Genomic DNA, 113590 nt, shown 5'->3' on the forward strand with positions numbered 1-113590 from the left:
CGAAGAAGGCGCCGCTGTTCGGCCGGTACGTCACATGGGGATCGCTGCCCTGCGCCTACTGGCCGGTCAAGGGGAAGACCCCGGTCCGGACCGACGCCCCCGGCGCCGCCCCCATCATGGTCGTCGGCACCGAGCGCGACCCGGCCACGCCGTACGAATGGGCGAAGGCCCTGGCCGACGAGCTCTCCTCGGGCGTGCTGGTCGGCTTCGACGGCGACGGGCACACCGCCTACCTGACCGGCTCGTCCTGCGTCGACCGCCTGGTGGACGACTACCTGATCGACCTGAAGGTCCCCCGGGACGGGACCCGCTGCCCGAAGATCGGCTGAGCAGGACGGCGGCCGGCCCGAACGAGGGGGAACGGCCGGCCTGAGGCACAGGAGCGGTCGGCCTGAGCACGGAGGCGGCCGGCCGGGCGGGGAGACGGCCGACCGGATACGGGGAGCCGGATGACGGGGGGCGGGTACGGGTGCCGGATGCGGGGGCGGATGCGGGGCCGCTCGGGGGAGCGAACGGTCCCGGAAGCCTGTAGACTGCCATAGGCCGTGTGCACCACACGGCATGCCGCCTTAGCTCAGTCGGCCAGAGCACTTCACTCGTAATGAAGGGGTCTCGGGTTCGAATCCCGAAGGCGGCTCTGCAGGTCAAAGGCCCTCCCGGATCATCCGGGAGGGCCTTTTGCATGCCGTACAGCGGAGAAATACAGCAACGGGTTCGTATGACCGAGGGTTGCGGAACTTCGGCGGGCCCTGTTCAGTTGGCCGAGGTGAGTTCTGCCTGCCCTTCGTCTTCAAGAGGTCCCATGGCTGAGCTGGCCGAGGCCGAACACCTGCCGTCTGCTGTGAAGAACGCCCAGTTCGTCATGATGATTCAAGGTGCGTGGGGACTTGTAGGTGGGGTGCTGCTGCTCTTCGTCCTGTTGACCGCCTCAGACGGTGTCAGGCCGGCTGAGGCGGCTGCGTTCTGCTTCACCATCGGGATCGCAGTGCTGATCGGCTGGCTGGCGCAAAAGCGGTTCTCTCGGAGGAGACGAGTTTGGGCCGTTGCGATTCTGCTTGAGGGCGTCATGCTCCTAGGCGGCATTGCGGCGGTCATCTTCGAATCCGAACTCGGCATTGACGCGCCGATCATCCTTGGCCTGATCATGCCGGTTATTGTGCTCTTCCTGCTGTTGCTTCCCTCTGTGAGGGCCTGGTTCAACGTCGAAGGACTTCCTGGCTGATCCAGAAATGCCCTATTGCGAGGGGCATATTGAGGAAACGTCAGCCGTCGGGGTTCTCGCTGAGCCGGCCGAGTGCCTTGCGGGTCTCTGAGAAAGGGACCTGGGTGTAAGTGTTCATAGTCATCGAGATCTGCGAGTGCCGGAGGATGCGACACTGACCGGCGCCTTGCCGCGTGGGACGAGACCCGCGCCGGCCTGGAGGCCGGCGCAGACGCGGGGGCCCTTTCGCCTCCGCCGTCGGCTTCACGATCGGCGGCGCCGAAGGTTGGTCCTCTTAGGTCGGCTACGTGGGCGGACTCGCCTTCGCCGGCATGGGCCTCTCGCTCGCCTTCTGCACCCGCTCCTACCGGCGCCGTACCCGCCCCCGGCCGTCCTCGCGCACTCCTGAGCATCTTCACTCCGTCTGTCCACAGAGGGAGCAAGGCTGGTGGAGCGCCGAATCGGCCTTCAGGTGTCCTTCCTAGAGGGACACTCCTCCAGGTCTGGAAGGCAAGGTAGGCGCCGAGCGCGGCGATCACGGCATCCTGGTGTTCGGTGCCGTCACCGTGGCCATCGCGTACGCCGGGCGAGCAGGGCCAGCAGGGTGATCATGACGAGTCCGAGGGCGGCCAGCGACACGCGGTCGGTGGTGTTCTCGCCGTTGGCGATCACTCCGAACGCGGTGTGCGCCACGAGCGCCCCGCCGGCCAGTGCCAGGCTGTGCCGGTCGTGCCACCCGCCGTGCGCCGTCCACCGGCGCACCAGCACCCCCGCCGCCATCGCCAGGAGTGCCGCCGCCACCATCGGGACCACCGCCCAGCCGCCCTGGGTGAAGGCCGGGTGCCGGGCGCCGCCGAAGGGGAACAGCAGCGCGAGATATCCGAACGCCGCCACCCCGGCCAGGCACGCGATGACCGGCGGTGCGGGAACCGTCCGGAGTGTGGCGGCCGGTGGCGTGGGAGCCGTCCGGGGCGCGGTGGCCGGCAGGCCCTGCGGCGTGGGAGCCGTCCGGGGGGCGGCGGTCGGCGGGTCCGGTGGCGTGGAAGCTGTCCGGAACGCGGTGGCCGGCGGGCTCGACGACCGGGGGGTGAACCGCAGCGCGAGTACCGCGAGCGCCGCGATCACCAGCACGAATGCCGCCAGTGCCGTCGGCGGAGCCTGGTAGCCGGGGTCGATGAAGGCCGTCGTCCACCGCAGCAGCAGGGCGCCCAGCACGAACACCACCCCCGCCACGACCAGCCCGGTCCGCCCCAGGTAGGGCCGATGGCGAAGATCAGGGAAGAGGAGATCCACCAGCAGGATCGGCAGCGCCACGCTGAAGACCGCGTGGTAGGGGATGTTCAGTTCGGTGTAGGCGCTGTTGAGGCCGAGGATCCGGGGCGCCCAGTCGGCCACGCCGTAGATGGTCGGGCTGGTGAGCGCCTGCAGCGCCAGCCCTTCCTCCACGATCCCGTACGCCGCCCCGAGCAGCAGGACGGCGGGCCAGCCCCGGCCGGTACGGCGTACCAGTTCGCGGATCAGTACGGTGCCGGCGCCGTAGATCGGCACCCACAGCAGGAGCAGCCACGCCTGGCGGAGGGGCGGGTTGCCGAGCGTGAGCTCGGCGACGACCGGGGTGAGCCCGGCCAGCAGGAGCGCGGCCCACCGGCCGCGTGCTCGTGAGGTGACCATGCGCCCACGGTCTCCCGCGGCGGGTGCGGCGCGCTGCTGCCGCCGGACCGGTCCGTGGCCTCTTCGGTCGCTTCCCAGCGGTGACTTTGGTTGCCATGGCGGGGGCGGCGACGGCGACCTTGGTTGCTTACCAGGCGGAAGACCGGCGGATACGCTCTGCGGTTGTGTTCGCAGCACAGGGCCGGGACGGGGGCCGCCGCGACGACGGGTCCCGGAGACACGGAGAAGCCGCAGACGGTGGGGGCCCGGGACAGGACCGCGCAACCGCAGGTGACGACGATCCGGGACAGGAGCGCGTGACCGCAGCCGACGACGGCCCGGGACGGGACCGCGGAGCCGCGAGCGGCGGCGAGGCCGGGAGCGGCCGGAGCCCGGGGGCGGGCGGATGGCCGGGTCCGGGATGGTCGCGGCGTGACCGGGTGGTCGGGACCGGCGGCGTCGTGCTCGCCGTGGCCGGAGCCGTCGCGGTGGTCTGGGGGGATCTGGCCCCGGGGGCGCCCGGCTGGTACCTGTGGACCGACGTGGCAGGCGGGATCCTGGCGTGCGCGGGGATATGGCTGTGCCGCCGGTGGCCGGTGGCCGCCCCGCTGGCCGTCATCGCGCTGTCCGTCCCGGCCGCGGCCGCGTCGGTGGCCGCGGGGATCGCCACGCTCTTCGCGGCGCTGTACCGGCGACCGCCCGCGGCCGTCGCGGTGGGGATGACGTGGGTGGTGGCGACGCTGGTCAGGTTCGCCTGGCGGCCGCCCGGGCTGGCGCCGTACCCGGTGTGGGCGCTGGTCGGCGTGCTGTTCGGCGGGGCGATCACCGGCTGGGGCATCGTGGCCAGGACCCGGCGGGAGCTGCTGGCGTCACTGGCGGAACGGGCCCGTCGCGCCGAGGCCGATCAGCGGCTGCGCGCGGAGGAGGCCCGCCGCGCCGAACGCCTCGGCATCGCCCGCGAGATGCACGACGTGCTCGCCCACCGGCTGTCGTTGCTGGCGGTGCACGCCGGGGCGCTGGAGTTCAACGCCGGCGCCAGGCCGGACGAGGTCGCGGATGCGGCCGGGGTGATCCGGACCAGCGCTCACCAGGCACTGCAGGAGCTGCGCGCGGTCATCTCCGTGCTGCGCGAGAGCCCGTCGGCCGAGCTTCCGCTGACCGGGCTCGCGCCGTTGGTGGAGGAGTCGCGGCGGGCCGGGATGCGCATCGAGCTACGCGAGCACGACGTACGCTTCGCCGACCTGCCGGAGACGACCCGGCGCACCGCGTACCGCGTCGTGCAGGAGGGGCTGACCAACGCGCGCAAGCACGCGCCCGGCCGGCCTGTCACCGTCGTGGTCTCCGGGGCGGCCGGCGACGAGCTGACGGTCGAGGTGCGCAACCCGCCTCCCGCCGGGCGGGAGGCGGAGGGGCTGGCCATGACCGGGGCCGGAGCCGGGCTGGCCGGGCTGGAGGAACGGGTCTCGCTGGCGGGCGGGCGCCTGGAGCGGGAACACACCGACGGCGGAGGGTTCCGGCTGGCGGCGCGGTTACCATGGCCACGTGAGCGGCCCCATGAGTGAGCCGGCGAGCGGGCCCGCGGGTCCGTCCGCGAGCGGGTCTGCGAGTGCGTCCGCGGGTGAAGTGGCAAATGCGTCCCTCGGTGGGCCCGGGAGCGCGTCCGCGGGTGAGGTCGCGGGTGCGTCCCCCGGCGGGCCCGGGAGCGCGTCCGCCGCGATCCGGGTGCTCATCGTCGACGACGACGCGCTGGTCCGCGCCGGGTTGACGCTGATGCTCAGGGGTGCGCCCTCCCTCCAGGTGGTGGGCGCGGTGGCCGACGGCGCGCAGGTCCAGGCCGCGGTCGAAGAGCACTCCCCCGACGTGGTGCTGATGGACATCCGGATGGCCGGCGTCGACGGCATCGACGCGACCCGCAGGCTGCGCGCCCGTCAGGACGCGCCGGAGGTCATCATCCTGACCACGTTCGACGCCGACGAGCACGTCTTCCGGGCGCTGCGCGCGGGAGCCGGCGGGTTCCTGCTTAAGGACACGCCGCCCGAGGGGATCGTCGAGGCGATCCGGCGCGTCGCCGCCGGCGAGCCCAGCCTGTCGCCGAGCGTCACCCGACGGCTGATCGCCCATCTGATGCCCGAGGAGGACGACCGGCGGCGGGCCGACGCCCGGCGGGTGCTGTCGGCGCTCAGCGACCGCGAGCGGGAGGTGGCGCTCGCGGTCGGGCAGGGAAAGACCAACGCGGTCATCGCCGGTGAGCTGCACATGAGCGTGGGGACGGTCAAGGGCTACATCTCCCGCATCCTCACCAAGTCGGGCCTGGACAACCGCGTCCAGCTGGCCCTGGTCGTCCACGACGCCTCATAGGGCAGCCGCCCGCCATGTCTTCGTCGGCGTTCGCCGGCCCCTCTGCCGGCGGCCTTATCCGGCGAACTCCGGGCGGGCGATCACGACATACCTCTCGTCGTCGATCGGCTTGCCCCACAGCGCCGGATCGGTGAGCTGCTCGACGTGGACGATGCGGGCCCGCTGCTCCAGCGTCTCGATCAGCCGCGCGGCGGGGACGCCGCCGAGCCAGGGCAGCGGCGGGGAGTCGGGCACGTAGGGGTCGTCGCCGCCCGAGGCGTTCCAGCGGCCCTCCACGAGGATGAGTCGCCCCCCGGGGCTGAGCAGGCCGAGCCAGCGGTCGAGGGCCTCCCGCGGGTCGGGAAGCGTCCAGACGAGGTGCCGGACGAGGATCACGTCGAAGGTGTCGTAGGCGGCGACGGGCGGATTGCCCGCGTCGCCGACCATGAAGGGCACGTCGAAGCCCGCCGCGGACAGCTTGCGCCCGGCCTGCTCGATCATCCGGGGCGACAGGTCGACCCCGGTGGGACGGTGCCCGAGCTCGGCGAGCAGCAGGGTCAGCGAACCGGTGCCGCAGCCCAGATCCAGGACATCGGCGGGGTCACCGGGAAGCCATTCGACGAGTCGTCGCGTCCACGCGGCACGCACCTGCCGATCCCGGAGGCCGTGGTCGGCTTCGTCGTCGAAGGCGTCCGCCACGGTGTCCCAGAAGGCGGCGATGGGTGCGAGGTCTGACGTCGGCATGGGGAGACCCTCGCAGGCGTCACCGACAAAAACGGGAGTCCCGGCCGGGCGGGCGGCCGGGGTTCCGGCGATGGAAGCGGGCCGGCATCCGGACCGCGCGAGCGGAGCGCCGGCACGGTGCTCCACGATCCGGGGCGCCTGATCGCAGTAGGTATACACCGTTAACCCTCTGATGTACGTTGCATACATAGGCGTCGCGGAATCGGAAGGCGTGCCGGGCTGGGCGCGATCGTCTTCAGGGACCTGTGCGAACGGGACGGACGGAGGATTCTCAGTGGCCTCAGTGTTCAGGAAGACCCTGGTCATCGCGCTGGTGCTGGTGGTGGGAGCGGTCGCGTTCGGCGCCTGGTTCGGCAGCGAAGCCAGCGTGAAGGTCGTTCGCTACGGCGAGAGCAACACCAACGTACTCGCCGTGGGGGATAGAACGGTCACACTGACCGAAACGCACGAGACGATCAAACCCGGCACCTATTGGCTGGAGTGGACGGGCGCGTACACCATGCTGGGCGGCATCGTGACGCGGTCGCCGGGAAAGGTCACGCGTCAGGTGCTGCGCGGGCCCATGCCTTCTCAGGGGACACCGGGACGCTTCGGCAATGTCCCACCGGGCGATCCCGAAGTGGCCTGGGGCATCGACTTCTCCGAGATCACGATTCCGACCGAGCTGGGACCCGCCCCCGCCTGGTATGCACCCGGCAGAGGCACCACGTGGTTCGTGGCCGTGCACGGGCAGAACGGGCGGCGCAAGGCCGAACTCAAGGTCCTTCCCGTGGTGCACGACCTCGGACTGCCCTTCTTGGACATCAGTTACCGCAACGATGAAGGCGCGCCGGGTTCCCCCGACGGGCTGATCCATCTGGGCGATTCGGAGTGGCGTGATCTGGAGGCCGCACTGCGCGGGGCGCGGCGGCTGGGGGCCGAGCGGTTCGTGCTGTACGGAACGTCGATGGGCGGTCAGATCATCGGGCAGTTTCTGGCCAGATCCGAACTGGCCGGTCTGGTCAACAAGGTGATCATGGACGCGCCGATGATCGACGTACGGATGACGGCCGAGCAGGGCGCGCGGAACTACCATCTGCCCGCGTTCGTCGCCTCGCTGTCGAACCAGGTCGTCCGGTGGAGGACCGGTGTGGAGGTGGACCGGCTCAGCCTCATCCGCCACCCGCCGAAGGTCAGGCCACCGCTGCTGTTGATCCACACCACTCCGGACACCGAACATCCGATCGAGGAGGCCCGCGACCTGGTGGCCACGGGCCGGCGACTGGGCTGGGACATCACCTTCGAAGAATTCGCACAGGGCGAGCACACCGAGGCGTGGAACGTCGACCGGACCCGCTACGACCGCGCGGTACGCGCCCACCTGACGGCGGACCGGCCCGGCAACGGATGAACGGTCCGGTGCCGACCGAAGGCGATCAGCACCGTCTGGGCGGCAGCGGCTGCCTGCCCTCCGGCCCGGTGACCCCCCGGGCCCGGCACTAGGACCGCGCGCGTTCGTGGTCGGTGAGGACCTCGCCGATCGTGTGCCGGGCGAGTGCCGCGAACGCCGGGTTCGTGTCCCGGTAGTACGGCAGCGCGATGAGCGCGATGGACAGGGCCCGGCCGCGGCCTCGCGCCCAGGCCGCGTCGTCGACGTCGAGGGCCGTACGGAAGGTGTCGCGCGCGTCGGCCGGAAGCAGGTTCCACGCGACGATCAGATCGCAGGCCGGGTCGCCCACGCCCGCCGTGGCGAAGTCGATGACGGCGCTGAGCCGGTCCTCGACGACCAGGAGGTTCCCCGGCAGCAGGTCGGCGTGGACCCAGACGGGTGGACCGCCCCACTCCGGGGCCTCCAGCGCGGCCTCCCACGCCGCGGTCGCCGCCCGGGTGTCGATGATCCCGTCCAGTTCCCCGATCGCCGCGCGTGTCGGCCGGTCCAGCAGCGCCAGGGGCCCGCCGCGGTAGGCGGGCGGCCCGTCCGGCAGGTCCATCCGGCGGAACGCGACGACGAACTCCGCCAGGTCCCGCGCCAGCGGGTGCGGATCCGTCAGGCGGCCGGCGGACGGGTTCTCGCCGTCGAGCCACCGGTAGACGGACCAGGGCAGCGGGAAGAACTCGGTGGGCTCACCCCTGCCGAGCGGCACCGGGACGTCCACGGGGAGGAGCGGGGCGAACCGCGGCAGCCACCGCAGATCCTTCTCGACCTGGGCACCGGACCCCGGCCTGCGGGGCAGCCGTACGGCCATGCCGTCCCCGAGCCGGTAGACGGCGTTGTCGGTGCCGGAGGAGGCGAACGGCTCGACGGGGAGGTCCGCCCACTCGGGGAACTGCGCGGCGAGCAGACGGCGTATCAGGGGGACGTCGTGGTCCGGCTCGTCCGCGTGCAACTTGGCGGCGTGCACGGGTACCTCCCTCGCCTGGAAACACATCGCGGAAACGGCTGGCCAGTATTCACCTCGGTCACCCGTTCCGCCATGGGATTTCCGGCCGTCCGCGAGGGCCCGCCGCCTCGGAGGCGGCCGGAGGCCGCCGGGTCTGGTCCCCCGCCTCACCGTGGCGTTTCCCGGCCGTCCGCGAGGGCCCGCCGCCTCGGGGGTGGTCGGACGTCACCGGGCCTGGCCCACCCGCTCCGCCAGGAAGTCCTCCCAGGTGCGGCGGCCGACGGCCCGGTCGGGGGCGAGGTTGACGCCCTCCCGGTAGGCGGCCGCGGCCTTGCCGGGGGTCCTGACCTGCATGATCAGCCGGTGCTTGCCGGTGGCCCGCAGGTAGTCGCGGGCCAGTTCGGCCATGCCGTACACGCGCGGGCCGGCGATGTCGGGCACGAGGCCGGCCGGCTCGCCCAGTGCCAGCTCCACCAGCCGGTCCGCCACCTCGCCCGCGTCGACCGGCTGGAACCGGGCGCCGGCCCATAGCGGCATCACCGGCAGCTTGGCCATCTGCCCCAGCGTCGTCAGGATCCAGTCGTGGAACTGGGTGGCGCGCAGGGTGGTCCACGGCACGCCGGACCCGGCCACGACGCGCTCGGCCTCCCGCTTGGCGGCGAAGTAGCCGAACATGGCGCGGTCGACGCCGCTGACGACCGGGACCCGGTCGGCGCCGACGACCGAGATGTACACGAGGTGCGCGGCGCCGGCCCCGGCCGCCGCCCGAGCCAGGTTCCGGGCCTTGACCTCGTCACCCTTGGCGCTCCCGGCGCAGTGCACGATGGTCTCGACCCCCTTCGCCGCCGCGTCGAGTCCCTCGCCGGTGCTCACGTCGCCGGTCACGTACTCGACGCCGTCCGCGGGCTCGTGGTCGCGGCGGCTCAGTACCCGCACGTCGCGGCCGGCGTTCCGCAGGAGCGGTACGACGAGGCGTCCCAGCGTGCCGGTGCCGCCGGTGACCAGGATGGGTGACGTCATGATCTCTCCACGTTCGTCCGGTCCGGGAGGTGATCTCCCGATCGTTTCGACCCGTTTTCGGGGGTCTACTGTTGTGACACGCCGCGAGGAAGGAATGTGACACGGTGGACGAGCGCAGCCTGCTGGCCGAGCGTTTCGAGGAGCATCGGGCCAGGTTGCGGGGGGTGGCCTACCGGATGCTCGGTTCGGTGAGCGAGGCCGACGACGCGGTCCAGGAGGCGTGGCTGCGCCTCGACCGCGACGGCGCCGACGGCGTGGAGAACCTCGGCGGGTGGCTGACCACGGTGGTGGCGCGGGTGTGCCTGAACGTGCTGCGCTCGCGCGAGCAGCGGCGCGAGGACCCCTTCGAGGCGTACATGCCCGACCCGGTCGTCAGCCCGGAGTCCGGGACCGACCCCGAGCGCGAGGCGGTGCTGACCGACTCGGTCGGGCTGGCGCTGCTGGTGGTGCTTGAAACGCTGTCACCGGCCGAGCGGCTCGCGTTCGTGCTGCACGACATGTTCGCCGTACCGTTCGAGGAGATCGCCCCGGTGATCGAGCGGTCCCCGGCCGCGGCGCGGCAGCTCGCGAGCCGGGCGCGCCGCCGGGTGCGCGGGCAGGCCCCGGTGCCCGACCCCGACCTCGCCCGGCAGCGCGGCGTGGTCGACGCGTTCTTCGCCGCCGCCCGCGACGGCGACTTCGACGCGCTCGTCGCCGTGCTGGACCCGGAGGTCGTGCTGCGGTCCGACGGCGGTACGGCGCGCGCTCGCCACACCGTCACGTTCCGCGGCGCGCGGACCGTGGCCGGGCAGGCGGTCACCTTCGGACGGTTCTCCCCGTTCGTACGGCCCGCGCTGGTCAACGGGGCCGCCGGGGTGGTCGTCGCCGCGAACGGGCGGCCGCTGTCCGTCATGGCGTTCACCGTCACCGGCGGGCGGATCGCCGCCATCGACGTGCTGTCCGACCCCGACCGCCTGAACCGGCTCGACCTGCCGCTCCTCGGCGGCTGAACAGCACGGGCCGTCAGGGTCTGCGGGCGATGAGGACGTCGGTGACGTCCTCCTCCTCCCAGTCCGCCCCGCCCGGGTTCGCCGCGGCCAGCGCCTCGCGCAGTGCCCCGGTGAACGCGGGCAGCCGGTCGCCGAGGCGCGCGGGCGAGGAGTAGGAGAACGACAGCTGCAGGCCCACGATGTCCTCGGCGGAGCGGCGGACCACGCGGGTGAAGCACCGGGACTCCATCCGGCGGAACGGCGACTCGCGCAGCACGTCGTCGTGGTGCCGCCCGGTCTGTTCGTAGGACTCGCTGTTCGCCCGCCACTCCAACCCGAAGTCCCGCCGTACGGCCTGCGCCACCGGCTCCCAGGAGGGCTCCTCCGGGTCGTGGACGGGACCGACGAGGACGACCGCGCCGTGTGCGGGCAGCAGCCGGTCGAGGTCGTCGAGCACCCGCTCGCGGTCCATCCAGTGGAAGGAGCGGCCCATGACGACGTGGTCGATCCGGCCGAGCGGCAGCTCGCCGAGCATCGAGGAGTCGCCTCGCACCCAGCGGATCCCGGGGACGCCGTGCCGGGCGCCCTCGGTGAGCATCTCCTCACTGGGATCGACGGCCACCACCTCACCGGCCCTGGCCGCGAGGGGGATGGCCAGGGTGCCGGGCCCGCAGCCCAGGTCCAGCACCCGCGACGCGGCGTCGAGGGCCAGCTCGTCGGCGATGTGCTCGACGACCTCTGGCCCGTAGTCCGTGCGGTGACGCGCGTAGTAGGCGGCGGCACCGGCGAACAGCTCAGCCCGGGAGATCATGTCTTCAGGGTAGATGTGCGGGCCGTGCGGGTTGATTGCCGATTGCCGTATCAGCCGGGGAAGCGATGGCGAGGGCTGGTAAAGGCATGGCCAAGCGGTTCGTGTCGCGGTGCCGGATGTGGATGATCGCCTGTGTCCTGGCAGGAGTGTCGATCACACTCTCCTGGAGGCCGGAGATGAAGAAAACACTCCCCGTCGGCGTGCTCGCGCTCGGGCTGCTCGCGGCCGGCTGCGGCGCGGGCGAGGCGGGGGCGACCGGGCCGGTCGCCGCGGACCAGGTCAAGGCGTCACCCACCTACGGCGGGCCGTCCGTCTCGCCGACCACCCGGTCCCGGGTCGGGCTGGGCGAGACGAGGCTCGGGAAGGTGCTGACGGGTGCCGGGGGCCGCACCCTGTACCTGTTCGAGAAGGACCGGAGGGGCGGGTCCAGGTGCTATGACGACTGTGCCAAGGTGTGGCCGCCGTACCTCACCGGGGACCGGCCGCGGGCCGGGAGCGGCGTCAGGGCGTCGCTGCTCGGCACCGTCCGGCGGACGGGCGGCACGAGGCAGGTGACCTACGGGGGCCATCCGCTCTACTACTACGTCAGGGACCATCGGCCCGGTGACGTCACCGGTCACGATGTGGAGAGCTTCGGCGAGGAATGGTACGCCGTCGGCGTGAACGGCAGGAAGGCGGAGGACTGAGGGCGGTCCGGGGCCCCTGACCGCCCGCGGGCTCAGGCGGTCCAGTCGGGGCGGCGGCCGAGATAACGCAGCAGGGCGGCGGCGTCGTCGTCATCGTCCCGTGCCTCCAGCGCAGGCGCGTACGCCCCGAAGGCGCGGAGCGGCTCGACGATCCGCTGGGCGACGTCCGTCAGCTCGCGGGCCAGCTCCGGGGTGAGGGGGGAGGGCCGGCCGGTGGCGACGGCGATGTCCCAGGCGTGCACCGCGGCGTCGAGGGCGCAGGCGCCGACGCCGAGCCGGGCGGGCAGCTTGTTGGGCGGAACGGGGACCGAGACCTCCTGCTCGTCCTCGCCGACCGTCGCCCAGGCGTCGGCGGAGGCCCGCATCGCCTCCTCGGCCACCGTCTCGGGGGAGGCGGCGAGCCTGCCGGAGGGCGCGAACGGGTTCTCGGCCGGGCCGGGCCCTCCGGTGATGAACGAGGCGAAGCCGATCTGGTCGCCCGCGGCGTGCTGGAGCACCTGGGTGACGTTCCACTCCGCGCACGGGGTGGGCCGGTCCCAGTCTCCGGCGGCGACCCCGCGAACGGCGTCGCGCAGTGCCCGGTGGGCCTCGGCCAGTACGGTCCACATGGTCGCGTTCTCGTTCATCTCGTTTCCCCGCTTCTCGGATCCGGCCGGATCAGCGCCGCCTCTCCGGCGCGATCCGTCATGTCGATCATATCAGAACGGAATGCTCCATTCCGCAAATCGGCCGTTCGGATCCGAGCGCCGGAGCTCACCCCGCGGGGACGGCGAGCGTCTCCCACGTCCCGGGCCCCGCCGTGCAGGGGCCGCCGTCGTGCACCTGGAACAGGCCCGCGGCCGGTTCCACCAGCACCGTGGCGAGGGTCGCCCACCGGGTGCCGAGCCGTCCACCGGCCGGGGCGTGGCAGCAGACCTCGGCCCCGTCACCGGGATGGGCGGTGAGCAGGGCGGCGAGGTCGTCGGAGCCGCCGATCCCGCCGCGCCCGCGGACCCGCTCGCCCAGCACGCGCAGCCGGTCGTAGGTCTCCGGCTCCAGCCGTCCGCGGTGCTCCCCGGTGGCCAGCGCCGGATCCTGGAAGTGGTTGGTGCGGACCAGCCAGCCCTCGGCGTCCGGGTGCACCACCGCGGCGCCCGCCGGGCTGACCTCGACCGATGCGGCCCGGTCGGCGGTCACGACCGTCATCACGGTGGAGGCGGAGACCGGGGCGCCGGTGATGACGGCGACCGCCTCGTCGAACGACGTCGCGGAGCCGAGCGCCCTGCGGGCGACGAGGTGGACGGGCACGCCGCCCGCGCCGTCGCCGGCGTGGCCGAGGATGTTGAACAGCACGCCCACCCCGGCCTCGTTGAGCCCGATCTTCCCCAGGATGCCGTACTCGGTGATGCCGGTGAACGCCAGCGAGCCGCCGTCCGCCGGGTCGCCCGCCGCGCCGCGGACCGACTGCGGGTGCCAGCCGTCGGCCAGTTCCTCGTGCCAGTCCCAGCTCTGACCGCCCACGGTACGGCCGGCCGCGCCGTTCCCCGAGCCGCTGGCCGTACCGTCTCCGGAACCGCCCGCCGTACGGTCTCCGGCGGAGGTTCCGGAGCGGGGGGTCCCCACGTGGACCAGCGTGGAGCACTCGCCCGCGCGGGGCGCGGCGGCCTCCGACAGGATCTCGGTCCGGGCGTTGAGCGCGGCGACGACCCACAGCGGCACGTCCGCGCCCTCGGCCACGCCCTCCATCTCCTCGGCGAGGTCCGGCGCCCACGCACGGGTGGCCGCGACGCTCGCCAGCGCGAGCGCGGGGACGTCGAGCGGCCTGCCCCCGGCCGCGGCGGTCGCGTCGAAGAGCTCGGCGTACGTCCGCCAGGTCCGGGCGATCTCGGCGGCGGCCCGGAGGCCCCGCTCCCGGCCGCGGGCGCGGGGGCGGGTCTCCTCCAGCAGCAGGTGCGCGCGGCGGTTCACGCCTCCACCTCCGCGGCGTCGCGGCCGATGGCGCGGACCGGCCGCCATCCCGGCCGGGGCGCGCTGTCACGCAGCAGCCTGGTGTAGGGGTGCCGCGGGTCGTCCAGCACCTGGGCCGTGCTCCCGCGTTCCACGATGCGGCCCTGTCGCATGACGACGACCTCCTCGCTCACCTGCCGTACGACGGACAGGTCATGGGTGATGAACAGATAGGTGAGCCGGCGGTCCCGCCGGATCTCCGACAGCAGGTTCAGGACCTGGGCCTGCACCGAAACATCGAGCGCGGCCACGGCCTCGTCGAGCACGAGGACACGGGGTTCGGCGGCCAGCGCCCGCGCGATCGCCACCCGCTGCCGCTGGCCGCCGCTCAGCTCGCCGGGCAGGGAGCGGGCGTGCGCGGGGCGCAGGCCGACCTGTTCCAGCAGCTCCTCGACGCGGCGGCGCGCGTCGGCGCCGGTGACCCGGTGGTGGGCCGCCAGCACCTCCGCGATCGCCGATCCGGCGGTGCGGCGGCGGTTCAGCGACCCGTTGGGGTCCTGGAACACCATCTGGATGTCCCGGGCGCGGGCCCGCCGCTCCGCCCGGCGCGGCCGCCGGGCCACCGGCCGTCCGGCGAGGACGACCTCCCCGGCGTCCGCGGCCTCCAGCCCGACGAGGATCCGGGCCAGGGTCGACTTGCCCGATCCCGACTCGCCGACCACGGCCAGGCAGCTTCCGTCGGCCACGGTGAGGCTGACGTCGTCGAGGGCGTCGACCGTGCGGCGCCCCGAGCCCCGGCCGGTGACGAACCGCTTGCGCAACCCGCTGATCGCGATGACGTCCCCTTCAGAACCGCCCGCACCGCCCGGACCGTTCGCGCCGGAGCCCCCGGAGCCCCCGGAGCCCCCGGAGCCCCCGGGACCGCCCGTACCGGACGTACGGCGGGAGCCGCCGCCCGCGCGGCCGATGACGCCGCCGTCCGTGTCCTTCACGTCGTTCTTCACGTCGTCGTTCACGCCGTCGCCTCCGTCCCCGTCGCGTGGGCCAGCTCGCCGGCCAGTTCCTCCTCGCGCGCGCACCGTACGGCGCGGTCGCCGTCCCGGACGAGCGGGATCTCGCCGTCGGTGCACCCGGGTTCCGACCACGGGCAGCGGCCGGCGAACGCGCAGCCCCCGCCGACCTCGTAGGCGGCGACCGGCCGCCCCGGGATGACGGGGAGCACCGGGGTCCGCGCGGTGAGGCTGGGCCGGGAGTCCAGCAGCAGGCGCGTGTACGGGTGCCGCGGCGCCGCGTGGAGCCGTTCCGGGGTCGAGATCTCGACGATCTCCCCGGCGTACATCACGGCGATCCGGTCGCACACCGCCGAGGCCAGCTCCAGGTCGTGGGTGACGAAGATCATCGACATGCCGCGTTCACGCCGCTGCTCGTCGAGGATCGCCATGACCTCCGACTGCGTGGTCACGTCGAGCGCCGTCGTCGGCTCGTCGGCGAGCAGCAGCCGCGGCGAGCCCGCCACGGCGGCGGCGATGACGACCCGCTGGAGCATGCCGCCGGACAGCTGGTGGGGGTAGGAGTTCATGCAGCGGTCCACGTCGGCGATCCCCACCTGCGCGAGCAGGTCGCGGGCCCGGCGGGTGGCCGTCCGCTCGTCGTCCCCGCGCGCGTCGCACAGCCCCTCGACGAGGAACCGCGAGACGCGCAGCAGCGGGTTCAGCGCGGCCCGAGGGTCCTGGCTGATCATCGCCAGGGACTCGGCGCGGACCCGGCGCAGCTCCGCCGTGCCGAGGCCGCGCACGTCACGGCCGTCCAGCAGCACCCGGCCGGTGACGTGGGCGCCGCGCGGCTCGGTGCGCAGCACGGTCCGCAGCGTCATCGACTTGCCCGAGCCGGACTCGCCGACCAGGCCGAGCGCCTCGCCGGGCGCCACCGACAGGGAGACGCCGCGCAGCAGCGTCCGGTCCCCGGAGGGGTGCGGTACGGCGAGACGGATGTCGTCGAGTTCGAGAACGCTCATGCCCTGCCTCCCGCGGCGCGGCCGCCGAGCCGTTCGCCGATGACACTGAACGCGGCCACCGCGACGACGATGCACGTGCCCGCGAGCAGGCTCTGCTGCGGGTACCCCTGCAGCAGGGAGTCCTGCCCCTGGGAGACCATCAGTCCCCAGTCGGCGGTCGGCGCCTGGACGCCGAGGCCGAGGAACGACAGCGCGGCCAGGTCGATCATCGCGTAGCCGAAGTTGATGGCGGCGCCGGTCAGGATCTGCGGCGCGATGTTGGGCAGCAGGTGCCGCCCGCTCACCGTGACCCCGGACAGGCCCTGCAGCTCGGCCGCCTGGACGTAGGGGAGCCGCCGTTCCCGCAGCGCGACGCTGCGCAGCACGCGGGCGGTGTAGGGCACGTACGCCATGGCGAGCGCGACCGTGGCCTGCGCCATGCCGGTCCCGAACACCGCGACGACGATGATCGCCAGCAGCAGGTTCGGGAAGGCGAACAGCAGGTCCAGCACCCGGCCGACGAAGGCGTCGACGCGCCCGCCGAACCAGGTGGCGACGAGCGCCAGCAGGGTGCCGCCGACCCCGGCGATCACCACGACCGCGGCGGCGCCGAGCAGGCTGGTCCGCGCGCCGTACAGCAGCCGGGACAGCAGGTCGCGGCCCGACTGGTCGGTGCCGAGCAGGTGCTCGGGGCCGGGCGGGAGGTAGCGCTGGACGATGCTGCCGATGTCCGGGTCGTACGGCGCGAGCACCGGCGCGAGCAGCGCGGCCAGCACGAGCAGCGCGGCGACCGCGACCGCGGTGACGCCGAGCGGGCCCAGCCGCCCGGACAGGCCGCCGCCGGGCCGCCGCCGTCCGGCGGGGCCGCCGGACCGCCGGGCGGCCGGGGCGGAGACTGCGGTTTTCACGCGCTCTCACCTCCGAGCTGGACGCGCGGGTCGATCACCGCGTAGAGGACGTCGATCACGAGGTTGACCACGCCGAACACCGCGACCAGGACGAGTGCGACGGCCTGGACGACGGCGAAGTCCTTCTGCTGCACGGCGTTGATGAGCAGCGCGCCGACGCCGTCGAGGGTGAAGGCGTGCTCGACGACCGTCGCGCCCGCGACGAGCGCGGCGATGTTCACCCCGACGATCGTCGTCACCGGCAGCATGGCGTTGCGGACGATGTGCCGGCGGGCCACCGTACGCCACGGGACGCCGCGGGCCAGCGCGACGGAGACGTGCTCGGTGTCGCGCTCCTCCACCACGGCGGTGCGGGTGATCCTGGCGACCACCGCCGCCGCGGGCAGCGCGAGCGCCACCGCGGGCAGCGTCAGGTGCAGTATCCGGTCGGAGAAGCCGGAACCGGCCCCGAAGACCGGGAACCAGCCCAGCGTCACGGAGAAGACGCTCATCAGCAGCAGCGCCGCGAAGAAGGTGGGGATCGCGAAGCCCACGCTGGAGCCCAGCAGCACGGCCGTGTCGAGGAGGCCGCCGCGCAGTCCGGCCACCACCCCGGCCACGACGCCGAACACCACGATCAGCAGGGCGGCGTAGGCCGTGAGCCAGGCGGTCGTGGGGATGCGCGAGGCCAGCAGCGAGGCGACGTCCTGGCGGGTGGTGAGGGACTCGCCGAGGTTGCCGGTGAGCACGCCGGTCAGCCAGTGCCAGTACCGCAGCAGGAAGGGGTCGTCCAGGCCGTACTGGGCGCGGATCGAGGCGAGGACCTCGGGGCTGACCGTCCGGCCCTGGACGAGGAAGCTCTCGGGGGTGCCGGGCGCGAGGTACATCGCCCCGTAGATGACGAAACTGGAGAACAGGAGGGTGACGGCCAGCGCACCGAGCCGCCGGATCACGAAGCGTTGCACGAGGACTCCGTTACGGGGACCCGGGGCGCGTCGCCGCGCCCCGGGCCGGTCGTGGTCAGGCCGCCCCCAGGCTCGCCGCCCAGGGGTAGTAGAGGTAGACGAACGAGGCCGGGACCCCGGTCACCCGCTTGTTGAGGAACAGCTGGACGGCCGGGGCCGCGATCGGGATCCAGGGCGTCTGCTCCATGACCTTCGCCTGGATCTCCGCCGTGATCTTGGCGCGCTCGGCGTCGTCGGCGGTGGCCGCGGCCTTCCCGATGAGGTCCTGAACCTGCGGGTCCTCGTAGCCGTTGAAGTTCTGCGAACCGCCCTTGGCCGCGATCGTGCGCAGGAAGGCGAGCGGGTCGGGGATGTCCATGTAGTTCGTCGTCATGAACCCGTCGTATCCGGCGCGCGCCTTGGCGTCGGAGAAGAAGGCGCCGTACTGCGCGCTCGGCACGCCCTTGGGCTGGATGGTGAGGCCGAGCTCACGGCCGGCGTTGGCCACCTCCGACAGGATGTCGGCGTAGAACTGGCGCTCGCTGGGGTAGGCGATGACGATCGGCGCGCCGCCGGTCTTGCCCGCGACGAGCTTCTTCGCCTCCTCGATGTTCTTCTTGGTGTCCGGCAGGGCGTCGTAGGCGGGGCCGAACACCTCGTCGCCGTAGGACCAGCCGCCGCGCGGCACCAGCGAACGCGACGCCTGGGCGGTCCCGGCGAACACGGTCTGGGCGATCGCCTCGCGGTCGGTGGCCATGGCCAGCGCGCGCCGTACCGCCGGGTCGCCGAGGAGGCCGTTGCCGGTGCTGATGACGGCGACCATCTGCAGCGACTTGCCGAGGTACAGCTTGCCGTTCTGCGACGCCGACAGCCGGTCCAGCGCGCCGACGGGCACGTCGTAGGACCCGTCGATGGCGCCGGTGTCGAGCGCGCTCGCGATCGCGCCCGGGTCGACGATGAACTGCAGGTCGAGCTGCTTGGTCTTGGCCTTGCGGGCCGCGTCCCAGTAGGCGTCGTTGCGGTCCAGCGTGATCTTGGAGCCCTTCTGCCAGGAGGCGACCTTGAAGGGGCCGGTGCACATGACCGACCCCTCGGGCGTGCCGTACTTGGCGCCGGCCTTCTCCCGCTGGGCCTTCTCCACGACCACGCCGACGGGCGTGACCATGTAGGAGTTGAGCGTGGCGTCGGGCTGCTTCAGCCGGATCGTGACCTCGTGGTCACCGGTCTTCTCGATCGAGTCGATGTTGCCGGTGATCTGGTCGGACGCCCAGTAGCTGCCCTCGTCGGGGTCGAGGTGGCGGCGGAGGCTGAACACCACGTCGTCGGCGGTCATCGGCTCGCCGTCCCAGAAGGTCACGCCCTCGCGCAGGGTGTAGACCCAGGTCTTCGGGTCGGGGTTGGCGACCTTCTCGGCGAGGTTGGGCTTCACCGAGTAGTCGGGGTCGAGCCGCATCAGACCCTCGCAGAGGTTGGCCACGACCGTGTTCTCGGGGTAGTTGAACGCCTTGATCGGGTCGAGCGACGCGGGCTCGCCGAACGGCAGGTTCCACGTGGCCTTGTCCAGCTCGCCCTTCGCCGCGGGGGTGGTGACGAGCAGGTCGCCGGTCTGCCGCGCGGCCGCCGGGCCGGCGGGGGCGGCCGGGCCGCCGGCCGTCCCGCCGCCGCACGCGGACAGGCCCAGGCCGAGCGTGACGGCGAGGGCCGCCGTCGCACGTATACGCATCCTCAGTCCTCCGAACACTTCAAAGGGGGTCGGCCCCGAAGCGGGGCGGTGGGTGACCGCTCGTCGCGGGGCAGTGAGTGGCCCCTGCGACGCGATCGGCGGCGGTACCACGCACAAAACGTTTTGGAAAATGGACGGTACCGGAGAAAAACCCCTAGTAAAAGGTTTTGTGTCCTACTCTTTACCTATGTCGAAGGAGGCGCCGCCCCCCGCCGCGCGCGCGACGATCAGAGACGTCGCCCGCGAAGCCGGAGTCTCGGTCACCACGGTCTCCCACGCGCTGAACGGCAAGGGCACGGCTTCGGAGGAGACCCGCCGTAAGGTGCTCGCCGTCGCCGAGCGGCTGGCCTACCGCGCCCACCCCATGGCGCGGGGCCTGCGCCGCGGGCGCACCGGTGTGCTCGGCCTCGACATGCGCCCCCTCGACGCCATCGGCTCCTACATCCCCGAGGGCGTCGACTACTTCGTACGGTTCGCCGGCGCGGCGGCGGTCACCGCGCTCGACCACGGCCTCGGGCTCATGCTGGTGCCCGACCTGACGCGCTCGGACGTCTCCCGGGCCGCCCTGGGCGTGGACGGCTACGTCATCGGCGACCCGATGCGCGACGACCCGGTCCTCACCCGGCTCCTCGACGCGTCCGTGCCGGTCGTCACGGTGGGCCGCGACCCCGGGCGGCCGGACTTCACCGACTGGGTCGGCACCGACGATGCCCGGGAGACCGAGCGCATGCTCGACCTGCTGCGCTCGCGCGGTGCCCGGCGCGTCGCCTTCCTGGCCGGTACGGACGACAACGCCTGGAACGTCGACGCCGAGCTGGCCTACCGGGAGTGGACCGCGCGCCACGCCATGCCGGCACGGCTGCTGCGCGTCCCCGAGGCGGCCGGCGAGGACGGCGGACGCGACGCCGCCCGGCGGCTGCTCACCGGCGCGGGGGAGCGGCCCGACGCCGTCCACTGCCAGACGGGCCGCCACGCGTCGGGCGTGCTGGCCGAGGCGCTGCGGCTCGGCGTGGCCGTGCCGGACGACCTGCTCGTGACGGCCGGGTCGGACGCGCAGCAGACCCGCATCGCCTCTCCCGCGATCACCGCGCTCGACCTCGCGCCGGAGGAGTCGGGCCGGGCGGCCGTCGAGCTGCTCATCGCCCGCCTGTCCGGCGAGCCGGCCACCGGGCCGGTGGTCGTCCCCGCCCAGCTCCACGTCCGCGCCTCGACCGGCCCCGCCTGACCGCCGGTCACGCCGTGAGCCGGGGTCAGCTGTAGTGGCGGGCCTGCGGCCACAGCCGGTCCCACGGGGCCACCGGGTCGCGGCAGACGAGGATCGGCAGGTGCTGCTCCTCGTTGGACAGGCCGACACCGTTGTCGATCCGGCCGCGCCGCTCGCACGAGGCGAACGACCGCGCGTAACCGGCCGGGTTGTCGGTCACGACCACCGCGACCCGCGCCGAGGCGGGCGGCGGGCCGTACCGGTAGAGCTCGTTGTGGCCGCTGTAGACGGCGGGCAGCCCGTATCGCCGGGCGTAGCGGGTCAGCGCGCCGGCCTCGCCGTAGTTCTGGGTGAGGAGCACGGCCCGCGCCCGGTCCGCGGGCGGCAGGTCCCGGACCACGGCGGCGACCCGCGCGGCGAACTCCGGCCAGCCGACCGACTCGCGCGCCACCTCGTTCAGTGCGGCGACCGGGGTCCCCTCCAGTGACGCGGGCGGGACGACCGGCAGCGCGACGACGGCCGACACGAGCGCGCCGGCGGCCAGGAACCCGCCGAGCAGCGCGCGCCGTCCCGTCCGCCCCGCCGGCCGCTCCGCCGACCGTTCCGCGCCCTGCTCCGCCGTCTCTTCCGCCGGCCGTCTCACCGCCCGCTCCGCCGTACGCCCCGCGCCGGACATCCACCGCTCGGCGGGGCCGCAGCCCGCCGCGAAGAGCAGCACGAGCAGGCCCGCGACGTAGTCGGCACGCCCTCCCGAGTACAGCACCAGCGCGCAGGCCACCGGGTAGGCCAGAGCGAGGCACCGCAGGCGCGGCTCCCGCCACAGCCGCACGAGACCGGCCACCTGGAGGACCGCCTGGGCCGGCCCGAGCAGCAGGATCTGCAGCGGCACGAACATGACCCGGTTCTCCGCGCCGTCGTCCGCCTCCAGCGCCGCGGCCATCTGCAGCTGCGGCCAGCCGTGCGTCGCCTGGTAGACCAGGTTGGGCGCGGCGAGCACCAGGGCCAGCAGCGCGCCGAGCCAGAGCCGGCGGTCCCGCAGTACGTCGCGCGGCCCGGCGGCCAGCACACCCACGCCCACGGCGGCCAGGAGCAGCACGACGAGCTGCCGGTTGTAGGTCGCGACGCCCGCGATGGCGCCCACCGCGAGCCACCAGCGGCCGTCGCCCCGCAGCGCCCGGACGCAGAACAGGATCGCCGCGACCCACAGCGGCAGGTCGGCGCTCAGGGTGAGCAGGGTGTGCCCGGCGACCAGGACCAGGGTCGTGGTGGCGACGCCCGCCGCGGCGACGATCTGGGCGGTCCGTCCGCCGCCCAGTTCCCGGGCCAGCAGGGCCGTCAGGACCACCACGAGGGCCGCGGACAGGGCGGGGAGGACGCGCAGCGCGGTCACACCGTCCCCGAAAAGCCCGATCGAGACGCGGGCGATCATCGGGGTCAGCGGTGGGGTGTCGAAGTATCCGAGCGCCGGGTGCTCACCCAGCAGGCGGAAGTACAGCTCGTCACGGTGGTATCCGTAGCGGGGGCTCACGGCCAGCAGCACGGCGAGGGTGGCCAGGGCGGTCGCGGCGACGGGCACGCGAGCGGAACGGGGGGTTTCCGGCACCCCGCCATCATCTTCCTCCCGCGCCGTCATGACCATGGGGTACGGCCGGCCCGGCGGAGGCGCCGGGGAACCACTCGGGTGACCGGGTCGTCTCCGGCCATGCCGCCCGTTCCCCGGGGCCTCCGCCGCGGTCATCCCACGATGAGACCCCGCTCCACGATGAAGCCTCACCCCATCGTGAAGCCGATCACCCGTCCGGCCAGCACGACCAGCCACCGGCCGCATCCGCACCGCGCGTAGCCCACCGTCCCCTCCGCGCTGCCGTGGGTGGAGGCCGTGACGCCCGCCCGCCCGCACGCCGGGCAGCCGGGACCCGTTTCCGCCGCGATCTCGTCGATCATGCCACCAGCGTGGTGTCATTGTTCAATGCATTTCAACCCTTACGGCGGCGCCGCCGCCCAGCTCGCCGCCGCGCTGGTGAACCTGGAGCCCGGCACCTCGCCCGAGACGATCACCGAGGTGCTGCGGGAGCACGACTACCGTCCCTTCCGGCAGGTGAGTCCCGCCGAGGCGGCGGAGCTGCTGCGCTGGGCCGGCCGGCTGCGCCCGGTCTTCGCCGACGCCGACCTCGACCGCCGGGTGGGGGCGGTCAACGCCCTGCTGGCCGTCACCGTCAGCCGGCCGTACATCTCCCGGCACGACGGCCGCGCGCCGCACCTGCACTTCGCCCACGAGCGGGGGCCCATCGTCGACCGGCTGCGGGCCTACACCGCCTCCGGCCTGGCCCACGCGATCTGCGAGGACCACACCCGGCTGGGCGTGTGCGACCGCCCCGGCTGCGACGTGGCCTACGTGGACACCTCCCGCAACGGCCGGCGCCGCTTCTGCGGCGTCCGCTGCGCCAACCGGGTCTACGTCGCCGGCCACCGGAGCCGTACGGCCGCGGAAGGCCCGAGCCGGCTGTGACCCGCCCTCCCCTCTGCCCCTCTGCCGCTCTGCCGCACACCGGGCACGACGGCGCGGACAGGGCCGTGGCACCGGCCGGACCATGGACCGGGGGCGGATCGCGGCCGACGGCGCCGGAGTGCCAGGAAATCCGGATGCCCGTCACCGAAACCGGCATGTACTCTTCCCGGGAGCTTGAGAGAGGGAAAACGCCGTGGGACACGTCGAGGTCGGGCATCTGACGTATGTGCTGCCGGACGGGCGGCCGTTGCTGAACGACGTGTCGTTCCGGATCGGCGACGGTGTCAAGGCCGCGCTCGTCGGCCCCAACGGCGCCGGCAAGACCACGCTCATGCGGCTCATCGCGGGCGACCTCCAGCCGGTCGACGGGAGCGTGGCGAGCTCCGGCGGGCTCGGGATCATGCGGCAGTTCATCGGCGGCATCCGCGACGGGCGGACCGTCCACGACCTCCTCCTCAGTGTCGCCCCCGAACGCGTACGGCAGGCCGCCGAGCGTCTGGAGGCCGCCGAGCTCGTGATGATGGAGCGCGAGGACGAGAAGGCCCAGATGCGCTACGCGCAGGCCATCACCGACTACACCGACGCGGGCGGCTACGACATCGAGGTGCTCTGGGACACCTGCACGATGGCCGCGCTCGGCGTGCCGTACGACCGGTGCAAGTACCGCGAGGTCAACACGCTGTCGGGCGGCGAGCAGAAGCGGCTGGTGCTGGAGGCGCTGCTGCGCGGGCCCGACCAGACGCTGCTGCTGGACGAGCCGGACAACTACCTCGACGTGCCGGGGAAGCTCTGGCTGGAGCGGGCGCTGCGCGAGACGCCCAAGACCGTGGTGCTGGTCAGCCACGACCGGGAACTGCTGGCCAACGCCGCCGACCGGATCATCACCGTCGAGTCGGGCAACATCTGGGTGCACGGCGGGGGCTTCCGCACCTACGCCCAGGCGCGCCGGGAGCGCAACGAGCGCCTCGACGAGCTGAAGAGGCGCTGGGACGAGGAGCACGCCAAGCTGAAGCAGCTGGTCAACACGCTGAAGAACAAGGCGAAGTACATGGACACCATGGCCGCCGCCTACCACTCCGCGCAGACCCGGCTGCGGAGGTTCGAGGAGGCCGGCCCGCCCGAGGCCGCGCCCAAGGAGCAGTTCATCAGCATGCGCCTCAAGGGCGGCCGGACCGCCAAGCGGGCGGTGATCTGCGAGGGCCTGGAGCTCACCGGCCTGATGAAGCCGTTCGACCTGGAGATCTGGTACGGCGAGCGGGTCGCCGTCCTCGGCTCCAACGGCTCCGGCAAGTCGCACTTCCTGCGCCTGCTGGCCGGTGAGGACGTCCGGCACGCCGGTGTGGCCAGGCTCGGGGCCCGGGTCGTGCCCGGCCACTTCGCCCAGACCCACGCCCGCCCGGAGCTGACCGGCCGGACGCCGTGCGAGATCGTCATGACCGAGCACGCCCGGCTGAAGAACGAGGCGATGAAGGCGCTGGCCCGCTACGAGCTGGCCGGGGACGTCGCCGAGCAGCGGTTCGAGACGCTGTCGGGCGGGCAGCAGGCACGGCTGCAGATCCTGCTGCTGGAGCTGTCGGGCACGACGCTGCTGCTGCTCGACGAGCCGACCGACAACCTCGACCTCGCCAGCGCCGAGGCGCTGCAGGAGGGGCTCGACGCCTTCGACGGCACCGTGGTCGCGGTCACCCACGACCGCTGGTTCGCCGACGACTTCGACCGCTACCTGGTGTTCGGCTCCGACGGCAAGGTCTACGAGACCCCCGAGCCGGTCTGGGACGAGAGCCGGGTGGTCCGCGCGAGGTAGGGCGTGGACGCGTTCGACCTGCGCACCCCGGAGAGCATCGGGTGGTCCGTGCGAGGTGGGGCCGTAGGGCCGCCCGGACCGGCGGCCCGCCCGCCGACGCCGGGACGTGGGCCCGGGACCCGCCCCTGATCACCGATCAGGAACGGTAAAGAATGCCGTCGTTCCCCGTGTGTCCCCTGGGGGACGTCCCGAATACGGGTTATCACCATGGGGTGACGCACAGCACCCGAATCGTCGGCGTTATCGCCCTGCTGCTCCTGGCCGGATGCTCCTCCGGCACGGAGAAGCGGCAGGCGGCCCCGCTCCGGCCGCTCACGGTCAGGGAGCAGGTCTCCTCCGTCGTCAAGGGCGACGACGGCTACGTCGTGAACTGGGCCGGGGTGCTCTCCAACGCCAACCCCTGGCACTTCGGGGAGCACGTGGTGGCCACGGTGGTCGCCAAGGACGCCCTGGGCCGGGAGATCGTGCGGACCGAGCAGCAGCTGGACGCGGTGCCGCCGGGCGGGACGCTCCCCTTCAGCGGCCAGACGACCGCCGCGCGCAAGCCCTCACAGGTCAGCGTCACCTACGGCTCCGCCCAGTGGCACCCGGCCGCCCGGATCGTCTCGGCCTTCGAGAGCTTTCCCGTCACCGGCGTCCTGACGGCCCGGCAGGACCACGGCTATCTCGTCACCGGGTACGTCGGCTCGCCGTACAGCCTGCCGGCCGGGAACCTGGTGGTCACCGCGCTCCTGCGGGACCGGAACGGCAGGCTGCTCGGCGGGGGCAGCACGTTCGTGGACGACGTCCGGGCGAACGCCAAGCGCAGGTTCATCCTGAACATCCAGAGCGTCCAGGACACCGGGAAGATCGACCGGGCCGAGGTGCACGCCGGCACCTGGGGGTCGACCAGCCGTCCGTACGAGGCGCTGGCCCTCGGCGGCATCGTCCCGGTCAACACGGCCAAGCCGACCACGGCGCCCTTCGCCAAGGACCGGGGCAGGCCCGCCACGCTCACCGCCGACGCCCGCCCCTGACGGCCCGGCCGCGTCACGGATCCGGCGGATCACCCTGAATCCCCGCATACCAAAGGGGCCCGTACCCGAGTTCGAAGGGGGCCGGTTGCCTGCTTCGCCGACGGAACGCTGACAACGGCCGTCAACGCGAAAGAACCGGTAGAACTTTCAGTTACCAATCATTTACCGTCTGTCACATGGACAACGGTGTTCTGGTCGAAGCCCTCCGCAGGGGCGAGCCCGGCGCTCTCGCCGCGCTGTACGACGTCCACGCCCCGGGCCTTTACCAATATTGCTGGTTCATGCTGGGCGGCCCCGACGGGGCTCAGGTGGCGCTCCGCGACACCATGATCATCGCGGAGGCCCGCGTCCACGAGCTCGCCGACCCCGGCCTGCTCCGGGCGTGGCTGTACGCACTCGCTCGGGGGGAGTGCGTACGGCGACGCCCCACGGCCGGCCCGGAGCCGGGGATGCCGGGCCCGGCGGCCGCGGACCTCGCAGCCCCCGGCCCGGCGGTCGCGGACCTCGCGGCCCCCGGCCCGGAGGCCCCGGCTCCGGAGGCCGCGCGGCCCGGCTCCCCGCGATCCGGAGCCGCCGCTCCGGCGTCCCCGGGAGACGGTGTCGCTTCGGCCTTCCCGGGGGACGGCGTCACCGGCCTGGCCGCGTCGGCGTGGCACGCCGTCCGCAGCCTGTCCCCGCAGGACCAGGAGGTCCTCGAACTCCTTCACCGGCACGGGTTGTCCGTCGCCGACCTGGCAAGGGTGCTGGGGGTGCCGGTCAGGCGGGCCGGCACGATGGACGACGCGGCACGGGAGCGGCTCCGCGACGCGATCACCGTGGAGGTCCTCGCCCACCGGAGCCACCACGAGTGCGCGGACCTGGCGCGGTCACTGGACGGACCACCCGGCCGCCTCACCCCGCAGGCCCGGCGGCGGGCCGCCCGCCACGTGAGCGGCTGCGACGCCTGCGCCCCGCACCGGGCCCGGCAGGTCTCCGCGAGCAAGGTCCTCGCGGTCCTGCCGCCGGTCGTGCCGCCCGGGACGCTGCGCGTGCGGGTGATGAGCTGCTTCACCGACCCCGACCTCGTCCCCTACCGCCGCTACGTCGCCCGGAGGGCCGGCCTGCTCGACGCCGCCGGATTTCCCGGCCGCCCGGATCGCCGGAAAGGCCGCGGGGCTCGCGCTGTGGCCGGCGCGGTGGCTGCGCTCGCGGCGACGGCCGGCGTGGCGGTGATGTCCGTCCAGCTCATCGGTGAGTTCGGCGAGGACGCCGCCGGCGCGCCGGAGACGCGGCCGGTGACCGGGAAGCCGCCCGGCCTCCTCCTGCCGCGGACCCCCGGCCCGGCCGGTCCCCCGGCGGTCCTGGGATCCCTGGCCGGGCGGGAGACCGCGCGTCCGGCCGGGTCCGGGCCACCCCGGCCGATCGTGCCGATCGCCTTCACCGGGCTCGGGGGAGCGGATGGCCGGCACGTGGGGGGTCCCGTTCCGGAGCCCCCGCCACCACCGGTCCCCACTCCGGCTCCCACCCCGGGCAGCGAGCCCGCCCCCGCGCCGACGACCGGGCCCACCGCGGGGTCCACCGCGGGACCCACCGCGGCGCCCTCCGCGCGGCCCACCCGGATCGGGGCCACCGGCGGAGGTCCGACCGGCGGCCCGATCGCCGGGCCCGGTGGCGCTGACGGCCATGGCGGGCATGGAGGCACTGACGGCTCCGGCGGACGACCCGGCGGTTCCGGTGACCCCGGCGGGCGGCCCGGCTCCCACCAGCCCGGCCCGCCCGCGTCCGAGGGGCGTCCTCCGCGGCACGACGGGCCGCGGGAGCATCACTCGCGAGGGCGTCACCGCGCGGACCGGCCCGACCGGCCCTGTCCGCCCGGCTCCCGGCCCACCCCGGCCACGCCGACCCCGCCCGGGGCGGGCCCCGGTCCTCGGGAGACCCCGCCGCCGGCCCCGGCGCCGGAGCCGCCACGGCGAAGGGACCCCCAGTCCGCTTCACGACCTTCACCCACCGCCCCCGGCGGCCGTTCCCCCGCCCCGGATCCGTACGGGCCCCGGTCATCGGCTCAGACGAACCGGCCCGCCGCGCCTCCCGCTCCGAATCAGCCTGCCGTGTCATCAGGGCCGGACCGACCGGTCGCGCCTCCCACTCCGAGCCGGCCCGTCGCACCCTCGGGGCCGGATCGGCCCGCCGCGGCTTCGGAGCGGCAGCGTCCCTAGGTCTCGCCGCGCGCCGCTGAACGGCCCGGCGGTTCCGGTGATCCCGACGGTGGCTGTCCGGCGGATCGCTCACGGTGTGTGAGTTGCATGTGTGCACAGAGTGACCAGCGGGAATCCTGAGGCAATCAGTGATCACGCTGTGACGTGCATCGGCACAGTGCCACACAGTGATTCGGAGATTGGACGCATGCGTTCCGCGGGGAAGAGACGACGGCACTGCCACGCCGTGGCAGCGGCGGGCCTGGCCTGCTGCCTGATCACGGGCGCGGGGTTGCCCGTCCACGCGCGGCAGGGCAGGCCGGGCCCGTCCGCCGACGAGGTGGCGGAGGCCCGGTCCAGAGCCGTCGAGCGAAGTAAACAGGCGCGCGCGGCCGCCGACCGGCTCGCGAGCGCCCGGAAGAGGTCGGCCGAGCTGGCCGCCAGAGTGAGGAGACTGACCGAGATCCATGACGGCGAGCTGGCCGAGGCGGCCCGAGCACGGATGCTGGCCGAACAGGCGGATGAGCGGGCCCGCGAGGCCGGGGCCGAACTGGAACGGGCCGGGTTCCCCGACCGGTACGGAGCCCTCGCCTCAGCGGTCCTCCCATCCCGGCCCCCCTTTCCGGTCCTCTCCCCGGCGAACCCCCCTCCACCCCCGGCGGGCTTCCTGCGGTACCTTCCCCTTTCCGCCGGCGTAGGTCTTCCGGCGCCGCCCGCCACTCCCTTCACGGACGATTTCCCGGCCGGTTTCACCGTTCCCCTTCTCCAGGAGGTTCTCCTCTCCGGAGCGGGTGACGCGCCGTCGCCGGCCGAGAGGCTCGACGGGCTGCGGCGGGCCCGGGACTTCTTCCTCGCGCTCGGCGCCCGCGCCGAGGAGGTCCGTGTACGGCATCAGGCGGCGGCGAGCCGGGCCGCCGCCGAACGGGCGGCGGCCGAGGCGCAAGCGGCCGCCCGGCTGGCCGAGGTGCGGCGGATCACGGCCGAGCGGAGCCGTCTGCGGGACAGGGCTTCCGCGGCCAGGAGCGCCGCGGCCCGCCTCACCGGGCAGCGACGCGCCGCGCGGGGCCGTACCGGGGGCGTGGGGCCGGTGGGCCCCCTGGGGTTCGTCCGGGGCGGGTTCGCAGGCCCGTGGGCGTACGGCGGGATCAGGCTCGTGCGGCGCGCGGTGCTGGGCCGTACCGGAGGTCCGACCGGATGGGCCGGGGCGGCCCGGTGGACCCGGCGGCCGGCGGGGGCGCTCAGGACGGGACGCCCGGCCGGAGCCCGTGTCGGCGGGAGCCGTCTCGCCGGAGGCCGCGTGATCGGGGTCCACACCGCCGGGAGCCGTCTCGCCGGAGGCCGGATGATCGGAGGCCGCGTGATCGGAAGCCGCCTCGCCGGAGGCCGCGTGGCCGGGGAACGTGTCGCCGGGGCCCGCGTGATCGGAGGCCGTACCCTGCGGGGACGCGCCGGGGGCGACCGCTGGGGGCGGGGCGCGGGCGGCGGGTGGCCGGAGCCGGACTGGTGGCTCGACCCCGCTCCGTGGCAGATGCCCGGCGACGTCGTCGCCGACTGGGCGCTCACGCAGCTCGACAAGCCGTACGTCTGGGCGGCCAGTGGACCCCGCGGCTACGACTGCTCGGGGCTGGCCATGCGGGCGTGGGAGCGGGCCGGGATCAGGCTGGACCACTGGACGGGCTCCCAGTGGACGTCGGGACGGCACGTACGGCTCGATCGGCTCCACCGGGGCGACCTGCTGTTCTTCGGGCGGCTCACCGGAAACCCCGCGGACGTGCGGCACGTGGGGATCTACATCGGCGGAGGGCTGATGGTGCACGCCCCGCAGACCGGGGACGTCGTGCGGATCGCGCCGATGTGGCGCGGTGACCTCGTCGGCGCGACCCGCCCGGCGTGACACCCGGTGACCGTCCGCTCGGCGGCCACCCGCGTCGTGACCGCCGGCTCGGCGATCGCCCGTCTGGCGACCGCCGAGCCGGTGACCGTCCGCTCAGTGCTCGCCGGCGGTCTCCGCCCGCTTGATCGAGCGCGCGATCTCCTCCTCGGCCTCGACCCGGCCGACCCAGTTGGCGCCCTCGACGGACTTGCCGGGCTCCAGGTCCTTGTAGACCTCGAAGAAGTGCTGGATCTCCAGCCGGTCGAACTCCGCCACGTGGTGGATGTCGCGGATGTGCTCCATCCGGGGGTCGGTGGCCGGGACGCACAGGACCTTGTCGTCGCCGCCCTTCTCGTCGGTCATGCGGAACATGCCGACCGCGCGGCACTTGATCAGGCAGCCGGGGAAGGTCGGCTCCTGGAGCAGCACCAGCGCGTCGAGGGGGTCGCCGTCCTCACCGAGGGTGTTCTCGATGAAGCCGTAGTCTGCGGGGTACTGCGTGGAGGTGAAGAGCAGCCGGTCGAGCCTGATCCGTCCGGTCTCGTGGTCCACCTCGTACTTGTTCCGCTGTCCCTTGGGAATCTCAACGAGAACGTCGAACTCCACCGCTGTTCCTCCGCTCAAGCCCCCGGGTACACCCGGATGGGCATTAGTGTCTCGTAGGCGTTGAACCTGTTGGGTACCGTTTGGCGAAAGGTCGGCGACGTGATGCGGCGCGAGCGGTTGGTGGCCTTGGTCACTCTCGTCTTGCTGCAGCTTTTCGTCGTCGCGGCCGGTGCCCACCTGCTCACCAGCGACCTGCTGACCAAGAAGGCGCCCGAATCGACCGCTTCGGCCGAGCCGCCTCCCGTCCCGGTCGTCACCGCGGGTCCGGTGCTGGTCTCGGGGGGGAACGGACCTCTCCCTGCCAAGGGTACTTTGACCGCGGCTCTCACCAAGGCGCTGGGGGACCCCGCACTGGGCAAGAGGGTCGGCGGAGCGGTCCTCGATGTCCAGACCGGTGGCGTGATCTTCGCCGGTGACGCCGAGACGGGCATCACCCCGGCCTCCACCACCAAGGTCGCCACCTCGGTCGCCGCGCTGGCCTCCCTGGGGCCGGACACCAGGCTGAGCACGCGCGTGGTGCGGGGGACGACCGCGAACTCGATCGTCCTGGTCGGCGGGGGCGACCCCACGCTCGCCGGTCCCAAGCCGCTCGCCGGTCCGGTCTACCCCGTTCAGGCGTCCCTGCCGGTCCTCGCCCGGCGGACGGCCAAGGCCCTGAAGGCTGCCGGGATCACCAAGGTGTCCGTGACCTACGACGACAGCCTCTACACCGGCCCGCGCGTCCCCCCGTCCTGGAAGCCCAACTACATCCCCGACGGCGAGGCCGCCCCGGTCACGGCCCTCATGGTCGACGAGGGCAGGGTCACGCCGGGCGTCCGCCAGCGGGTCGCCGACCCCTCCCGGACGGCGTACCGGGTGTTCACCGCCCTGCTGCCCAAGTACGGCGTCGCGGTCTCCGGCGGCGGCGCCACACGGGCCAGGGCCCAGGCCGGCGCCCAGGAGATCGCCAGGGTCGACTCCGCGCCCGTCTACGCCCTGGTCGAGCGGGCACTGACGCTCAGCGACAACGACCTGGCCGAGGCGCTGGCCCGGCAGGTCGCCCTCAAGGAGGGCCTGCCGGTCTCCTTCGACGGCGGGGCGGCGGCCGTGCGGAAGGTGCTGGCCAGGCTGGGCGTGACCCAGGGCGTGCGGGTCTTCGACGGCAGCGGGCTGTCCCCCGACAACCGCATCGCCCCGGCGAGCCTGGCCCGGCTGGTCGCGCTGGCGGCCTCCCCGGCCAACCCCCACCTGCGTTCGGCGATCAGCGGCATGCCCATCGCCGGGTTCACCGGCACCCTCGGCCACCGCTTCACCAAGAACCACTCCGTCTACGGCCTGGTCCGCGCCAAGACCGGCACGCTCAACGGCGTCAACACGCTGACCGGCGTGACGACCACGCGGGAGGGCCGGCTGGTGGCGTTCGCCTTCATGGCGGACGACGTCCCGCCCGGGTGGGGCAAGGCGGAGGCGGCCCTCGACAGGCTCGCCGCGACGGTCGCCGCGAGCTGACGCCCGCCGCGGGCCGGTGCCCACCGTGCGTGCCGCCGGTCGTCGTGCTCCCGCGGCCGGGACGGCTCCGGCGCCCGGCGCGGGACCGCTCAGGGATGCCCGGCGCGGGACCGTTCAGGGATGGCCGCGCCGTCGCCGGCGGCCGATTCCCACGGCTTCCCGCGACGTGGACGACGCGGATGGCGCGATCAGGACGCTCACCACGTACGGTGGACGGTATGCAGGTGATCGACTGGGATCTTGCCGTAGCGACCGGAACGCGCCTGGTGCGCCCCGGGCCGCAAGTGAGCCGAGAGGAGGCCCGCCAGGCCGTCGCGCAACTGCGGCGGCTGTCCCGTGAGGCCGAGGGGCACGTCCGCGAGTTCACCCGAATCGACACCGAGACCGCGCCACAGCCCGCGACGATCGTCGACCGTCCCGGCTGGATCAAGGCCAACGTCGACGGTTTCCGGGTGGTGCTGGAGCCGCTGACCGACCGGCTGGCCGCCCGCGGGGCCCAGACCCCGGCGATCGTGACCTCGATGGGCGCGCGCGTCACCGGCGTCGAGGTCGGCGCGGTGCTGGCCTTCCTGGCGTCCCGCGTCCTCGGCCAGTACGAGCTGTTCCTGCCGCCGGATCCCAGGGGTGAGGCGCCCACCGGCCGCCTGACCCTGGTCGCCCCCAACATCGTGCACACCGAGCAGGAGCTCGACGTCAACCCGGACGACTTCCGCCTCTGGGTCTGCCTGCACGAGGAGACCCACCGGGTGCAGTTCACCGGTGTCCCGTGGCTGCGCGAATACGTCCGCTCCCAGACCACGCAGTTCCTGCTCGCCTCGGACATCGACCTGAGCACGCTCCTGGAGCGGTTCCGCTCGGCCGCCGACGCGGTGGCCGACGCCGTCCGGGGCGGCGAGGGCAACCTGATCGACGCGATCCAGACGCCCGAGCAGCGGGCGATCCTCGACCGGCTCACCGCGGTGATGACTCTGGTCGAGGGGCACGGCGACTACGTCATGGACGCCGTCGGGCCGTCCGTGGTCCCCTCGGTCGCCGAGATCCGCGGCAAGTTCCACCACCGCCGCGAGGGCGGCTCGCGGTTCGACCGCACGATCCGCAGGCTGCTCGGGATCGACCTCAAGATGAAGCAGTACGCCCAGGGCTCCGCCTTCGTCCGCGCGGTCGTCGACCGTGTGGGCATGGACGGTTTCAACAAGGTCTGGGCGTCTCCCGAGACCCTCCCCACCACGGACGAGATCGCCCACCCCGAGCGGTGGGTCGCCAGGGTGGCCGAGGCGAGGACCGTTCCCGGGGCCGGCGGCGGCACGCCCCTTCCGGCGGGTGGCGACGGCGCCGCCCCGAAGGCGGGCGCCGCCGGAGACGGCACCCCCGACACCGGAGACGGCACCCCGGACACCGGGGACACCTCGAAGCCCGGCGGCGCCGAGGGCTGACGACGGGCTTCGGCGAGGCCGGTGGCGCCGCCGGTCGCCCTGAGGCCGGACAATGACGGGCATGGGTCCGCCTCCGGCCGTCGCCGACGTCCGCCGTGCCGTACGGCACGCGCTGGGTGATCTCGCGCCCGGCTCTCTCGTGCTCGTCGCGTGCAGCGGCGGCGCCGACTCCCTGGCGCTGGCCGCCGCCACGGGTTTCGCCGCGCCCCGCGCGGGCCTGCGCGCCGGCCTGGTGACCGTCGACCACGGCCTGCAGGAGGGCTCCGCCGCCCGGGCCGCCGACGTCGTACGGCTGGCGCACGCCCTCGGGCTCGACCCCGCCGAGGCGGCGGCCGTCCACGTCGGCACCGCCGGGGGACCGGAGGCCGCGGCCAGGGAGGCCCGGTACGGCGCGCTGGCGGAGGCGGCGGGGCGGCTGGGCGCCGCGGCCGTGCTCCTCGGGCACACCAGGGACGACCAGGCCGAGACCGTGCTGCTCCGCCTGGCCAGAGGCAGCGGCACCCGGTCGCTGGCGGGCATGCCGGCCCGTGCCGGGCTGTACCGGCGGCCGTTCCTGGAGCTGGGCAGGCGGACGACCGCGGCGGCCTGCGCCGCGCTGGGCCTCGCCCCCTGGGAGGATCCGCACAACCTCGACGACCGCTACGCCCGCGTCCGGGTCCGGCGGCGGCTGCTGCCCGCCCTGGAGGAGGAGCTCGGCCCCGGGGTGACCGAGGCGCTGGCCCGGACCGCGTCCCTGTGCCGGGACGACGCCGACGCCCTCGACGGCTGGGCGGACGAGGTCTACGCCCGCGCCGCCGCCGGTTGCGCTCTTAGCGATATCGGCGGGGTCGCGCTGGCCGTACCGGAGCTGGAGAAGGCGCCCGCGGCGGTCCGCCGGCGGGTGCTGCGGCGGGCCGCGGTCGAGGCGGGCTCGCCTCCGGGCACGCTGGCGGCCGGGCACGTCCTGCGGATCGACAGCCTGGTCACCGGCTGGCGGGGGCAGCGGCGCGTGGAGGTCCCCGGGGGGATTGGGGTGGTCCGCCGGTATGGCACCCTGGTGTTCGCCAGACAGCCAGCCAGTCCCGCTTCGTAAGGAAATCCCAGGTGGACGCAGCCGACATGGACAAGGACCTCGCGCGGGTCCTCATCTCCGAGGACGAGCTCCAGGCCAAGATCAAGGAGTTGGCGGCCCGGATCGACGAGGACTACGCGGGCCAGGACCTGCTGATCGTGGGCGTGCTCAAGGGGGCGGTCATGGTCATGGCCGACCTGGCCAGGGCGCTGCACCTGCCGGTGCAGATGGACTGGATGGCCGTGTCGTCCTACGGCGCCGGTACCAAGTCCTCGGGTGTCGTGCGGGTGCTGAAGGACCTCGACACCGACATCGCGGGCCGTCACGTGCTGGTCGTCGAGGACATCATCGATTCCGGCCTGACCCTTTCGTGGCTGGTCCACAACCTGAAGTCGCGCAACCCGGCCTCCGTGGAGATCTGCGCCGCGCTGCGCAAGCCGGACGCGGTCAAGGTTCCGATCGATGTGAAATACATCGGATTCGACATCCCCAACGAGTTCGTGATCGGGTACGGCCTGGACTACTCCGAGCGCTACCGGAACCTCCCTTTCATCGGGACTCTCGCGCCGCACGTGTACGGAGAGGCCTGAAAAGTACGCCCTGCGCGAAGCGGGCCGTCCGAAAAGGCGACATCGCCCGCTGCGGCAGGGAACACACACCCACCTGACGTACGTTGGTAGGGCAAAGCCGGTGCTGCCTGAGCGGTTACCCTGCGCGGCACGCCGGTGTACCTTCGGACTTCTAAGAGAAGGCCTACAGCGCCGTCTCTGGGTAGTCAGTTGGAAGCGGTTAGGGATGCCGCAACCCCGGGCTCGCCCGGGGTCTCCAGGCCATGGTCAGGAAGGGACGGGCCCGCCGGGGTTCCGCATCGGATGGATCTCAAGCGATTTACACGTGGGCCACTGCTGTGGATCCTGGGCATCGTCGTCTTGCTCTTGCTCGTAAGCACCATGTGGGGTGGTGACGGCAGCTTCGAGAAGAGGGACACGTCCCAGATCGTCAGCTGGATCAACGAGGGCAAGGTCTCCAACGCCAAGATCATCGACAAGGATCAGCGCATCGAGGTCACACTGGCCGACGGCAAGCGCTACTACTCCTCGTGGGTGACCGGCCAGGGGGTCCAGCTCGCCGACCAGCTCCAGACAGCGCAGAATGCCGGAAAGCTTTCCAAGGGCTACACCGTCGACGTGCCGAAGGAGAACATCCTCGTCGGCCTCGTGGTGAGCTTCCTGCCGATCATCCTCATCGTGCTGATCTTCCTGTTCGTCATGAACCAGATGCAGGGTGGCGGCTCGCGGGTGATGAACTTCGGCAAGTCGAAGGCCAAGCTCATCACCAAGGACACTCCCAAGACCACCTTCGCCGACGTCGCCGGCGCGGACGAGGCCATCGAGGAGCTGCAGGAGATCAAGGAGTTCCTGCAGGCCCCGGCCAAGTTCCAGGCGATCGGCGCCAAGATCCCCAAGGGCGTCCTGCTGTACGGCCCGCCCGGAACCGGCAAGACCCTGCTCGCCAGGGCGGTCGCCGGTGAGGCCGGGGTGCCGTTCTACTCGATCTCCGGTTCCGACTTCGTCGAGATGTTCGTCGGCGTCGGCGCCTCCCGGGTGCGCGACCTGTTCGAGCAGGCCAAGGCGAACGCCCCGGCGATCATCTTCATCGACGAGATCGACGCGGTGGGCCGTCACCGCGGCGCCGGTCTCGGCGGCGGTCACGACGAGCGCGAGCAGACGCTGAACCAGCTCCTCGTCGAGATGGACGGCTTCGACGTCAAGGGCGGCGTGATCCTCATCGCCGCGACCAACCGGCCCGACATCCTCGACCCGGCGCTGCTGCGTCCCGGCCGGTTCGACCGCCAGGTCACCGTCGACCGCCCGGACCTGGAGGGCCGCAAGGGCATCCTCAAGGTCCACGGCCGCGGCAAGCCGTTCGCCGAGGGCGTCGACCTCGACGTCATCGCCCGCCGTACCCCCGGCTTCACCGGTGCCGACCTGGCCAACGTCATCAACGAGGCCGCGCTGCTCACCGCCCGCGCCGACCAGAAGCTGATCACGATGGAGACCCTTGAGGAGTCCATCGACCGCGTCATGGCCGGCCCCGAGCGCAAGTCCCGGGTCATGTCGGACCAGGAGAAGAAGATCATCGCGTACCACGAGGGCGGTCACGCCCTGGTCGCGCACGCGCTGCCCAACTCCGACCCGGTCCACAAGATCACGATCCTGTCCCGCGGCCGCGCCCTCGGTTACACGATGACGCTGCCCATGGAGGACAAGTTCCTCGCGACCCGCTCGGAGATGATGGACCAGCTCGCGATGCTGCTGGGCGGCCGCACGGCGGAGGAGCTCGTGTTCCACGAGCCCACCACCGGCGCCTCCAACGACATCGAGAAGGCCACCTCCATCGCCCGGCGCATGGTCACCGAGTACGGCATGAGCGAGCAGCTCGGCGCCCGCAAGTTCGGCACCGGCCAGGCCGAGGTCTTCCTGGGCCGCGAGATGGGCCACGAGCGCGACTACTCCGAGAAGATCGCCTCGGCGATCGACGAGGAGGTCCGCCGCCTCATCGAGTCCGCGCACGACCAGGCGTGGGAGATCCTCGTCGAGTACCGCGACGTGCTCGACAACCTGGTGCTGGAGCTGATGGAGAAGGAGACCCTCTCCCGCGAGCAGGTCCTCCAGATCTTCGCTCCGGTGGTCGTCAAGGAGAAGCGGCCCTCCTACTCCGGTTACGGCAAGCGGCTGCCGTCCAACCGCCCGCCGATCCTCACCCCCAAGGAGCAGTCCGGCAACGGCGCGCTCCCGGCGGGTACGTCGGGCGTCTACCCGGACGCCGCCCCGAGGGACGGTAGCTGAGCGTGGACGTCGAACAGCCGGCGAGCGTCGACTCGGCCCGGATCGAGAAGGCCGTCCGCGAGATCCTCATCGCGATCGGTGAGGATCCCGACCGGGACGGCCTCCAGGAGACCCCGGCCCGGGTCGCCCGCGCCTACGCCGAGCAGTTCGCCGGACTGCGGCAGACCCCGGAAGACGTGCTGACCACGGTCTTCGACGTCGACCACGACGAGATGGTGCTCGTCAGGGACATCGAGGTGTACTCCACCTGCGAGCACCATCTGGTGCCGTTCCACGGCGTCGCCCACGTCGGCTACATCCCCAACCAGAAGGGGCAGGTCACCGGCCTGTCCAAGCTGGCCAGGCTGGTCGACGTGTACGCCCGCCGCCCGCAGGTGCAGGAGCGGATGACCTCCCAGATCGCCGACGCGCTCATGCGGGTGCTGGAGCCCCGGGGGGTCATCGTCGTGATCGAGTGCGAGCACCTGTGCATGACCATGCGCGGTGTCCGCAAGCCCGGCGCGAAGACGATCACCTCGGCGGTGCGCGGCGACTTCCGCAACAGCGAGAAGACCCGCGCCGAGGCGATGTCGCTGATCATCCACTGATTCCACCGAGCCCATCGGGCCCGCAGGACCCACCGGGTCCACCGGGTCCACCGGATCCACAAGGCCGCCCGTCCACCGGGTCCGGGCCTCGAAGCCCCGCCGGAGCCGCCCTCGCGGTTCCGGCGGGGCTTCGCCGTACGGTAGGGGCGGAAACGCTGTCGGGCCTCCCCGGATCGGGTTAGTATCGCCACACTTGCCGACCGTCCGGCATGCTCCGATTCCTGTTTCGAGCGCTTCCTCGATCGGCTGGCCGGGAAAGGCGACCCACGCGGGAGATGATCGCGAGAAGTGCCGTCCACCGCCCTCCGCGCCGTCCCGGCGCCTCCCGGCCCCCCGACCGGCCGGAACGGACCCGTCGTCTCGCAAGCCGGACCCACGATATGGGCGAAGCATGGGGAACGCCTAGGCTTGTCGGCATGACTACGTGGAAGGTGCCGGGGGTGCCCGGTCGCGGCCGGTGCCTGGTGATGGGCGTGGTCAACGTGACCCCCGACTCGTTCTCCGACGGCGGCCGCTGGTTCGACCCGAAGGCGGCCGTGCGGCACGGTCTGGAACTGGTCGAGCAGGGCGCCGACATCGTCGACGTGGGAGGGGAGTCCACCAGGCCCGGCGCGGCGCGCGTGCCGCTCGACGAGGAGCTGGCCCGGGTCGAGCCGGTCATCCGGGAGCTCAGCCGCGAGGGCGTCGCGGTCAGCGTCGACACCATGCGGGCCGAGGTCGCCCGGGCCGCCGTGGACGCCGGGGCCGTGCTGGTCAACGACGTCAGCGGCGGGCTGGCCGACCCGGAGATGCCGAGGGTCGTCGCCGCGACCGGCGTGGCGTACGTGGTCATGCACTGGCGCGGCCACAGCCACGCGATGGAACGCCGCGCGGTCTACGACGACGTCGTGACCGAGGTGCGCGAGGAACTGGCCAAGCGGGTGGCCTCGGTGCTGGCCGAGGGCGTCGCCGAGGAGCAGATCGTGCTCGACCCTGGACTGGGCTTCTCAAAGAACGCCGAGCACAACTGGGCCGTGCTCGCCGGGCTCGACCGGCTCGCCGAACTCGGCCACCCCCTGCTCATCGGGGCGTCCCGGAAGCGTTTCCTGGGGCGGCTGCTCGCCGATCCGGACGGTACGCCACGGCCCTTCGACCGCAGCGACGACGCCACGCTCGCCGTGACGGCCATCGTCGCCCGGGAGGGGGCGTGGTGTGTGCGGGTGCACAACGTACGCCCGAACGCGGACGCCGTCCGCGTCGCCGCCGCCGTCCAGGGAGCGAGATCATGAGCGTCGACACCACCGCCGTCGAGACGGTCAACCAGGCGTTCTACACCGCGATCGAGAACGCCGACCTCGACCGGATGACCGAGATCTGGGCCGACGACATGGACGGCCGGCAGGTGAGCTGCGTGCATCCCGGGTGGCCGATCGTGTCGGGCCGCCCGGAGGTGCTGCGCTCCTGGGCGCTGCTCATGGCGAACACCCCCTACATCCAGTTCGTGCTGACCGACGTCCGGGTGATGGTGATGGGCGACGTCGCCATCCTCACCTGCGAGGAGAACATCCTCACCGCGGGCGACGAGGGTGATTCCAGCTTCGCCGCGGGCAAGGTGGTGGCGAGCAACACCTTCGTCAGGACGGCGGAGGGCTGGCGGCTCTGGCTGCACCACGGTTCGCCCGTGCTGCAGAGTGATGACGACGAGGAGGAGGACGAGGCGGCGTGACGGACCCGACCGGCACCGACCGGATCAGCGTGCGGGGGTTGCGGGCGAGAGGGCGGCACGGTGTGCTCGCGGCCGAGCGGGAGCTGGGCCAGGAGTTCGTGGTGGACGTCACGCTCTTCCTCGACACCGCCCCCGCGGCGGCCACCGACGACCTGACGAAGACCGTGCACTACGGCGAGCTCGCCCAGGAACTGGTGAAGGTCGTGGAGGGCGAGCCGGTCGACCTGATCGAGACGCTCGCCCAGCGCCTGGCCGACGTCTGCCTGGCGTACGAGCCGGTGGGGTCGGCCGAGGTGAGCGTGCACAAGCCGGCCGCGCCGATCCCGCTGCCGTTCGACGACGTGGTCGTGACGATCAGGAGAAGCCGGGAGGGCCGCGGATGAAGGTCGTGCTGGCGCTCGGCAGCAACCTGGGCGACCGCTTCGACACCCTGCAGGGCGCGCTGGACGCGCTCTTCGACGCGCCGGGGTTCGGCTTCGTCGCGGTGTCGCCGGTCTACGAGACCGACCCGGTCGGCGGCCCCGAGCAGGGCCATTATCTCAACGCGGTGGTGATCGCCGAGAGCTCCCTGGACCCCCGGGCGATCCTCGAACGCGCCCAGAGCGTGGAGAACGCCTTCGGCCGGATCCGGATGGAACGCTGGGGGGCGCGCACCCTCGACGTCGACCTCATCATGGTGGGGGATGCCGTCTCCGATGACCCCGAGCTGACGCTGCCGCATCCCCGGGCGCACGAGCGGGCGTTCGTGCTGGTGCCGTGGTCGCGGGTCGATCCTGAGGCGACGCTGGCCGGGCGGCGGGTCACCGACCTGCTGGCCGGGCTGGACCAGGAAGGTGTACGGCTGCGCGCCGATCTGACGCTGCAGAGGCCCGAGTGAAGCCCAGCCGCCCCGACGTGATCGTCGGGCTCATCGTCGTGTTCGGCGTCCTCACCTGGATCGCGCTGAAGCCGTTCTACTCGTCCCTGCCGACCGTGCCGTGGACGGCGATCCCGACGGTCTTCCTGCTGGCGATCGGCGAGGCGTACACCGGGTGGATGACCAGGGCCCGGATCAGGCGCAGGCCGGGCACCAAACCCGTCGAGCCGATGGCGGTGGCCCGCCTGGCGGCCCTGGCCCAGGCGTCGGCGTACGGCGGAGCCGTCTTCGCGGGCGTCTTCGCCGGGTTCGCCTTCTACACCGCCGACCTGCTGGAACAGGGTGTGCCGCGCCGCGACTTCCTCATCGCCGGCGGCTCGTTCGTCGGGTGCGTGGCGCTGATCTGCGCGGCGCTGTACCTGGAGCACTGCTGCCGGGTGCCCAAGGACCCCACCGAGAAGGGCCGGGAAGCCGGGCGCTGAGGTCCGCGTCCCGGCGGCCGGCCGGGTCCGGCGTCGTGATCCGCCGGTTCGCCGGGGATCCCGGAGACGCCGGTTCGCCGGGGCGCCGTTCACCGGAGACCCCGGAGACGCCGGTTCGCCGGGGCGCCGTTCACCGGAGACCCCGGAGACGCCGGGTCCGGCGCCGGCGGCGTCACTTGTCGATGTCGCCGACCACGAAGAACATCGAGCCGAGGATGGCCACCATGTCGGAGACCAGGTGGCCGGGGAGCGTCTCGCGCAGCACCTGGACGTTGTTGTAGGAGGCCGAGCGGAGCTTCAGCCGCCACGGGGTCTTCTCGCCGCGTGAGACGAGGTAGTAGCCGTTGAGGCCGAGCGGGTTCTCCGTCCAGGCGTAGGTGTGGCCCTCGGGGACCTTGAGCACCTTGGGCAGGCGCTGGTTGATCGGTCCCGGCGGCAGCTCGCGCAGCCGCTCCAGGCAGGCGTCGGCCAGGTCGAGGGACACCTTCACCTGCTCCAGCAGCACCTCGAACCGGGCGTGGCAGTCACCGGCCTCCCGGGTGACGACCCGCACCGGCAGCTCGCCGTAGGCGAGGTAGGGCTCGTCCCGGCGCAGGTCCATGTCCACCCCGGAGGCGCGGGCGATCGGGCCGCTCACGCCGTACTGCATGATCGTTTCGCGGTCCAGGACGCCCACTCCGCGGGTGCGGGCCAGGAAGATCTCGTTGTCCACGATCAGGTTCTCGATGTCGGGCAGCCGCCGCCGCACGTCGGCGACGGCCCGTGCGGCGCGGTCCGACCAGCCCTCGGGCAGCTCCTCCTTCAGGCCGCCGACCCGGTTGAACATGTAGTGCATCCGCCCGCCGGAGACCTCCTCCATCACGGCCTGGAGGGTCTCGCGCTCGCGGAACGCGTAGAAGACGGGGGTGATCGCGCCGAGTTCCAGCGGGTAGGAGCCGAGGAACATCAGGTGGTTGAGCACCCGGTTCAGCTCGGCCAGCAGTGTGCGGGTCCAGACGGCCCGGGGCGGCGTCTCCATGCCGAGCATCCGCTCCACCGCGAGAACCACGCCCAGCTCGTTGGCGAACGCCGACAGCCAGTCGTGCCGGTTGGCCAGCACGATGATCTGCCGGTAGTCGCGCACCTCGAACAGCTTCTCCGCGCCGCGGTGCATGTAGCCCACGATCGGCTCGGCCGAGCTGATCAGCTCTCCGTCCAGGGTGAGCCGCAGCCGCAGCACCCCGTGGGTGGAGGGGTGCTGCGGTCCGATGTTGAGGACCATGTCCTCGGTGGCGAGCTCCTTGCCCTGCGCGCCGGGAGCCGCCGGCCCGTCACCCGGGGCCGGCCGTACGGCCTCGGCCCCGGCCCCGATGCCCACGTGCAGCTCCCGGGACGTCCCCTCGGCGTGACGCTCACTCATAGGGCCATGCTCCCACGTCAGCGCCGCGCGGCAATCTCCCGCAAAGCGGACACCAGCCGGTCCACGTGCTCGTCGGTGGTGCCGATGCCGATCGACGCGCGGACGGCCGAGGCGGTCCCGTCGTCGCAGCCGCCGTCCGCGGTGTCCGGGCGGTGAGTGTCCTGGACATGGGTGTTCTGGAGGTGGGTGTCCGGGCGGTGGGCGTTCTGGAGGTGGGTGTCCGGGCGGTGGGCGTTCTGGGGGTGGGCTTCCGGGCGGTGGGCGTCCAGGAGGTGGCGGACGAAGGGGTGGGCGCAGAACTTGCCGTCCCGGACGCCGATGCCGTACTCGGCGGACAGGATCTCGGCGACCTCGCGGGCGGTACGGCCGGCCACGGTGAAGGAGACGATGCCGACGCGGGGGTGGGCGGGGTCCCACAGGGACAGCTCGCGCACGCCCTCGATCCCGGCGAGCCCGGCGCGCAGCCGGGCGAGGAGGCGCTCCTCCTCGTGGATCAGCGCGGTCCAGCCGGTGGCGGTCAGCGCGTCGCAGGCGGCGGCGAGGGCGACGGCGCCGAGGACGTTCGGGGTGCCGGCCTCGTGGCGGGCCTCGGGGTCGTCGTGCCAGTCGACCTCCCAGCCATCCGTCCCACCCGTCTGGGGGGCGTTCACCGCCCGCACCGCGCCCCCGCCGCGCAGGTACGGCTCGGCGCCGGACAGCCAGTCCGGGCGGCCGATCAACGCGCCCGTGCCGAACGGGGCGTAGAGCTTGTGACCGGAGAAGACCACGTAGTCCAGGTCGAGCGCGGTCAGGTTGATCGGACGGTGCGGGACGAGCTGGGCGGCGTCCACCAGGACGCGGGCGCCGTGCCGGTGGGCGATGTGCGCCAGCGCGGCGATCGGCCACAGCTCCCCGGTGACGTTGGAGGCGGCGGTCACGACCAGCAGCTTGGGGCCCTCGATCTCGGCGAGTGCCCGGTCCGCGGCGCGGACCGCCTCACCCGGGAACGCGGGCGGTGCCAGCCGTACGGCGTGCCGCCAGGGCAGCAGCGAGGCGTGGTGCTCGGTGTCGAAGACCACGACCGTGGTCCCCTCGGGCAGGCAGCGGGCCAGCAGGTTGGTGGCGTCGGTGGTGTTGCGGGTGAAGACCACCGCGTCGTCCGGGCGGGCCTTGGCGAAGGCGCGGACCGTGTGCCGGGCCCGCTCGTAACGGGCGGTGGTGAGCTGGGAGGCGTAACCCGCGCCGCGGTGGACGCTGGAGTAGGCCGGGAGCGCGGCGGCGACGGCGGCGCTCACCGGCTCCAGACAGGGCGCGCTGGCGGCGTAGTCGAGGTTGGCGTATGGGGCCAGCCGGCCGCCGCGGACCGGCACCTCAAGGTCCGCGCCGAGCACCGCGGGGATCCGCCGGCCCTCGGGCGCGCGGGTCGCGGGGACGGCGGCGGCCGGGGACGGGGCGGCCGGGGGCGCGGCGATTCCGGCGGTGGGGACGGCGGTCCGCGTGGTGCGGACGGCATCGGCGGCGACGTCGCCGGAGGCGGGGGCGGTGTCGGCGGGGACGGTGGAGGCGAAGATCGTCAGAGTGGACACGCCGGCTCTCCTTCGAGGTCATCGGACCCCAAGCCACGGCGTTGATGCGTGGAGCCCGCGCTTGCCCGGCGCACCTCGCGCCGGACCAGGTCCTCACCCGGGGCACCCCGCCGCGGACGCGAGGGTTGCCGGCCAGCTAGCCGGGGCTTGTCGCTGGCACTCATGACCTACCGGGGACTATAACCGACCACCGCGGCCCCGCCGCAAGCTCCGTGTCTCGGAATGCGGACATGTGTCCCCCGGATCTCGGGGGTCTTGGGGCCCGGCTACCTGGGACATTACGATGCCTACGTGCACTTTGATCCTTGGAATCCGGAATTCGTCGCCCACCCCTACGACGTCTACGACGAACTGCGGCGTGAGCGGCCGGTCAGCTTCTTCGAGCCGACCGGCCAGTGGCTGGTCGCCCGGCACGCCGACGTCAACGCGCTGCTGCGCGACCGCCGGCTGGGCCGGTCCTACCTGCACGTGGCCACCCACGCCGAGTTCGGCAGGCCGGACGACCCGGAGTTCCAGGACCCGTTCTGGCGGGTGATCAGGGCCGGGATGCTCGACGTCGAGCCGCCGGTGCACACCCGGCTGCGGCGGCTGGTCTCCAAGGCGTTCACCCCGCGCATGGTCGAGGCGCTGCGCCCCAAGGTCGCCCGGATCGCCGGCGAGCTGGTCGAGGCGTTCGCCGAGCGCGGCGGCGGCGACCTGATCTCCGAGGTGGCCGAGCCGCTCCCGGTGACCGTGATCGCCGAGATGCTCGGCGTGCCCGAGGCCGACCGGCACCTGCTGCGACCCTGGTCGGCCGACATCTGCGGGATGTACGAGCTCAACCCCTCGATCGAGGCCCAGCACACCGCCGTGCGCGCCGCCGAGGAGTTCTCCGCCTACCTCGTCGAGCTGGCGCGTGCCCGCCGTACCGACCCCGGTGACGACCTGATCAGCGCGCTGGCCCAGGTGGTCGACGAGGGGGACCGGCTCACCGAGGAGGAGTTGGTCGGCACCTGCGTGCTGCTGCTCAACGCCGGGCACGAGGCCACGGTCAACGTCACCGGCAACGGCTGGTGGTCGCTGTTCCGCAACCCGGCCGAGCTGGAACGGCTGCGCGCCGACCACGGCCTGCTGCCCACCGCGATCGAGGAGCTGATGCGCTGGGACACCCCGCTGCAGATGTTCGAGCGCTGGGTGCTGGAGGACATCACCGTGGGCGGGATGGACATCCCGCGCGGCTCGGAGGTGGCGCTGCTGTTCGGCTCGGCCAACCGCGATCCCGAGGTCTTCGCCGACCCGGCGCGCCTCGACGTGGGACGGGTGGACAACCCGCACATCTCCTTCGGCGCGGGCATCCACTTCTGCCTCGGCGCCCCACTCGCCCGGATCGAGCTGATCGAGTCGTTCGGCGCGCTGCTGCGCCGGGCCCCGAAGATGGAGCTCACCGCCGAGCCGTCCTGGGGTCCCGGCTACATCATCCGCGGCCTCACCGCCCTCAACGTGACGATCTGACCCCGCCCGTGCGTCCCGCGGAGGTCGAGGGGTTTCCCGCGCGGAAAACCCCTCGCGGTGGTTTCGATCGATCTCCTACAGTGCGCTCCATGACCAACCCTCCCCCGCTGAGAGCGGGCACCCGGCTGGATTTCAACGGGCCGCTGTCCGCCGAACGAGCAGGCAGGCTGACGACCGTCCTCGCCGCCGCCGAGCCGTCGACCGTGCTCGATCTGGGCTGCGGATGGGGTCGTCTGCTGCTGAGCGTGCTGGAGGCCGTACCGGAGGCGCGCGGGGTGGGCGTCGACGTTCGCGAACTCGATCTGGAGCGCGGGCGGGCCGACGCCGCCGCTCGCGGTCTGTCCGACCGTGTCACCTTCGTCGAGGGCCCGGCCGAGGAACACCTCGGCAGCGCCGACCTGGTGCTGAACGTCGGCGCCTACCATGCTCTCGGCGACGTCTCGAAAGCGCTGCATACGTTGCGCCCCCTGGTCAACCCGGGCGGCCGCCTGCTGTTCGGCGCCGAGTTCTGGGAGCGCGTCCCCACGGAGGGTGAACTGGCCGGGATGTGGCCGGGAACCTCCGTGGACGACTGCACCGACCTGGCCGGCCTCGTGGACCGGGTCACGGCCGCCGGATTCCGGCCGCTGCGCATCGAGACCGTCACCGGCGACGAGTGGGCGGAGTTCGAGTCAGGCTTCACCGCCGAGGTGGAGGAGTGGCTCGTGGCCAACCCCGACCATCCCGAGGCCGAGGCCACCCGCGCCAAGGTGGACCAGCATCGCTCCTACTGGCTGCGGGGCTACCGCAACGTGATGGGTTTCGCCCTCCTCATCCTGGGCTGACCCACGGCACGGTCCGGCGCCGCCGTTCCCCGGTTTCACGGCCGGGCGCCGGCCCTGCCGGCGGTCGTCCGACGCCCTCCGTACGGGCGCCGGGCTAGCCGAAGAGTTCGTCGATGGTGTCGACCGTGCCGGCGCGGCGTCCCCACTCTTCGATCCGCTCCAGGTCGGTGCACTCCAGGATGCGGGCGCGGGCGTCGTCGGGCACGTCGATGCCCCGCCCGGTCAGGACGAGCAGCAGCATCTTGGCCTCGCCCTTGGCTTCGCCCTTGGCTTCGCCTTCGGCGATGCCCTGGGCCTTGCCCTGTCCGAAGTAGTGGCGGGCGTATTCGCTCTTGTACTCGCGGGTGCCGGTGCGCATCATCGCCTCCAGGATCTGGCGGGCCGCTACAGGGAGCATGGCCAGCACTTCGTCAATATAACCTTGGGCCCGGTCGATTCCGAGATGGTCCAGGCCGTGGAGCATCGCGGCGAGGATCTTCTCGCCGTTCTCGCCGTCGCCGTGGACGAGGGCCGACAGGACGGCCAGTTCGGGGTTGTCCTGGGCCTGGGCGGAGTCGGCGACGGCGGGGATCTGGTCGGGTCCCAGGACCAGGGGGGTGAGGGTCAGGCCGGGGTGGCCGAGAGCGATGGGGCGGGCGCACCAGGTGGCGGTGTCGCGGCAGGGGCTGATGACCAGCAGCAGGACCGGGCAGTACAGGCGGGCGCGCAGGGTGGCCAGGTAGGCGGGCCAGCTCCAGCGTTTGCGGAGGTCTTTGCGGCGTTGGACCTCGACGATGACGGCGGCGACGATGTCGGTGTGCTCGTCGCGGAGGCTGACGACGGTGTCGGCGCGGTATTCGGTGGGTTTGTACTCGTTGAGGTCGGCGGATTCCACGCGGGCGTGGGTGTGGGCGGGGACGGTGTCGGGGCGGACGCAGCCGAGGAGGTCGGCGGCGAGGGTGGGGCGTTCCTGGATGAGTTCGAGCCAGATCTCGTGTTCACGGGTGGGCACGACGTGAACACTATAAGTGTTCACATGGCTACGCTTTGAATTCGCGATGGTCTTTACTTGACCCGCATCGGTGATCGCTCCGACCGCGGACATCTGACCGTAGAGGTCCAAAAAGACCGGTCTCGGGGTTTGTCCGTGGAGGCATGGCGGTGCGGGACGGGGGCGCTCCGCACCGCCATGCCGGTTCAGGGGGCGGTCACGCCATCCTGAAACAGGTGCGGCGTGCCGCTGTGCTGATCCCCGTGCCTACGCGATGGGGCGCCGGTTCGCGGTCCGGATGATCGGGCCGCCTCTCCCGTGGCGTCTTGCGGGCCGGGTCCCCGTGCCGCCTCCTCCTGCCGGATGACCTCGGCACGGAGCTCCTCGAAGGTGTCGGCGTCCACGGTCCGGTACGGCGGGCCGTCCCACCGTGACCCCTCGGCGAAGGGGCGCTCCCGGCTGGCCCGGAACCGTCCGGCGTCGCTGCGGATGATCCGCCACCCGGGGATCACCGGTCGGGGTCGTGCGGCCTCGGGCTGATCCACAGGTCAAACCTCCGTCGTCGTGTCCAGGTCCTGCCCGCACGTCGGTGACGTCGGACGGGTCGGTTCCGGGGGACGTGCGGATCTCTCCGCTCGTTTCGGCGGTGGTGCGGGTTTCACCGTTCGTGTCGGTGATCGCGCTGTTTTCATTGCTCGCGCCGATGCCGGGAGGAACGGGGGCTGCCACGCCCTGGGGGCCCTGCGGGGCGAGGTCCTGAGGGGCGAACCGCGCGTCCAGAGGGTGCCGGGCCGTGGGCTCCTGCCGTACAGGGGCCGGAGTCTGCCGGACGGCCAGGGCGGTTGGTTCCGGGTGGCGCTGGGCGGGGACCAGGGGGATCATCTCGGCCGGAGCCACCGCGGCGGGCGGCGCGAAACGCGGCACGTGCCTTGGCTCCAGCCGGTGACGCGCCTCCATCCGCTCGGTCATCAGCTCGCCGGACGGCTGCGCGTAGTCGTGGTCGGCGATCCGGCCGGGACAGCCGTGTTCGTACGGCGGGTGTCCGCATCGGGCGCACCCCATCGGCATCGGCGGCTCGTCTGCGAAACAACCACATCCACCGGCCGCGGCCCGGTCGAGCACCGGAGCACTAATGTTCGTCATGGGTCAGGAGTCACTTCCTGATCAAGGGCCCGTCAGGCGTTGCGAGCGTCCTGACGGGTCTGTAAAAGTGTCATAGGACACCTAAAGTTAAGGCTGGTCAGGCTTGTCGTCAAGGAAATGGCCTACGACACTTCGGTAAGGTGCTCATATGCACCCAGATCCTCAGTCACCCGCGCAGCGCATCGTGGCCGATCTGCGCGACGACATCGCGGCCGGTCGTCTGCCCGCCGGAGCGAAGCTGCCCTCCGTCCGGGATCTCGCCGAGCGCTACGACGTGTCCCGCAGTACGGCGAGTAAGGCACTGATCCTGCTCAGGAACGAAGGGTTGGTGGTCACCCGGCACGGTTCGGGCGCCTACGTGCGCGAGGCGTATCCGATCCGCCGATTGGGACCGGATCGCTATGCGCGGCACCGCTGGGAGCAGACCAGCGTCGAGGCGTTCACCACCGGTGTCCCGGGCAGTGACTCCACTCGGCAGCAGGGGCACCAGACGCAGGACGTGTCCCTGGTCGCGGCCGACGAACCGGTCTCCGCCGCGCTCGGTGTCGAGGTGGGTTCCTCGGTGTACGAGAGGGCACGTGTCATGACCCGTGACGGCATCCCCACCCACACGATGACCTCGTACTACCTCCCCGCCCATGTCGAGGGCACGCCTCTGGTCGATTCCTCACCGGGGATCGCCGGGCCGGGCGGCGGATTCCGCGTGCTGGCCGACCGGGGTCTTCCTCCGCATGAGATCACCGAGGACATCCAGGCGCGCATGCCCACCGCCGAGGAGGCGCTCCTCCTCGACCTTCCGTCAGGGGAACCGGTCGTGGAGGTACGCCGTGTCACCCGTACGGCCGACGGGCAGGTGGTCGAGTACGCGTGTGGTGTGCATGCGGCGAGCCGGTTCGTGTGGTCGTACACCTACGCCATCCCCGACTGAATCTCCCGGAAGGCGCCGGAACGGCGTCCCGGGCCGGACTCCGGGTGGCGACGGCGTGCCGCTATGTTCTCCCGGGGTGGCGTGGGCGCGTTCCGGGACTCAGAGCCGGTACGGCCCGGCGCCGCGGAACCGACGATCGGAAGGGGCGGGCAGTGACCACGGAGCGGATCGGGCCGCCGTTGACCGCGGGGGAGCGCGAGACGCTGCGCGCCTTCCTCGACTACCACCGCGCGACGCTGGCCATGAAGTGCGAGGGCCTGTCCGACGAGGAACTGCGGCGGCGGTCGATGCCGCCCTCGACGCTCTCGCTGCTCGGCCTGGTGCGCCACATGGCCGAGGTGGAACGCACGTGGTTCCGCAAGGTCATCAACGGCGAGGACATCCCGCTCGTCTGGTCGGACGAGGGCGACTACCAGGTGGCCTACGACGCGAGCACGGCCACCCGTGCCGAGGCGTTCGACGCCTGGCGGGCGGAGGTCGAGCACTCCCGCCGGATCGAGCGGGAGGCCGAGTCGCTCGACGTGACGGCGTACAACCCCAGGTGGGATGAGAACGTCTCGCTGCGGCTGGTGATGCTGCACCTGATCCACGAGTACGCCCGCCACAACGGGCACGCCGACTTCCTCCGGGAGGGCATCGACGGGACCGTCGGCGCCTGAGGGACCACCGCACCCGCCCGCACCCGCCACATCTGTCGCACCCGCCGTACGGGACGGACGCGCCGCACGGGACGGACATGACCGTACGGGACGGACGCGCCCCCGCCGTCCGACGCCGCCCCCGCGACCGTCGCGCCCGGCCGGGGCGCCCTTCACCGGTGTTCGTCGTGTCCGATCAGGGGGTCTGCCCGGGTTCGTCGACGACGCCGGAGCCCAGCACCGACATGGCGGCGGTGTCGTCGCCGGTCACGACCTTCGTGCCGAGGTAGCGGTAGTCCCGGGCGTCGAGGATGTAGTACCCCTTGCCCGCCGGTCCGAGGTCGAGCACGACGCCGATCCCCGGGCGGCCGTCCCCGTCCGTGGCGTTCTCCTCGATCCTGACGTTCGGGATCTTCGCCAGGGCCCGGTACATCGCCGCGGTCTTCTCCGGAGGGATCATGGGACCGAACTTGAGGTACCACCCGATCGTCCCGAACGCCTTGACGTCCGTCTCGGTTCCGGCGGGGCAGTTGGGCTGGCAGATCGACAGCGGGGTCATGTCCCGATCCATGCCGCGGAAGTGGGCGAGCAGCGCGTCCGGATCGGTCGGCAGGGCGTCCACGTCGCGCTGGGTCGTGGCGGGGTTCATCGGTCCTTTCTCCCCCTTTCCGATCTTGAGCTCCCCGCCCTCCTCCCGGACGGCCGTTCTCTGCCCGTCCATCCGGGCCCACATCTCGAACGTCGGCAGGTCACCGTGCGGGAAGTGCTGCGACTCCTTGCGGTAGACCCACTGGTCCGGGCGGATGTCGGCGGCTTCGGCACGGGCGGCGACGAGCGCGGCGTTCTCAAGGACGACGGCCGCGCTGGGCGGCCGGTCGGCCGACGGCCCGGCGACGGCCGGCCGGTCCCGCGGTTCCTCGATCCCGCCGGCCTGGACCGCGACCACGGCGCCGGCCGCGAGGCCCACCCCGGCCAGGGCGAGACCCCAGCGCGGGCGGAACGCCGGGCGCGCGGGCCGCCGGCCGGGGGACGGGGAGCCGCCGCGGATCTCGGCGAGCAGGCGGCGCTCCTCCGCGTGCACGTCGGGCCGGTGCGGAACCTCGTCCCGCAGGTTCCTGACGATGTCGATCTCGTTCATCCGATCTTCCCTTCGCTCTCGATGGCCGGGTCCATGCCGCCGAGCGCCCGGCGCAGCCTCTCCCGGGCCCGGCTGATCCGCGAGCGCACCGTTCCCACCGGGACGCCGAGCGCCAGTGCGGCCTGCTCGTAGTTGAGGTCGCCCCAGGTCACCAGCAGCAGCGCGTCCCGGTACGGCCGGGAGAGACCCGCCAGGGCGGCGGCGAGCCGGCGTCGCTGCCCGTCCGCGGTGACCCTCCGGTCGACCTCGTCGGTGAACGGCTCGACCACCGGGTCCGTCCCTGTCCGGCTCAGCGCCCGGTACATGCTGACCTCCTGGCGGCGGTGGCGCCTCATGAGATTGGTGGCGATGCCGTACAGCCACGGCCGTGCGTCGCCGTAGGCCGGGTCGTACGACTCCCGGCGCTGGAAGGCCAGCGTGAAGGTCTCGGCGACGATGTCCTCGGCCGGGTCCTGGCCCAGCCGCCTGATCACGTAGCGCTTGAGCGTCGGCGCGTGGCGGGCGAACAGCACGGCGAACCGTTCGGGTTCGTATCGGGATCGTGCGATCACCGCGGCGTCGTCGATCTCCTCCGGGTCCGGGGGCCGAGGTGGTGTCGCCGTTCGGCTCTCCTGTCGCATCTGGTGCCTCTCGCTGTCTGTCATGACACCGGTGATTGCCACGGGCCCGATCCCCGGTTCCCGGAAAAACCGAGATTCCTGGAAAAACCGAGATTCCTGGGAGATCGAGGTTCCTGGAAAACCGGTCAGACGGGACCGGAAGGACCGGGTGACCCGGTCGGCACCGGAGGGGACGGACGGCTCAGCCGACGCGACAGGATCGGCAGGACCCGCTCGGGGACGAGCCGGAGCCGGCCGGTCCTCTCGGGGACGAGCCAGGTCTGACCGTCCCGTTCAGGAGGACTGTCCCGTTCGGGAGTGAGCCCGGGCCGGCTGGCCCGTTCAGAGGCGCGACTGGACCAGCCAGCCGAAGTCGCCCAGGCCGCCCGTGGCGATCAGCTCCGCCTCCTGGGACGCCCTGGTGAGGGCCTGGAGATAGCCGCGCGGGTCGGTGCGGGCGAGCTCGACGGGCGGGCGGGTTCCGGTCACACCGAGATCGAGGAGGGCCCGACGCTGGGTGGTCAACGTCGTGACGACGCCCCCGGCACCCCCGACGCCCCCGGCACCCCCGACGCCCCCGGCACCCCCGGCACCCCCGATGACCTCGGCACCTTCGGTGGCCTCGGCGTCGGCGTCCCGTGCCCCGGTGACCCCGGCGCGTTCCCCGGCCGCCGCGCAGGCGTCCAGGGCCACGTGGGCGGTGATGTCGCACGACCCGTCCGGCACCGGCGGGACCAGGGACCCGTCGCGGTAACCGGTCAGCGTGCCGTACGGCGGGCGCCCGGCCAGGAAGTGCGCGTAGTCGATCGCGACGGCCTCCCCGGCGGCCAGCCGTACGATCGCCGAGGCCCACGCCTCGTCGCGCGGCCTGCCGATCTCGGCCCGCTCACCGGGCGAGCGCATCGGCCACCAGCGGGCCAGCCAGGCGAGGTCGGCGTCGCAGGGGGCGTCCCCGAGGCGTTCCGCGCCGTTCGCCGGGTCCACCAGGACCAGCCGGGGACCGTCCGCCGTCTGCTCGGCGACGTCCAGGGGCACGTTGTCCAGCCACTCGTTGGCGATCACCAGGCCGCGGACGCCGCCGGGTACGGCGTGCGCCCACCGGATCTCCGCCGGGAGCGAGAGCGGCCGGGACGCGAGGTCCACCCCGGTCACCCGCAGCCGCTCGCGGAGGCCGGGCGGCGCGGCGGCGAGCACCCCGGCGGCCAGCGCACCCTCTCCGGCGCCGACGTCCACCAGGTCGACCGCCGGCGGGTTGCCGAGCGCGTCGTCCACGGCCACCAGCCGGCGCAGCACCGCCTCGGCGAAGACGGGAGAGGCGCCGACCGAGGTCCGGAAGTGCCCGGAGGGGCGCTCCCGCAGGTAGAAGCCGTTCTCGCCGTAGAGCGCTTGCTCCATCGCGACGCGCCAGGTGAGCCACACGCCCACGACGCTACAGGTCCGGCGTGCTCCACGGGCCGATGATCCACTGAGCGTGCGGCCGTACGGCGCGGGCGTGCGGGCACGTGCCGGTGCGTGGGCGGGAAAGCCGCGCCCGTTACTCTGGTCAACTGGACACGGAGCCCCCGATGCGGTCAAGGACGGGACAACATGGACGCAGGTGATCATCCGGCGCGCCTGGCCGTCGGGGTGGTCGGGGCGGGCCGGGTCGGCTCGGCGCTCGGCGCGGCCCTGGCGCGGGCGGGCCACCGGATCGTCGCGGCGAGCGGCGTCTCCGACTCCTCCAGGGAACGGGCGGCCGAGCGGCTCGGCGTCGCCCCGTCCCGCCCCGAGGAGGTGGTGGCGCGGTCCGACCTCGTCCTGCTGACGGTCCCCGACGACGTCCTGCCGGGCCTGGTCTCCGGTCTCGCCGGCACCGGCGCCGACCTGCGCGGCAAGATGGTGGCCCACACCAGCGGCGCGTACGGCCTGGCCGTACTGGACCCGGCCGCCGAGGCGGGCGCGCTGCCGCTGGCGCTCCACCCGGTGATGACCTTCACCGGCAGGGACGACGACCTGCGCCGCCTCGTCGGCATCTCCTACGGGGTCACCGCGCCCGGCCCGCTCCGCCCGGTAGCCGAGGCGCTGGTCATCGAGATGGAGGGCGAGCCGGTCTGGATCGAGGACTCCGACCGGCCGCTCTACCACGCCGCCCTCGCCGGCGCCGCCAACCACATGGTCACGCTCATCGCCGAGTCCGCCGACCTCCTGGGGCGGATCGGCGTGGAGCAGCCGGGCAGGATGCTCGGCCCGCTGCTGGGCGCCGCCCTGGACAACGTGCTGCGGCTCGGCCTCGCGGGGCTGACCGGGCCGGTGGTGCGCGGGGACGCCGGGACGGTGCGCAAGCACATCGACGCCCTCATCCTGGCCGCCCCCGAGGCGGCGGACGCCTACGTGGCGCTCGCTAGGCTCACGGCGGACCGGGCGCTGGCGGCCGGGCTGCTCAAGCCCGAGGCCGCCGAGCGCCTCCTGGACGCGCTGGGAGGCAACATATGGACGTGATCGTGGCGCGCAACCGCGCCGAGCTGGCCGAGGCGCGCCGGGCGCTCGGGGCGCACGGCGGGATCTCCCGGGGTACGGCCGAGCTGGCGCTGGTACCGACGATGGGCGCGCTGCACGAGGGGCACCGCTCGCTCATGCGGCTGGCCCGGGAGCAGGCGGACCACGTGGCCGTGAGCGTCTTCGTGAACCCCCTGCAGTTCGGCCCGAACGAGGACTTCTCCCGGTACCCCCGGACGTTCGACGCGGACCTGGAGGTGTGCGCCGCCGAGGGGGTGAGCCTGGTGTTCGCCCCCTCCGCCGACGACATGTACCTGCCGGACCGGCAGGTCGGCGTGTCGGCGGGGCGGATGGGCGCGGTCGCCGAGGGCGCCTTCCGGCCGGGCCACCTCGACGGCGTGCTGACCGTGGTGCTCAAGCTGTTCAACCTGGTACGGCCGGACGTGGCGGTGTTCGGCCAGAAGGACGCCCAGCAGCTCGCGATGATCCGCCGGATGGTCGCCGACCTCGATGTGCCGGTCGCGGTCGTCGGCGGTCCCACGGTCCGCGAGGCCGACGGCCTGGCGCTGTCCAGCCGCAACCGCTACCTGTCCGGCGACGACCGGCGGGCCGCGCTGAGCCTGTCCCGGGCGTTGTTCGCGGGGGCGGAGCGGCGGACGCCCGCGGAGATCCGCCGGGCCGCGCGGGAGGTGCTGGACGGCGAGCCCGCGGTGTCCCTCGACTACCTCATCCTGGTCGACCCGGCCACCTTCGAGGAGGTCGGCGACGACCACGTGGGGGAGGCGATCCTGGCCGTGGCGGCGAAGGTGGGCTCCACCCGGCTGATCGACAACGTGACCGTCGCGCTCTGACCTCCGTACGCGCCTTCGGGGCACGCGGGTCCCGGTGACGGCCCGCGGCCCCGTCCCGTGGCGGGGCCGGACGTCCGGCGGGAATCCGGTGAAACGGAGCACACGGCGAACAGGGCCCGGGGCGGGCTCGGATATATTCCGCATCAGGCGTGCACGCCACGGGGCGGCGCGACCGTACGGAAGGGCTTTCGAGGCATGCTCCGGACCATGCTCACCTCCAAGATCCACCGGGCCACCGTCACCCAGGCCGACCTGCACTACGTGGGATCGGTGACCATCGACGAGGACCTGCTGGACGCCGCGGGACTGCTCCCCGGTGAGCAGGTGCACATCGTCGACATCGACAACGGCGCCCGGCTGGTGACCTACACGATCCCTGGCCCCCGCGGCTCGGGGATCATCGGCATCAACGGCGCCGCCGCCCGGCTCGTCCACGTGGGCGACCTGGTGATCATCATCGGGTACGGCCAGATGGAGGACGCCGAGGCGCGGAACTTCCGGCCCCGGATCGTCCACGTCGACCGCGGCAACCGGGTCACCGGTCTCGGTCACGACCCCGCCGAGGCGCCGGACCCGGCCATCCCGGGGGCCGAGGGCCTCCTGCGCGGCGACGAGCGGCACGTTCCGGCCTAGGCGCTTCGGCCGGTCTCGGGACTCCGATCACCGCGGATTCCGGGACCGGCCGTGGTCCGGTCCTTCCACGCGGTGACGAGCCGCGCCTCCCGGCGCGGGCGTTCCGTCCGGCCTCGGGGTCCCGGTCTCCGTACGGGACGTTCCGAGGTCAGGGCCGCGGCGCGTGCAGGCCGGCGGTGATCATACGGGTGAGCAGCTCGTAGGTGTCGTCGAGTGACTCGGGCAGGCCGAACGCGCCCGCGGCCTCCAGCAGGACGAAGCCGTGTACGGCCGAGCGCAGGCAGCGGACCGCGTGGACCGACTCGGAGTCGGTCAGCCCGTAGGAGCGCAGGGCCGCGAACATGACGTCCAACAGGCGTTCTCCCGCCTCCGCCAAGCCCGGCTGCGGGCTCTGGATCATGGCCGCGTAGCGGCCGGGGTGGGTCCGGACGTATGAGCGCCAGGCGGTCATCAGGGCGTGCAGGGCCTCGTCGCCCGAGCGGCCGAGTACGGCGTCGCCGATGCGGGCCGAGATCTCGCCCATCACGTGTGCGGAGAGGAGCTCGCGCAGCTCGGCCAGGTTCCGCACGTGCTTGTACAGGGACGGCGTGGCCACCCCGGCCCGGGCGGCCACCGCCGACAGGGTGAGGGCGGCGGGGCCCTCCTCGTCCACGACGCGCAGCGCGAGGCCGACGACGGTCTCTCGGGACAGGGAGGCCCTAGGCACGGGTGTGCTCCTTCAGGAAAGGCAGCATCGCGGCGGCGACCTCCTCGGGGAACTGGGTGTGCGGGTAGTGCCCGGCGCCTTCGATCATCACGTACGACCCCTGCCCCTCCGGCAGGGTGTCGACGATGGCGCGGGCCTCGGCCTCGGGGTCGGCCCAGTCGGGGTCGAGGTCGCCCATCATGACAAGGGCGGGACACCGGAGTTCCGACAGGGCCTCGCCGGCGTCGTCCGGGGCGGCGAAGCCCATCGACGAGACCACGGCCATCCGGCCCGGCCTGCGCAGGTCGGCCTCCAGGGAGGCGAGGTAGTCCGTCCAGTCGGCGGGCTTGACCCCGGGGACGGCCACATCGAGGTAGCTCTTCCACAGGCCGGGGCTTTTGAACATGGCCGCGCCCAGGAGCCGCAGCATGCCCGCGCGGTGGCGGCGGACGCGCAGGAGGCCGCCGAGGTCGAACTGCTGCGGGCGGGTGAACGGACCGATCTCGACGACGGCGCTGACCAGGTCGGGTCGTCGCACGGCGGCGATGGTGGCCGCGCCGCCGGAGAACGAGTGGCCGACGATCACGGCGGGGCCGCCCAGGTGCTCGATCAGCGCGATCAGGTCGCCGGCGGTGTCGGTACGGGTGTAGGAGGGCCAGCCGAGCGTGGACTCGCCGTGTCCGCGCAGGTCGGCGGCCGCGACCCGGTATCCGGCGGCGGTGAGCCGGGGGATGAGGAATCGATACGCCTCTTTGCTGTTGCCCATGCCGGGTGACAGGACGACCAGCGGGCCCTCCCCGGCCACCCGGTACGCGATCTCGCCACCGTCGACCTTCAGCGTCTCGACCATCGTCCGCTCCTCTCGGCTAATCTTCATAGCCTGAAAGCTAATGTCATTAGCTCAAAGAGTCAAGCGTCGACTTTCCCCGAAAAATCCACCTATGTCGGCGACGGCGGTGAGCGGATCCCGCCAGGCGGAACCGCCGGCGCGGCCCTGCTCGGCGCACCGGCGGCCGGCCTGTCAGCGGTACTCGTCGAAGCCCGGGGTGGGGGAGTCGACGAGGACGCACGGCGCCACGGTCCCGTTCGTGATCCGCGCCAGGGACGCCATGACGACGCCGCTGGGGTTGCCCCGCATCTCGGCGAACTGCAGCATCGCGGTCTGGCCCGGCTTGAGGACCGCCGGATCGAGCCGCAGGGTGATCTCGTCGAGGCGCTTGGCGATCCCGGTCTTCTCCCGGTCCACGGTCAGGAGGTCCCCGGCCTCGCTTTCCGGCAGGAAGTCGCCGCGCGTCCCCTCGCACCGCTTGCCCGGCGGCACGTAGTCCACGACCACGTTGAGACCGAGGTCCTTCAGATCGGCCTCCAGCTTCTTCGGGTCCTTGAACTCCTTGATCTGCACCTCGATCGAGCCGTCCGGGTTCTCGGCCACCGCGTAGGCCGGGGTCCCGCCGGTCACCATCGGCACGGTGACCGCCGCCGCGGCGGCCACGGCCGCGGCGGCGAGGAGGAGGACCGGACGGCGGAACGGGAGACGGCGGGCCGGGGCGGGCCGCGGGTCCTGCTGGATCTCCTGCATCAGGAACTCCTTGATCACTTGATGGCGGTCCGCCGGAAGCGCGCGTTCGGCGTTCGCCCAGGGGTCGGGGTCGACGTTCAACGGACTCTCCTCGGAAGGGTGGAGACCCCCGCCTTCGGGCGTGGGAAGGGCGTGGGAAGGGCGTGGGGAGTGGTCATGCGGTGGTCTCCCGAACGGACCGGACCGCGGTTCCGCGGTCACCATCTGTCTGTCCGCGGCCGGTGTGCGGTTCCGGGGGCTTCGCCGTACCGGTGAGGGTGGCGAGCTTCCTGCGGGCCCGGAACAGCCGGGAGCGCACGGTGCCCACCGGCAGGCCGAGCGCCCGCGCGGCCTCGGTGTAGCCCAGGCCGGCCCCCACGCACAGGGCGAGGACCTCCCGCTCGGAGCGGCGCAGCCCGGCCAGGGCCGCCCGTACCTCGTCCAGGGACCGCCGGTCGTCCAGGCGGCCCGCGACCTCGTCGGCGATGTCCGGCTCCGCCGTACCCGGGGGGAGCCTGGCGAGGGCGGCCCGGTACCGGCGGGCGGCGCGGGTGGTGTTGCGCGCGACGTTCGTGGCGATGCCCAGCAGCCAGGGACGCAGTGAGCCGCCGACGGCGTCGACCCTGGCCCGCAGCCGCCACGCCTCCAGGAAGGTCAGCGAGACGATGTCCTCGGCGACCGACCAGTCCCCGGTCAGGCGGAAGGCGTGGTTGTACACCGATCCGGCGCACTGGTCGAAGAGCTGCCCGAACGCGTCGGCGTCGCCGGCGCGTACCCGGGCATGCATATCTGTTTCCACGCCTATGTACTGTCCGGCGGAAACGTCAGGGTTCGGGCATCCGGGGGTTTTCGTATCCCCGGCGGAGCCTTTCCGTATTCCGAGTTCCCGGCCCTGTCCTCCCCCCGTGTCCTCGCCCGGCGTCCCCGCCCCCCGTCATCCCGGCCCGGAGATCTCGGAGCCCCGGCCCCCGGAAACCGACGTCCCGGGAGCCCGGCGAAAGTCCTACATGCCTCCCGCCACCCGCAGGATCGCCCCCGTCGTGTAGGAGGCGTCGGCCGAGAGCAGCCAGGAGACGGCTCCGGTGATCTCCTCCGGCTGCCCGGCGCGGCCCATGGGGATGGTGCCGGCGAGCTTCGCCGGGCGCTCCGGGTCGGCGTGGAACTCCGTCCAGATGATGCCGGGGGCCACGCAGTTGACCCGGATGCCGTCGGCGGCGACCTCCTTGGCCAGGCCGACGGTCATGGTGTCCACGGCGGCCTTGGTGGCGGCGTAGTGGACGTACTGTCCGGGGCTGCCGAGGGTGGCCGCGGCCGAGGAGATGTTCACGATCGCTCCGCCGCCGGTCCGCGACATGTCCCGTACGGCGCGGCGGGCGCACAGCAGGTAGCCGAGCACGTTGACCTCCAGCGCGCGGCGCATGCCGTCGGCGTCGGCGTCGGCGAGGCGGCCGTTGCCGCCGCTGATCCCGGCGTTGTTGACCAGCCCGGTGACCGGGCCGAGCTCGGCGGCGGCGTCGAAGAGGCGGTCCACGGAGGTCTCGTCGGCGGTGTCGGACGGGACGGTGAGGCAGCGGCGGCCGGCCGCGCGGACGGTCTCGGCGACGGCCTCGGCCGCGGTCGCGTCGGAGCGGTAGCCCACGACGACGTCGTGGCCGTCGGCGGCGAGGCGGGCGCAGATCGCGGCGCCGATGCCGCGGCTGCCTCCGGTCACGACGGTGACGGGCTGGTGCATGACGGGCCTCCAGGGACGACGGGCCTCGCCTGGACCTTCCGGGGCGGCGGCCTCGATGAGAAAAGATCATCTGATCATCCCATGAAAGGCCCTCTGTGGACCAGACGCGAAGGCGTTCCGGGGGCTCCCGGCCGGGGTCGAAGGCGTCCCGGGGAGTGCGCGGGCCAGGTGTGGAGAGGTCCCGGGGGTCCGCGGGCCGGTGTTGGGGGCACCCCGGGGAAGAAGCATCGTCCGGCACCCGTTATCGTCACATTGACGAAATCAGGTGCCTCTACCCATCCCACAAGGAGGCGGCAATGACGATCCCGGCCATCCCCCAGAGGCTGACCGCGCCCTCCCCGGGCTGGACGGTCGAGGCCGACGTGGTCGTGGTGGGCTCCGGTGTCGCGGGCCTCACCCTGGCCCTGCGGTACGCGGCCCTCGACCCCGCCGCCAGGGTCCTGGTCGTCACCAAGGACGTGCTGTCGTCGGGGTCCACCCGCTGGGCGCAGGGCGGGATCGCCGCCGTGCTCGACCCCGGGGACACCCCCGAGGAGCACCTGTCCGACACCCTCCTCGCCGGCGTCGGCCTCTGCGACACCGAGGCGGTGCGGACCATGGTGACCGAGGGCCCGGACGCCCTGCGCCGGCTGATCGCCACCGGGGCGCGGTTCGACACCGACGCCGCAGGCGGGCTCCAGCTCACCCGCGAGGGCGGCCACCGGCGTGACCGCATCGTCCACGCGGGCGGCGACGCCACCGGCGCCGAGGTGCAGCGGGCCCTGGTGCAGGCGATCCGGGAGTCGGCGATCGAGGTCATCGAGCACGCCCTCGTGCTCGACCTTCTCAAGGACGCCGAGGGCCGGGCGGCCGGGGTGACCCTCCACGTCATGGGCGAGGGCGAGCGCGACGGTGTGGGCGCGGTCCGGGCCCGCGCCGTGGTTCTGGCCACCGGCGGCATGGGCCAGGTGTACGCCGCGACCACCAACCCCGTCGTCTCCACCGGCGACGGCGTGGCCCTCGCGCTGCGGGCCGGAGCCGTCGTACGCGACCTGGAGTTCGTCCAGTTCCACCCGACCGTGCTCTGGCTGGGCGAGGAGGCCACCGGCCAGCAGCCGCTGATCTCCGAGGCGGTCCGCGGCGAGGGCGCGGTGCTCGTCGACGCCGACGGCACCCGCTTCATGCAGGGCGTCCACGAGCTGGCCGACCTCGCCCCCCGCGACGTCGTGGCCAAGGCGATCATGCGGCGGATGCGCGAGACCGGCGCCGCCCACATGTACCTCGACGCCCGCCACTTCGGCGAGCACAAGTGGCGCACTCGCTTCCCGACGATCCACGCGGTCTGCCTGGAGCACGGCATCGACCCGGTGACCCAGCCCATCCCGGTCGCGCCCGCCGCCCACTACGCCAGCGGCGGCGTCCGCGTCGACCTGCGCGGCCGTACCGACGTGCCCGGCCTGTACGCCTGCGGCGAGGTGGCCTGCACCGGCGTGCACGGCGCCAACCGGCTGGCCTCCAACTCGCTCCTCGAAGGGCTGGTCTTCGCCGAGCGGATCGCCGCCGACATCCACGCCGTACGGCCCGCGCCCGGCGACCCCGTCCCCGACGAGCGGCCGTCCGGCCTCGCCGACCCCCGGACCCGCACCCGGATCCAGGCGCACATGAGCCGGGGCGCGGGCGTGCTGCGCGGCGAGGAGTCGCTGACCGAGGTCGCCAAAGCCCTGCTGGGCGCGCGGTGGACCCCGGTGGCGGTCGAGCCGTGCACCGAGTCGTGGGAGGCCACGAACCTGCTGACCGTCGCGTCGGCGCTGGTCGCGGCGGCCCGCAACCGGGAGGAGACCCGCGGCTCGCACTGGCGCGAGGACTTCCCCGACCGGAATGATGCCTGGTGGCTGGGCCACCTGGACCTGACCCTGACATCGGAGGGAATGACGATGACGTACGTGCCCCACGAGCGGCGCGCGACCGGGCTGCCGCCGCGGGTGGCGGCCGACCTGGCCGAGGCGGGCCTCGACCCGGCCGAGGCGGAGGCGGTCGTCACGGCCGCGCTGCGGGAGGACCTCCAGGAGGCCGGCGACGTCACCAGCGCCGCCACCATCCCCGCCGGCCGTACCGACACCGCCGACGTGGTGGCCCGCGCGGACGGGGTGGTCTGCGGGCTGGCCCTCGCCGAGGCCGTCTTCTTCCGCGTCGGCGGGGACGGCGTCGTCGTCGAGCGCCGCGTCAAGGACGGCGAGCGGGTCTCCCGCGGCGACGTGCTGATGACCGTCACCGGCCCCACCCGCGACCTGCTGACCGCCGAGCGGACCGCCCTCAACCTGCTCACCCACCTGTCCGGCATCGCGACCTTCACCGGCCGCTGGGTCGAGGCCGTGGCGGGCACCGGCGCGCGGATCAGGGACAGCCGCAAGACCCTGCCCGGCCTGCGGGCGCTCGCGAAGTACGCCGTCCGCTGCGGCGGCGGGGTCAACCACCGCATGTCGCTTTCGGACGCCGCCCTGATCAAGGACAATCACGTCGTGGCCGCCGGCGGGGTGGCCGAGGCGTTCCGGGCAGTCCGCGACGCGTACCCCGGGCTGCCGATCGAGGTCGAGGTCGACCGGATCGACCAGATCGAGCCGGTGCTCGCGGAAGGAGCCGAGGAGATCCTGTTGGACAATTTCAGCGTGGAAGACCTGGCGCGGGCCGTACGACTGGTGGGCGGCAGGGCACGACTGGAGTCCAGCGGGGGCCTGACCCTGGAATCGGCGCGCGAGGTGGCCGCGACCGGCGTCGACTACCTCGCCGTGGGCGCGCTCACCCACTCGGCGCCCGCGCTGGACATCGCCATGGACCTTCGAGGGAACTGATACTGATGCTGCTCGCCATCGACGTCGGCAACACCCACACCGTCCTCGGCCTCTTCGAGGGCGAGGAGGTCATCGAGCACTGGCGCATCGCCACCGACGCCCGGCGCACGGCCGACGAGATAGCCGTGGTGCTGCAGGGCCTGCTCGGCCAGTCGCCGCTGCTCAAGGGCACCGACGTCGACGGCATCGTCATCTGCTCCACGGTGCCGTCGGTGCTCAACGAGATGCGGGAGATGTGCCGCCGCTACTACGGCGACGTCAACGCCGTGATCGTCGAGCCCGGCGTCCGCACCGGCGTGCCCGTCAGGATGGACAACCCCAAGGAGGTCGGCAGCGACCGCATCGTCAACGCGCTCGCCGCCATCAACCTGTACGGCGGGCCCTGCGTGATCGTCGACTTCGGCACCGCGACCTCCTTCGACGCCGTCTCCGCCAAGGGCGAGTACGTCGGCGCGGTCACCGCGCCCGGCATCGAGATCTCAGTGGACGCCCTGGCGGCGGCCGGCGCGCAGCTGCACAAGGTGGAGCTGGTCCGGCCGCGCTCGGTGATCGCCAAGAACACCGTCGAGGCGCTCCAGGCCGGCATCATCTACGGCTTCGCCGGGCAGGTGGACGGGATCGTCGAGCGGATGGCGGCCGAGCTGGCCGACGACCCCGACGACGTCACGGTCGTCGCCACCGGCAGCGCGGCGCAGCTCGTGGTGGGGGAGGCCCGCTCGATCGACGTCCACGAGCCGTGGCTCACTTTGATCGGGCTCAGGCTGATCTATAACAGAAACGTTTCCTAGCCGGACATCGGTACCCTTGGCTGTGTGACCGCTGACCTGACGAACCCAGCCGACGATCTGCCCGAGCAGATGCGCGTGCGCCGGGAGAAGCTCGACCGCCTCCGCGCCGAGGGTGTCGACCCCTACCCGGTGACCTTCCCACGCACCGCGACCAACGGCGAGATCCGCGAAAAATACGCCGATCTCGCCGCTGACACCGCGACCGGCGACAAAGTGGGCGTCACCGGCCGCGTCATGCTGGCCCGGACGGGCGGCAAGCTCTGCTTCGCCACCATCCGCGACGGCTCCGCCGACCTCCAGGTCATGATCTCCCTGGACAAGGTCGGGGAGGAGTCCCTGGCCGCGTGGAAGCGCGACGTCGACCTCGGCGACCACGTCGGCATCGAGGGCGAGGTCATCACCTCCCGCCGGGGTGAGCTGTCCATCCTCGCCGACCGCTGGGCGATCACGTCCAAGTGCCTGCGCCCGCTGCCGGAGAAGCATGTCGGCCTGACCGACCCGGAGGCCCGGGTCCGCCAGCGCTACCTCGACCTCGTCGTCAACGACGAGGCGCGGAGGATGGCCTACGTCCGCAGCGCCGTCGTGCGGGCCATGCGCGACTTCTGGCACGGCGAGGGCTACCTCGAGGTCGAGACGCCGATGCTCCAGCGCATCCACGGCGGCGCGACGGCCCGTCCGTTCAAGACCCACATCAACGCCTACAGCATGGAGCTCTACCTCCGCATCGCGATCGAGCTCTACCTCAAGCGGCTCGTGGTGGGCGGCATCGAGAAGGTCTTCGAGATCAACCGCAACTTCCGCAACGAGGGCGCGGACGCCACCCACAACCCCGAGTTCACGATGCTCGAGGCCTACGGCACCTATCTCGACTACAACGACATGGCCGACCTGACCCAGCGGATGATCCAGAACGCGGTCGTGGCCGCGCTCGGCCACTCCGTGGTGGTCCACGAAGGCCAGGAGGTCGACCTGGGTCTGCCCGAGTGGCCGCGGATCACCGTCTACGGGTCGGTCTCCGAGGCGCTGGGCGAGGAGATCACGACCGAGACGCCGCTGGAGCACGTCCGCAAGCTCGCCGACGCCCGTGACATCCGCTGGGATCCGAAGTGGGGTCAGGGCAAGCTCGTCCAGGAGCTCTTCGAGGAGCTGGTCGAGCACACCCTCATCCAGCCCACGTTCGTCATGGACTACCCGCTGGAGACCTCCCCGCTGGCCCGCCTGCACCGGGACAACCCGCTGCTCACCGAGAAGTGGGACCTCATCGGGTTCGGCACCGAGCTGGGCACCGCCTTCTCGGAGCTGGCCGACCCGGTCGAGCAGCGCCGCCGCCTCACCGAGCAGTCGCTGCTCGCCGCGGGCGGCGACCCCGAGGCCATGCAGCTCGACGAGGACTTCCTCACCGCCCTGGAGTACGGCATGCCGCCCACCGGCGGCGTGGGGGTCGGCGTGGACCGCCTCGTCATGGCCTTCACCGGCAAGAACATCCGCGACACCATCCTGTTCCCGCTGGTCAAGCCCACCGGCTGAGCGTCGCCGGCCCGGTTGGGCCGGCCGGTCCCGCCGGACGAGCCCGCGGTCCCCATGGACCGCGGGCTCGTTCCGTTGCCCGGAAGCCCCGGTCGCCCGGTGGTTTCCGGCGCGCCTTCCCGCGCCTTCCCGCGCCTTCCCGCGCCTTCCTGTGCCTCTTGTGCCTCTTGTGTCTCCTGTGCTTCCTGTGGCTTCCCGTGGCTTCCGCGGCGCGGAGACGTCATTTCGCCGATGATCCGGGTGACGCGCTGTCCGCCCCCCCGGGAATGCCGGAAAGCGGGTTTCATCCGACATCCATTGCCCGGTGATTTTCTCGACGCCGTCAGGGGGGACACGGCCGGGGCTGCGGTCAACGGGGATGCGGTCAACGGGGATGCGCGACGCATGCCGAGCAGGTCGTTTTCCCGGGGAAATGCGGTGTGCGCCGGCCGTACGGCTCGTCCCGGCGGCGGCCCCGCGGCGTGACCCGCGGCACTGTTCCGCGAGGTGGATCGCGGCGATGACCTCGGACGCGACGGCGGTCCGGCGGCACGGCTTCCGGGTCGGCCGCCTCTTAATCACAATGGGCCCGACATATCATGAGTACTTCATGTAACGCCCACTCTGTCAATAGTGCGCATCACCTCTATGAAGAGCAGAGCTTGACGACCTTTGAACGGGGCGTTTACCGTTCCTGACGGGCGACCTCGATTCCAGCGTGCTCACGCCTTAGTCCCGTTGCGGGGGGAGTGGCTAGATGGCATATCCGGAAGTGGATTCCCGCCGCGGCGAAAGCCTTCCGGGTACGGAGGATATCGATCTCAGCGAGGAGGACCTCGTGCTCCTCGCCGAGCTGGCCAAGGGCGTCACCGTCGACAGGGTGGGCCGCCGCCTCGACATCAGCGGCCGGACGGTCCGGCGCAGGCTGCGCGGGATCTGTGACCGCATCGGCGTGGCCACCGCGATCGAGGCCGTGGCCTGGGCCGCCCGCCGTCGCCTGATCTGACGCCGTACGCCCGGCCGGTTCAGCCTGGGCCCGGCCGGGTTCGGTCGTACGTCCGGCCAGGCTCAGCCGTACCTCCCGGCCGGGTTCAGTCGGCGACGCGCACGCCCCCGGCGAAGGGCCGGTTGCCCATGGGCGCGATGCGGACCACGTCGCCGGTCTGCGGGGCGTGGATCATCAGGCCGGCGCCGACGTAGATCCCGACGTGGTGCAGGTCGCTGTAGAAGAAGACCAGGTCGCCGGGGCGCAGGTCGTCCCGGGAGACATGGGTGCCGGCGGTCCACTGGTCACCGGTGTAGTGGGGCAGGCTGATGCCGACCTTCTGGTAGGCCCACATGACCAGGCCCGAGCAGTCGAAGGAGTTGGGCCCCTCGGCGCCCCAGACGTACGGCTTGAGCTGCTGGGTGAGCGCCCAGCGCACCGCCTCGGCCGCCTTGCCCTGGCCCACGATCGGGACGCTGAGCCTGGTGGCCCGGCCGCGCATGTTCTCGGCGCGGTCGCGGACCTCCCGGTAGAGGCTGCCCTCCAGCTTGCCGACCAGACGCTCGATCTTGGAGCGCTTGTCGCCGAGCTCCGCCAGGAGCTTCTTGACCTCGGCGGACCGGGCGGCGGCGCCGGCCCGGGCCTGTTCGGCGACCTTGAGCGCCCGGGCGACCTGGGCGACCTCCTCGCTCTGCCGCTGCTGGAGGGCGTAGCTGGTGGTGGCCTGGTCGAGGAAGGAGTCGGGGTCGTTCGACTGGGTGAAGGCGAGCGTGGATCCCAGGCCCCCCGACATGTAGGCGCTCTGCGCGAGGAGGGTGGCCTTGGCGCGCCGGGACTCCAGCTCCGTCTCGCTGGCGGACAGGTTCTTCTTGGCCACCTCGGCGGCGCGCTGCGCCTGCTTGAGCTTCACCCGCGCGCCGTTGTACTGCTCGCTGAGCGTCTCGACCTCGACGTGGAGCTTCTCGACCTGCTTGGCGAGCTGCTGGAGGTCGGGCTTGGGGTCCGCGCCGGCGGACGTCAGGGGGGCGCCGACGGCGAGGAGGGTGAGCGCCAACCCGATGAACGCCGCCCGGCCGGGAAGGCGGTGGGAGACGCGCTCCCGCATCGGGACGTGTCCGGCCGAACGCCTACTGCCACGGCTCGGCGTGCGCTTCACCAACAGGCTCCTCTCTTGGCCGCCTACCGGGTTAGCTGACGGGTTCGGGCCGGAGGCAGCCCTACCGAGCGCGCCGGTGGCGGCTCGGATTCACCCCTGGGGACACGCGGAGGGTGGGTCCCCGGCTCCCCGGGTCCGGGGATTCGGCGGGTCAGCATTTCGGGGGACGCTGACATCGAGCACGGACATTAGTGCAATTGGAGGTTCATGCTCAACCAGAACCACAAACTCGGTAGAGCTTTCACAACCGGAAAGTCACGGGCAGATCACATACTTTCATGATCCACGCACCTGTCAACCTGGACCTATGCCGTTCCGAGTGGCATACCGCCTATGTCATCGCAGATCCCGGTCCATGCCGAGGGCGAATGGCCGCCGTCACCGGCGTTTCCGGCCGGGTGAGACGGCGGTGACGCCGTGCACCGGACGGTGCCGTTGTGACCGAAGTTACGGCCGGACCGTAATGGGGGCGCGACGAGGACGTACGCTGATCGGTCATGGAGCAGGTTGCGGGACACTCCCCGGCGCCGGGGTCCCGGGAGGGCGAAACCGGGACGACGGCCGGGTCTGCCGGGTTCGCCGGGTTCGCCGGGTTCGCCGGGATCACAGTCCGCCGCGCCCGTACGCCGGACGTGCGGGCGATCCGGCGGCTGGTCGACACCTACGGCGGCGCCGGGCCGCGGCTGCTGGAGAAGGCCACCGTCACCCTGTACGAGGACGTCCAGGAGTTCTGGGTGGCCGAGCGGGACGGGGCCGTCGTGGGCTGCGGGGCGCTGCACGTCCTGTGGGAGGACCTCGCCGAGATCCGCACCGTCGCCGTCGATCCGGAGTGCCGGGGCCGGGGCATCGGCCACCTGATCGTCTCGGCGCTGATCCGGACGGCCGGCGAACTCGGCCTGCGGAGGGTCTTCTGCCTCACCTTCGAGGTCGACTTCTTCACCCGCCACGGCTTCCGGCGGATCCAGGGCACGCCCGTCTCGCCCGAGGTCTACGCCGAGTTGCTCGCCTCCTACGACGAGGGCGTCGCCGAGTTCCTCGACCTGGAGCACGTCAAGCCGAACACCTTGGGAAACACGCGGATGCTGCTCCATCTGCCGCCCGAGCTCCGGCACGGCGACCCAGGTTACGACTGTGACAAAAGGTGACTCTCGGACGCCTATCTCGATACCTTGTGCTGCAACGTGCATGTGAGTCTCGAACGCGCCACATGCGTAGTCGAAGTGAGGTGACGCGGTGACCACCGGACAGCCGCCGTATCCGCAGGATGATCCCGACCGCGACCGCACACCGTCGGGACACTCCGGATACGGCTCGCACGACATGGGCAGAGGCCCCGACGAACTCGATCCCGACGCGACAATCGTGGGATATCGGACAGACAACACCGGTCCGGGGCAGGGCCAGCCCGGCTACGGTCAGCCCGGCGCCTACGGCCAGGGCGGGCAGCCCGGGTACGGCCAGCAGCCGTCGTACGACCAGCAGCAGGCGTACGGTCAGCAGGGCGCCCAGCCGGGGTACGGCCAGCAGCAGGCGTACGGTCAGCAGGGCGCCCAGCCGGGGTACGGCCAGCAGCAGGCGTACGGTCAGCAGGGCGCCCAGCCCGGCTACGGCCAGCAGCCGTCCTACGGTCAGCAGAGCCCCCAGCCGGGGTACGGCCAGGGCGGGCAGCCCGGCTACGGTCAGCAGCCGTCCTACGACCAGCAGCAGCCGTACGGTCAGCAGGGCGCCCAGCCGGGCGCGTACGGCCAGCAGAGCTCCCAGCCGGGGTACGGCCAGCAGCCGTCGTACGACCAGCAGCAGGCGTACGGTCAGCAGGGCGCCCAGCCCGGCTACGGCCAGCAGCCGTCCTACGACCAGCAGCAGCCGTACGGTCAGCAGGGCGCCCAGCCGGGCGCGTACGGCCAGCAGCCGTCCTACGACCAGGGCGCCTACGGCCAGCAGAACTCCCAGCCCGGCGGCTACGGTCAGCAGCCGTCGTACGACCAGGGCGCGTACGGCCAGGGCGCCCAGCCGGGCTACGGCCAGCAGCCCTCCTACGACCAGCAGCAGGCGTACGGCCAGCAGGGCTACGGCGCGCAGTACGGCCAGCAGCCCGGCTACGCGGCCCAGCAGCAGGCCTACGGCCAGCAGGGCTACACCCCGCAGTGGGACGGCGGCCACGCCCCGGGCGTGTCGGCCCCGCTCGCCGAGTGGTGGCAGCGCCTGGTCGCCCGCCTCATCGACGGTCTGATCCTGGCGATCCCCACGTTCGTCATCACCCTCGTGCTGACCGGGCTCCTGGTCACCGCGCCGTCCTTCAACATGGAGACCGGCGAGTACAGCGTCGGGAGCGGGGTGCTGCTCGCCGGCATCCTCACCGGCGTCATCGGCGGGCTGATCTACTTCGTCTACGAGCTCCTGATGCTGAAGGCGAAGGGGCAGACCGTCGGCAAGATGGCCATGGGCATCAAGGTCGTGCCGGTCGGCGGGGCGCCCCAGGCCGAGGGGCTCCCCTCGAACAAGGCCATGAGCCGGGCGGGCGTCCTGTGGGGCCCGTCCATCCTGCGCGGCCTTCCCATCGTGGGCTTCATCATCGGGATCTTCTCCCTGGTGAACGTGCTCTGGCAGCTGTGGGACAAGCCGCTGCACCAGTGCCTGCACGACAAGGCCGCCGGCACGACGGTCGTGAAGACCAGGTAGTTCCGGTAGTTCCCGAAAAACGGGGCCGGCGGGTTGAACCGCCGGCCCCGTTTTTTCGTGTGTGGAGGGAAACGAGCGGGGTAACGGAACTCCGGAAGGGACGGTAACGGCGTCCGGAGACGGCTGTGGCGGGGCGTGAACCCGGGTGCGTCCGCGCGGGGCGTTATGGGCCTTCTTCCGGGCTTCCCCGGGGAGGGCGTTATGGAGCCTTCCAAGTGCGCTTCCGGTCACGACAAACCCCGTGGATCGGCCGTGCCGTCACGCCGGGTGCCTATCGGACGTCAATGGGGTGACAGTTACCGGGGGAACTTCCGTGACGTCCGGCGAATGGCGGGTGACGGGCGGGCCGTGCCGCGGCCGCCCGCGACTTCCCGCGCCTTCTCCCGGCCCGGCGGGGAATGCCGGTGCGCCTTCCCGCCGTGCCCGGGAAGGCGTTCTCGCGGATCCGGCCCCGGTTAGCGGGACGTCACCGGCCCGGCGGTTTGGTGGTTATAAGGGCTACGACTATGTTCCTTGCGCCCGGGGGCCGTAGGCTTGGGAAGAAAGCGATGAAGATCCGTCTTGTTCCGTGGGGCGAAGGCGTACCGCGGAACCGGCCGCGCACCGAAGAGGGCGAGGCCCGGCGGGGCCCACCCGGGTGTTCCCGTCCTCTTGACATTACCGCCGTCGACCCGGCGATGATGATCCGGAGCTTCGGCAAGATCTTTTCTGTTGCGGCCGAAAAGCCCTTGTGAGCAGGGGGTTTTCGGGATCGCCGGGAGGGAGTCGCTGTCAAGTGGCCGTAGTTGACATTGGTTTTTCGGCGGAGTGATCATCAGATGATCGTCCTGTCGGTTTTTTCCCTCCGGCTTTACGGACGGCAACCGGTAAGACGGCTGGAGAGAAGCATTAAGGTGGAGATGGGCGGTCCCGGGGGCCCGTGCCGCCCCCCGGTGACGCTAAGGTCGTCTCTGGGTGGGCGTCCACCGGTCCCAGCGGCTTCCCGTCCGCGGGCGGGCCACGCCGCCCCAGGAATTCCACGGTCCCCAGAAAGTCACCCACGGTGCGGAGCGAGGACGAATGAACGACGTATTGTCCGCGTTGATACCCCCGGTGGTCGTCGGCGGGGCCTTCATCTACGGAGTGGTCAAGCTTCTTCGCAGTGAAGCCGCCGGCCGGCGTCCGGCAAAACGGGAGGACGTCCCCGGGCCCCAGGACGGATGATCGCGGCCGTCCGGTTCCGGTCGGGTTCCCGGGAGAATCGCCGGGGTCCCGGAATTGCCGCCCCCCGATGGCGGGTATATGTTTGGCTAGCGAATGAAACAATACTCCGCGAAAGGATTGCGTAGATGGCCAAGCAGATCCAGGAGATTCTCATCGACGACCTCGATGGGGGCGAGGCCAATGAGACGGTCGCCTTCGCGATTGACGGCACGAGCTACGAGATTGATCTCAGTGAAGTAAACGCGAAGAAGCTCCGCGACTCCCTGTCGCCTTTCGTGCAGAGCGCCCGCCGTTCCGGCGCGGCTCCGCGTCGCCGTCGCGCCGGCGGCAGCAGGGCTCTCACGCGGGAGAAGAGCGCCGACATCCGGGCTTGGGCGAAGTCGCACGGCCTTAATGTCAGCGAGCGCGGCCGTATCGCCTCCAAGATCGTCGAGCAGTACGAAGCGGCTCACTAGCGAGTGACGCGCGACTGCTCGCGGGATCGTTGAATCATGCGGTTATGGCGGCCACGGTGGGGTCCGGTGGCGGCCATGACCGCATGACGCGTTTGATCGTCTATAAACGTCGTTCGCTTGCGGCGTAGCGGGAACATCTCACCCCCGGTAAGTAGTTGGATGGAGGGTGAACGCCCTGCTCCCGGGGAACGTCTCGTTCATAGAGCGGTCGTCTGGGCGGGGCTACCATGCGGGATGACAGGGCCCGGATATCCCGGACCTGCCTGACCGCTCTGTGAGGAGCGACGAGATGTTCGAGAGGTTCACCGACCGCGCACGGCGGGTTGTCGTCCTGGCCCAGGAAGAGGCCCGGATGCTCAACCACAACTACATCGGTACGGAGCACATTCTTCTTGGCTTGATCCATGAAGGTGAAGGCGTTGCCGCCAAGGCTCTGGAGAGCCTCGGCATCAGCCTCGAAGGTGTGCGTCAGCAGGTCGAGGAGATCATCGGCCAGGGACAGTCCGCGCCTTCGGGGCACATTCCCTTCACCCCGCGCGCCAAGAAGGTCCTTGAGCTGTCGCTCCGTGAGGCCTTGCAGCTGGGTCACAACTACATCGGCACCGAGCACATCCTGCTCGGCCTCATCCGTGAGGGCGAGGGCGTGGCCGCCCAGGTGCTGGTGAAGCTGGGGGCGGACCTCAACCGCGTCCGGCAGCAGGTGATCCAGTTGCTCCACGGTTACCAGGGCAAGGAGCCGGCCGCCGCGGGCGGCCCGCAGGAGTCGGCGCCGTCGACCTCCCTTGTGCTGGACCAGTTCGGCCGCAACCTGACACAGGCCGCCCGTGAGGGCAAGCTCGACCCGGTCATCGGCCGCGACAAGGAGATCGAGCGGGTCATGCAGGTCCTCTCCCGGAGGACCAAGAACAACCCGGTCCTGGTGGGTGAGCCCGGCGTCGGCAAGACCGCCGTCGTCGAGGGCCTGTCCCAGAAGATCGTCAAGGGCGAGGTTCCCGAGACGCTCAAGGACAAGCAGCTCTACACCCTGGACCTCGGCGCGCTGGTGGCGGGCTCCCGCTACCGCGGTGACTTCGAGGAGCGCCTCAAGAAGGTGCTCAAGGAGATCCGCACCCGCGGCGACATCATCCTGTTCATCGACGAGCTGCACACGCTCGTGGGCGCGGGCGCCGCAGAGGGCGCGATCGACGCCGCCAGCATCCTCAAGCCGATGCTGGCCCGCGGCGAGCTGCAGACCATCGGCGCCACCACCCTCGACGAGTACCGCAAGCACCTGGAGAAGGACGCCGCGCTGGAGCGCCGCTTCCAGCCGATCCAGGTGGCCGAGCCCAGCCTCAGCCACACGATCGAGATCCTCAAGGGCCTGCGCGACCGTTACGAGGCCCACCACCGGGTCTCGATCACCGACGGCGCCCTCGTGGCCGCCGCGCAGCTCGCCGACCGCTACATCAGCGACCGGTTCCTGCCCGACAAGGCGATCGACCTGATCGACGAGGCCGGCTCGCGCATGCGCATCCGCCGCATGACCGCGCCGCCGGACCTGCGCGAGTACGACGAGAAGATCGCCAACGTGCGGCGCGACAAGGAGTCCGCGATCGACGCGCAGGACTTCGAGAAGGCCGCCGCGCTGCGCGACCAGGAGAAGCAGCTCCAGCTCAAGCGCGAGCGCCGGGAGAAGGAGTGGAAGGCCGGCGACATGGACGTCGTCGCCGAGGTCACCGAGGAGCTCATCGCCGAGGTCCTGGCGACCGCCACCGGCATCCCGGTCTTCAAGCTCACCGAGGAGGAGTCCCAGCGGCTGCTCCGCATGGAGGACGAGCTGCACAAGCGGATCATCGGCCAGGACGACGCCATCAAGGGCCTGTCCCGCTCGATCCGCCGCACCCGCGCCGGTCTGAAGGACCCGCGCCGCCCGGGTGGCTCGTTCATCTTCGCCGGCCCGTCCGGCGTCGGTAAGACCGAGCTGTCCAAGACGCTGGCCGAGTTCCTGTTCGGGGACGAGGACGCGTTGATCATGCTGGACATGTCCGAGTTCATGGAGAAGCACACCGTCTCCCGGCTGTTCGGCTCGCCCCCCGGCTACGTCGGATACGAGGAGGGCGGCCAGCTCACCGAGAAGGTGCGGCGCAAGCCGTTCTCCGTGGTCCTCTTCGACGAGATCGAGAAGGCCCACCCGGACATCTTCAACTCGCTGCTGCAGATCCTGGAGGACGGTCGTCTGACCGACGCCCAGGGCCGCGTGGTGGACTTCAAGAACACCGTCATCATCATGACGACCAACCTCGGCACCCGGGACATCTCCAAGGGCATCGGGGTGGGCTTCGCGAAGTCCAACGACACCGAGTCGAACTACGACCGGATGAAGGCCAAGGTGCAGGAGGAGCTCAAGCAGCACTTCCGGCCCGAGTTCCTCAACCGCGTCGACGACATCGTGGTCTTCCACCAGCTCACGCCGAAGGAGATCATCAGCATCGTGGACCTGATGCTGGCGCAGGTCGCCGAGCGTCTGAAGGACCGCGACATGGGCCTGGAGGTCTCGCAGGAGGCCAAGCAGCTGCTGGCCGACCGCGGTTACGACCCGGTGATGGGCGCCCGGCCGCTGCGCCGGACGATCCAGCGCGAGCTGGAGGACACGCTGTCGGAGAAGATCCTGTACGGCGAGCTCCGTCCCGGCCAGATCGTCAAGGTCTCGATCGAGGGCGAGGGCGACGCCGCCAAGTTCGTCTTCGTCGGCGAGGCTGCGCCGACCGACCGGGTCCCCGACTCGGCGGCCGCGATCGCGGAGCCGATCCAGCACTGACCCGGTCCGGATCGGCGCCGGCCCGGCGTCGATCCGGCGGTGGCACAACTCGATGGCACAACTCTGAGCGGACCCCCCGTGAGCAGTCTCACGGCGGGGTCCGCTCATTTGTTACGGAAGAAGGTATACCGCCACCGTAGGTAGTACTACACTCTGTAGAGTGATTCGGCCGGCTCGTCGGCGTGACCTGGTTCGGCGGTCACGCCGTGACCGGTCCCGACGTCAGCCCGCCGACGTACCGACGTATCGGCTCCGGGGATGACGCGGGGACCGGTGCCCAAGCGGGAAGCTCGGCGGATCCGGTCGAACCCTCGGCGGCAAAGGACCCGCCGGCCCGCGGCTCGGGTTTCCGCGCGGGCGTCCGGGATCGCCGTACAGAGCACTCCTTGGAGGCATCGGATGCGTTTGCGGCACGAGGACGGGACGCTCGTTCACCTGTCCTACAACGCGGGCGTGCATCCCGCTGAAGACCTGGAGAACCTCATCGCCCACCTGACCCGGTACGCGGTCCCGGTGCGCAAGCGCCTGGGCGTCGACCGGATGGGCGTCGGCCTCTGGCTGTCTCCGGGGGTGGCCGACCACCTCATCGCCGACCGGATCGAGCTGGTACGGCTGCGCCGCTCCCTGGAGGAGCGCGGCCTGGAGGTCGTCAGCCTCAACGGCACCGGCGGGCGCAACCAGGACGCCCCCGGCCCCGACTGGGCCAAGCCCGAGCGCTACCGCTACACGATGGCGCTGGCCAAGATCCTGGCCTTCCTGCTGCCGGAGGACGTCCGCTTCGGCAGCATCTCCACCATCCCCATCGGCTGGCGCCGCGACTGGCCGTCCGACCTGCACGCGATCGCCACCCGCCGCCTGGAGCGCCTCTCGCGTGAGCTGCGCGGCCTGTACAGCGTCACCGGCAAGACCATCAGGGTCGGCTTCGAGCCGTGGCCCGGCTGCGTGCTGGAGACCACCAAGCAGGCCCTCGACCGGGTCTGCGACATCGACTCCGAGCACCTCGGCGTCTGCCTGGACGCCTGCCACCTCGCCGGCGGCGCGGAGGAGCCGGGCACGGCGCTGCGCGGCCTGGCCGACGCAGGCGCCCCGGTGGTGAAGCTCGGTCACGTCCACAACCACGTGAGCGACGCCTGCCGGGAGCTCCCGAGCACCCGCCCGATCCTGGAGGACACCCTCACCGCGATGCTCTCCGGCGCGGTGAACGGCACCGCCCACATCGAGGTCGAGACCCACGACCTGGCCGTGCCGGTGCGGACCAAGGGCCCCGGCGCGCTGGTCACCGCGATCGCCGACGAGCTCGACTGGGCCCGCACCAACCTCACCGCGCTCGGCCTGCGCCTGGCCGCCTGAGCGCCGGCCGGCGGTTCAGCCGGGCAGGCGGTAGGTGCCGTCGTCCAGCACCTCGGCCAGCCCGTCGGCGACGAGGCCGTCCAGGGCGCGCTCCCGCTGCGTGTCGCTCTCCCAGACAGCGTCCAGGGCGGCCTTGGGAACCGGACCGTGGGCCTGGCGCAGGACCGCCAGCAGACGTCCCCGGCACTGGCGGTCGGTGCCCGCGTAGGACTGCCCCCGGCGGGCGGGCCCGTCGTAGGGCGGTTTGCCGGCCAGGCGCCAGGCGCACAGCGCGCTGACCGGGCAGTCGGCGCAGCGCGGGGCCCGGGCCGTGCAGACCAGCGCGCCCAGCTCCATGACGGCGACCGCCCAGACGGGCGCCTCGTCCGGGCCGGGCAGCAGCGACTCGGCGAGCCTGCGCTCGGGCGGCGTGGTCGCCTTCGGCGGATACTCCTCGCCCCGCACGGCCCGCGCCAGGACCCGCCTGACGTTGGTGTCCAGGACCGCGTGGCGGCCCCCGAAGGCGAAGCTGGCCACCGCGGCCGCGGTGTACTCGCCGACGCCCGGCAGCGCCAGCAGGGTGGCGTGGTCGGACGGCACCTCCCCGTCGTGCCGCTCGGTGATCGCCCGCGCGCAGGCGTGCAGGTTGAGCGCGCGGCGCGGGTATCCGAGGCGTCCCCAGTGGCGTACGGCCTCGCCGGGAGGCTCCTTGGCGAGGGCGGCGGGCGTGGGCCAGCGCTCCATCCACTCGGTCCAGACGGGCAGCACCCGGACCACGGGCGTCTGCTGCAGCATGATCTCGCTGACCAGGATCGACCAGGGGGAGGCCCCGGGGGCCCGCCAGGGGAGGTCGCGGGCGTGCTCGGCGTACCAGCCGAGCACGGGGTCCAGGAGAGGGTTCGACTCGGGCACGCTTCGACGATAGTGCGGGGCGGCGACCGCCTGCCCCCTTCCCGCCGACGCGGAACACGTGACAGCGGCGGGTCTCCCCTGTCGCTCCACCCACGGTCCCCATACTGTACGCATGGACCCGGACACTTTCCGTAGCGGAATAGGGGCGGACGTCTACTGGCGGCGCCGGGTGGTCGCACTCATCGGCGTGCTCGTGGTGGTCGCCGTCGTGGCCTGGGCCTGCTCGTCGAGCAAGCCGGAGCGTCCGCGGAAGGAGGGCTCGGCCGACCGGCCGGCCGGTCCGGACGCGGTGTCGGCCGCCCTGCCGACCGTGACGGTCACCACCTCCCCCGGGACGCCGTCCCCGCCGTCACCGTCCCCGTCCGCGTCGCCGTCGTCCTCGGCCGCGGCGGACGGGCGGCCCGGCGGCCCCTGCTCCCCGGCCGACCTCGTGCTGAGCGTGCGCGGGACGGGGGAGATCTACGGGCCGGGCGTCCAGCCGAAGTTCCTGCTCACCCTCGTCAACACCGGCGAGACGCCGTGCCGGGCCGACGTCGGGCCGCAGGCCATGGAGGTGCGGATCACCTCCGGCGCCGACCGGGTGTGGTCCTCCGCCGACTGCGTCAGCGGCGGGGCCGACGACTTCCACCGGCTGGAGCGGGGCGTGCCGTACGTCCGGGAGGTCGTCTGGGACCGCCGGCGGTCGGGCGCCGACTGCGCGATCGAGGGCGCGGCGGCCCGGCCGGGCACGTACGTCGCCGCGGTCGGCACCCCGGGCCTCAAAGGCGACAGGGCTGTCTTCCACCTGAGGTGACGGAAAATCCCGGCGAAGTGCGGTCCGTACGGTTCCGCGGCGGGGTCCGTCCGGCACGACCCCGCGGCGGGGTTCCGGGGCTCGGAGCGCGGCTCGAACAGGTGAAGGGCGGACCCGCCAGACGCGGCATTCCGCGATGGAAGGGACATCCGGGGCGGCCACGACGGCGTCAGACGTAGCGCTCCAGGATGCGTCAGACGTAGCGCTCCAGGATGCGTCAGACGTAGCGCTCCAGGATGGAGGACTCGGCGAGACGGGAGAGGCCCTCGCGGATGTGGCGGGCCCGGGTCTCGCCGACGCCGCCCACCTCCTGGAGGTCGCCGATGCTGGCGGCCAGGAGCTTCTGCAGGCTGCCGAACTGGTCGACCAGGCGGTCGACGACCGTGCCCGGCAGACGGGGGACCTTGGCCAGCAGGCGGTAGCCCCGGGGGCTCACCGAGGTGTCCAGGGCGTCGCTGCCCGGATGGCCGAGGACCCGCGCGACGACGGACAGGTCGAGCAGGTCGCTGGAGGAGAGCTCGTCGAGGTGGTGCAGGGCCTCGGCGAACCCGCGCCGGCGGCCCTCCGTGGGGAGGTAGTCACGCACGATCAGCTCGCGGTCGGTCTCGGTGCCGGCCACCAGCTCGTCGAACTGCAGGGAGAGCAGGCGGCCGTCGGTGCCGAGTTCGACGACGTATCCGGCGATCTCCTCGGAGATGCGCCGGACCATCTCCAGGCGCTGGGCGACCACCGCGACGTCGCGGACCGTCACCAGGTCCTCGATCTCCAGCGCCGAGAGCGTGCCGGACACCTCGTCCAGGCGGTGCTTGTAGCGCTCCAGCGTGGCCAGGGCCTGGTTGGCCCGGGAGAGGATCGCCGCGGACTCCTCCAGCACGTAGCGGACGCCGTCGAGGTAGAGGGCGATGATCCGCATGGACTTGCTGAGGGTGATCACCGGAAGGGACGTCTGCACGGCCACCCGCTGGGCGGTGCGGTGCCGGGTGCCGGACTCGTCGGTCGGGAGGGACGGGTCGGGCATCAGGTGCACGGCCGCGCGGACGATCCGCAGATCGCCGGAGTTGAGCACGATGGCGCCGTCCATCTTGGCCAGCTCGCGCAGCCGCGTCGCGGAGAACTCGACGTCGAGCTCGAAGCCGCCACTGCAGATCTCCTCGACCGTGCGGTCGTAACCCAGCACGATCAGGCCGCCCGTCTGACCGCGCAGAATGCGCTCCAGGCCGTCGCGGAGGGCGGTGCCCGGTGCGACGGCGGCCAGGACGGCTCTGCGGCGCTCGTCCAGTCCTTTGTACGTCGTTGCCACTTGACCCCCGTGGTCTGCGCGTCAGGCCCAGCTTACCCACGAAGCCTCATCGGAACCCGGAGAGCGGGTCCTCACCGGGAGCCTCAGGTGACGTGGGTGAGCGCGTCCCAGACGTTCTCCGCCTCGATGACGTCGAAGCCGGGTGCGAAACCCGCGGCCCGGCCGCCGACCGGGACCAGGGAGCGGTCCGCGCCCTTGCGGCGCCCGCTGTCCAGGGAACCGGCCGGGACGAGGGCGCGGGTGAAGCCCAGCCGGGCGGCCTCCGACAGGCGGCGCCGTACGTCGCGCACCGGGCGCAGCTCACCGGCCAGGCCCACCTCGCCCATCACGACCAGCCCGGACGGCAGCGCCTTGTCCCCGGCCGCGCTCGCCACCGCGAGCATCACCGACAGGTCGATCGCCGGGTCGTTGAGCTTGATGCCGCCCACGGTGGCGGTGAAGACGTCGCAGCCGCCCAGCTTGGCGTTGAGCCGCCGCTCCAGCACGGCCAGCACCATCGTGACGCGGTAGGCGTCGAGCCCGGAGGTGGAGCGGCGCGGCTGCTGGGCCTCGGTCCGGGCGACGAGGGCCTGGACCTCGGCGGGCAGCGGCCGGGTGCCCTCCAGAGTGACGGTGACGCACGTGCCGGGCACGGGGTCGGTGCGGTGGGAGACGAACAGGCCGCTGGCGTCGGCGATCCCCTCGATGCCGTCCTCGTGCAGGTCGAAGCAGCCGACCTCGTCGACGGGACCGTAGCGGTTCTTGATCGCGCGGACCATGCGGAGCCGGGAGTGGCGGTCGCCCTCGAAATGGAGCACCACGTCGACCAGGTGCTCCAGAGTGCGGGGGCCGGCGATCGAGCCCTCCTTGGTGACGTGGCCGACCAGGACCGTGGACATGCCGCGCTCCTTGGCCAGCCGGACCAGGTTGCCCGCGACCTCCCTGACCTGGGTGACGCCGCCGGGCACGCCGGTCGCCTGGGCAGAGCCGATGGTCTGCACCGAGTCGACGACGAGCAGGTCGGGCCGGACCTTCTCGACGTGCGTGACCAGGGCGCCCAGGTCGGTCTCGGCCGCGAGGTAGAGGTGCTCCTGGATCGCGCCGATCCGGTCGGCCCGGACCCGGACCTGGGCGGCCGACTCCTCGCCCGTGACGTACAGCACGGTCTGCTGCCGGGCCATCTTCGCCGCGGCGTCGAGCAGGAGCGTGGACTTGCCGATGCCGGGCTCCCCGGCCAGCAGGATCACCGCGCCGGGCACCACGCCGCCCCCGAGCACCCGGTCGAGCTCGGGCACGCCGGTGCCGCGGGCGTGCGCCACCTCGGCCTTGACCTGCCCGATCGGGACCGCCGGGGCCGACACCGCCCCGGCGGAGGCGACATGCACGCCGGCGCGCGCGGTCTCCTCCTCGACGGTGCCCCAGGCCTGGCACTCACCGCAGCGACCCACCCACTTGGCGGTCTGCCAACCGCACTCACCACAGCGATAGCCGACCTTCTTAGCCATGGCCGCACGCTACCGGCACCGACCGACAACTTTCACCCGTCCGCGGCGCGCGCCGGGCGGGAGGGACCACCGCGGGCCGGGAGCGGGTGGGCCCGGAGGCCGGGGAGGTCCGAGGTGGACGGGGAGGGACGGACCCTGAAGCGGGAGGGCGCACGAGGCGGGCGGGAGGGACTGCCGCGGCCGGGCGGCGGCGCGTACGATCTGGCCATGTCCGGACGGTTGGTGACGATCGTGATGCTGGTCGCGCTGCTGACGGCGTGCGGTACGGCCGGCCGGTCGCCCTCGGCCGGGGGGACGCCCGGAACGGCCGGTCCGGGCCGGGGATCGCCCGGCACGACGGCGGCCCCGCGCGCCCCGGTCGTGTCGCCGTCGCCCGACCCGTCCGCGCCCCCGTGGGCCCAGACCGAGGTGAGCGAGTGGGGCGGGTCGATGACGAGCGCGGTGGCGTTCGCCGCCGACGACGCCTGGGCGGCCGGCACGGTGGACGAGGGCGAAACCCTGATCACCCACTGGGACGGCCGCGCCTGGCGCGAGGTGGCCCCGCCCGTCCGGAGACGGGAGGAGGTCTCCTTCCGGCTGCTGGCGGCGTCGTCCCGCGACGACCTGTGGGTGTTCGCCGACGACGGGCGCGCCTGGCGCTGGACGGGCACCGGGTGGGCCGCCCGGGGCGGCCTGGGCGGCACGACGGGCACGAACGGCACGGCGGGCACGGCGGGGCCGGACCGTACGAACGGCACGGACGGCACGGCCGGTACAGGCGGTGCCGCGGGCAGCAGCGGCACGGGCACGAGCGGCACGGCCGGGTCCGGCGGGCTCTGGCTGCGCGCGGCGGCCGTCGCGGGGCCGCGCGACGTGTGGACGGCGGGCACGACCCGGGGCGACCCCGCGCGCCCGTTCCTCGTCCGGTGGGACGGCTCGGGCTGGTCGGATCTGCCGCTGCCGCCCGGTGCGGAGGTGAACGATCTCGGCGCGCTGTCGCCCCGCGACGTGTGGGCGGTGGGCCGGTCGGGAGACCAGGCCATGATCATGCACTGGACGGGGGAGCGGTGGGACCCCGTACCGGTGCCGCCCGTGCCGGGCGCGCGGGGCGCGGTCCTGGACCGCGTGCTCGCGGTGTCACCGGACGAGGCGTGGGCGCTGGGCACGGCCGAGGTGTCCGACCAGGAGAGGCGCCAGTTCCTGCTGCGCTGGGACGGGAGCCGGTGGAGCGAGGCCGGACCTCTCCCGGAGGACACGCGCCTCACCGCCGTGGAGTCCGACGGGCACGGCGGGATCTGGGCCGGCGGCGAGAGCCGGGGCGCCGGGGACGGGGACGGGGACGGGGACGGGGAGAGGACGATCCTCCACTTCGACGGCGCCGGCTGGACGTACGGGAGGACGCCCGGCACCCAGTCGGGCCCCGTGGTGAACGACCTCGCGCGGTCCCCGGACGGTGACCTGGTCGTCGCGGTCGGCGGCAACCCCGACTACGACGAGGACAGCGAGGCCTGGGTCTGGACACGGCACTGAGCCGCCCGGCCCGCGCGGGACGCCCGGACCTTCCGGTCCCGGGTCCGCGTGCCCCGGCCTCGGCCCGGCTTCGTCCCGTGGGGACCCGCCACCGTGAAGGCCCGCGGAGCGGAACCTAGATGTGGCCCTCCAGGTCGGCGAGGAGGAGGCGCTTGGGCTTGGCGCCGACGATCTGCCGGACCACCTCGCCGCCCTTGTAGAGGTTGAGCGTGGGCAGGCCCGTGACGCCGTAGCGGGCCGCGATCTCGGGGTGCTCGTCGGAGTTCAGCTTGGCGATCGTGAGGCGGTCGCCGTACTCGGCCTCGATCTGCTCCAGGACCGGCGCGATCATCCGGCACGGCGGGCACCACTCGGCCCAGAAGTCCACCAGGACGGGCTTGTCGCTCTCCAGCACCTGCTCGGCGAAGTTGTCGGTGGTCAAAGTGATCATGATTCTCCCTCGTTCCGGTCGGGAGGCGGCCCGAACATGCATCCCGGGCACGCCGCGCCGAGCTGGGCGGCCACCTCGGCCCGGCGTGTGAGCAGCGTGCGGATCTCGCCGTCGATCTCGGCCAGCTTGCGCCGGTAGACCTCCACCGACTCCGGGCACGAGGCCCCCGACTCGTGTCCGGCCCGCAGGCACGCCACGAACGGCCGGGCGTCCTCCAGCGTGAAGCCGACGGTGAGCAGCGACCTGATCTCGGTGACGAGCCGCAGGTCCGCCTCGCTGTACTCGCGGTAGCCGTTGGCGGCGCGCCGCGCGGTGATCAGCCCCTGCTGCTCGTAGTAGCGCAGCGCCCGGGTGCTGACCCCGGCACGTCTGGCGAGCTCTCCGATCCGCATTCGGACCTCCTCATCCGTCACGGTAGGCGTTGACGCCAGCGTCAAGGTCAAGCCGTACGGCGGGCGATCCCGTTCCCGGCCCCCGGTCCCGTCCCCGCCGGCCGGGGTCAGAAGCGCCGCCAGCGCAGCACGTTGGGGTAGTCGATCTCCAGGCCGGGGGTCTCGGCGACGGCCTGCTCGGCGACCTCGGGGGTGAACTCGATGCGCAGCACCGCCTCCAGGTCGGCGCGGCGCTCGAAGGACATGCGCAGGTCCAGCGGCCGGCTGTGCCACCCCTGGCGGGTCCAGAAACGCTCGACGGCCTCGGCGGAGTAGGCGGCGGGGACCGACCGGCTGAACCAGCGGCCGAACGCGCCGCGGGTGGCGTCCAGGTCGATGACGAAGGCCGCGCCGCCGCGCCGTACGACGCGGGAGAGCTCGGCGAGGCCGGGTTCGCAGCCGGGGCCGAAGAAGTAGGCCCAGCGGGCGAAGGCGACGTCCACCGACGCGTCCGGGAGCGGCAGGGCCTGGGCGGTGGCCACGTGGACCTCGACGCCGGGCAGGGCCCGGCAGCGGCGCCGGGCGAGCTGGGCGAGGCCCTCGTGCGGTTCGACGCCGATCACGCGGGAGGCCGTGGCCGCCAGGGACGGCAGGTGGTAGCCGGTTCCGCAGCCGATGTCGAGGACCGTCGCGCCGTCCCACGGCCGGATGGCGGCCATCGCCGCCTCGGCGCGCCCCTCCGGGTCCACGGCGCGGTTCTCCAGTTCGTAGACGTGCGGGGTGTTCCAGATGTTCGGGCTGGGGATGGCGCCCCTCAACGGCCTCGGCATGCGTTCACGGTAGCGGTGTGTTCTCCGTCGCATCCGCGAGGCCGACTCCACAGGTCGCTCGGCGCGCTTAGGCTGGCAAGGTGAGCGAGCGAAGCGGATGGGACGCCGGGCGCGGGGAGGCAAGCCCGCGCGCGTCCCGGGTAGGCGGTCCGGAGACCCCGGCGGACGTGCGGACCGGCGGACGCCGCGACGCCCGTTCGTGCGAGCTCCGAACCGGAGGGAAAGACAGATGAGCGTTGTCCGGGAATCCAGTGCGAAGATTGCTTTGTCCACCGCGTCGGTTTACCCCGAACGCACCCCGGACGCCTTCGAGCTGGCCGCGCGTCTCGGATACGACGGTGTCGAGATCATGGTGGGCGCCGACCCCGTGAGCCAGGACGTCGACGTCCTGGAGCGTCTGTCCGACCACTACCAGCTGCCGATCCTGGCCATCCACGCCCCCTGCCTGCTGGTGACCCAGCGGGTGTGGGGCAAGGACCCCTGGGCCAAGCTCCAGCGGGCGCAGCGGGCCGCCGAGCGGGTCGGGGCCCGGACGGTCGTGGTGCATCCGCCGTTCCGCTGGCAGCGCGACTACGCGCGCGAGTTCGAGACCGGCCTGGCCCGGATGCGCGAGGAGACCGACATCGTCTTCGCGGTGGAGAACATGTTCCCGCTGCGGGCCAGGGGCAACGAGGTGGTGCCCTACTCGCCGGGCTGGAACCCGGTCGACTACGACTTCCCCCAGGTGACGCTGGACCTGTCGCACACGGCGGTGTCGGGCGTCGACGCCATGGAGATGTTCGGCAAGCTCGGCGATCGGGTCGCCCACCTGCATCTCGCCGACGGCCTCGGGACGGCGAACAAGGACGAGCACCTGGTCCCCGGCCGGGGGAACCAGCCGTGCGCGGCGATCCTGGAGCGCCTGGCGGGCGGCGGCTTCGGCGGCCTGGTGGTGCTGGAGATCAACACGCGTAAGGCGGCCAGCCGTACCGAGCGGATCGACGACCTCACCGAGGCGCTGGCCTTCGCCCGCCGCCACCTCACCGCGCCCTCGAAGGCCTGAGGGGCGCGGGGCGGAGGGCGCGGGGACGTGGGAGCGGAGGACGCGTCGGCGGTCAGGCGGCGTCCGGGGCGCAGGCCGGGGTCGGCCGACACCCGGGGGCAGATCCTGACGGCCGCGCGCCAGATCTTCGCGGAGAAGGGGTTCGACCGGGCGACCGTCCGGGGGATCGCCCGGACGGCGGGGGTGGACCCGGCGCTGGTCCACCATTACTTCACGAGCAAGGCGGGGATGTTCGTCGCCGTCATGGACCTGCCGCTGAACCCCGAGGAGGTCGTCCCGGTTCTCATCGGCGGGCCGCGCGAGGAGGTCGGCGAGCGGATCGTCCGGTTCGTCCTGACGCTGACCGCGGACGCGGAGGCGCGCCAGCCGCTGCTGGCCATGATCCGCACCGCGATGACCAACGACCAGGTGGCCGCCATGGTGCGGGAGTTCCTCACCGAGGAGCTGCTGGACCGGGCCGCCCGGGGCCTCGGCGTTCCGCGGATCCGGATGGAGGCCGCCTTCTCCCAGATGTTCGGCCTGCTCGTGATGCGGCACGTGCTGCGGCTCGATCCGCTCGCCTCGGCCGGCGTCGAGGAGCTGGTCGCGCTGTTCGCGCCGACGATCCAGCGGTACCTGGACGAGGACTGACCGGCCCGCCCGGATCCGCCGTACGGCTCCCGCCGCGCCCGTAGAGCATTGTTCTGGACACGGATTGACCGTAGGGTGACCACGGTCACCGCGGGTCCGGGATCGACGACATGTTACCGATGGGTAGGATCCGTGGTAACCCGTCGTCACCGTGGATGACCGGCGGTCGTACGCTGGCAGCCAAAGCCGTCTGTGGGAGGACCCCGTGCTCTGGGTAGCGGTCATCGGGCTGGTCATGACAGCCGTCGCGGTCACACTCGCCGCGCGTCGCGTGCTGTTCCTTTACAACCTCGCCACCGCCGGGCCACCCGCGCCCGAACGGATCGAGTACGCCAGGAACAACGTGGGCGCGGAGATCAAGGCCCAGCTCGTCGAGGTCTTCGGGCAGAAGAAGCTGCTGAAGTGGACCCCCTCGGGCACCGCCCACTTCTTCGTCATGTGGGCGTTCTTCATCCTGGCCACCGTCTACCTTGAGGCGTACGGTGCGCTGATCCAGGGCGGCGTCACCGGCCGGCCGGACTTCCACATCCCGCTCATCGGGACCTGGCCCGTACTGGGCTTCCTGCAGGACTTCATCGCGGTCGCCGCCCTGATCGGGCTGGTGGCCTTCACGGTCATCCGGATCAAGAACTCCCCCAAGAAGCTCGGCCGCAGGTCGCGATTCTCCGGCTCGCACCTCGGCGGCGCCTGGCTCGTCCTCTTCATGATCTTCAACGTGATCTGGACGATGTTCCTCTTCCGAGGCGCCGCCTTCAACACCGGCAACCTGCCCTACGCCTCCGGGGCGTTCGCCTCCGAGGCGGCCGCCGCGCTGCTGCGACCACTGGGCACCACGGCCAACGAGGTGCTGGAGGGCGTCGGCCTGCTGCTGCACATCGGCGTCATGCTGGTGTTCCTCGTCATCGTGGTGAACTCCAAGCACCTGCACATCTTCACCGCGCCGCTGAACGTGATGTTCTCCCGTCGTCCCGACGGCAACGGCCCCGCCCAGCCGCTGCGGATCGACGGCAAGGTCGTCGACTTCGAGGACGAGGACCTCGACGGCGACCGGCTGGGCCGCGGCAGCATCAAGGACGTCAGCTGGAAGGGCTTCCTCGACTTCTACACCTGCACCGAGTGCGGCCGCTGCCAGTCGCAGTGCCCGGCCTGGAACACCGACAAGCCGCTGTCGCCGAAGATGCTGATCCTCGACCAGCGCGACCACGCCTTCAAGATCGCGCCGTACCTCATGGCGACCGAGGAGCAGCGCGCCGACCTGCACGAGGACGTGCTCGCCCTGCTGGACAAGCCGCTGGTCGGCGAGGACGGCGTCATCCACCCGGACGTGCTGTGGTCCTGCACCAACTGCGGCGCCTGCGTAGAGCAGTGCCCGGTGGACATCGAGCACATCGACCACATCCTCGACATGCGCCGCTACCAGGCGATGGTGGAGTCCAACTTCCCCACCGAGGCCGGCGTCATGGTCCGCAACCTGGAGAACAAGGGCAACCCCTGGGGGATGTCCGAGATGAAGCGGGCCGACTGGATCGAGGAGCTCGCCTCCCGTGAGGACGACCCCATCGAGATCCAGCTCGTCGACGAGAAGATGCCCGAGGACACCGAGTACCTCTTCTGGGTCGGCTGCGCCGGCGCCCTGGAGGACCGGGCCAAGAAGACCACCAAGGCGGTCGCGGAGCTGCTGCACGTCGCGGGCGTGAAGTTCGCCGTGCTCGGCCCGATGGAGGCGTGCTCCGGTGACCCGGCCCGCCGCCTGGGCATGGAGTACCTCTTCGACATGCTGGCCAAGCAGAACATCGAGACGCTGAACGAGGCCGGGGTCAAGAAGATCGTCGCGACCTGCCCGCACTGCTTCAACACCCTGGCCAACGAGTACCCGCAGCTCGGCGGGACCTTCGAGGTCGTCCACCACACCCAGCTGCTGGCCAGGCTGGTGGACGAGGGCCGGCTGGTGCCGGTCACGCCGATCGACGAGAAGATCACCTACCACGACCCCTGCTTCCTCGGCCGCCACAACAAGGTCTACTCCCAGCCGCGCGACATCATGGCCAAGGTGCCGGGCGTGCGGACCCAGGAGATGCACCGGCACAAGGACCGCGGCTTCTGCTGCGGCGCCGGCGGCGCGCGGATGTGGATGGAGGAGCGGCTCGGCAAGCGCATCAACACCGAGCGCGTGGACGAGGCTCTGACCACCGACCCCGACACCATCTCCACCGCCTGCCCGTTCTGCCTGGTCATGCTGGGCGACTCGATCAACGAGAAGAAGAACGCGGGCGAGGCCAAGGAGAGCCTGGAGGTCGTGGACGTCTCCCAGCTCCTGATCAGGTCCATCAAGGGACAGCCCGCCGAGCCGCCGGTCGAGCCGGCCGGGACGGCGGTCTGAGGCTCGGCGCCGCGGTTCCGGAGAGGTTCACCACGTTCCGGTGAGGCTCCGGATCACGTTCCGGTGAGGCCCGGGACCCCGCTCAGGCGGGGATCCGGGCCTCACTCCGTGGAGTCGGTATGGCCACGGTCCGTGTTTGCCCGGTTCACTGACAACCGGTCAAGGTGGCGAGAAAAGGACATCGGGTCTGAAACTCTTTCTCCACATAACGGGTAAATCACGGTAACCTCAACGTCGCATAGCTCATTCGACGGGAGGGGGCCGGTGATGCGCGTCATCGTCACCGACGCCGAAGTCACCCTGGCCGACGTCCTGTCGCTGCGCGTGGCCGCCGACGCGCCGCTCACCGGTCACGCCGACCTGGTCCTGCGCCACCGGGTCACCGGGACCGAGCGCCGGGTGCCGCTGGGGCCCTTCGGGGCCGAGGCGCGGGACGCGACACTGGCGGTCTCCCTCGCCCCACTGTCGCTGGACCCCGGCCGCTGGGACGCCTACCTCGAACGCGGCGGGACACGCTCCCGGATCCACAGCGTCGATCCGGGTTTCTCCCTCGACCGCCTGGAGACCTACGCGCTGGGCCGCCGTACCCTGGCCTACCGCTCCTACCGCACCCGCACCGGCTTCCTGGCCCTGCGGGTGGACCGGGCCGCGCCCGCGGCCGAGGTGCGGGCGGTGTGGTTCCGGGAGGGACGCTTCGAGGTCACCGGGGTCCTGGCCTTCACCGGGCTCGACGACGACGAGTCGCGGCACGAGGCGCGTCTCGCGCTGCGCCGCAGCCGGCCCGACGCCGCGCTGACGGTCGGCGCGACGGTCCAGGGGGTGCGCTTCCACGCCGCGCTGTCCCTGTGCGACGTGCTGGCCGCCGCGCCCGAGCACCCCGGCACCTGGGAGCCCTCGCTGGAGGTGGACGACCTGGCCGAGCCGCTTCGCCTGGGATCCTGGCTGGACGACGTGGACGGCAAGCGCCGCCGTCTGCACTACCCGGCCGCGCGGATCGACGGGGTGCCGATCCAGCCCCGCTACACGCTGGACGACGAGCTCAGGATCGAGGTCGGCGGGTGAGGATCTGCCTGCTCGTCCCCTCCGTCTACGGCATGCGCGGTGACGCCCGATCGATCGTCAACCTCGCCGGGGAGCTCTCCCGGCGGCACGACGTGGAGATCCTCAGCGTCCGCCGTCACCGGGAGCGGCCGTTCTTCCCGGTGCCGGCGGAGGTGCGGCTGTCGTGGGTGGTCGACGACCGGCCCGGCGTGCGGCATCTGCTCCCGCCGGGGCAGGTCCGCACCGACGTCGCCCTGTGGCGGCGGCTGCGCTCCCTCAAGACCGACGTGCTGATCAGCACCAGGCCGGGCCTGAGCGTCCAGGCGGCCAGGCACGCGCCCCGCGACTCCGTACGGATCGCCCGCGAGTGGGGCCGCCCGCCGGTCGCCGCGTCGATCAGGCGGTTCTACCCCAGGATGGACGCGGTCGTCACCGCCACCGAGACCGGCCGCGCCGAGTGGGAGCGCCTGGTCGGGGGGACGGTCGGGGTCACCACGATCCCGGACGCGCTTCCCGACGGTCCCTGGCCGCGTTCGCGGATGGACAACCGCCTCGTCGTGGCGGGCGGGCGCTGGGTGCCGGCCAAGGCGTACGACCTGCTGATCCGCGCGTTCGCCACCGTCGCCGACAAGCGCCCCGACTGGCGGCTGCGCCTGTACGGCGGGGGCCCCGAGGACCGGCGGCTGCGCGCCCTGGTCGCCGACCTGGGCCTGCACAACCACGTGTACTTCATGGGCACCACCCCCGACCTCGCCGGCGAGTTCGCCAAGGCGTCGATCGTGGCGACGACCGCCAGGGCCGAGGGGCTCGGGATGACCGTGATCGAGGCCCTGGCCAGCGGAGTGCCGGTGATCGGGTTCGACGGCCCCGGCGGGGCGGGGGAGTTCGTGACCGACGGCCGCAGCGGGGTCCTGGTCCCCCCGGGGCCGGGCGGGGAGCGGGACGGCGCCGGGTCCGCGGAGGAGAGCGAGGTCCGGGCGTACGCGTCCGCGCTGCTCGCCCTCATCGACGACGAACGGCGGCGCCGGGAGCTCGCGGCCGGCGCGCTGGCCGCCGCCGCCCCGCACCGGGCCTCCTCGGTGGCCGAGCGCTGGGAGAAACTGATCGCGGCCGCCGCTCGCCCCGCCTGACCCGGGTACCGTTGGGACATGCATGGGTACAGCGCAGACAAGCAGGCCTATCTGACCCGCCTGCGGCGGATCGAGGGGCAGATCCGGGGCCTGCAGCGGATGGTCGAGGAAGACTCGTACTGCATCGACGTCCTGACGCAGGTCTCGGCGGCCACCCGGGCGCTCCAGGCGGTGGCGCTCGGTCTGCTGGAGGACCACATCCGCCACTGCGTCGCCGACGCCATCAACAGTGGAGGCCCTGAGGCGGAGGAGAAGGTCAAGGAGGCGTCGGCGGCCATCGCCCGTCTCGTCCGGTCGTGACTAGTCACCCGGCGCCTCGGAAGGTCACCCGGACAAGGGCGTCCCGGACCCCTTCGAGGGAGCCCGGGACGCTTTCCGGTCTTCCGGACGGTTGGTCATCCCAACGGCTTCAGCAGATCGCCGAAGCACTCAGCCCGAGCGCGTTGTCGAGCTCCGCCAAGGTAAGCGGCCGTTCGCTGATGGCGACGGCGGTAAGCACCTCGGCATAGAGCGCGATCTCGTCCAACGCGACACGGTCGTGGACCCTAGAGTCCAGGTCGTCGTGCCCCACCGCGTCGTCCTTCCTTCCGCAGCCCACACCCACTTCGAGGTTACGGCGGAGGGTCCCCGCGTTCCCATGGCCCATCGGGACCATTCCTGGCGTCCCCACCACACCCTCGGAGGGGTCATTTCCCGGCTGCGAGATCACAATTCAGCCAATCGGCGGTACCGGCCGTCTGAGAACGCTATGAGCGGAGTAAGTGAGAAATAACTCCATTTGTGGTTTAACTGAATGGATCTTTGTCAGAAGTGACGGAACGGTGTTCCGGGGGCCTCCGGGATCCCCGGGATCCTCGGGCCTCCCGAGTCCGCCGGGTCGCCCGGGACCGGATCGTCGCGCTCGTGGACCAGTCGGTGCACGACCGCCGAGGCCGTCGCGAACCCCCGCTCGGGAACCGGGGTCCCGGTGAGGCGGCACCAGGCGAGCCCGGCGGCGTAGGACGTGCCCAGCAGCGCCGCGGCCGCCGCCCGGTCCGGCGGGTACAGGGCCGTGGGCAGCTCCCCGGTGCGGGGCCAGCACCTGCGCAGCGGGTGCGACGGATCGTCCAGCGCCACCCGCAGCATGTGGCGCAGCTCCGGCTCCAGCCAGGGGCACAGCTCCTCGACCGCCCCGGGAGCGGCCTCGGACAGGTCGGCGGCGAGCAGCGAGGCCGCTATCGCCCGGGGATCGGCCCCCTTGGCGGCGACGAACCCCAGCGCCACGACCAGGTCGTAGACCACGTGCTGGAGATGCTCGCCGGGCGAGGTCTCCGGCAGCGTCACGTGGGGCGGGCAGCGCTCCAGCCACGCCCGCCGTACGGCGTGGTCGCCGGCCTGGGCGGCTGAGGGGTCGGCGCCCGTACGGCGGAGCACCGGCTCCAGCATGGCCGGCAGGGCGTCCGCCCGGGGCCGGAAGCGGGGGTCGTCGCGGATCACCCCCGCGGTGTCGGCCATGAGCGCCACCAGGCGGCGCCCGGCCTCCGGGTGCCCGGCCCTGACCCGCTCGCCGTACAGGGCGGCCAGGTCCTCAAGGGAGAAGGGGGACAGCCACCGGACCCACTCGTCGCCGGGCAGCGGACGGGCGAGGAACTCACCGAACATCGACAGCAGCACCTCGTTGCCGTCGAAGGCGGGGGCGTAGGCGCACCACATGAGCGTGCCCCAGACGGCGGCCACCGGGCTGGCCACCTCCTCGGCGAAGACCTCGGTGAACGGGCCGGTGAGGGGGAAGTCCTCGCGGCGCCTGCCGCGCTGGGCGGCCAGCAGCTCGCGCACCCGGCCGGTGATCCGGGGAGGCACGTCGGGGCCGACGAACCCCTGGACCGAGCCGCGGTCGGCCGTGACGTCCGGGCCGTGCGGGACCAGGTGCCGCGGGATCACGGACGTGTCGTGGGCGACCCGCGACGCGGCGCGGAACTCAGGGTCGACCGGGGGCGCGGCCGGGTGCCAGCGGCCGCCGGCCGGGTCGTGGCGGTGCCACCGGGCGTGCGCGCCGAACAGCCAGCGCCCGCCGTCGGGGGCGGCCAGGACGCGCGACGCGATGGCCTGGGCCCGCGCGGGCTCCGGAAGCGCCGCCCACCGCGGATCGGCCACCATGGCGCGCACGTCGCCCTCGATGGCGTCGAAACAGTCCCAGCGCGACACGGCGGCCATGTTACCCGCGGCCTCCCCGGCCGTCCCGGGCCTCGGGGCGGCCGGGGACGCGGTACGGCGCCGCGCCTCTCACGGGCCCGCGCTCGTCGGCGGAGCCGGTCGGGCGGGACCGGGACGGCGGGACGGGGGCTGCTGTCAGGGGAGCCGGTCGGGCGGGACCGGGACGGCGGCGCGGTGCCGTACCGCCTTGGCCACGTAGTTGTCCGGGGTGCGGGCGAAGGACGCGCGGTCGTCATCGGTGAGCTCGCGGACGATCCTGCCGGGGACGCCCGCGACGAGCACCCCGGCCGGGATCTTCTTGCCGGGGCCCACCAGCGCCCCCGCCGCGACCAGGGAGCCCGCGCCGATCCTGGCTCCGCCGAGCACGATGGCCCCGATGCCGACCAGCGCCCCGGTCTCCACGTGGGCGCCGTGCACCATGGCCTTGTGGCCCAGGCTGACCCGCGGTTCGAGCACCGTGGGCTCGCCGGGGTCGGCGTGCAGGCAGCACAGGTCCTGGACGTTGCACTCCTCGCCGACCTCGATCAGCTCGTCGTCGCCGCGGAGGACCGATCCGTACCAGACGCCGGCGGCGCGGCCGATCCGTACCCGGCCGACGACCACCGCGCCCGGGGCGATGTAGGCGTCCGGGTGGATGCTGGGGGTCGCGTCACCGTCGAGGGAGGCGATGTACGGGTTGGTAGTCACGCGTCCGATGTTACGCGGCGTGAGGTTGCCCGATATTTCCGCAAGCAGGTAAGGCGTTCCGGTTGCGGACTTGGCCGGTAAGCAGGAAAGTCGTCTACCGACGTCTCCTTTCCGCCACCAACCTCCACGGGCAGCAGCATGACAAACGAGCACGACAGCTTTCCCGATCTGATGCAGGAGAACCTGTTCGAGGTCGCGATGCGCGGTTACAGCCGTCGCCAGGTTCATGAGTACATGAACCGCACCCGCGCGCAGATCCGCGACCTTGAGGAGCGGCTCACCCGGGCTGCCGAGCAGGTAGAACGGAGCCGGGTCGAGCTGGCCGACGCCCGGCGCAGGCTCTCCGACGCCCCCCAGGACTACGACGAGCTCGGTCAGCGGCTCAGCCAGATCCTGAAGCTGGCCGAGGAGGAGGCGGCCGCCAAGCGCGAGACGGCCATCGCCGAGGCGAGCAAACTGCGTGAGGACGCCGCGGCGGAGGCGGAGCGGCTGGTGGGCTCGGCGCGGGAGCGCGCGGAGGCGATCCTGGCGGCGGGGCAGCAGGAGGCCGAGCGCAGGGTCGCCGAGGCCACCGCCATGGCCGAGAAGAGGCTCGCCCACGCGGGGGCGGAGGCCGACGAGACCCTCGGCGCGGCCCACGCCGAGGCCGAGCGGGTGCTCACCGCGGCGCGGAACGAGGCGGAACGGATGGTCGAGAGCGCCCGCGCCGAGGCGGAGGCCACCCTGGGGAACGCCAGAGCCCAGGCCGAGGCGACCGTGTCCTCCGCCAACGCCGAGGCGCACGCGACGCTGACCGCGGCCCAGCAGCGGGCCGCGGCCCTGGACGAGACGACCGGCCGCCGGGTGACCTACCTCACCGACACCCACCGGGAGGTCGTGCGCCGTCTCACCGAGATGGGCGCCGTCCTGGGCGACCTGCTCCACCGGGAGGGCTCGGCCGGGCCCCTGGTGGACGAGGACGCCGTCCTGCCGCCCGCGCCCGTACGGCCCGCCCCGATCCCGGTCCCGGCGGGCCAGGAGACGCAGGCGCTCCCCGGAGCGTCCGTCCCGGCGCCGGAGGCCGTACCCGGCTCCGGCTCCGTACCCGGCTCCGGCTCCGGTGACGAGGTCGTGGACGTCGCCGACCCGGACGCGGAGAGCGGCGCCGACGGGGACGCGGGCATCGAGGAGGACGTCGAGGCCGTCCGCGTGATCGTGGCCGAGGACGACGAGGAGAACGAGACGGCCGGGGACGCCGGGGGCCGGGCCGATGCGGGCGACGAGCGCGGTTCGGACCACGCGGGCCGTGCGGACCACGCGGGCCGTGCGGACCACGCGGGTCGCGTGAACCGTGCGGACGGCGATGACGAGGCGGATGACGCGGACGGCGCGGACGGCGGTCGCGCCGACGGTCATCGAGCCCCTGCCGCGCCGACCGTCAGACTCTGATCCGGGGCCCGGCCTCTGATCCGGTCCGGCTTCTGACCCGGCCCGGCCGGCCCGGTCGTGGGGACCGCTCAGCACCCGGACCGCTCAGCACCCGGACCGCTCCGCACGCGGACCGCGCGGGGCGGTCCGAGTGCGGCGGCCCGGGCGGAAACCCCCGCCCCCGATAGGGCCCGGGGGCTTCCGCGATTGGGGGCCCGGTGCCGGGACCGCGGAAATCGCTGGCCCCGGCACCGGGCGGCTCTCAGCGGCACGTTCCGCCGGAACGTTCCTGTTGGTCGAGCAGTTGCTCGCGTAGTCCCTCGGGCTCGTCGGCGTCGATCGTCATCGCGCAGCCGGCCTCGCGTTGCGCGGACGTCAGCGGGTGGTGGCGGGTGGCCCACCACCGCCCCGCGTCACTCCGCCAGATCGTCCAGTCGGGAAACTCCCGGGCGATTTCCGCCAGATGCCGGTCGAATGACATCCCCGCACCTTCCCCGCGCCCGGTCCCGACTGTGTGACGCTCCACCTCCGACGGTGCGGCACCTCTCTAGAGAAATCAATGATCGTGAGGGACAGGTCAACCTACCGGTTGACAGATCGGCTTGATCTATGCGTCGAAGTCGTACTGGAGTACATAGGAGGCGGCGTCGAGGATCATCTCGTTGACCTCCAGGGGTCTGCCGTCCGCCGTGTAGGCGGTCCGGAAGATCACGATGACCGGGGTACCGGCCGGCAGGTCGAGCAGGACGGTCTCGTGGGGATGGGGCATGCGGGCCCGTACCTCCTCGCTGAAGTGCGCGGGAGGATGGCCCAGGTCGTTCAGCCGCGCGTACACGCCGCCCAGTCCCGTGTCCTCCCGTGTGATCGCGGTGCCGTCCACCAGATCGGCGGGGAAGTGGGAGACCGACAGCTGCACCGGCCTGCCGTCCACCGAGTAGCGTCGCCGCCGGACCCACACGTCCGCGCCGCCGAGCACGCGGGCCACGGCCTCCTCCGCGGTCTCCCGTTCGATGTTCATGTCGTCCACGGTGTAGGGGCGGCCCCTGGTGTCGGACTCCCAGATGGCCTGTCCCCGTCCCCATTGCTCGTGGGACAGCCGGCGCGAGCCGTGCCGTCTGATCGGCCGGAACTGCCGGACGTACACCCCCGAGCCGCGCCTGGGCACGGCGAGTCCTTCATTGATGAGCACGGACAATGCCTGTCTGGCGGTCGCACGGGCTATGCCGTGCCGCCCCATGAGGGCGTTCTCGCCCGGAAGCCGGTCTCCGTCTCGGAGCTCACCGGACAAGATCGCTTCGCGAAGCTCGTCGGCGATGCGCCGGTAGATCGGGGGCTCGGGAGGTACCGGGGATTGCTGCACGTTTGATCACCCTCTGTCACCAACCGGGTTTGGCGTCTCCAGAGAACTTGCCCCGTCTTGTCCACGATCGCACAGATACAGAGGTTGGTCGCGTGCTTCTTTTGAGAGGAACGTGCCCGTGTGGCGATCTCCGTGTGTTTCACCGGGCCGTTACCGAGGAACGGTCCCGGCCGCTATCCGGGATGCCCGCCACCGGCGGGTGGCCGTCACCGCCGGCACGGCACCCGCCGTGTTCACCGGCACGTCACCGGCGGGGTCACCCGGCCGGGGCGGAGGATCGGCGGGCGGGCGGCCATGCGGACCGGTGGAACCGCCGAAAGCGAAGCAATAATGATATTTCCTCATTGCTCCCATGCCTGCCGCATGGAAGCAATGACGCCGGATGTCGCCCCGGGTGGGCGGTCCCCCGGATAGGGAAAGGTGGCCCTCCGGGCAGGTCCCGTTTCGGGGCGCCGCGCTCATCCCAGGTGGCGCCGGAGGAACTCCACGGCCCGCTCCCAGGCGACCGGCGCGGCCTCGGGGTCGTAGAACTGCGGGGCCTCGTGGTTGTGGAAGGCGTGCCCGGCCTTCTCCGCGACGTGCGTCTCCACGTTCGGCCGTCCGGCGGCGGCCTGCTCCACGATGGCGACCTGGTCGCGCGGGATGTAGGGGTCGGAACCGCCGAACACGAACAGCAGCGGGGCGGTGATCTTCTCCATCATGCCGGTGGCCTCCGGCACGGCCGAGCCGTAGAACGACGCCACCGCGTCCACCTCGACGGTCGCCGCCAGGAGGTAGCCGACCGAGCCGCCCAGGCAGAACCCGACCACCCCCGCCCCGTCCCGCGCCTCCGGCAGCGCCCGCAGGTGCGCCAGCGCGATCGCCGAGTCGGCCACGCCCTGGGGGAGGTCGAACCCGGAGGCCAGTTCGAGCGAGGCCGCCGTGCCGGCCTCGCCGTGGTCGGACACCCAGTCGCGCCGCAGCCGCCAGAACAGGTCCGGCGCGCCGACGACGTACCCGAGCGCCGCCAGGTCCCCGGCGACCTTCCGGATGTACGGTCCGACGCCGTAGATCTCCTGGATCAGCAGGACGGCCGGGCCCGAACCCCCCTCCGGCAGCCACAGGTGCATGTCGAACGAGCCGTCGGCGACGGTGACCGTCTCGGTGCGGGTCTCCATGGGTCCTCCTGCTTGTCGTCCCGATACAGCGATGTCCTGATACGGCGTCCTGATGCGGCGGCGTCCCGACGCGGAGGTGTTCCGCCGCAGAGGCCAGTGAACCGTATGCCCGCCGGGACGCCCGACCCACGGCCGGGACGGCCGGTGTGCGGCGCGACCCCATGGCCCGGGGCGCACGGCGGAGCGTCCGGCCTCCGGGGCCGGGAAGCCCGGCCCGCGGCCGGGGGCCGGTGTACCGGCGGGTGCCGATGGCCGATGATGGACGGACCGAAGGCCTCATCCCGGAGATGATTCATGACCATCAGCCGTGCGGACTGTCTGGCACTCGACGCCGACGACCCCCTCAGGCATTTCAGGGACGAGTTCGTCCTCCCCGACGGGACCGTCTACCTGGTAGGGAACTCCCTCGGCGCGCTGTCCAGGACGGCCGCGGCCGCGACGGCGCGGGTCGTGGCGGAGGAGTGGGGCGGGCAGCTGGTCGGCGGCTGGAACGCCTCGGGCTGGTTCGACCTGCCGCTGACCACCGGCGACCGGCTGGCCCCGCTGATCGGCGCGGGCCCCGGACAGGTCGTGGTGGGCGACACCACCTCGATCGCGATCGTCAAGGCCGTCTCGGCGGCCCTGCGCCTCCGGCCGGAACGCCGGGTGATCGTCTCCGACACCGCCAACTTCCCGACCGACCGCTACGTGGTCCAGGGGCTGGTCGGCTCGCTCGGCGGCCACGAGATCCGGGACATCGACGGCCCGGACGCCCTCGACGCCGCGCTGTCGGACGACGTCGCCTGCGTGCTGCTGTCGGAGGTCGACTACCGGACCGGGGCGCGCCTCGACACCGCCGAGGTGACCGCCCGGGTGCGGGGGGCGGGCGCGCTGATGATCTGGGACCTGTGCCACAGCGCCGGGGCCTACCAGGTGGACGTGGCCGAGGCCGACTTCGCGGTCGGCTGCACCTACAAGTATCTCAACGGCGGCCCCGGGGCCCCCGCGTTCCTCTACGCCAACCCGCGCCACCACGCCGACGCCGAGCCCATCCTGACCGGCTGGCACGGGCACGCGGCGCCGTTCGCCTTCGAGCCCGCCTACCGGCCCGCCGAGGGGGTCCGGCGCTTCTCCGTGGGCACCCCCCACGTGTTGTCGTTCGCCCCGCTCAACGCGTCGCTGGACATCTGGGAACGGGTGGACATGGCGCAGGTCCGCGCCAAGAGCGTGGCGCTGACCTCGCTTTTCATCGACCTGGTCGAGGAGTCGTGTGCGCCGTACGGCCTGGAGCTGGTCTCGCCCCGCGACCCGGAGCGGCGCGGCAGCCAGGTCAGCTTCCGGCACCCGGACGGCTATCCCGTGATGCGGGCGCTGATCGACCGCGGCGTCCACGGAGACTTCCGCGCCCCCGATCTGCTGCGTTTCGGCTTCGCCCCGCTCTACATCGGTTTCGCCGACGTCCACGACGCGGCCACCGCCCTGGCCGAGGTGCTCGGCAAGGAGCTGTGGCGGGACGAGCGTTACCGGCGGCGGCTGGCCGTCACCTGACCGCGGCCCGGTCGGCCGTGCCCGCCCGTGCCGTGCCGTACGGCGGCCGTACGGCACGGCACGGGTGAGGCGGACCTCGGGGGCGGAGGGGCGGGCTCAGGGATCGATTCCGCGCCGGCAGCCCTTCGTGTGGCAGTCCCACAGCACGTGGCCGTGGAACACCGGGCGGCTGGTCTCCCAGTACTTCCAGCCCTCCACCCTGGCGGGCACGTTGGCGATGCCGGCGACGACCTTGTGGAAGCGGCAAGTGCTGGTCCGGAACCAGGCCGAGAACCCGACCCGGTAGCCGAAGACGCGGTACCACAGGTGGCCGTACATGTCGTCGGAGATCTCGTGGGTGTACTGGTGCCCCGCCTCGACGATGTACTCCTCGGCGATCAGCGGGTTGAGGTTGTTCCGTATCAGGCGGAGGACCTCCTCCCGGTCGAGCCGCGGGCCCCTGGTGATCTCCAGGGCCCTGAGCCTGTGCTGGAGCTTCTCCCGCTCGAACTCGACCTCGTAGTACACCCGGTGCTGCCGGGTCACCGTCGCGGTCACCGAGCCGCCCGGGCCGTCGATGAAGTGGGTGCGGGCCAGGAAGAAGTTCCTCGGGTGGAAGTTGTCGATCCTGAAGAGGAAGCGGGGCCGGCAGATGTCGTCCCAGCCGCGGCGCAGGTGGGGCCGCCTGGGCGTCGGGCTGGGGCTCACCACGGACCTCGATACGGCGAAGGAGGTGGCGGTGGCGCTCGCGCTGGCGCTGGCGCTGGCGCTGGGGGTGGCGCTGGGGGTGGCGCCGGCCGTCTCGGAGACCGAGGGCGTGGGCGTGGCCGTGACCGTGGTCGTCACGGTCGGCGTGGGGGCCGGGGTCGGCTGCCGGACCTCGGTGGGTCCGGGGGTGAAGCCCAGCTTGATGAAACCACCGCGCTTGCCCGGTGTGACGAACCGTTTGGTGGGGCTGACCGGCTTGTGCACCGGGCCGAGCGCGGCGGATCCGTCGTTCGCGCGGGCGCCGTTCGCACGGGCGCGATTCCCGTGAGTGCCGTTTCCTCGGGCGCCGTCCGCGTGAGCGCCGTTTCCTCGGGCGCTGTTTCCGCGGGCGTCGTTCCCGTGAGCGGAGCCGTGCCCCGGTCGCCGGTCGTTCCTGAGCCCGCGCGGTGCGCCGGGGTCGTCCGCTCCGGCCCCCCTGCCCGGGGCGTGCCCGGACGCCCGGGGACCGGGCGAAACGGAAGGCCGCAGGTGGGCGGCGGAGGTCGGGGCCGCGCCGGAGGAGGGCTGGGCGATCGCGGCGACGGCCGCGACGAGCGACCCGGCCACCCCCAGCGCCGCCAGGCCCCTCACCGGGCGCTGCCCCTTCGGCCGGGCGGACGTGGCCGTGGCGTCTTCGGAGTTGGGCGTGACCATGGAGATACCGTTCCTTCTGGAACGCGGCACTACGGCCGCGACTGACCGTCGGCCGGAACAGCGGTTCCCGCCTGTGCTGATCACTCAGCGTCGCAGGAAAGATACTTACAGTCGCCTTATGTCGTTGTGGGGAGGCACGCCGACAGAATGCGGATCCGATCCGGTGAGTGGCGTATCGGCCCGATCGGGGGAAGATGGCGTCTCCGCCGCATCCGGAGGTTCTCGCGTCGATCGAGCGTCAACCGCGGCGTGCCCCGGCCGCTACAGCCCGCCGAGGGCGTCGAGCGCGGTCACGAGCCTCTTGGGGGCGACGGCGCGGTAGCTCTCCTCGACCCAGTCGAGCAGCACCTCGATCTCCGGCGGCGCGCCGCCGTCCAGCGGGATCGTCACCCAGCACGCCCGGCCGAGGCCGTACCGCGAGGGCTCAGCGCCCGCCACGCTGAGCGCGTGGCCGTGCGACTCGGGCAGCTTCAGCCAGACGGCGGGCCGCCGGTCCCCGGCCGGCTCCTCCGCGCCGAGGAACGCGAAGATCTTCTTGTTGACCTTGACGACGGTGTCGCCCCAGGGGTGGTCCTCGTACGCCTCGGGCAGGCCGAGGGCGAACTCGCGCAGTGTCCGGCGGGTCTCGCGCCACTCATCCATGGCGGTCATCATGGCCGGGGCCACCGACAGTTCCGCGCCAGCCGCCGAGCACTCGGTCGATGTCCGGGCGGATCCGGTCCCTGGCCTCGGCGCGCGGCACGCCGGACATCAGCAGGCGGTCGTAGTCGGTGTCGAGGTGCCGCACCGAGGCCACGACGGCCAGGGTGATCGCCTTCTCGTCCAGCACCTTGGCGGCGGCGGTGCGGCCCACCCGGCCGCTGCCCCGCAGACCGGCGTGCAGGGCGATGTCGCGGGCCCGCTCGGGCGGGCAGCCGGGGAAGATCCGCAGGATCGCCTCGGCCATCCGGGCCTGGAACACCACGTCCTCGCCCGCCCGCCGTTCCCGGTCGCGCTCCCGGCGGCGCAGCCGTACCTCCTCGTCGGCCAGGCACCGCTCCTCGGCCAGCTGCAGCGCGGCCTCCTCGACCAGGATGCCCCGCCGCTCGTAGCGCCTGCGCCGGGCGTTGTACCTGACCACCACCGCGGCCAGTCCGCTCTCCTTCTTCGCCCGGCGGCTGAGCGCCGCGTCACCCGCCGGGAGGAAGACCAGGTGGTCCATGTCCGCGCAGGTCAGGCAGTGCGGGCCGGCATCCTCCATGATCAGGTAGGGGCCGGTGTCACCACAGCCGGCGCACGTCCACGCCTTCTCCGGCTCGACCACCACCAGGTCGGGGGCCTTGCTCTGACGCTCGGCGAGCCGCCGCCGCCCGGCCTCCCCCATCTCCGGGGACACCCAGTGGACCCGGAAGGCGCCGTCGTCGCCGTCGGCGACGAACCGCAGCTCCCGGCGGTCTCGGCCACCGGAGAGGTAGGCGGTCTCGCCGGGGACGAGCCCCCGGGAGAGCGCCCAGCGCCGGAGCACCGCCACCGCGTCGGTCATCCTGGCGCCGTCGACGGCCGCGAGCTCCTCCAGCGTGGTGGCCCGGCCCTGCCGCCAGACGTCCACGTGCCGGGCGTGCAGCCAGCCGAGGCCCGTCAGGACGTCGATCGCGGTGACGAACCTCCGCTGCGCGAGCGCGGCCTCGGCGGCCGCCGTGATCCGGCGTTCAAGTCTGCTCACCCCGCAAGCCTGCCGCATCCGGCGCCGTGGCGGGGCGGCACGGCGGGGCAGCGCGGTGGGGCAGGACGGCGGGGACGGTCCGGGCCGCCCGCGGCCCGCCCGCGCCGGGCGCGCGGAAGGACGGGGACGCCCCGGAGCCGGCGAGGTCAGGGGCGGGGGATGTGCCGCAGGTTGGCCCTGGCCAGGTTGATCATGCGGCCGACCCCGCCGTTGAGCACGACCTTGCCCGCGGCCAGCGCGAACCCCTTCACCTGCGCCTGGGTGACGCGCGGGGGCATGGACAGCGCGTCGGGGTCGGTGATGACGTTCAGCAGGTACGGTCCCGGCGTGGCGAGCGCGGTGGCCAGCGCCTGCTGGACCTCCGTGGGCTTCTCCACCGTCGCCGAGGGGATGCCCATCGCGGCGGCGACGGCCGCGTAGTCCACCGGCGCGGAGTCGGTGCCGAAGTCGGGGAAGCCGTCCACCAGCATCTCCAGCTTGACCATGCCGAGCGAGGAGTTGTTGAAGAGCACGACCTTCACCGGCAGGTCGTGCATCCGGACGGTCAGCAGCTCGCCGAGCAGCATGCTCAGGCCCCCGTCGCCCGACAGCGAGACGACCTGCCGTCCGGGGGCGGCGAACGCCGCGCCGATGGCGTGCGGGAGGGCGTTGGCCATGCTCCCGTGCCAGAAGGAGCCGATGACGCGGCGGCGGCCGTTGGGCGTCAGGTAGCGGGCGGCCCAGACGTTGCACATGCCGGTGTCCACCGTGAAGATCGCGTCGTCGTCGGCCAGCTCGTCCAGGACGTCCGCCACGTACTCGGGGTGGATCGGCACGTGGCGCTCGATGTTGCGGGTGTACGCCTCCACGACCTGGTCCAGCGTCCTCAGGTGCCGGTTCAGCATCCTGTCGAGGTAGCGCCGGTCGGACTTCTGCCTGACGGAGGGCAGCACCGCCCGCAGCGTCGCGCCGATGTCGCCGTTGACGCCGAGTTCGATCGGGGTCCTGCGCCCCAGGTGCGCCGGGTTCCGGTCGATCTGGACCGTCTTGCGGCCGGGCAGGAAGTCCGGGTAGGGGAAGTCCGTGCCCAGCAGCACCACCAGGTCCGCCTCGTGCATGGCCTCGTAGCAGGCGCCGTAGCCGAGCAGCCCGCTCATCCCCACGTCGTAGGGGTTGTCGTACTGGATCCACTCCTTGCCGCGCAGCGCGTGGCCGACCGGCGCGAGCGTGCGCCCGGCCAGCTCCATGACCTCGGCGTGGGCGTCCCGCACCCCGGCCCCGCAGAACAGCATGACCTTCTGCGCGGTGTTGAGCGCCGCGGCCAGCTCCTCCACCTGCTCCGGTGGGGGCACGAGCGTGCCGGTCCGGGTGACGAAGCGGTGGTGCCCGGTCTCGTTCGGGGCCTGCTCGCCCGCGACGTCGCCGGGAAGGACCACGACCGACACGCCGCCGCTGCCGAGGGCCTGCTGGACGGCGACGCGCAGCACCCGGGGCATCTGCTCGGCCGTGCTGATCATCTCGCAGAAACCGCTGCACTCGGTGAACAGCCGCTCGGGATGGGTCTCCTGGAAGAACCCGGTGCCGATCTCGGAGCTGGGGATGTGCGAGGCCAGCGCGAGCACGGGGGCGCCGCTGCGGTGGGCGTCGTACAGTCCCTGGATCAGGTGGGTGTTGCCCGGTCCGCAGCTTCCCGCGCAGACCGCCAGGCGGCCGGTGATCTGCGCCTCGGCGGCGGCGGCGAACGCCCCGGCCTCCTCGTTGCGCACGTGCGCCCACTCGATGCCGGGTGTCCTGCGGATCGCGTCCACCACGGGGTTGAGGCTGTCGCCCACCACTCCGTAGACCCGCTCGACGCCGGCCTGGCGCAGCACCTCGATGAACTGCTCTGCGACGGTTGCCATGGTCTCGTCTCCCCCTCGCTTCTCGCGTCACCGGATACCTCACCCGATTCGACCGGGTCACTCGTCGCGGCGGGCGATTCGTGACGGCGCCGGCCGCCCGTGATCGTCTCCGGCCGCGGACGGAGGCGACGCCGTACGGTGTCCGGAGGGGGGTGCCGTACGACCTCGGGAACGGGCGCCGCGCGGCCGTACGGTCCGGGGAAGGGGTACCGTGTGGCCTCCGGAAAAGGCGCCGTACGCCTTCGGGGAGGCCGTCGCGCCGTCTCGGGAACGGGCGCCGATGTGTCTGGGCCGGTGATTTGTCTTATGTTGTGCGTGATAGATGCCTGATGAGGCGACTTCGCCGTGGGGAGCTTGAGCCGATGGTGCAACCACCTGAGGGAACTACCTTGAGTTCCGACCTCGAACCGCACGGCAGGATCGGCGTCGTCCGGTTGGGCGACGCGCTGGACTGGAGCACCGCTCCGGATGTGCGGACCATGGTCTCCACGATGTGGGACGACCTCGCGGGCGGGTGCCTGGTCCTGGACCTCGCCGCGACGACCTTCTGCGACTCCACCGGGCTGGGGACGCTGGTGTCGATCTGCACCGACAGCGGGGAACGCGGGGTCCGCCTCATCGTGGCCGCGCCCCCTCCGGGCGTGCTCCGCATGCTGCGCATCACCGGCCTGACCGCGTTCTTCGAGCTGTACGACAGCGCGGAGGACGCCCTGCGGAGCGCGCGGGCGGGCCGCTGACCCGGGCGGGCCGGTGTGAGCGGGCCGCCGGGCGGCGGGTCCCGGGGACGGGCCGGGGAGACGGTCCTCACGTGTGACCGGGGAGAGCGCTCCCCGGAGGACGACCCGGGGGAACGGCGGGCGACGGGTTTTCCTTGCCAACGTTTGGACGTTCCGGCGCGTCGGGGGAATCCCGCCGGGTAGGGCGCCCCGTATGCCACAGGAACAGAGCAGCATGCCTCCCCAGAGCCAGCCCTACCCCGGCGAGACCGGGAAGATGGCCCCGAAGCCCCGGGACGAGATGCGCGACTACGTCGGCCGCGATCTCCTGGCGGGCAGGAAAGCCCTGATCACCGGTGGTGACTCCGGGATCGGCCGGGCCGTGGCGGTGGCCTTCGCCAAGGAGGGCGCCGACGTCGCCATCGCCTACCTCACCGAGCACGAGGACGCCGAGCACACCAGGAGCCTGGTCGAGAAGGAGGGGCGGCGCTGCGTGCTGCTGCCCGGCGACCTCGCCCGGGCCGACCACTGCCGGGAGGTGGTGGAGTCGGCCGTCTCGGCGCTCGGCGGGATCGACGTCCTGGTCAACAACGTCGCCACCCAGTCGCCGGTGGACTCCCTGGAGGAGCTCTCCGACGAGCAGTGGGAACGCACGTTCTCCGTCAACATCGACAGCTACTTCCGGGTCACCAGGGCCGCGCTCCACCACATGCCGGACGGCGGGGCCATCGTGAACACGTCCTCGATCAACGGGTTGCGCGGCAACAAGTCCCTGATCGACTACTCCGCGACCAAGGGGGCGGTCAACGCCCTGACCTACTCGCTCGCCCAGGTCCTGGTCGAGCGGCGGATCAGGGTGAACGCGGTGGCGCCCGGCCCGGTCTGGACGCCGCTGATCCCCGCGACCATGCCGGAGGAGAAGGTCGAGAAGTTCGGTCAGCAGGTGCCCATGGAACGTGCCGCGCATCCGGACGAGATCGCGCCGTCGTACGTCTTCTTCGCCTCCGACCGGCTCTCGTCGTACTACACCGGGGAGGTCCTGGCCCCGATCGGCGGCGAGACCCTCCCCGGCTGAGCCACCCGGCCGCGTCCGGCCGCCCGCCGCACCCCGCCACGTCCGGCGGCTTGCCGCTCGCCGTACGCCGCGGGCCCGGTTCCGCGGGTCCCCGCCATGACAGGAGGACCCGCGGGAGGGCACTAGTCGTTGCCGAACACGGCTTTGCTGACCGCGTTGGGCCCGTCGTACTCCCGGTCGGGGATCTTCTCCAGGGTGCTGACGAGGGCGTCGTCGGCGCCCTTCTCGCGGGCCACCCGCACGAGGTCGTCCCGCTTGGCCGGATAGTCGACGCCCGACAGGTGCTTCTGCAGGTCGATCGGGTTCGGTTTGTTCGCCATGATCGTGTTTCCTCCTTCCGCAGGCTCGCCTACCCGGCACTTTCGCGCGGCAGCCACCCGGTCTGCCCAAATCCCCGCTGGAAGTGGGTAAGCCCCACCGGCCGGGGGAGCGTCCAGCGACGCGCGCGCCGCCTCCACCCGCCACGGCGGCGTACGGCGGCGCGCCAGCGCCCGGGGCAGCCGGCGTGCGGCGTCCCGCAGGCCCCGCCGTCCCGCCGGGCCGCCGCGGGCGGCGGTGAGCACGGCGCGCGCCACCACCGGCCACGGGCGGCGCATGACGGCCGTCAGCACCGCGTTGCGGACGGCGAGGGCCCGGCGGCCCTCCGGGTCCCGGGACGGCGAGGGGTGGTGGTGGGCGACGACGTCGTCGACGTAGGCGAGTCCCCAGCCGGCGGCGGCCAGGTCCAGCGCGAGGCGCTCCTCCTCGCCGAAGAAGAAGACGACGTCGTCGAAACCGCCGGCGGAGAGGTGGGCGTCCCGGCGCACCACGGCCCCGCACGCCAGGAACCCCAGCACGCTCGGGCCGGGGAGGTCGGGTTCGGCGGGGAGGGGGGAGGCGGCCATGCCGTGGCAGGTCGGATCCGGGCGCTCCTCCGGTCCCACCAGCACCCGCCCGGCGAGTACCGCCAGGCGGGGGTGGGCGTCCAGCACGTCCGCGGCGCGGGCGAGCGCGCCCGGCGCCCACCAGGAGTCGTCGTCGGCGAAGGCGACATAGGGGGTCCGGGCCAGCCGGACGCCGAGATCACGCCCCGGCGCGCCGAGGTTGCGCCCCGCCTCGACCACCTCGACGTGCGGGAACCGCTCCCGGACGAAGGCCGGGGTGCCGTCGGTGGAGCCGTTGTCGACCAGGATGACCGGCGCCTCGTGGCGCGGCAGCGACCGCTCCAGGTCGCGGCGGCGGTTCCGGGTGGCCACCACGACCGTCACGCGTCCGGCGGCGCCGTGGCCGCCGCCCGGTGCCGCGCCGCCGGGCGGCCACGCCCCCGCGGATTCGGCCGGCTGGTCCTCGGTCATGTTCTCGTCGGCCGGATACGGCCTGCTCCTCCGCATACGTCGGGTCCGTCACGCGCGGGGGTCTCCGGCCGTCCGCCGCCGCACCCGGCGGCGTCGCCGTCTCGGACCATCGTAACCAGCGCGATCCGGAACACCCCTTTCCCGCAGGTGTGTCGCCCGGTCCGAGCCGGGGCGGCGTGAGCGGTGGCGCCGGAGGCCGGTAGCATCGCCCGCGGAGGCGTCAAGGTGTCTGGTGGCCCTCCCGGTCTTCAAAACCGGTGGCGTCGAGCATCTCGGCGCGGCGGGTTCGATTCCCGTCCGCCTCCGCTGGCGATGCCCCGGGGCCGTGCGCCCCGGGGCCGGCCCGGGTCCACGCGCCGGGGCCTTCCCGGGCCGGGGCCTTTCCGGGGTCCGGGGCGGGGAAGTCCTCGGAGCGCCCGCGCCGGTCGCCCCCTCCGGGTCAGAACCGGCCCAGGTTTCCCAGCCGGCGGGCGAGCTCGGCCTCCTGCTCGGCCATCGACCGCTCGAAGTCCTGGCGCATCCTCCCCAGCCCGTCCCAGAACCGCGCGTGGTCGAGGGGCTCCCCGGGGGCGCCGCCGGACTCCGCCGGGCCGAGCGTGCCGTCGACCAGCTCCCGTGCCCTGCGTTCACCGTCCTCCTGTGCCCGCCGTACGGCGTCGCCGACCTCCCGGGCCAGCTCGTGGCTGTCCAGGCGCATGACGCGCGGGTCGAAGACGATGTCCAGCAGGCGACCGGACGGCCCGGTGACGGCGCGGACCAGCCCGCCGGCCGCCTCGCCCGTGCCGGTGATCTCGCCCAGTTCCTCTTCCATCCGGCGCAGGGCCGCGTCGTCGGAGTGTCGCACGGGTCCTCCTCTCGTGTTCGTGCCCGGATCCCGGTCGGTCCGGCTCGTGTCCGGACTCGGGCGGGTCCGGCTCGTGTCCGTGTCCGTGTCCGTGCCCGGCTTCCGGCGACCGGCCGGGCGGCGGGGGAGCCGCCGGGTCCCCGGGTCCCCGGCCGCGCCTACCTGAACTTCCAGCCGGGCGGGAAGACGACCGCCCGCAGGCCGTGCCCGGTCAGCTTGGCCGCCCACTGCTCGGGAGTGGGCAGGATCTCCTCGCCGTCGTCACTCATCAGGTTGTACGCGGGGGTGTAGCCCAGACCGGAGCCGGACAGGCGGGCGATCAGCTCGGTGGCGCGGGTGGGCGCCACCCCGCGCAGGGCCGTCGCCTTGACCCCGTCGTAGACGAGGGCGTAGGCGCCGTTCGCCGCGGCGATCCTGCCGAGCTCGGTGACGTTCTCCCCGGCGGAGCCCGTCGGCAGGCCGTGCGACGCCTGGACGCTCCTGGTGATGCCCAGCGAGACGGAACCGTAGGCCGCGCCGTCCACGATCATGTAGAGGAGCGTCGTCATGGCGTACTTCGGGAACGCCATCGCCATGATCCTCCCGGCGCTGAGCGCGAAGGCGGACTTCATGCCCTGGGCCACTTTGATCAACGCGGCGATCCGGGCGGCGGCGAAGCCGTAGAGGGCCGTGGTCATCGGCTGGAACATCACCAGCCACAGGATCTGCAGGAGCAGGTCCTCGATGTCGGCGAGGTTCTTCCGGGTGGTCTCGACGAGCTGCGCGTACGCCTCGCAGCCGGCGGCCACGACGCGGCAGTCCCTCGCGAGCTGCGGCGCGTAGCCCCGGACGACCCCCTGGTACAGGGTCTGGAACGCCTCGACGGCCTCGCCGCCGTTGCGGGGGTTGTTCCACACCGCCTCGGCCAGGGCGTCGGCTCGGCCGGCGACGCCCCCGTCCGAGCCGTTCCCGCCTGAGCCGTTTCCGCCGTCGATGTCGTCGGCGAGCCGGTTGAAGATCCGCGCGATCTCCCGCAGCCGCTCCGGCGGGATCTCCGGGGCGGTCACCCCGGCGTAGATCTTCAGCGCGGCCAGGGCGGCGGTGCCCGTCCCGAGGAGGAGCATCATGCCGCGGGTGGGGGACAGCGCCGACACCGGCGAGAGCGGCAGCGGCGGCGTCATCGGCCGTCCCGGTCGGGGATCGGACCGGGGACGGACATGGGAGCCCGGCCGGAGGGCGGCGCCGCCGGGGGAACGGGCGCCGGGCCGGGGGCCGGACCAGGGATCGGGCCGGGTGAGGCCGTGCCCGGCGGCGGTCCCAGCGGCGGGCCGTCGGCCGTGTAGTCGGGAACCCTCGCCAGGTCCTCGGCGAGGCCCCAGTCGACGTTCCAGACGTTCCGCCCCGTCATGAGCAGCCCCTCCCCGATGTCGCCGTAGGCGCCGGCGAGGTCACGGGTGAGTTCCAGCATCTGGTCGCGCTTCGGGGTGAACCACTGGAGGAATCGCCGGTCCGTCTCCTCGTCGGCGGGCAGGGGCCCGAGGGCCGCCAGGGCGCCCACGGCGCGGGCGACCGCCTCGTAGAGGTCACCGCCGGCCACCCGGAACCCGGGGGCGACCACGTTCTCCAGCTGGTCGTGGTCGACCTCCATGGGGACGACCGGACGGCCGGGAGATGGCTCCGTCAAGCAACGGCTCCTAACCGGGAACGGAACGCGGATGTCGGAAAGATGTCGGGTGACGAGAGCTTCGTCCGTTGATGTTCCTAATCGAATAATCTTCGGTTAAGGCCTTATTAATACATTGATGTCCGGGATCTTGTACATCGTCACGGAGCAGGACGTACGGCCACCGGCGGCCCTCCGGCGCGGCCCGGTTCTCCCGCGCGGCCCGGTTCTCCGACGATCTCCCGTACGGCCCCCGCTCCCGGTGGCGACGGACGTCCTAGGGTGGTCGTCGTGCAGGAGTGGCGGCCCGAGAGCCCGTTCGAGAAGCGTCTCCAGGCGGCGTTCGCCGCTGAGGACCTCCCGGTCTGCCTGGCGCTGTTACGGCAGGCCGAGATCGGCCTGCCGGTCACCCCGGCCGCCGCGGAGGGGAGGGAGCCGGCCGCCTGGCCGACCTTCACGGGCGACGGGCGCACCTGGATGGCCGCCTACACCTCGCTCGACGCCATGCGCGCCGTTCTCGGGGACATCACCGAACACGTCCGCATCGTCACGTTCGCCGAGCTGGCCGCGGGCTGGCCCGACCCCCGGTGGGGGCTGGCGGTGAACCCGGGCCTCTCGACGTCCTTCTTCTTCCTGGAGGCCGGTACGGTGGCCAGGCTCGCCGTGCCGTCCCTGGTCGAGGAGCGCCTCGCCGAGCCCGGCTCCGGACCGCCGATCATGCAGAAGCTGCTCCGGCCCGCGGACCTGTACGCCCATCTCGCCGAGGGCGGGTCCCGGGTCTCCGGATACTGCCACCGGGCCAGGGACGTCGCGCACATCGCGACCCCGACCGTCCTGGCGGACGCGCTCGGGCAGGCGCACGAGGAGGGAGTGGTCACCGACGAGGGGTCGGTGAACATCCTGCGGTGGCGCGCGGTCGGGCTCGACCTGTACCGCACCCCCTACGGCGGCGTCGATGAGGCGTCGCGGGCCGCGGTGGCCGGGTGGGTGATCGAGGAGCCACCGTTCGTGGGCATGGGGCTCGTGCCGAACGCCGACCAGCTCATCCGTGAGTACAAGGTGGACGGCGTCGGCCTGCCCCACGGCGCCGAGATCTGGGAGCTGACCGTGGACGGCGTGGAGTACCGGCGCGCGGTGTACGACGGCGACCTCGGACGCTGGTTCCTGGTCGACGACGTGCCGGCGGGCGAGGCGCCCGACGGCGCCGACGCGTCCGGCGGCCCCGCGATCGCCTGGGGCCCCGGGGCGGCCGGTGGTGCCGGAGCGGCCGATGACCAGGTCTTCGATGGCCCGTTCCACCGGGGAGCCGACGCTCCGGGAGGGGCGGCGTGATGTGGCATTCCTACCGGGCGCGCTGGCGGGGGACGGAGTACGCCGCGAGCCCCGATCCGCGCCCGGACGCGGTGTGGGTACGGCTGCGCGCCTCGGAGCCCGCCGAGGGTTTCGAGGAGGTCGAACCGGGCTGCTTCGTGCGGCCGGTGCGGGCCGAGGAGTGCGAGTCGATCTCCTTCGTCACGACCGTCTGTGAGTGGCGCGGCGCGCCGTTCCAGGTGTGTGACCGGCGCGGTGACACGCTGCTCCTCGAATACGTCGGGGGTCTGCTGCCGGTCGCCCGCGAACTGGAGCTGGAGCGGGTCGAGCGTGGGATCCACCGGCGCTGGGTGCCCAGGCACGAGGTGACCGATCTCCGGGAGAACGTCGCCTTCCTGGAACCCTGACCCGCGTCCCTCCGCAGGACGACGTCGCTTATGGCGTTGTATGAGCGTTTTCAGTGGTATTTGGTGCTTGCCGTACCACAGTGGCGGATGTCAGGATGATCGATAATTCACGAAGATTTAACGTGCGAATCGTCCAGGTGTCGGCGGGGGGCACGGGAGGCAGGGGGGTCGCGGTGGCCACCGCCACCGGTCCCGCGCTTCGAGGGGAGGTCGATGTGGAACCTTTCGCGGTCTCGGATGAGGCGAGGAGCATGCAGGCCTACGCCGAGGAACTGCGCGCCACCTTCACCCGCCTGCAGGAGCGGGGGCCGGAGATCCACCGGCAGGCGCGGGCCGTACAGGTGACCGAGAAGTCGCGGGACGGGCTGGTGTCGGCGACCGTCGGCGCGCGCGGCGACCTGATCAGGCTCGACCTCGACCCCCGCATCTACCGGCGGCAGGACTCCCGGGAACTCGCCGACGTCATCACGGACACCGTCCACCGGGCCACGGAGAAGGCCCGGGCCATGGTCGTGGAGCTGTTCGAGCCGCTGGTCCCCGGCGACCAGATGAAGGAGCACCTGGAGGGCGACCTCGAAAGCGTGCTGGAGCGGATGGCGGCCCAGATGCTCGGGAAGAGGTGACCCCGGTGAGCGAGTACGGCGGTTACGAGGACGTCGTCGGGGTCCACTACCAGGGCGTGACACACGGCCTGGTCCGATGGGACACCATGTCGGTCGACGTCCACACCCTGTGGGTGATGAAGGTGGAGCGGATCCGGGCGCTCAACGCTCTCGCGCCCTGGGGCCGGGACACCGCCGGCGCCGCGTTCCAGGCGGCCTACATGAACGGCGGCGGCCCGGAGAAGATGATCGAGTACGGCGACGGCATCGTGAAGACGGTCATCGAGGCCGGGCCGAAGGTGCGGAACAACATCGGCACCACGCAGGCCACGGACGACCACGAACGCGCGGCCATGGACAGGCTCATCGAAGAGGTGTGACCGGTACCGAACCGTCCTTCCGCGCCGCCGGCGCGAGGAGGATCCGGACGCGCCGGACGTCCGTCCGGTGACCTGACAGCACCACAACGGGGGAGATGGCGTGGCCGTCAACACGGATTCCGCCGGAAGCCGCACCGGGATCAATCCCAGTGCCGCCGGGGGGACTCCGCCCGACGTCGTGGGCGGCGCCGCCCCCGACGTCACGCCCGCGTGGGGCGAGAGCCTTCCGGCCTGGGCCAACACCCTGATCTCGTATCTCGCCTCGGGCCAGAACTGGCCGGAGGCGAGCGAGAGGTTGATGTGGCAGATCGCCACGGCCAACCGGGAGCTGTACGAGGGCCTGGTCACCTCCGTCGAGTCGGGCGTCACGGCCGGCGGCATGATCCTGCAGTCGTGGACGGGGCCGGCGAGCAAGAAGTTCGCCGAGGACTTCGCCCAGGCGTACTCCCAGGACTCGGGCGTGCCCGTGCTGGCGCAGCAGGCGGCGGCCTACTTCCAGCAGGCCGACAACTTCGCCCGCGAGGTGCAGTACTCCAAGATCTCGATCAACGTCGCGTTCTGGATCGCCGTGATCGCGACCTACATCGCCCTGCTCGCCGCCTTCTTCAGCGCGGGCGCGACCACCTCGGCGCTCGGCCCCATCGCCGCGGCCGCGCGATCCAACATCGGCCGCATCCTTGAGCGGCTCGCCGTGGTCGCCGGGCGCACCCCCGAAGGCGCGGTCACCCGGCTGGCCGCCCGCGGGGCGGCCACCAACGGGGTGACCGCCGCAGGCGGGGCCGCGCACGGGCTCCGGACGCTCCTCACCGGTGCGGCGGGCCGGGAGGTCACCGAGGAGATGGGTGAAGAGGGCGCGATCGACTACCTGACCCAGAAAAAGCAGATGGACATGGGCACCCGCACCAGCCGGGACTGGCAGCGGTTCCTGGCCTCGCTGGTCGGCGCGGCCGGTGGCGCGGTCATCGGCATGAAGGCCGCCCCCATGCTGAACAGGTTCTCCAGCAGCATGCCGGTGCTGCGGCGGCTGAACGAATTCGGCGGCACGGACCCGGGGATCATGAACGCCGTCAAGCGGTTCCCCGCCCGCGCGGTGCAGACGGGCCTGAACAACATGGTCGCCTCGCCGGGCGGAAGCATCATCGCCAACACGCTCGTCTACAGGCAGAACCCGCTTGAGGCGCTGCCGAACGGGGAGGCCCTTCTCGGAGCCGCGCTGGGCGGCGCCGGCCGAACGAACACGATCAGCCCGTTCAACCCCGATGTCTTCAAGGCGATCACCCACCTCCGGGCGACCCTCGACAGCGGCGCCGCGATCGCCGCGGCCTCCGACGCCCGCCTGGCCGGCGGCGACCCGCCCGCCGGGTCCGGCGGACCGGCGGTGACGCCGGGGAACCAGCCCGATCCGGGGAGTGGCGGCACCAGCCTCGCGAACGCCCCCGCGCCGGACCCCGCGCCGGACCTCGCGACGGTCGCGGCCGCCGGGAACGGCGGGAACAGCGGGCATGTCGGGAACAGCGGCAACGGCGGCAACGGCCCGAACCAGTCCGGCGTCCCCGCCGGGAACGGCCAGGCGACGGGCGGGGCGCAGAACCCGCAGGCCACGGGCACCGTACCGGTGGCACCGGTCGCGCATACGGCGCCCGGCGCGGGAACGACCCCGGCCGGAAGCCCGGCGCACACTTCCGTCTCGCCGGCCACGGCACCGTCCTCGCCCGCCCCGGCGTCCGGGACGGCACCGTCCGGATCCTCCGGGACCGGACCGAACACGCCGAGCACCTCCCACGCGCCGCAGGCCGGAGCGCCCGCCGCGCAGAGCGGACAGGGCGCGTCCACCGCGGCGCAGGGCCCACAGGGTCCAGCCACCGCGCAAGGCGCGCAGGGCACGCCCGCCGCGCAGGGTTCACAAGCCGCGCAGGGCCCGCAGGGCACGCCTGCCGCGCAGAGCGGCGAGGAGGCGTCCGCCGCTCGGGGTTCCCAGGGTCCGCAGAGCCCGCAGGGCTCGCACAACGCGCCGCAAGGGGCGCCCGAATCACAGTCTTCGCAGGGCGCGCCGAACACGGCCGCCGCGCCCGGTTCCGCCAACACGGCCGCCGCGCCTGATCCCGCGAACACGGCCGCCGCGCAGAACCCGGCTGCCGCGCCCGGTTCCGCGCCCGGTTCCGCGAACACGGCCGCCGCGCCTGATCCCGCGGGCGCGCCCGTCACGCCGAGCGCGCCGACTCCGTCGGTGCCGGGGGGAGCCCAGGAATCGGCACCCGGCGCCGGAACGGTGACCACGGCGGCCGGCACCCCGAATGCCGTGGTGGCGCCGGGGACCGCGCAGGCGGGCACGACGGCCGGAGCGAACGCACCGGCCACCGGCGGGGAGACGGCTCCGGGCACGTCCCAGACCGCGCAGGTCGTCCCGGCCGCCCCCCAGACCGCGCCGGGCACCAGCACGCGTGCGGCGACGAGCGCGCCGGCCACCGCCGGGCCGGACGCCGCCGCGGCGCTGCGGCTCGCCGACTCGGTGCTGGCCGAGACCGTGCGGATCGTCGCACCGACCGCGACCCTCCTGAACGACGGCCGCATCCGGCTGGCCAGGGAGGACGGACAGGTCCTGCACATCCCCGCCGACGCCGTCCGCTTCGTCGGACGGCAGCTGACGACCCGGGTCCACGACGGCGTCGGCAGGCAGCGGCTGACCGCGGAGGCCGCCGCGTGGCTGGGCATCGAGGTCGCCCGTACCCTCGGCGAGGGAGGCAGGGAGGGGGCCGTCCTGGCGCTGCACCAACTGGTCGAGGCGTCCCCCGAGTTGAGCGACGCGGCCACGCAGGTGGCCGTGGAGATCCTCATGGACAATCCCGCCGACGGAGGGATCGACGGCTCTAACCCGGACGCCGGCCGGTTCGC

The 113590-nt window shown here is 72.6% G+C and carries 103 protein-coding genes, 2 tRNA genes and 2 riboswitches (2 of these 107 running past the window's edge); of the genes, 59 read left to right on the forward strand and 46 right to left on the reverse strand.

Features of this window, described 5'->3' with window-relative positions:
- From IEZ10_RS14590 to IEZ10_RS14600, 3 genes are all read left to right on the forward strand, one after another.
- Positions 1-329 carry the 3' portion of an alpha/beta hydrolase gene (locus tag IEZ10_RS14590; protein WP_189247025.1) on the forward strand. 1174 nt of this gene lie to the left of the window's left edge, so only the last 329 of its 1503 coding nucleotides appear in the window; its start codon lies beyond the left edge, outside the window; the stop codon is at positions 327-329.
- Positions 330-563: 234 nt separating this feature from the next.
- Positions 564-637 (forward strand) — tRNA-Thr (locus IEZ10_RS14595).
- Positions 638-802: 165 nt separating this feature from the next.
- Positions 803-1222, forward strand: coding sequence for a hypothetical protein (locus tag IEZ10_RS14600; RefSeq protein ID WP_189247026.1), 420 nt, complete (start codon positions 803-805; stop codon positions 1220-1222).
- A gap of 540 nt (positions 1223-1762) precedes the next feature.
- Here the strand turns inward: IEZ10_RS14600 and IEZ10_RS14605 are convergent.
- Positions 1763-2872 carry an AF_0692 family protein gene (locus IEZ10_RS14605; protein WP_189247027.1) on the reverse strand — a complete coding sequence of 370 codons (1110 nt, stop codon included), beginning with the start codon at positions 2870-2872 and terminating at the stop codon, positions 1763-1765.
- 296 nt (positions 2873-3168) lie between these two features.
- On the opposite strand from IEZ10_RS14605, the gene IEZ10_RS14610 reads away from it, so the two are divergent.
- Positions 3169-4413, forward strand: coding sequence for a sensor histidine kinase (locus IEZ10_RS14610; RefSeq protein ID WP_189247028.1), 1245 nt, complete (start codon positions 3169-3171; stop codon positions 4411-4413).
- Between the two features lie 160 nt (positions 4414-4573).
- Positions 4574-5209: a response regulator transcription factor gene (locus IEZ10_RS14615; RefSeq protein ID WP_229811262.1), complete on the forward strand. Its 636-nt coding sequence runs from the start codon at positions 4574-4576 to the stop codon at positions 5207-5209.
- Positions 5210-5263: 54 nt separating this feature from the next.
- On the opposite strand, the gene IEZ10_RS14620 is transcribed toward IEZ10_RS14615, so the two are convergent.
- The gene (locus IEZ10_RS14620) at positions 5264-5932 is read right to left on the reverse strand and encodes a class I SAM-dependent methyltransferase (protein ID WP_189247029.1); all 669 of its coding nucleotides are present in this window, start codon (positions 5930-5932) and stop codon (positions 5264-5266) included.
- Between the two features lie 274 nt (positions 5933-6206).
- Between IEZ10_RS14620 and IEZ10_RS14625 the strand changes: the two genes are divergently transcribed.
- Positions 6207-7322, forward strand: coding sequence for an alpha/beta hydrolase family protein (locus IEZ10_RS14625; RefSeq protein WP_189247030.1), 1116 nt, complete (start codon positions 6207-6209; stop codon positions 7320-7322).
- A gap of 88 nt (positions 7323-7410) precedes the next feature.
- On the opposite strand, the gene IEZ10_RS14630 is transcribed toward IEZ10_RS14625, so the two are convergent.
- Both IEZ10_RS14630 and IEZ10_RS14635 read right to left on the reverse strand, forming a co-directional pair.
- Positions 7411-8313, reverse strand: coding sequence for an aminoglycoside phosphotransferase family protein (locus IEZ10_RS14630; RefSeq protein WP_229811263.1), 903 nt, complete (start codon positions 8311-8313; stop codon positions 7411-7413).
- A 204-nt stretch (positions 8314-8517) separates the two neighbouring features.
- The gene (locus IEZ10_RS14635) at positions 8518-9312 is read right to left on the reverse strand and encodes an SDR family oxidoreductase (protein WP_189247032.1); all 795 of its coding nucleotides are present in this window, start codon (positions 9310-9312) and stop codon (positions 8518-8520) included.
- A 104-nt stretch (positions 9313-9416) separates the two neighbouring features.
- On the opposite strand from IEZ10_RS14635, the gene sigJ reads away from it, so the two are divergent.
- Positions 9417-10301 (forward strand): RNA polymerase sigma factor SigJ, encoded by an 885-nt coding sequence (gene sigJ, locus IEZ10_RS14640; RefSeq protein ID WP_189247033.1) that lies wholly within the window; start codon positions 9417-9419, stop codon positions 10299-10301.
- Positions 10302-10314: 13 nt separating this feature from the next.
- Here sigJ and IEZ10_RS14645 read toward each other — a convergent pair whose 3' ends face one another.
- Complete coding sequence (locus IEZ10_RS14645) at positions 10315-11091, reverse strand: class I SAM-dependent methyltransferase (protein ID WP_189247034.1); 777 nt, start codon at positions 11089-11091, stop codon at positions 10315-10317.
- Between the two features lie 176 nt (positions 11092-11267).
- Between IEZ10_RS14645 and IEZ10_RS14650 the strand changes: the two genes are divergently transcribed.
- Positions 11268-11777 carry a COG4315 family predicted lipoprotein gene (locus tag IEZ10_RS14650; protein WP_189247035.1) on the forward strand — a complete coding sequence of 170 codons (510 nt, stop codon included), beginning with the start codon at positions 11268-11270 and terminating at the stop codon, positions 11775-11777.
- Positions 11778-11809: 32 nt separating this feature from the next.
- Here IEZ10_RS14650 and IEZ10_RS14655 read toward each other — a convergent pair whose 3' ends face one another.
- From IEZ10_RS14655 to IEZ10_RS14685, 7 genes are all read right to left on the reverse strand, one after another.
- On the reverse strand, positions 11810-12403 hold the full coding sequence (locus tag IEZ10_RS14655) for a TIGR03086 family metal-binding protein (RefSeq protein ID WP_189247036.1): 594 nt from the start codon (positions 12401-12403) through the stop codon (positions 11810-11812).
- Positions 12404-12530: 127 nt separating this feature from the next.
- Positions 12531-13724: a C45 family autoproteolytic acyltransferase/hydrolase gene (locus IEZ10_RS14660; RefSeq protein WP_189247037.1), complete on the reverse strand. Its 1194-nt coding sequence runs from the start codon at positions 13722-13724 to the stop codon at positions 12531-12533.
- Positions 13721-14719 carry an ABC transporter ATP-binding protein gene (locus IEZ10_RS14665; protein WP_229811264.1) on the reverse strand — a complete coding sequence of 333 codons (999 nt, stop codon included), beginning with the start codon at positions 14717-14719 and terminating at the stop codon, positions 13721-13723. The genes IEZ10_RS14660 and IEZ10_RS14665 overlap by 4 nt, the downstream gene beginning before the upstream one ends.
- The gene (locus IEZ10_RS14670) at positions 14716-15717 is read right to left on the reverse strand and encodes an ABC transporter ATP-binding protein (protein ID WP_189247038.1); all 1002 of its coding nucleotides are present in this window, start codon (positions 15715-15717) and stop codon (positions 14716-14718) included. Before IEZ10_RS14670 ends, IEZ10_RS14665 begins: the two co-directional genes overlap by 4 nt.
- Entirely contained in the window at positions 15714-16604 is an 891-nt protein-coding gene (locus tag IEZ10_RS14675) for an ABC transporter permease (protein WP_189247039.1), read from the reverse strand. The genes IEZ10_RS14670 and IEZ10_RS14675 overlap by 4 nt, the downstream gene beginning before the upstream one ends.
- Positions 16601-17548, reverse strand: a complete 948-nt coding sequence (locus IEZ10_RS14680) for an ABC transporter permease (protein ID WP_229811265.1) — start codon at positions 17546-17548, stop codon at positions 16601-16603. The genes IEZ10_RS14675 and IEZ10_RS14680 overlap by 4 nt, the downstream gene beginning before the upstream one ends.
- Positions 17549-17603: 55 nt before the next feature.
- The gene (locus IEZ10_RS14685) at positions 17604-19250 is read right to left on the reverse strand and encodes an ABC transporter substrate-binding protein (RefSeq protein ID WP_189247040.1); all 1647 of its coding nucleotides are present in this window, start codon (positions 19248-19250) and stop codon (positions 17604-17606) included.
- Between the two features lie 187 nt (positions 19251-19437).
- Here IEZ10_RS14685 and IEZ10_RS14690 point away from each other — a divergent pair, with 187 nt between their 5' ends.
- Positions 19438-20475 carry a LacI family DNA-binding transcriptional regulator gene (locus tag IEZ10_RS14690; RefSeq protein WP_189247041.1) on the forward strand — a complete coding sequence of 346 codons (1038 nt, stop codon included), beginning with the start codon at positions 19438-19440 and terminating at the stop codon, positions 20473-20475.
- Between the two features lie 25 nt (positions 20476-20500).
- On the opposite strand, the gene IEZ10_RS39940 is transcribed toward IEZ10_RS14690, so the two are convergent.
- The gene (locus IEZ10_RS39940; protein WP_268246315.1) at positions 20501-22057 is read right to left on the reverse strand and encodes a glycosyltransferase family 39 protein; all 1557 of its coding nucleotides are present in this window, start codon (positions 22055-22057) and stop codon (positions 20501-20503) included.
- 167 nt (positions 22058-22224) lie between these two features.
- Complete coding sequence (locus tag IEZ10_RS14700; protein ID WP_189247043.1) at positions 22225-22398, reverse strand: hypothetical protein; 174 nt, start codon at positions 22396-22398, stop codon at positions 22225-22227.
- A 25-nt stretch (positions 22399-22423) separates the two neighbouring features.
- On the opposite strand from IEZ10_RS14700, the gene IEZ10_RS14705 reads away from it, so the two are divergent.
- The 5 genes from IEZ10_RS14705 (at position 22424) to IEZ10_RS38975 (ending at position 29851) form a co-directional block, all read left to right on the forward strand.
- Positions 22424-22963, forward strand: a complete 540-nt coding sequence (locus IEZ10_RS14705) for a CGNR zinc finger domain-containing protein (RefSeq protein WP_189247044.1) — start codon at positions 22424-22426, stop codon at positions 22961-22963.
- Between the two features lie 193 nt (positions 22964-23156).
- Positions 23157-24767: an ABC-F family ATP-binding cassette domain-containing protein gene (locus IEZ10_RS14710; protein ID WP_189247045.1), complete on the forward strand. Its 1611-nt coding sequence runs from the start codon at positions 23157-23159 to the stop codon at positions 24765-24767.
- Between the two features lie 212 nt (positions 24768-24979).
- Positions 24980-25783: a hypothetical protein gene (locus IEZ10_RS14715; protein ID WP_189247046.1), complete on the forward strand. Its 804-nt coding sequence runs from the start codon at positions 24980-24982 to the stop codon at positions 25781-25783.
- A 176-nt stretch (positions 25784-25959) separates the two neighbouring features.
- Positions 25960-27978 (forward strand): RNA polymerase sigma factor, encoded by a 2019-nt coding sequence (locus IEZ10_RS14720; protein ID WP_189247047.1) that lies wholly within the window; start codon positions 25960-25962, stop codon positions 27976-27978.
- Positions 27979-28402: 424 nt separating this feature from the next.
- Positions 28403-29851 (forward strand): NlpC/P60 family protein, encoded by a 1449-nt coding sequence (locus IEZ10_RS38975; RefSeq protein ID WP_229811266.1) that lies wholly within the window; start codon positions 28403-28405, stop codon positions 29849-29851.
- A 93-nt stretch (positions 29852-29944) separates the two neighbouring features.
- Here the strand turns inward: IEZ10_RS38975 and IEZ10_RS14730 are convergent, their stop codons facing one another.
- Positions 29945-30436, reverse strand: coding sequence for an inorganic diphosphatase (locus IEZ10_RS14730; RefSeq protein ID WP_179821953.1), 492 nt, complete (start codon positions 30434-30436; stop codon positions 29945-29947).
- Between the two features lie 141 nt (positions 30437-30577).
- Between IEZ10_RS14730 and dacB the strand changes: the two genes are divergently transcribed.
- The 11 genes from dacB to IEZ10_RS14785 all read left to right on the forward strand — a co-directional run bounded on the left by dacB (position 30578) and on the right by IEZ10_RS14785 (position 40887).
- Complete coding sequence (gene dacB / locus IEZ10_RS14735) at positions 30578-31924, forward strand: D-alanyl-D-alanine carboxypeptidase/D-alanyl-D-alanine endopeptidase (RefSeq protein ID WP_229811267.1); 1347 nt, start codon at positions 30578-30580, stop codon at positions 31922-31924.
- A gap of 218 nt (positions 31925-32142) precedes the next feature.
- Entirely contained in the window at positions 32143-33357 is a 1215-nt protein-coding gene (locus IEZ10_RS14740; protein ID WP_189247048.1) for an Rv3626c family coenzyme F420 biosynthesis-associated protein, read from the forward strand.
- Positions 33358-33418: 61 nt separating this feature from the next.
- Positions 33419-34429: a tRNA lysidine(34) synthetase TilS gene (tilS, locus tag IEZ10_RS14745; RefSeq protein ID WP_189247049.1), complete on the forward strand. Its 1011-nt coding sequence runs from the start codon at positions 33419-33421 to the stop codon at positions 34427-34429.
- An 11-nt stretch (positions 34430-34440) separates the two neighbouring features.
- Positions 34441-34998, forward strand: coding sequence for a hypoxanthine phosphoribosyltransferase (gene hpt, locus IEZ10_RS14750; RefSeq protein WP_229811268.1), 558 nt, complete (start codon positions 34441-34443; stop codon positions 34996-34998).
- A gap of 282 nt (positions 34999-35280) precedes the next feature.
- Positions 35281-37257 carry an ATP-dependent zinc metalloprotease FtsH gene (gene ftsH, locus IEZ10_RS14755; RefSeq protein WP_189247050.1) on the forward strand — a complete coding sequence of 659 codons (1977 nt, stop codon included), beginning with the start codon at positions 35281-35283 and terminating at the stop codon, positions 37255-37257.
- Between the two features lie 2 nt (positions 37258-37259).
- Entirely contained in the window at positions 37260-37844 is a 585-nt protein-coding gene (gene folE / locus IEZ10_RS14760; protein WP_373287397.1) for a GTP cyclohydrolase I FolE, read from the forward strand.
- Between the two features lie 416 nt (positions 37845-38260).
- Positions 38261-39112 (forward strand): dihydropteroate synthase, encoded by an 852-nt coding sequence (gene folP, locus IEZ10_RS14765; protein WP_189247051.1) that lies wholly within the window; start codon positions 38261-38263, stop codon positions 39110-39112.
- A complete protein-coding gene (locus IEZ10_RS14770; RefSeq protein ID WP_179821967.1) occupies positions 39109-39549 on the forward strand; it encodes a nuclear transport factor 2 family protein in 441 nt (146 codons plus the stop codon). Before folP ends, IEZ10_RS14770 begins: the two co-directional genes overlap by 4 nt.
- Positions 39546-39932, forward strand: a complete 387-nt coding sequence (gene folB, locus IEZ10_RS14775) for a dihydroneopterin aldolase (protein WP_189247052.1) — start codon at positions 39546-39548, stop codon at positions 39930-39932. Before IEZ10_RS14770 ends, folB begins: the two co-directional genes overlap by 4 nt.
- Entirely contained in the window at positions 39929-40426 is a 498-nt protein-coding gene (gene folK / locus IEZ10_RS14780) for a 2-amino-4-hydroxy-6-hydroxymethyldihydropteridine diphosphokinase (RefSeq protein ID WP_189247053.1), read from the forward strand. Before folB ends, folK begins: the two co-directional genes overlap by 4 nt.
- Positions 40423-40887, forward strand: coding sequence for a DUF3180 domain-containing protein (locus tag IEZ10_RS14785; protein ID WP_189247054.1), 465 nt, complete (start codon positions 40423-40425; stop codon positions 40885-40887). The genes folK and IEZ10_RS14785 overlap by 4 nt, the downstream gene beginning before the upstream one ends.
- 172 nt (positions 40888-41059) lie before the next feature.
- On the opposite strand, the gene IEZ10_RS14790 is transcribed toward IEZ10_RS14785, so the two are convergent.
- Together IEZ10_RS14790 and IEZ10_RS14795 are read right to left on the reverse strand one after the other, a co-directional pair.
- Positions 41060-42286 (reverse strand): NADH-quinone oxidoreductase subunit D, encoded by a 1227-nt coding sequence (locus IEZ10_RS14790; protein WP_189247055.1) that lies wholly within the window; start codon positions 42284-42286, stop codon positions 41060-41062.
- Between the two features lie 17 nt (positions 42287-42303).
- Positions 42304-43737, reverse strand: coding sequence for an aminotransferase class V-fold PLP-dependent enzyme (locus IEZ10_RS14795; protein WP_373287398.1), 1434 nt, complete (start codon positions 43735-43737; stop codon positions 42304-42306).
- Positions 43738-43903: 166 nt separating this feature from the next.
- Positions 43904-44019, reverse strand: a riboswitch (SAM riboswitch).
- Positions 44020-44142: 123 nt separating this feature from the next.
- Here IEZ10_RS14795 and IEZ10_RS14800 point away from each other — a divergent pair.
- Positions 44143-45342, forward strand: coding sequence for a cytochrome P450 (locus tag IEZ10_RS14800; protein ID WP_189247056.1), 1200 nt, complete (start codon positions 44143-44145; stop codon positions 45340-45342).
- 89 nt (positions 45343-45431) lie between these two features.
- Positions 45432-46166: a class I SAM-dependent methyltransferase gene (locus IEZ10_RS14805; protein ID WP_189247057.1), complete on the forward strand. Its 735-nt coding sequence runs from the start codon at positions 45432-45434 to the stop codon at positions 46164-46166.
- Positions 46167-46260: 94 nt separating this feature from the next.
- Here the strand turns inward: IEZ10_RS14805 and IEZ10_RS14810 are convergent, their stop codons facing one another.
- Entirely contained in the window at positions 46261-47157 is an 897-nt protein-coding gene (locus IEZ10_RS14810) for a hypothetical protein (protein WP_189247058.1), read from the reverse strand.
- A gap of 1270 nt (positions 47158-48427) precedes the next feature.
- On the opposite strand from IEZ10_RS14810, the gene IEZ10_RS14815 reads away from it, so the two are divergent.
- Positions 48428-49207: a GntR family transcriptional regulator gene (locus tag IEZ10_RS14815; RefSeq protein WP_189247059.1), complete on the forward strand. Its 780-nt coding sequence runs from the start codon at positions 48428-48430 to the stop codon at positions 49205-49207.
- A gap of 152 nt (positions 49208-49359) precedes the next feature.
- Entirely contained in the window at positions 49360-49866 is a 507-nt protein-coding gene (locus tag IEZ10_RS14820) for a DinB family protein (RefSeq protein ID WP_189247060.1), read from the forward strand.
- A gap of 175 nt (positions 49867-50041) precedes the next feature.
- Here IEZ10_RS14820 and IEZ10_RS14825 read toward each other — a convergent pair whose 3' ends face one another.
- The 3 genes from IEZ10_RS14825 to IEZ10_RS14835 form a co-directional block, all read right to left on the reverse strand.
- Positions 50042-50983, reverse strand: a complete 942-nt coding sequence (locus IEZ10_RS14825) for a CU044_5270 family protein (protein WP_189247061.1) — start codon at positions 50981-50983, stop codon at positions 50042-50044.
- Positions 50980-51603: an RNA polymerase sigma factor gene (locus IEZ10_RS14830; RefSeq protein ID WP_189247161.1), complete on the reverse strand. Its 624-nt coding sequence runs from the start codon at positions 51601-51603 to the stop codon at positions 50980-50982. Before IEZ10_RS14830 ends, IEZ10_RS14825 begins: the two co-directional genes overlap by 4 nt.
- Before the next feature lie 321 nt (positions 51604-51924).
- Positions 51925-53001, reverse strand: coding sequence for an SAM-dependent methyltransferase (locus tag IEZ10_RS14835; RefSeq protein ID WP_229811269.1), 1077 nt, complete (start codon positions 52999-53001; stop codon positions 51925-51927).
- A gap of 168 nt (positions 53002-53169) precedes the next feature.
- On the opposite strand from IEZ10_RS14835, the gene IEZ10_RS14840 reads away from it, so the two are divergent.
- From IEZ10_RS14840 to panD, 3 genes are all read left to right on the forward strand, one after another.
- Positions 53170-54060, forward strand: a complete 891-nt coding sequence (locus IEZ10_RS14840; protein ID WP_189247062.1) for a Rossmann-like and DUF2520 domain-containing protein — start codon at positions 53170-53172, stop codon at positions 54058-54060.
- A complete protein-coding gene (gene panC / locus IEZ10_RS14845; protein WP_189247063.1) occupies positions 54051-54908 on the forward strand; it encodes a pantoate--beta-alanine ligase in 858 nt (285 codons plus the stop codon). Before IEZ10_RS14840 ends, panC begins: the two co-directional genes overlap by 10 nt.
- A 195-nt stretch (positions 54909-55103) precedes the next feature.
- A complete protein-coding gene (gene panD, locus IEZ10_RS14850; RefSeq protein WP_189247064.1) occupies positions 55104-55541 on the forward strand; it encodes an aspartate 1-decarboxylase in 438 nt (145 codons plus the stop codon).
- A 148-nt stretch (positions 55542-55689) separates the two neighbouring features.
- Here the strand turns inward: panD and IEZ10_RS14855 are convergent, their stop codons facing one another.
- The 5 genes from IEZ10_RS14855 to IEZ10_RS14875 form a co-directional block, all read right to left on the reverse strand.
- Positions 55690-56247, reverse strand: a complete 558-nt coding sequence (locus IEZ10_RS14855) for a TetR/AcrR family transcriptional regulator (protein WP_189247065.1) — start codon at positions 56245-56247, stop codon at positions 55690-55692.
- The gene (locus IEZ10_RS14860) at positions 56240-57103 is read right to left on the reverse strand and encodes an alpha/beta fold hydrolase (RefSeq protein WP_229811270.1); all 864 of its coding nucleotides are present in this window, start codon (positions 57101-57103) and stop codon (positions 56240-56242) included. Before IEZ10_RS14860 ends, IEZ10_RS14855 begins: the two co-directional genes overlap by 8 nt.
- 144 nt (positions 57104-57247) lie before the next feature.
- The gene (locus IEZ10_RS14865; RefSeq protein WP_189247066.1) at positions 57248-57886 is read right to left on the reverse strand and encodes a hypothetical protein; all 639 of its coding nucleotides are present in this window, start codon (positions 57884-57886) and stop codon (positions 57248-57250) included.
- Positions 57887-57959: 73 nt separating this feature from the next.
- Positions 57960-58571, reverse strand: coding sequence for an RNA polymerase sigma factor (locus IEZ10_RS14870; RefSeq protein WP_189247067.1), 612 nt, complete (start codon positions 58569-58571; stop codon positions 57960-57962).
- 216 nt (positions 58572-58787) lie between these two features.
- A complete protein-coding gene (locus IEZ10_RS14875) occupies positions 58788-59516 on the reverse strand; it encodes an SDR family NAD(P)-dependent oxidoreductase (RefSeq protein WP_189247068.1) in 729 nt (242 codons plus the stop codon).
- Between the two features lie 296 nt (positions 59517-59812).
- On the opposite strand from IEZ10_RS14875, the gene IEZ10_RS14880 reads away from it, so the two are divergent.
- The 4 genes from IEZ10_RS14880 (at position 59813) to IEZ10_RS14895 (ending at position 65644) form a co-directional block, all read left to right on the forward strand.
- Positions 59813-62344, forward strand: a complete 2532-nt coding sequence (locus IEZ10_RS14880) for an L-aspartate oxidase (protein ID WP_189247069.1) — start codon at positions 59813-59815, stop codon at positions 62342-62344.
- Positions 62345-62349: 5 nt separating this feature from the next.
- Positions 62350-63132 carry a type III pantothenate kinase gene (locus tag IEZ10_RS14885; protein ID WP_189247070.1) on the forward strand — a complete coding sequence of 261 codons (783 nt, stop codon included), beginning with the start codon at positions 62350-62352 and terminating at the stop codon, positions 63130-63132.
- 24 nt (positions 63133-63156) lie between these two features.
- Positions 63157-64659, forward strand: coding sequence for a bifunctional lysylphosphatidylglycerol synthetase/lysine--tRNA ligase LysX (gene lysX / locus IEZ10_RS14890; protein WP_189247071.1), 1503 nt, complete (start codon positions 63157-63159; stop codon positions 64657-64659).
- A gap of 736 nt (positions 64660-65395) precedes the next feature.
- Positions 65396-65644: a helix-turn-helix domain-containing protein gene (locus tag IEZ10_RS14895; protein WP_179822022.1), complete on the forward strand. Its 249-nt coding sequence runs from the start codon at positions 65396-65398 to the stop codon at positions 65642-65644.
- Positions 65645-65729: 85 nt separating this feature from the next.
- Here the strand turns inward: IEZ10_RS14895 and IEZ10_RS40290 are convergent, their stop codons facing one another.
- Positions 65730-66779 carry a C40 family peptidase gene (locus tag IEZ10_RS40290; RefSeq protein ID WP_308426273.1) on the reverse strand — a complete coding sequence of 350 codons (1050 nt, stop codon included), beginning with the start codon at positions 66777-66779 and terminating at the stop codon, positions 65730-65732.
- Between the two features lie 5 nt (positions 66780-66784).
- A riboswitch (cyclic di-AMP (ydaO/yuaA leader) is annotated at positions 66785-66938 on the reverse strand.
- A gap of 338 nt (positions 66939-67276) precedes the next feature.
- On the opposite strand from IEZ10_RS40290, the gene IEZ10_RS14905 reads away from it, so the two are divergent.
- From IEZ10_RS14905 to IEZ10_RS14925, 5 genes are all read left to right on the forward strand, one after another.
- Positions 67277-67924 carry an amino-acid N-acetyltransferase gene (locus IEZ10_RS14905; RefSeq protein WP_229811271.1) on the forward strand — a complete coding sequence of 216 codons (648 nt, stop codon included), beginning with the start codon at positions 67277-67279 and terminating at the stop codon, positions 67922-67924.
- A gap of 88 nt (positions 67925-68012) precedes the next feature.
- The gene (locus IEZ10_RS39950; protein ID WP_189247072.1) at positions 68013-69458 is read left to right on the forward strand and encodes an RDD family protein; all 1446 of its coding nucleotides are present in this window, start codon (positions 68013-68015) and stop codon (positions 69456-69458) included.
- Between the two features lie 1328 nt (positions 69459-70786).
- Positions 70787-71116 (forward strand): histone-like nucleoid-structuring protein Lsr2, encoded by a 330-nt coding sequence (locus tag IEZ10_RS14915; protein WP_179822029.1) that lies wholly within the window; start codon positions 70787-70789, stop codon positions 71114-71116.
- 289 nt (positions 71117-71405) lie between these two features.
- On the forward strand, positions 71406-73913 hold the full coding sequence (locus tag IEZ10_RS14920; protein WP_189247073.1) for an ATP-dependent Clp protease ATP-binding subunit: 2508 nt from the start codon (positions 71406-71408) through the stop codon (positions 73911-73913).
- A gap of 399 nt (positions 73914-74312) precedes the next feature.
- Entirely contained in the window at positions 74313-75263 is a 951-nt protein-coding gene (locus IEZ10_RS14925) for a sugar phosphate isomerase/epimerase family protein (RefSeq protein ID WP_189247074.1), read from the forward strand.
- A gap of 15 nt (positions 75264-75278) precedes the next feature.
- On the opposite strand, the gene IEZ10_RS14930 is transcribed toward IEZ10_RS14925, so the two are convergent.
- On the reverse strand, positions 75279-76154 hold the full coding sequence (locus IEZ10_RS14930; protein ID WP_308426274.1) for an HhH-GPD family protein: 876 nt from the start codon (positions 76152-76154) through the stop codon (positions 75279-75281).
- Positions 76155-76266: 112 nt separating this feature from the next.
- On the opposite strand from IEZ10_RS14930, the gene IEZ10_RS14935 reads away from it, so the two are divergent.
- Complete coding sequence (locus IEZ10_RS14935) at positions 76267-76947, forward strand: hypothetical protein (RefSeq protein ID WP_189247076.1); 681 nt, start codon at positions 76267-76269, stop codon at positions 76945-76947.
- 217 nt (positions 76948-77164) lie between these two features.
- Here the strand turns inward: IEZ10_RS14935 and disA are convergent, their stop codons facing one another.
- Both disA and radA read right to left on the reverse strand, forming a co-directional pair.
- Positions 77165-78247, reverse strand: a complete 1083-nt coding sequence (gene disA / locus IEZ10_RS14940) for a DNA integrity scanning diadenylate cyclase DisA (RefSeq protein WP_229811272.1) — start codon at positions 78245-78247, stop codon at positions 77165-77167.
- 83 nt (positions 78248-78330) lie between these two features.
- Entirely contained in the window at positions 78331-79731 is a 1401-nt protein-coding gene (radA, locus tag IEZ10_RS14945) for a DNA repair protein RadA (RefSeq protein WP_189247077.1), read from the reverse strand.
- A 207-nt stretch (positions 79732-79938) separates the two neighbouring features.
- Here radA and IEZ10_RS14950 point away from each other — a divergent pair, with 207 nt between their 5' ends.
- Entirely contained in the window at positions 79939-81240 is a 1302-nt protein-coding gene (locus IEZ10_RS14950) for a hypothetical protein (protein ID WP_189247078.1), read from the forward strand.
- Positions 81241-81355: 115 nt separating this feature from the next.
- On the opposite strand, the gene trxA is transcribed toward IEZ10_RS14950, so the two are convergent.
- The 3 genes from trxA to IEZ10_RS14965 form a co-directional block, all read right to left on the reverse strand.
- Positions 81356-81670 (reverse strand): thioredoxin, encoded by a 315-nt coding sequence (gene trxA / locus IEZ10_RS14955; RefSeq protein ID WP_189247079.1) that lies wholly within the window; start codon positions 81668-81670, stop codon positions 81356-81358.
- Positions 81667-82062, reverse strand: coding sequence for a MerR family transcriptional regulator (locus tag IEZ10_RS14960; protein ID WP_189247080.1), 396 nt, complete (start codon positions 82060-82062; stop codon positions 81667-81669). The genes trxA and IEZ10_RS14960 overlap by 4 nt, the downstream gene beginning before the upstream one ends.
- Positions 82063-82169: 107 nt before the next feature.
- The gene (locus IEZ10_RS14965) at positions 82170-82871 is read right to left on the reverse strand and encodes a class I SAM-dependent methyltransferase (RefSeq protein WP_189247081.1); all 702 of its coding nucleotides are present in this window, start codon (positions 82869-82871) and stop codon (positions 82170-82172) included.
- Positions 82872-83100: 229 nt separating this feature from the next.
- Between IEZ10_RS14965 and IEZ10_RS14970 the strand changes: the two genes are divergently transcribed.
- From IEZ10_RS14970 to IEZ10_RS14995, 6 genes are all read left to right on the forward strand, one after another.
- Positions 83101-83913: a sugar phosphate isomerase/epimerase family protein gene (locus tag IEZ10_RS14970; protein WP_189247082.1), complete on the forward strand. Its 813-nt coding sequence runs from the start codon at positions 83101-83103 to the stop codon at positions 83911-83913.
- A 27-nt stretch (positions 83914-83940) separates the two neighbouring features.
- Entirely contained in the window at positions 83941-84543 is a 603-nt protein-coding gene (locus IEZ10_RS14975; RefSeq protein ID WP_189247083.1) for a TetR/AcrR family transcriptional regulator, read from the forward strand.
- A gap of 205 nt (positions 84544-84748) precedes the next feature.
- Entirely contained in the window at positions 84749-86923 is a 2175-nt protein-coding gene (locus IEZ10_RS14980; RefSeq protein WP_189247084.1) for a (Fe-S)-binding protein, read from the forward strand.
- A 267-nt stretch (positions 86924-87190) separates the two neighbouring features.
- Positions 87191-87985, forward strand: coding sequence for a hypothetical protein (locus IEZ10_RS14985; RefSeq protein WP_189247085.1), 795 nt, complete (start codon positions 87191-87193; stop codon positions 87983-87985).
- Positions 87982-89094: a glycosyltransferase gene (locus tag IEZ10_RS14990; protein WP_189247086.1), complete on the forward strand. Its 1113-nt coding sequence runs from the start codon at positions 87982-87984 to the stop codon at positions 89092-89094. Before IEZ10_RS14985 ends, IEZ10_RS14990 begins: the two co-directional genes overlap by 4 nt.
- A gap of 18 nt (positions 89095-89112) precedes the next feature.
- Positions 89113-89394: a metal-sensitive transcriptional regulator gene (locus IEZ10_RS14995; protein WP_189247087.1), complete on the forward strand. Its 282-nt coding sequence runs from the start codon at positions 89113-89115 to the stop codon at positions 89392-89394.
- A 504-nt stretch (positions 89395-89898) separates the two neighbouring features.
- Here the strand turns inward: IEZ10_RS14995 and IEZ10_RS15000 are convergent.
- Complete coding sequence (locus IEZ10_RS15000) at positions 89899-91287, reverse strand: hypothetical protein (RefSeq protein WP_229811273.1); 1389 nt, start codon at positions 91285-91287, stop codon at positions 89899-89901.
- Between the two features lie 135 nt (positions 91288-91422).
- Positions 91423-91974 carry a gamma carbonic anhydrase family protein gene (locus IEZ10_RS15005; RefSeq protein WP_189247089.1) on the reverse strand — a complete coding sequence of 184 codons (552 nt, stop codon included), beginning with the start codon at positions 91972-91974 and terminating at the stop codon, positions 91423-91425.
- Between the two features lie 138 nt (positions 91975-92112).
- On the opposite strand from IEZ10_RS15005, the gene IEZ10_RS15010 reads away from it, so the two are divergent.
- Positions 92113-93402, forward strand: a complete 1290-nt coding sequence (locus IEZ10_RS15010; protein ID WP_189247090.1) for a coiled-coil domain-containing protein — start codon at positions 92113-92115, stop codon at positions 93400-93402.
- A gap of 241 nt (positions 93403-93643) precedes the next feature.
- On the opposite strand, the gene IEZ10_RS15015 is transcribed toward IEZ10_RS15010, so the two are convergent.
- The 3 genes from IEZ10_RS15015 to IEZ10_RS15025 all read right to left on the reverse strand — a co-directional run bounded on the left by IEZ10_RS15015 (position 93644) and on the right by IEZ10_RS15025 (position 95898).
- Positions 93644-93862: a hypothetical protein gene (locus IEZ10_RS15015; RefSeq protein ID WP_179822071.1), complete on the reverse strand. Its 219-nt coding sequence runs from the start codon at positions 93860-93862 to the stop codon at positions 93644-93646.
- A gap of 126 nt (positions 93863-93988) precedes the next feature.
- A complete protein-coding gene (locus IEZ10_RS15020) occupies positions 93989-94741 on the reverse strand; it encodes a GntR family transcriptional regulator (protein WP_189247091.1) in 753 nt (250 codons plus the stop codon).
- Between the two features lie 458 nt (positions 94742-95199).
- Entirely contained in the window at positions 95200-95898 is a 699-nt protein-coding gene (locus tag IEZ10_RS15025) for a dienelactone hydrolase family protein (protein WP_189247092.1), read from the reverse strand.
- 294 nt (positions 95899-96192) lie between these two features.
- On the opposite strand from IEZ10_RS15025, the gene kynU reads away from it, so the two are divergent.
- Positions 96193-97425: a kynureninase gene (kynU, locus tag IEZ10_RS15030; RefSeq protein ID WP_189247093.1), complete on the forward strand. Its 1233-nt coding sequence runs from the start codon at positions 96193-96195 to the stop codon at positions 97423-97425.
- A gap of 96 nt (positions 97426-97521) precedes the next feature.
- Here kynU and IEZ10_RS15035 read toward each other — a convergent pair whose 3' ends face one another.
- The 4 genes from IEZ10_RS15035 to IEZ10_RS15050 all read right to left on the reverse strand — a co-directional run bounded on the left by IEZ10_RS15035 (position 97522) and on the right by IEZ10_RS15050 (position 102387).
- Complete coding sequence (locus tag IEZ10_RS15035; RefSeq protein WP_189247094.1) at positions 97522-98376, reverse strand: hypothetical protein; 855 nt, start codon at positions 98374-98376, stop codon at positions 97522-97524.
- Positions 98377-99066: 690 nt separating this feature from the next.
- A complete protein-coding gene (locus IEZ10_RS15040; protein ID WP_229811274.1) occupies positions 99067-99447 on the reverse strand; it encodes an MmcQ/YjbR family DNA-binding protein in 381 nt (126 codons plus the stop codon).
- Positions 99440-100507 (reverse strand): DUF2293 domain-containing protein, encoded by a 1068-nt coding sequence (locus IEZ10_RS15045; protein WP_229811275.1) that lies wholly within the window; start codon positions 100505-100507, stop codon positions 99440-99442. Before IEZ10_RS15045 ends, IEZ10_RS15040 begins: the two co-directional genes overlap by 8 nt.
- Before the next feature lie 146 nt (positions 100508-100653).
- Positions 100654-102387, reverse strand: a complete 1734-nt coding sequence (locus IEZ10_RS15050) for a pyruvate dehydrogenase (RefSeq protein ID WP_189247097.1) — start codon at positions 102385-102387, stop codon at positions 100654-100656.
- Between the two features lie 389 nt (positions 102388-102776).
- Between IEZ10_RS15050 and IEZ10_RS15055 the strand changes: the two genes are divergently transcribed.
- Positions 102777-103124, forward strand: a complete 348-nt coding sequence (locus IEZ10_RS15055; protein ID WP_189247098.1) for an STAS domain-containing protein — start codon at positions 102777-102779, stop codon at positions 103122-103124.
- 193 nt (positions 103125-103317) lie between these two features.
- On the forward strand, positions 103318-104178 hold the full coding sequence (locus IEZ10_RS15060) for an SDR family oxidoreductase (protein WP_189247099.1): 861 nt from the start codon (positions 103318-103320) through the stop codon (positions 104176-104178).
- 122 nt (positions 104179-104300) lie between these two features.
- Here the strand turns inward: IEZ10_RS15060 and IEZ10_RS15065 are convergent, their stop codons facing one another.
- Positions 104301-105548 (reverse strand): DUF2795 domain-containing protein, encoded by a 1248-nt coding sequence (locus IEZ10_RS15065; protein WP_189247100.1) that lies wholly within the window; start codon positions 105546-105548, stop codon positions 104301-104303.
- A gap of 177 nt (positions 105549-105725) precedes the next feature.
- On the opposite strand from IEZ10_RS15065, the gene IEZ10_RS15070 reads away from it, so the two are divergent.
- Positions 105726-105819 (forward strand) — tRNA-Sec (locus IEZ10_RS15070).
- 132 nt (positions 105820-105951) lie between these two features.
- Here IEZ10_RS15070 and IEZ10_RS15075 read toward each other — a convergent pair.
- From IEZ10_RS15075 to IEZ10_RS15085, 3 genes are all read right to left on the reverse strand, one after another.
- Positions 105952-106356, reverse strand: coding sequence for a YbaB/EbfC family nucleoid-associated protein (locus tag IEZ10_RS15075; protein ID WP_189247101.1), 405 nt, complete (start codon positions 106354-106356; stop codon positions 105952-105954).
- Positions 106357-106514: 158 nt separating this feature from the next.
- Positions 106515-107516 carry a hypothetical protein gene (locus IEZ10_RS15080; RefSeq protein ID WP_189247102.1) on the reverse strand — a complete coding sequence of 334 codons (1002 nt, stop codon included), beginning with the start codon at positions 107514-107516 and terminating at the stop codon, positions 106515-106517.
- Positions 107513-108019 carry a hypothetical protein gene (locus IEZ10_RS15085; protein ID WP_189247103.1) on the reverse strand — a complete coding sequence of 169 codons (507 nt, stop codon included), beginning with the start codon at positions 108017-108019 and terminating at the stop codon, positions 107513-107515. Before IEZ10_RS15085 ends, IEZ10_RS15080 begins: the two co-directional genes overlap by 4 nt.
- A 270-nt stretch (positions 108020-108289) precedes the next feature.
- Here IEZ10_RS15085 and IEZ10_RS15090 point away from each other — a divergent pair, with 270 nt between their 5' ends.
- The 5 genes from IEZ10_RS15090 to IEZ10_RS15110 all read left to right on the forward strand — a co-directional run.
- Complete coding sequence (locus tag IEZ10_RS15090) at positions 108290-109330, forward strand: SseB family protein (RefSeq protein ID WP_189247104.1); 1041 nt, start codon at positions 108290-108292, stop codon at positions 109328-109330.
- Entirely contained in the window at positions 109330-109716 is a 387-nt protein-coding gene (locus tag IEZ10_RS15095; protein ID WP_189247167.1) for a UCP033725 family protein, read from the forward strand. The genes IEZ10_RS15090 and IEZ10_RS15095 overlap by 1 nt, the downstream gene beginning before the upstream one ends.
- Before the next feature lie 215 nt (positions 109717-109931).
- The gene (locus tag IEZ10_RS15100; protein WP_229811277.1) at positions 109932-110339 is read left to right on the forward strand and encodes a YbaB/EbfC family nucleoid-associated protein; all 408 of its coding nucleotides are present in this window, start codon (positions 109932-109934) and stop codon (positions 110337-110339) included.
- A 5-nt stretch (positions 110340-110344) separates the two neighbouring features.
- Complete coding sequence (locus IEZ10_RS15105) at positions 110345-110698, forward strand: hypothetical protein (protein ID WP_189247105.1); 354 nt, start codon at positions 110345-110347, stop codon at positions 110696-110698.
- A gap of 100 nt (positions 110699-110798) precedes the next feature.
- Positions 110799-113590, forward strand: partial view of a WXG100-like domain-containing protein gene (locus tag IEZ10_RS15110; RefSeq protein ID WP_189247106.1) — the beginning only. 7252 nt of this gene lie beyond the right edge of the window; the window shows 2792 of its 10044 coding nt (coding positions 1-2792); it begins with the start codon at positions 110799-110801; the stop codon falls past the right edge of the window.

The organism is Streptosporangium pseudovulgare (genome assembly GCF_014648055.1).
In the GTDB taxonomy this organism is placed as follows: domain Bacteria; phylum Actinomycetota; class Actinomycetes; order Streptosporangiales; family Streptosporangiaceae; genus Streptosporangium; species Streptosporangium pseudovulgare.

Excerpts from the sequence above, each read along its gene's own strand:
- IEZ10_RS14600 (WP_189247026.1), top strand. The coding sequence starts at position 803 with ATGGCTGAGCTGGCCGAGGCCGAACACCTGCCGTCTGCTGTGAAGAAC.
- IEZ10_RS14605 (WP_189247027.1), bottom strand. The coding sequence starts at position 2,872 with ATGGTCACCTCACGAGCACGCGGCCGGTGGGCCGCGCTCCTGCTGGCC.
- IEZ10_RS14620 (WP_189247029.1), bottom strand. The coding sequence starts at position 5,932 with ATGCCGACGTCAGACCTCGCACCCATCGCCGCCTTCTGGGACACCGTG.
- IEZ10_RS14635 (WP_189247032.1), bottom strand. The coding sequence starts at position 9,312 with ATGACGTCACCCATCCTGGTCACCGGCGGCACCGGCACGCTGGGACGC.
- IEZ10_RS14645 (WP_189247034.1), bottom strand. The coding sequence starts at position 11,091 with ATGATCTCCCGGGCTGAGCTGTTCGCCGGTGCCGCCGCCTACTACGCG.
- IEZ10_RS14650 (WP_189247035.1), top strand. The coding sequence starts at position 11,268 with ATGAAGAAAACACTCCCCGTCGGCGTGCTCGCGCTCGGGCTGCTCGCG.
- IEZ10_RS14655 (WP_189247036.1), bottom strand. The coding sequence starts at position 12,403 with ATGAACGAGAACGCGACCATGTGGACCGTACTGGCCGAGGCCCACCGG.
- IEZ10_RS14670 (WP_189247038.1), bottom strand. The coding sequence starts at position 15,717 with ATGAGCGTTCTCGAACTCGACGACATCCGTCTCGCCGTACCGCACCCC.
- IEZ10_RS14685 (WP_189247040.1), bottom strand. The coding sequence starts at position 19,250 with ATGCGTATACGTGCGACGGCGGCCCTCGCCGTCACGCTCGGCCTGGGC.
- IEZ10_RS14690 (WP_189247041.1), top strand. The coding sequence starts at position 19,438 with ATGTCGAAGGAGGCGCCGCCCCCCGCCGCGCGCGCGACGATCAGAGAC.
- IEZ10_RS14700 (WP_189247043.1), bottom strand. The coding sequence starts at position 22,398 with ATGATCGACGAGATCGCGGCGGAAACGGGTCCCGGCTGCCCGGCGTGC.
- IEZ10_RS14705 (WP_189247044.1), top strand. The coding sequence starts at position 22,424 with ATGCATTTCAACCCTTACGGCGGCGCCGCCGCCCAGCTCGCCGCCGCG.
- IEZ10_RS14720 (WP_189247047.1), top strand. The coding sequence starts at position 25,960 with ATGGACAACGGTGTTCTGGTCGAAGCCCTCCGCAGGGGCGAGCCCGGC.
- IEZ10_RS14740 (WP_189247048.1), top strand. The coding sequence starts at position 32,143 with ATGCAGGTGATCGACTGGGATCTTGCCGTAGCGACCGGAACGCGCCTG.
- tilS (WP_189247049.1), top strand. The coding sequence starts at position 33,419 with ATGGGTCCGCCTCCGGCCGTCGCCGACGTCCGCCGTGCCGTACGGCAC.
- ftsH (WP_189247050.1), top strand. The coding sequence starts at position 35,281 with ATGGATCTCAAGCGATTTACACGTGGGCCACTGCTGTGGATCCTGGGC.
- folP (WP_189247051.1), top strand. The coding sequence starts at position 38,261 with ATGACTACGTGGAAGGTGCCGGGGGTGCCCGGTCGCGGCCGGTGCCTG.
- IEZ10_RS14770 (WP_179821967.1), top strand. The coding sequence starts at position 39,109 with ATGAGCGTCGACACCACCGCCGTCGAGACGGTCAACCAGGCGTTCTAC.
- folK (WP_189247053.1), top strand. The coding sequence starts at position 39,929 with ATGAAGGTCGTGCTGGCGCTCGGCAGCAACCTGGGCGACCGCTTCGAC.
- IEZ10_RS14790 (WP_189247055.1), bottom strand. The coding sequence starts at position 42,286 with ATGAGTGAGCGTCACGCCGAGGGGACGTCCCGGGAGCTGCACGTGGGC.
- IEZ10_RS14805 (WP_189247057.1), top strand. The coding sequence starts at position 45,432 with ATGACCAACCCTCCCCCGCTGAGAGCGGGCACCCGGCTGGATTTCAAC.
- IEZ10_RS14815 (WP_189247059.1), top strand. The coding sequence starts at position 48,428 with ATGCACCCAGATCCTCAGTCACCCGCGCAGCGCATCGTGGCCGATCTG.
- IEZ10_RS14825 (WP_189247061.1), bottom strand. The coding sequence starts at position 50,983 with ATGAACGAGATCGACATCGTCAGGAACCTGCGGGACGAGGTTCCGCAC.
- IEZ10_RS14830 (WP_189247161.1), bottom strand. The coding sequence starts at position 51,603 with ATGCGACAGGAGAGCCGAACGGCGACACCACCTCGGCCCCCGGACCCG.
- IEZ10_RS14840 (WP_189247062.1), top strand. The coding sequence starts at position 53,170 with ATGGACGCAGGTGATCATCCGGCGCGCCTGGCCGTCGGGGTGGTCGGG.
- panC (WP_189247063.1), top strand. The coding sequence starts at position 54,051 with ATGGACGTGATCGTGGCGCGCAACCGCGCCGAGCTGGCCGAGGCGCGC.
- panD (WP_189247064.1), top strand. The coding sequence starts at position 55,104 with ATGCTCCGGACCATGCTCACCTCCAAGATCCACCGGGCCACCGTCACC.
- IEZ10_RS14860 (WP_229811270.1), bottom strand. The coding sequence starts at position 57,103 with ATGAAGATTAGCCGAGAGGAGCGGACGATGGTCGAGACGCTGAAGGTC.
- IEZ10_RS14870 (WP_189247067.1), bottom strand. The coding sequence starts at position 58,571 with ATGCATGCCCGGGTACGCGCCGGCGACGCCGACGCGTTCGGGCAGCTC.
- IEZ10_RS14875 (WP_189247068.1), bottom strand. The coding sequence starts at position 59,516 with ATGCACCAGCCCGTCACCGTCGTGACCGGAGGCAGCCGCGGCATCGGC.
- IEZ10_RS14880 (WP_189247069.1), top strand. The coding sequence starts at position 59,813 with ATGACGATCCCGGCCATCCCCCAGAGGCTGACCGCGCCCTCCCCGGGC.
- IEZ10_RS14885 (WP_189247070.1), top strand. The coding sequence starts at position 62,350 with ATGCTGCTCGCCATCGACGTCGGCAACACCCACACCGTCCTCGGCCTC.
- IEZ10_RS14895 (WP_179822022.1), top strand. The coding sequence starts at position 65,396 with ATGGCATATCCGGAAGTGGATTCCCGCCGCGGCGAAAGCCTTCCGGGT.
- IEZ10_RS14905 (WP_229811271.1), top strand. The coding sequence starts at position 67,277 with ATGGAGCAGGTTGCGGGACACTCCCCGGCGCCGGGGTCCCGGGAGGGC.
- IEZ10_RS14915 (WP_179822029.1), top strand. The coding sequence starts at position 70,787 with ATGGCCAAGCAGATCCAGGAGATTCTCATCGACGACCTCGATGGGGGC.
- IEZ10_RS14920 (WP_189247073.1), top strand. The coding sequence starts at position 71,406 with ATGTTCGAGAGGTTCACCGACCGCGCACGGCGGGTTGTCGTCCTGGCC.
- IEZ10_RS14925 (WP_189247074.1), top strand. The coding sequence starts at position 74,313 with ATGCGTTTGCGGCACGAGGACGGGACGCTCGTTCACCTGTCCTACAAC.
- IEZ10_RS14935 (WP_189247076.1), top strand. The coding sequence starts at position 76,267 with ATGGACCCGGACACTTTCCGTAGCGGAATAGGGGCGGACGTCTACTGG.
- radA (WP_189247077.1), bottom strand. The coding sequence starts at position 79,731 with ATGGCTAAGAAGGTCGGCTATCGCTGTGGTGAGTGCGGTTGGCAGACC.
- IEZ10_RS14950 (WP_189247078.1), top strand. The coding sequence starts at position 79,939 with ATGTCCGGACGGTTGGTGACGATCGTGATGCTGGTCGCGCTGCTGACG.
- trxA (WP_189247079.1), bottom strand. The coding sequence starts at position 81,670 with ATGATCACTTTGACCACCGACAACTTCGCCGAGCAGGTGCTGGAGAGC.
- IEZ10_RS14960 (WP_189247080.1), bottom strand. The coding sequence starts at position 82,062 with ATGCGGATCGGAGAGCTCGCCAGACGTGCCGGGGTCAGCACCCGGGCG.
- IEZ10_RS14965 (WP_189247081.1), bottom strand. The coding sequence starts at position 82,871 with ATGCCGAGGCCGTTGAGGGGCGCCATCCCCAGCCCGAACATCTGGAAC.
- IEZ10_RS14970 (WP_189247082.1), top strand. The coding sequence starts at position 83,101 with ATGAGCGTTGTCCGGGAATCCAGTGCGAAGATTGCTTTGTCCACCGCG.
- IEZ10_RS14985 (WP_189247085.1), top strand. The coding sequence starts at position 87,191 with ATGCGCGTCATCGTCACCGACGCCGAAGTCACCCTGGCCGACGTCCTG.
- IEZ10_RS14995 (WP_189247087.1), top strand. The coding sequence starts at position 89,113 with ATGCATGGGTACAGCGCAGACAAGCAGGCCTATCTGACCCGCCTGCGG.
- IEZ10_RS15000 (WP_229811273.1), bottom strand. The coding sequence starts at position 91,287 with ATGGCCGCCGTGTCGCGCTGGGACTGTTTCGACGCCATCGAGGGCGAC.
- IEZ10_RS15010 (WP_189247090.1), top strand. The coding sequence starts at position 92,113 with ATGACAAACGAGCACGACAGCTTTCCCGATCTGATGCAGGAGAACCTG.
- IEZ10_RS15015 (WP_179822071.1), bottom strand. The coding sequence starts at position 93,862 with ATGTCATTCGACCGGCATCTGGCGGAAATCGCCCGGGAGTTTCCCGAC.
- IEZ10_RS15025 (WP_189247092.1), bottom strand. The coding sequence starts at position 95,898 with ATGGAGACCCGCACCGAGACGGTCACCGTCGCCGACGGCTCGTTCGAC.
- kynU (WP_189247093.1), top strand. The coding sequence starts at position 96,193 with ATGACCATCAGCCGTGCGGACTGTCTGGCACTCGACGCCGACGACCCC.
- IEZ10_RS15040 (WP_229811274.1), bottom strand. The coding sequence starts at position 99,447 with ATGGATGAGTGGCGCGAGACCCGCCGGACACTGCGCGAGTTCGCCCTC.
- IEZ10_RS15050 (WP_189247097.1), bottom strand. The coding sequence starts at position 102,387 with ATGGCAACCGTCGCAGAGCAGTTCATCGAGGTGCTGCGCCAGGCCGGC.
- IEZ10_RS15060 (WP_189247099.1), top strand. The coding sequence starts at position 103,318 with ATGCCACAGGAACAGAGCAGCATGCCTCCCCAGAGCCAGCCCTACCCC.
- IEZ10_RS15065 (WP_189247100.1), bottom strand. The coding sequence starts at position 105,548 with ATGCGGAGGAGCAGGCCGTATCCGGCCGACGAGAACATGACCGAGGAC.
- IEZ10_RS15080 (WP_189247102.1), bottom strand. The coding sequence starts at position 107,516 with ATGACGCCGCCGCTGCCGCTCTCGCCGGTGTCGGCGCTGTCCCCCACC.
- IEZ10_RS15095 (WP_189247167.1), top strand. The coding sequence starts at position 109,330 with ATGTGGCATTCCTACCGGGCGCGCTGGCGGGGGACGGAGTACGCCGCG.